Genomic DNA, 101,312 nt, shown 5'->3' on the forward strand with positions numbered 1-101,312 from the left:
CGACCACGCAGGCCGCGCCGGGATCCGTTCCCGACACCGGCTGCAACGTCCAGGTGAGGGAGGGGGTGGACTCGCGGTCGTGCGCGTACCCGTTGAGCGTGATGAAAGCGCCCTCGTCCCCCGTGACGTCCACGCCGGCGCTCACGGTCGGCGGTTCGTCGACCGGAACGGGGAGGGATCCTCCGCTCCCGCCGTCAGTGATCTCGACCCAGAACTCGTCGCTGATCGGAGCGCCTGGGGTGGGATCGGTGTAGAGGATCCTGTCGCCGGTGTAGTAGGCGCGGAGCCTGCCTCCCGCGACCGAGTTCTGGCGCTGTGGCACCGCACGAACCGAGAAGTCCCAGTCGGGGTTGGACGCGCCCTCGATGGTGGAGGCGAAGGGGTACTCGTCGCACTGTTCGCCCGGAGGCTGCGGCGGTCTGGGCAGCCACAGGTCGAAGTAGACGTCCCGCTGGACGCCCGTGCGATAGCAGGCGGCCTCCTTGTGGTCCTCGTGGTTCTTGGCCAGTCCGGTGTTGGCCGGGTCGTAGCGGTGCAGCCCGGGGTCGGCGGCGCTGCCCAGACGGCCGGGGATGAGCTTGTCCCTCGGCGGTGGAAAGCCCGCCGGAACCAGGAGCGGATAGGAGTCGTTGGGCGTGTCCTGAGCGATCTTGATGTGGTTGGCCACCAGGGCCACGTCTCTGTCGCCTGTCGAATAGGTGATGTGGGGTAGTACCTCGTTGAAGACGCAGGCCTGCGGCGCGAACTGGAAGTACGTCGCCGAGTCGCACCGGATCATCCGATCGGGGGTGTCGACGGGGGTGAGGAGTTTGAACTTTCCCTCACTACCTGAACCGATCTTGATGAACCACCGGTGGTAGAGCACCTTGTCCTGGAACGTCGAGCGGTCTTCATGGGAGTAGATGTCCCACTTGGCCCACACTCCCGTGTCCCAGGAGGCCAGGGTGTGGTCCACGCCGGAGAACGCGCCGTGACAGTAGTCGGGCGCCTCACGGCAATCGCCGACCGCGCTGAAGGACTGGTTGGGAGCGGTGAACCAGTTGTCCCACAGGCCCCAGTCGTAGTCCACCGAGCCCTTCTCGATCCGGAAGAAGACGCGGACTTTTCTGGTCTGATTGCTGGCCAGGCCGATGATGGTGAATTCAGCCTCGGTGGTGCCCACCTTCTTGGGAGGTTTGTCGGTGTAGATCTCGTAGTAGTCGATCTTGAGGTCGCCACGTTGGCAGTATTGGAATCGGTTGTGAATCCGGCCGACCACGCTTCGCGCGCCGGGGAGTGACGTGCAGTTCTTGACGAAGTTCTCGTCGGGCTCGTCGGGCGGTTCGGCCATGGCGGCGGCGACGCGGTTCTGCTCTTCCCCGTCCCCGAACTCCGCCGAGTCCCGGTAGGACTTCTGCCCCGTCGCGATCGCGGTCTCCCGGGCTTCCGCCTGCGCCTCCTCAGGAGAGAGCGCCGCGGTCTCCCGCTGAACCTTGGCTTTCATGTCGTCGGCGCTGACCGTGCTGCCGTCGCCGAATCTGAAGGTGGCCTCCGCCGAGTATTTGACGGAAGGCTCTCCTGCGGGTTCGGGACCGGCGGCCGTGGCGGGCTGTGTCATTCCCGCCACCAGTACGGCCGTCATCGCCAGAATCATTGCTTTTCGCTTCGAAGGACGTAACCCCAACGCCTCTTCCCCCTCGTAATTTGATCAGGAAGCGAATCGGCGCGAGCGTAACACTGACGATCTTGGTGATCAATGGTGGTTTTCAGTTGTCAATGACTCTCATTGACCGAGCAGGCGGAGAACGTCTTGTCTTCTCGTGGCAATTCGCTCGGTCACCAGCGAAGACAACGCACAGTAGGCGGCGGTCCGAGCGTCCGGGAACATCGCCGCTCTCACGGCGTTTCCCGCATGTGCCCGGAGGAACGCGAGCCGCCGCAGGCCGGCAGTCATGCGATCTCGGCCGACGGGGTCGGCAAGCGATGCGCCGGCGACGTGGCCTTCCTCGTTCCAGCTCCTGATCAACAGTCCCAGAGACTCGGTGTCCTCGACCAGCCGGGACATCCCCGCGTCCAGCGCCGCCGAGATCAGCGGCTCGTCCGCCACGTCGGCACGGCGGGCGCACCACCGCGCCTGATCGACGGCGACGTGCCGCAGCGTCGCGTCGTCGCTTCGGTCGAGGAGCCGGGCGAGCTCGGGATCGAGTTGCCGCACCTCGTGGCCGGACAACGAAGGCGGATCCTCGAGCAACGGCCGCAAGGGGGCGGCGGTGACCGGCTCGGCGAAGAGCGTCTCGGTGAGGGGCGTCCCCGCGAAAGACTCCAGAAGCCGCAGCGCACCGCAGGCTCCCTGCCCGCTATCGAGGGAAAGCCGTCCCGGATCACTACCCCACCGCACGGACGGATTCCTCGCGTCGAGGCCCGCGACCAGCTCACCGTCCACGGCCAGCGCCACGTGACATGCTTCCGGAGCGACGAGCACGGACATGGCCTGCGTCTCCGCCGAGAGCGCGCGCAGGACCTCCGGCCGCGCCCCCTCGGCGGCCGACATCTCCAGGAGCAGAACCGCCTTGTCACACGGCTTGGCGAGACACAGCCGCGGATATCCCGCGTCGAACGAGCGCGAGAGCCGTACGGCGTCCTCGAGGGTCATCGCAGCGGGAGCATCGAGCGCGCCGCACCTGGCCAGCGCGGATCCCGCGTCGATGCCCGTCGCCGCCGTCAGGCAGAACGCCTCCCCGAGCCACGAGTAGGCTCCAGTTGACGTCATGGCGGTCAGCGCTTTCTCACGACGGCTCAGGGACTTGGTTGAGGTCTGTCCGGCTTCTCGTCGCCACAGTAGTCTCCGATCGCCACGTCAAAGAGGAGCGAGCGCCAAAATCCCGAGTCGTCGAGCAGAGCGGACGGGTCGATTCTTTCAATGGCCATGCTCAGCGAATCCGCGAGCTCCTCGAACGCGTCGGGATCCGCTCCGGCCGCAATACCTGAGATCTCTGTCTGGAAGAAGGCCAAGAAGAATCCTGCACCGATGAGTTCACGTGGAATTCCGTGAACACATGATCTTCGACGTACGCCACCGCACCGGTACGGCAGTCTGCGTAGTAGGACCCTTCACCTTCCGTGCAAAGTCGTGAATATCCGGCGCGGGCGCTGCCGCCCGAACCACTGTCGAAACGCTGCTCTGCGTCTCCGGCGTTGGCAACGTCGGTCATGAGGCTGCGGCCCGTTCGCGGATCTCCACCGCCGTCTCAAGCATCTGCCGAGTGCTGGTGAACCAGTCCTGCAGATTCAGATCCACGATGAGCTCGTCTGCGCCGGACTCTGCGGCCGTGTGGATGTCGTCCATGATCTGGTCGAGAGTGCCGACGAACGGCGATCGGTCAGGTCCTGCCGGACGGTCGGTGAAGGTGACGTTTCCCACCACGACCATCTCCATCCGGCTCGTGTCCCGGCCATACTCAGAAGCCATTTCCCGGATGCGGTCCCAGCGTGCGCGCAGTTCTGCGGCTCCTTCCGGGCCCGGCGTGGTCAGGAACGGCAGCCAGCCGTCCGCGCGTTTGGCGATGCGCTGCACGGCCTTGGCGCCGGCACCGCCGCCCAGCATCACGGGGATTTTCGAAACGGGCTTGGGCAGGACCGAGGCGTTGTCGATGACTACGCGAGGACTCCGGAAGTTCACCGGGTCCGGCCCCCACACGGCATCGAAGACGTCCAGCGTCTCGTCGAGGAAGCGGCCGCGATCCGCTCGGGTCGCGCCAGTGGCCCGAAACTCGTCGCTGGACCAGCCGGTGCCCATACCCGCGATCATGCGGCCGCCGCTGATCTGATCGATCGTGGCCAGCGCCTTCGCCAGCTGGACGGGTGTGTGGAGTGCGGCGATCAGAACAGAAGTACCGAGGCGCACCTGTTCGGTCGCCACCGCCGCTGCGGTGAGGACTGCGAGGGGGTCGGCGGCCTGCCGCTGGGTTTCCGGCCACGGCACGTTCGGCGGGGCATATGGTTCGGCGGGTGTCTCCGGGAAGAGCAGCCGTTCGTACGTCCACAAACTGGCGTACCCAGCCGCTTCGGCCGTTTTGGCCGCTTCGACCAGGTCGTGCTGCAGGTCGACGCCCAACCTCTGGGGCAGACGAAGTCCGAGTCTCATGTGAAACCCCCGATGTAGTCGTGATTGTTCGTGGCCGCCGCAGGAACTGAGCCGAGCCTCACACCTACCCCTGCCTTCCGGGCAGAGTGCGGATTTCGGCTGTGCTCGGTCCACCCAGCGAGTCTTGAACACTCACATTGATGTGAAGGTCAAGTCATAGGCTTGAGCACATGAGAATCGGAGAGCTCGCGGAGCGTACCGGCGTATCCCGCCGGCTACTGCGCTACTACGAGGAGCAGGGGCTGATCACAGCCAGCCGCGCCCCCAACGGTTACCGTGAGTACCAAGAGTCACACGTGGACGTCGTGCTGCAGATCAAGGGACTGCTCGACGCCGGACTGCCGACCCGAATCATTGAGCAGCTCCTGCCGTGCCTGGACAAGCCGCAGACCATCTACGTCCCCGACGTGACACCCGAAATGATCACCACACTGCAATGCGAACAAACTCGGCTGTCCGAACGCATCGAGTGCCTGACCCGTAACAGAGACAGAATCGCCGAGTACCTCGACGCGGTTCTCAGAGTCAAGTCAGCGAAAACCGAGAGCAGGGCCTCGTCATGATCTGACGAGCCTCTCGCAGACGGTGGGTCACGCGGCGTCGATCTCGACGGGGAAGGCGGCCAGGCGCCATTAGAGCCGCGTCTGCCGATGCCGTCTACGGCGCGGCGGTGACGTCCCTCTTCGACCAGCTGTGCATGTTCGTGATCACCCGGATGAAGGTGCTGCCGATCCCGATCAGCGATGCACTTTATGCCGTTTTATATCGATTTCCTTCGGTACGAGTTTTCCACGATATCCGCGCTTTCGGCCCGCGCCCATCATCGGGAGGTCTCAGAGAGGGAGATCAGCCATGCTCGACATGTTCGTGAGGACCTACCGCGATCGGACGTACCGGTTTCCCACCATGTTGCGCCACAACGGGATGGTCGTAGCCTTCGCGATGGACGAACGGCGCCGTATCCATTACACGGTGCTCGACCTGACGACGGGGTCCTCCGACGTGGCGGCGTGGTCGGCGAATCCGCGTGAGCTGGCGTTCCCCTCCGAGTTGGCGCGGGTAGGGTACGGCGTCGCCGAGCAGGTCCAGATGCCGGGCCGGATGCCGGGCAGCGGCGCGGACACGTTCATGTCGTCGACCGCGCGGCTGACCGCGGCGGTCCCATTCCAGGTGCTGTCCGACGGCCGGTACCTGTACGTGCTTCGGCAGGCGGTCGTCGAGCCGTCGCCCGAGGCGCTCCTCGCATCCCACACCATGCTTGCCGACCCGGCAGCGGACCCCGCCGCCGTGGCCGCGGCGCGGGAGGTGGTCGTGGACCACGAGAACATGGTCTACGCCGCCAATGCCGCCGATGGCCCGGTGCCGGTGGTCGACGGGAGACTGCTCATCGACCGGTTCCTGCTCGTGGGGGCCGAGTTAAGGCCCAAGCGGGAGGTCCGTTTCAAACGCAGCCGCAGCAGGACCCGGCCGCAGAGCGGCAAGGACAGCCTCGGCGCCGAGGACCTGGAGCGGCGGCCGTTCATCGAGCCCACTCAGGAACTGCGTTTCGTGTCCCCGCTGAACGGCGGTCGGTTCGCCGCGGTGCTGACCCCGACCAGTGTCGCCGAGGCCCTGCGATGGCAGATCTTCACCCACGACCGGACGGCGGGCCTGCTCTGGTCGTACAGCGTGGAACGCTCCTCCGACGGCCTGTTCGACACCCGGGGCTCGCATGCCTACACCTGTCTCGAACACGACGACGTCTACACGCTGACGCCCGGCACCTGCCCGCACCCGCTCTCTAAGGAAGAGCCCGGGAAAGTCTGCGGCGAGGATCTGGTGCCGAAGGTCGGCACATCCGGCTCGGCCGGCTCGGCCCTGTCGTTCACCGGAGACAGTGACCAGGTCCGCCTCTCCGGCGTGCCGGCGCTCGGGCACGAGTTCACGATCGAGGCGTGGATCCGGCCACAGGGGATCGGCAAGGAACAGGCCCTCGTAGGCGGCATCACGAAGACGCCGGCGAAGGCGGCTCCGTCGGTTTGGCTCATCGACGGGTCGCGGCTGCGGATCGGCTTCGGCGACGGGACGGCCTGGCACGAGGTGGTCACCGGCGACATCGTCACGCAGGGTGAGTGGAACCACGTCGCCGTGACCTTCGATCCGGCCACCTCGCTCCAGGTGTACGTCGGCGGTGGGCTGAGGCACATCACCTCTGATCTGCGCGGTCTGGCCCCGGCGCTCGCGCCGGTCAGGTCCGTCGGCGCCGGGTTCGCCGGGCTGATCGACGAGGTGCGGTTCTGGTCGTACGCCCGATCGGGCACCGATGTACGGGCGGACCTTCGGCACCGCCTGTCGGGCGCAGAGCCGGGGCTTGCGGGTTACTGGCGCTTCGACGAGGGGACGGGCGGCACCGTCTGGGACCAGACGGGCAGTGGCGCGAGCGGGAGCATAGTGGGCGCAACAGCCTGGGTGACGTCGGACGCGCCGATCGGGATCGGGAGCGAGCTGACCCGCTCGGCGCTGCGCGTGGACGGCCGTACGGTGGACGGGGGCCTCGCGGCCGCTCTCTACTACCAGCAGGAGCCGGTCTCCGGTGGCTACGACCCCGCGACCGCCAAGCCGTCCAAGCAGGCCGCGCGGGTGATGCTCGCGGCTGTCACCTCGGCCGATTCCGGCGGCTCCGGACAGGAGGTGGCCGTGCTGGACTTCGGGGTGGGAGGGGACGGCCGGCTGGCGGAGGTACCGACCGTGGTCCGTCTCGTCGAGTTGGCCGCCGAGGGCGCCCAGGGCGAGCCGACGACGGAGCTGCTCGACCAGATCGCGGAGGACGAGAGGGTCCTGGCCGGGCTGGACGCTCAGATCGCCGAGCAGACCGTCCTCATCGAGGCCGACCAGGCCCGTGCCGATGGCCTGCGGACATTTCTCGACGAGGGAGGCGCGCCGTCGACGAATGCGCTGGATGTGTACTGGGGCCTGCTGGGCCTCATCGACGCCCGGGACGCGGTCGCCCGCCTCGAAAGGGCCCCAGGGATCGATCCGACGTTCCTCGCCCAGGCCAGGGCCAACGTGGACCGGCTGACCACCGAACTGCGCGCATGGCAGCGGCAACTGGCCCAGACGCTCCCCGGCCACCGCGCCCTGCTCGCGTCGTACCGGGAAGCCTGGACGGCGAAGACGGCTGAGGTCGCCGACAAGCGGGCGCGCCTGACGGGGGACAGGCCGCTGGTGATGCCGCTCGTCCAGCTCGACCGGCGGGGACTCGGGGTGACGGGCGCCGTACTCGGCTTCGCGCGGACCGGCGAGGCGCCGGTGCTGTTCGACAGCGCCCTCGGCCGGCTCTCCCTGTATTTCCGGGGGCCTGCCGGTGAGTTCTCCGCCGCCTCCTACTACGCGCTCACCGCACGGGCCAGGCTGACGCTGCCGACCGGGGGAGACATCCCCGGCGAGCTCGTCTTCGTCGCCAGGGGCGCCGAACCCGATTATGACGGGCTGACCATCGTGACCACGAAGGATGCCGACCCGGACCTCTGCACTCTCACCATTACCCTGCCGCGTGACGGCGGCGCGATCACCGAGACATGGGGACGGATGCCGCGCGATCCGGCGGTGCTCGCGGCGATCCTCAACGGGACGGCGGCCACGTCGTTCGCCGGGCAGGCGGACCCGGTCGACGGCAAGACGGGGACGTTGTCGTTCCTCGACGGGCTGCGGGTGCCGCTGGCGGCAGGGGACCTGCTGCGGGTCGGCACCGGGCTCGTCGTGGTCGCCGACGCTGTGCGGGCAGGGGCCGTGAGCGTGCCGATCGAGCCGTCGGAGCTCGACCTACGCGCAGGCGGGCCGGTGACCCGCCTCCCCTACGATCCCGCCGCGGCGTCCACCACCCAGCCGGGCGCGGATCTGTCGGCCGGATCCCTGCTGGTCGTGGTGGACGCGAGCCGGGCGGCGGGGGCGGTGACGGTGGAGGCATCCGACACCGCGGCGGCGACGCGATCGTGCGGGTGGTCGGCGGTCACGCCCGGAACGACCCTGAACTTCGACGGCCAGAACACCCTGGCGGGCGTCATCCACGAGACCGCGCTGCAGTTCTACATCAACGTACAGAACCCGGCTGACCACCAGGCGGTGGTGATCCCCGCCGTCGGCGACCTCAACGTGGTGGGCGACATCACCATCGAAGCGTGGGTCCGTCCCGACGTGATCACGGGCTCGCACACGATCGTGGGACGCGGCTACACCCTTGACCCGCCGGCCGAGGTGGTGCTGCGGATCTTCGACGGCATGTACCAGGTCGGATCCTGGGACGGGACCGACCATATGGTCAGCGTCCCGGTCGATCCGCAGGACCTCGGCACCTGGGTGCATCTCGCCGGGGTCTACGACGGCGCCACCCAGACCTGGCACCTCTATCGCAACGGCGTGCGGGTGGGTTCGCTGGCCGCCGCCGTGGGTGCCATCGAGGTCCCCGCGGGCTGGTCGATCGGAGCCTCGGCCGATGGCGAGGACCGCTTCTTCGTCGGAGGCATCGACGAGATCCGCCTGTGGAAGCACGCCCGTACGGCGCTGGAGATCGCCGAGGGCGTGCGGACGCGGCTGACCGGCGCCGAGCCCGGCCTGGCGGGTTACTGGTACGGCGACAACGGCGTGCTGCGCGACCACACGCCGGCCGGAAACCACGGCAGCACCAAGGGCAGGCCCTGGGCCCTGGAATCCCCGCCCGCCCTCACCGGCACGGAGACTTTCTCGGCGCCCGGCGATCTGAGCATCGAGACCTGGGTCAAGGCAGACCAGCCGGGGGACCTCGGCTGGCTGGTCCAGCACCGCTCGGTCACCGAAGAAGGGGAGGACTACGCCCTCGCGTTGCGGCAGGAACGTCCGGTGGCGTTCGACGGGACCACCGGATACGTCGAGATCCCCCTGCCCGACACGCTCAGGAACCTCACGACCATCACCATGGAGGCGTGGGTCCGCGCCGATCACACGGACGGCGTCCGCACGGTCGTCTCGCACGGGCCTCAGCGCGGCCCCGGCCAGAACGCCCAGGTGGCGCTGCGCATCGCCGGCGGCACCTACCAGGCGGGGTGCTGGAACGGCACGGACAACTGGGCGATCGCCGCGATTCCCTCCGGAGAGGGTGGCCACTGGGTTCACCTCGCCGGGGTCTACGACGGCACGGCGTGGCACCTTTACCGCAACGGGGAGCTGCTGGCGTCGAAGCAGACGACCGTCGGCCCGCTGGAGGTCAACGGCCCCTGGGCCATCGGCGCCGCCGTCACGCCCCAAGGGGGGATCGAGGCGCCCTTCGACGGCGACGTCGACGAGGTGCGCATCTGGAAGCGTGCCCGCGGACCGGTCGAGATCGCCGCGGACATGCGACGGCGGCTCGGCGGCCGCGTGGCCGATCTGGCCGGCTGCTGGCGCGGTCCCCTCCAGTTCGGCCAGATGCCGAATGTGAGCGGGCCCGACCACGGTTACATCCACGGCGGGGTCACCCCCGCGCCGCTCAGCACCGAGGCCGCACCCCTGGCCGGCTATCGCGTGTACGCCTACGCGGGCGGCACGCAGGCCGAGACCTCCGAGCCGTTCCCCGCCAGCACCTGGACCCATCTGGCGCTGGCCGTCAACCGATCCCGGGCGTTGAAACTCGGCGGCGGCGCGTACCTGGACGCGGGCAGCGCCGCGAGTCTCAACCTGACCCGTGACCTCACCATCGAGGTGACGGCGAAACTGGACGACGCCAAGGCACATGGCCTGGTCAGCCGGGGAGCGGTGGGCTCCGGCACGGGCGGCACCGGCGACGCCGTGCCGTACTCGCTCGTCATCGACGCCAAGGGCCGGCTGGTTTTCACCTTCGAGGACAACACGCGTGCCGTCCATACCTACACCTCCTCGCCGAAGGAGCTGTTGCCCGGCGGCGTCCACCGGTTCGCGGTGACCCGCAAGCGCACCCTCGGTGCCGACACCTCCCAGGGCTCCTGGGACGAGATCGTCTTCTCGATCGACGGCGAGCGCGTCGGCACGGCGACCTACCGCGGGCCCGAGGTGGGCTCGAACACCGATCCCCTGACGATCGGCCTCGTACGGCGCGCCGGGGCGGCCGACGTGACGCTGCGGGGCACCCTCACCGAGATACGGCTGTGGAACACGGCTCGGGACGTCGCGCTCATCGGAGGTCCGATCACCGGCGAGGAACTGGGCCTGGTCGGCTGGTGGCGGCTGGAGGAGCAGGAGGGCAACGTCGCCTTCGACGTCAAGGGCGGCAACGACGCACTCCTGCACGGTCCGGCCACGTGGGTACGGAGCCCGGATCCGTCCGCGTCCCGGCTCGTCATCTACCGAGACGGCCTCCCCGCCGCGCTGATCCCCTCGCCCGGCTTCCTGGCCGGCCTCGGGTTCGTCGACGGGTTCTCGCTGGGCGGGTCCTCGACCGGGCCGGGCGGGCTGCGTGGGCAGCTGGACGAACTGCGCGTCTGGCGAACGGAGCGCACCGCCGAGCAGATACGGGACAACATGTTCCGCCGCCTGGCCGGCGAGCGGGAGGACCTCATCGCCTACTACACCTTCGACGCGCAGGCGAACCGGCGGCTGGCGGACGAGGGCCCACGAGGCAACGACCTCACCGTGCGCGCCGGGTCGTACACGCTGTCCACGGCGCCTATCGGTGATGACGTGCCCCAGGCCCGCGACGCCATCGCGAGCACGGCGACGCCGTTCAACACGACGATCGACAGTCCGCCCGCGGTCGCGGAATACGCCATGCTTGAGACCGGCACCGACGGCACGTCGGCCGGTGTCTTCAAGCGGTGCCACGCCTATATCGAGGACGGCGCGTGGCGGCTCGTCACCGGCTTCAAGATCGGCGACGTGGTCACCGAGTGGGTGGGCCAGGCGCAGTTCGACCCGCAGCTCATCGGCTTCATCGAGGGTGCGCCGCCGGTCCCGAGCGAGAACCTCACCGGGGACGACGACTACGCCGGGGCGAGCTCGGTCGCGCTGACCGAGGCGACCACGACGACCTACACTTACGCGAGCTCACGCGACGCCGGTGTCGACGCCTCGCTGGAGGTGTCCGCGTCCACCGGAGACAACTCGGAGATCCTGGCCGGGCTGATGGAGATCGAGGCGCCGCTGGGAGTCGGCATCGGCCAGGTCGAAATGATGCCCGTGGAGCAGGCCAAGGTCAGCGTCGGCGTGTCGGCGAGTGTCGAGACGTCGGCGAGCTGGCTGCACGACACGCAGACCGGGCAGGGAATCAAGGCCACCCGCGTGAGCGGCCTCGAACTGGCTGGCGGCAAGGAGAGCGTCCCGCTGTTCGCCGACCTCGGCAGCAGGTACGTGCCCGACAACGCCGGCATGGCGCTCGTGCAGTCTCAAACCGCGGACGTCTTCGCACTGCGCCTCGCCCACACCGGCGCCCTCATCGCCTACCAGATGCGTCCCAACCCGGACATCCCCGAGGACTGGAACATCATCACGTTCCCGATCAATCCGCAGTACACCAAGCAGGGCACCCTCGACGGCAAGGTGGGGCGCGACGCCGACCCCGATTATCCCAATGCGCTGACATACCGGCCCGACTCCAGCTATTTCAAACCGATCGAGGCGTACCAGCTCAAGACCCGGATCGAGCGCGAGCAGCAGGAGATGGCGACGCTGTTCGACCAGTACGACGCCGGACCGGCCGCGGCGGGGACCATGCCACCGCTGGTACGGCGCAACCTGGTCAACACCTATGTCTGGACGGCCGACGGAGGCCGCTACGCCGAGACGCAGGAGACACTCGACACCTACTCCGAGACCGTCGGCGGGTCGTACAGCCTCACCGCCTCCGCCGGCGGAGAGGTCAGTACCGACGTCTCGGTCTTCACGGTCGCCGTCACCGTCGATGTCAAGGCCAGCCTGGGAGGGCACCTGGAACTCAACGTCTCCAAGACCCGCGACTCCGAGACTTCCTTCGGGCTGGAGGTGAACCTGCCGCCCGGCCAGGACATCACGGCGGTCGACGGGCTGGGACAGCGGACGCGGGTGCCGGGCAAGGTCGACGCCTACCGGTTCATGACCTTCTACCTCGCCCCGGCGACCGATCACCACGACCTGTTCTTCAACCAGGTGGTCGACCCGATCTGGCTCGACCAGTCCGGCGAACCGTCCGCCGTCGCGCTACGCCAGGCCAGGCAGGACGGCAAGCGGCCGCCGTGCTGGCGGATCCTGCACCGCGTCACCTACGTCAGCCGGGTGCTCCCGCGGCTCCAGGACAACCCCGCACCGATCGACCGAGCCCTGCAGGAACTCGACATCGACAGCAACTACGAGCTCATCAAGCTGATCGGCCCGTTCGTCCGCGACAAGACCTCGCGATACGGCGACTTCCGGGCGGCCGTCGACACCGCGATCAACCGCTACCTGCCCGCCCTGTCGCCCCACCGAAAGGAGATCCTGGAGTTCCTGGCTTTGTACTACGGCGTCGTCGGCGCCTCATAGGCCCGGCCAGGTCCTGGCCCGCGGCGAGGGCGGCGCCGCAGGATGGGGCGATCCTCCGGTCAGGTGACTTCGAGGCGCGGTTCGATCTGTCGTGTGGGGAGGGCGAAGAGTGGATTCCTCCGGCAGCGAGCCCAGCAAGGTGAGGGCGTCGGCGCTCGGCGAGCCCGGTTCGGCGCGGTAGACGACGAGCAGTTGCCCGTCGGCGCCGGTGACGGCGAACTTCTCGTAGTGCAGTTCGAGGTCGCCGACGATCGGGTGGCGCAGGTGGTGCACGCCGCCTCCTGGATGCGGCTTGGCATCGTGGCGTGACCAGAGTCGGCGGAACAGGTCGCTCTTCACCGACAGTTCGCCGACCAGGTCGGTCAAGCGCGGGTCGTTGACGTCCGGGCCGACCATCGCCCGCAGGGCTGCGACCAGACTGCTGACCCGGTTCTGCCAGCCGGGCAGCAACTCCTGCGCGGCGGGGTCGAGCAGCACCGAGCGAAGAATGTTGTTGCCCGGGCTGAAGATCGGTGACAACGCCGCGGCGAGACGGTTGGCCGCCAGGACGTCCTGGAACGGCCCTTGGATGTACGCGGGGGTGTTGTGCCAGGCGTCGAGAAGTGGTTGCACGCCTTGTCGGACCCGCTCGGGGCGCCGCCGCCGAGGCTCTTCCGGGGTGCCGAGCGCGTGCAGGTGCGCGGTGGCGTCCTCGTCGAGGCCGAGCGCGCGGGCGATCGCGTCGAGCACCTGGGGTGAGGGGCGCCGGTCACGGCCCTGCTCGAGCCGCGTGTAGTACTCGGTGCTGATCCCGGCGAGCATGGCCAGTTCGTCTCGCCGCAGTCCCGGCACCCGCCGATGGCCGTTGCCGGGCAGCCCGACATCCTCGGGCCGGATCAGCTCGCGCCGGGCCCGCAGGTATTCGCCGATCAGGTTCACGTTCCCGACCATATGCCGGTTCGGGTCCCCTCTGGGTAGCCCTGGCGGCACCCCTCTCACCAGGGGAATAGCTGATTTGCCAGGATTCGACGCAGGCTACGGGCATGACTTCACGAACCTGGCTCATCACCGGCGCCAACAGCGGTTTCGGCCGGCACCTCAGCGAGCAACTCCTGTCCCGCGGCGACCGCGTCGTCGGCACCTTCCGCGCTCTCGGCAGCGTCGACGATCTGTCGGCCCGCTGGCCGGACGCCTTCCGCGCGGCCCACCTCGACGTCACCGACCCGGCCGAGATCACCGCGGTGGTCAATGAGGCATGGGCCGCGCTGGGCCGGATCGACGTCGTGGTCAGCAATGCCGGGTACGGCCTGATGGGCGCGGCCGAGGAGTTGACCGACGAGCAGGTAGTGCACCAGATCGCGACCAACCTGACCGGCTCGATCCGGTTGATCCGGGCCGCGCTGCCGCACCTGCGCCGGCAGGGCGGCGGCCGGATCCTGCAACTCTCCTCGGTCGGCGGCCAGGCGGCATGGCCGGGCGGGTCCCTCTACCACGCCACGAAGTGGGGCGTGGAAGGTTTCGCGGATGCGCTGGCGGGCGAGGTGGCCCCGTTCGGCATCGGCGTCACCATCGTCGAACCGGGCGGCGCCCGCACCAACTTCCGCTACGGCAGTTCGGTGCTGGCCGACCGCATCGAGGCCTACGACGGCACGCCCGCGGCGGGAGTCCGCCGCATTCTCACCGAACGCACGACCGAAGGCATAGGCGACCCGGCCCTGATGGCCACCGCGATGATCGCCAGTGTCGACCAGGACCCGGCACCCCGCCGCTTGGTCCTGGGGAGCGATGCCTACCAGGCCATCGAAAACGCCCTGAACGCCCGGCTGGCCGACGTCCGGACCCAGCGCGAGTCGGCGGAGGCGACGGACGCCCCGCTGGAGGTCGTGACCACAGGCGGCCCGGCTGACCTGGACACTTAGAAGTACAGCCGGTCATGTGCCTCCTTGATCACGTGATCCGGCCCCAGGGCGGCGTTGAACTGCGCGACCAGTCAAGGACGGCCCAGGCGCCCCTGAGCCTGCGATTTCGGTCAAGGGTTCGGGGGACGCGGCGCATTGGGGCCGATCGGGACGACGGCCGCCGTCCCTGCTCATCGCCACGTGAGCGATCGGCCCCTCTACCGCGCCACTGCCGCCAGACCCAACTCGTGGGCGATGCGGGCGCCGAGGTCGGAGTCGACCTTGGCCCAGTAGTCCTTGACCGCGCGCTCCTGGATGAAGTGCTCCACCCCCTGGCTCAGGTGCCAGACGATGTTGCCGATCAGATGGTCCCGATCGGTCGGCGTCATCACCTGGCGGTAGAGCGTGCCGGGCTGGATGAAGTCGTCGTCATCCCTGTGCGCCGCGTAGGCCGTACGCATGATCTCGGCGGGCTCGACGAACCAGCTCGGATCGCGGTAGCGCTGCGGATCGGCCTTCGGCCCGCCGTAGCTGTTCGGCGCGTAGACCGGCTGGCTGCCACTGTGGAAGTAGCGCATCGGGGCGTCCTTGTTGTAGTTGTGCACCTCGCTGATCGGCTGGTTGACCGGTAACTGCGCGTAGTTCGGGCCGATGCGATAGCGCGCCGAGTCGGCGTAGGCGAACATCCGCCCCAGCACCATCCGGTCCGGGCTGGGTCCGATGCCCGGGACGAAGTTCGCCACGTCGAACGTGGCCTGCACGATCTGGGCGAAGAAGTTCTCCGGGTTACGGTCGAGCACCATCCGGCCGATCGGGATCGTCGGGTAGTCCTTGTGCGGCCAGACCTTGGTGATGTCGAAGGGGTTGAAGCGGTAGCCGGCCGCGTCCTCGTACGGCATGATCTGCATCTCCAGGCGCCAGGACGGGTAGTCCTCGCGGTCGATCGCCTCCCGCAGGTCACGCCGGTGATAGTCGAGGTCCTGGCCGAACATGGCCTTGGCCTCGGCATCGGTCATGTTCTGGATGCCCTGCTCGGTCTTGAAGTGGTACTTCACCCAGAACTTCTCGCCCGCGGCGTTCTCCCACATGTACGTGTCGCTGCTGTAGCCGTTCATGTTGCGCCACGTACGCGGCGTCCCCCGGTCGCTCATCAGGATCGTGACCTGGTGCGCTGACTCCGGCGAGAGCGTCCAGAAGTCCCACTGCATGTTGTTGCTGCGCAGGCCGCTGTCGGGCATGCGCTTCTGGGAATGGATGAAGTCGGGGAACTTCATGGGATCGCGCACGAAGAAGACCGGCGTGTTGTTGCCGACGAGGTCGTAGTTTCCCTCTTCGGTGTAGAACTTGAGAGCGAAGCCGCGCACGTCGCGGTCGGTGTCCGCGTAGCCCTCCTCCCCGGCCACCGACGAGAAGCGCACGAGCAGCGGCGTGCGCTTGCCCACTGGATTGAGGAAGGCGGCCTTGGTCCACTGGCTGACATCGGCGGTCACCTCGAAGTAGCCGAAGGCACCGCCGCCCTTGACGTGGTAGACCCGATCAGGCACGGGCTCGCGGACGAAGTGGGCCAGCTTCTCGATCAGGTAGGCGTCCTGCAACAGATTGGGACCGCTGGGGCCGGCCGTAAGCGAATGCTCATCACTGGACACAGGAATACCGGCGTCCGTGGTCGTATTCGCCGCATGGTTTCTCATTCTTCTCACCTGCCGGCTATTGAAGATTGGGTCTATCCGCTTCGGCGAGAAATGAACCGTTTATGCGATTCATCCGAGCGGCACTCCGGGGTGGACGGTGCACCACCGGGTCCCCTCGCACTGAAGCGCGGGTTCCGGACCCATGGTGAAGACCTCATCGACGTCCTCGAATGACCAAGGACACTCGCCGGCGCCACTGCCCGGCTCATGGCGGCTTTGTCCCGCCGATCCTCACCACAACCCTACGAAGGACCAGGTCACGCCTGGGTCATAGCCCGGCAACTTCCGTCAGGCCATCGACGTCAGCCTGCTCGGTGAAGTGGGGGAGAGGGGGCCGGCGGTCAGTTCTGCGTGCGGCCGTGCCGGGCGCGTAGGAAGACGGCGGCGATGAGGACGCCGAGGAGGACGAGGGCGGCGTTGGCGGCTATGGCGACGGTGACGCCGTGCAGGATCGCACCGGCGGACACGGCGCCCATGGTGGCCGCGGTGACGATCGCGGACATGACGGGAGTCCCCATAGCGATGCCGATCTGCTGGGACATGGACGCCAGCCCGGTGGCCAGGCCCTGCTCGTGGTCCGGCAGGCCGGTGGTGGCGGTGACCATGAAGCCGACGATGACCAGCATGTTGCCGACCCCGCCCAGGAAGGTCGCCGGCAGCATCAGCGCCATCGAGGCCGAGGTGCCGCCCAGGAAGAGCAGGACGCCGGTGAAGGCCGCCTGCAACAGCCCGCCCCCGACCAGGACGGTCAGGGTGGAGGTCCGGGAGATCAGCTTCGGCGCGAGCATGCCCCCGGCCACGGTTCCGAGCCCCAGGATGCCGAAGGAGAGCCCGGCGGTCAGGGCCGAGAAGCCGAGCGTCTTCTGCATGTACAGCGTGAGCAGATACACCAGGGAGGTCTCGGTGACGAAGGCGAGCAGTCCCAGCACGTTGCCCCAGGCCACGGTGCGCTTCTTCAGGACGTGCAGCGGAACCAGGGGCTGGGCGGCCCTGCGCTCGACGAAGTAGAAGGCGGCCAGCAGGGCCGCGCCGGCCAGTAGTCCCACCAGGGCGACGGGGTGGGTCCAGCCGTGCTCGCCGGCCTGGGTCAGGCCGTAGACGATGCCGAGCAGTCCGAGGGTGACGGTCAGGGCGCCGGGCAGGTCGACCTTGGGCCGGGTGGCGGGCCGGGACTCGGTGATGACGCCGGGGGCGACGAGGAGCACGATGAGGGCGACGGGGACGTTGATGAAGAAGGCCCAGCGCCACGAGAGCAGGTCGGTCAGGACGCCGCCGAGAATGGCGCCGGCGGTGAACCCGGCGGACATGAGCGCGCCGTTGAGGCCGAGTGCCTTCTGCCGCAGGTGGCCGTCGGGGAAGGAAGTGGTGAGCAGGGCGAGCCCCGCCGGGGTGGCGGCGGCGGTGGCGAGCCCCTGGGCGATGCGGGCGATGATGAGGATCTCGGGGTTCGGGGCGAGCCCGCCGGCGAGTGAGGCCAGGCCGAGGAGGGCCAGGCTGCCGAGGAAGATGCGCTTGCGGCCGATCAGATCGCCGATGCGGCCGAAGAAGAGGGTGAACCCGGCCGCGCCCAGGGCGAAGGAGGTGGCGATCCACTGCAGGTCGGCCAGGGAGAAGCCGAGGGTGTCGCCGATCTCGGGCAGGGCCACGTTCAGGATCGAGAAGTCGACGGCCAGCATGAATTGGGCGACCAGCAGCACCGCGAGGACGGCTTTCATGCGGCCGGTCAGCCGCTGCGGGACCGGAGGTCTGGACACGGGCTTTGTCATGGTCATGACAGGGAACTTCCTTATGAGCGCTTAAACGGTTCTATGGTTCCGTTAAGATGCGAGGAACGATAACACTGTTGCCGCTCTAAGGGAACTGGGGTCCCGATAAGGGCGTCTCTTGGGAGAGGGTCCATATGGCCGCCGTACCGCAGCAGAGCGCCGCACCGGGCGCCGTCCGGCCCGGTGGGCGCACCGCCCGCGTCCGCGAAGCCGTTCTTCAGGCCGCAGGAGACGTCCTGGCCGAGAAGGGGTTCGACGCCCTCGACCTGGCCGAGATCGCCCGGGTCGCCGGGGTCGGGAAGACCACCGTCTACCGTCGCTGGGGCACGCCCGGCGCTCTCGCCGCCGACCTGCTCGACGACATGGCTCAGGGATCGTTGCCCCGCTCTCATACCGGCAGCGTCGAGGAGGATCTGCGGGACAACGCCCGGCTGGTCGTCAAGACCCTCACCGACCCCCGGCAGGGACGCCTGTTCAAGGCACTGATCGCCGCCTCGCTCTGCGACGACGAGGCGGCCCGGGCGCTGCACCGCTTCTACGCCGTACGCATCGACGAATGGGCCGGCTGCGTCGGCGACGCCGTCGAGCGAGGAGAGCTACCCGCCGGGACCGATCCGCGCCGGGTGATCGCAGCCGTCTCCGCGCCCCTGTACTACGCGCTGCTCAACACGGGGGAACCGCTCGACGACGACGCCGCCGAACGCGCCGCGGCAGGAGCGCTGGCGGCGGCGCGCGCCGGCGTCGCGTGACGGGAGCCGTGTGATCGCCCGCCATTCGTTTGCGCTACGGCGCGACCGTTACCAGCTTGCGGTTGAGGAATTCGCCGATGCCCAGTTCCGACAGTTCACGTCCGAATCCGGAGTTCTTGACCCCTCCGAAGGGCAGGCTCGGCGAGTCGGCGAAGCAGGAATTGATGTACACCATGCCGGCCTCGATACGGGTCGCCACCTGTTGGGCATGCTCGACGTCAGCATCGAAGACGTAGCCGCCCAGGCCGAACCTGGTGGCATTGGCCAACTCAATCGCTTCTTCCTCGGTGTTCACGACGTAGAAGGACAGCACTGGTCCGAAGGCTTCTTCCTGGTAGAGCGGGTTGCTCTCGCTGATGTCCGTGATGATCGTCGGTTCGAGATAGAACCCGGGGCGGTCGACGCGGTCGCCGCCGTGAACGATTCGCGCTCCCGCAGCCTTGGCGTCCTCGATCAGCCGAAGCAGTCCCTCCACGGCGCGTTCGCTGGAGAGGGGGCCGACCAGAGTAGCCTCGTCCTTCGGGTCACCCACCTTGATCGCGGCAAAGCGCTCCTTCAGGGCGGCAAGCATCTGCTCGCCCCGTGCCCTGCCGACCACGATCACGCGCTTGATGTTGACGCAGCCCTGCCCCGAGTTGTAGGTGCGTCCCATCACCACTTGCTCGACCGCATGTTCCAACGGCGCGCCTTCCAGGATCAGAGCAGGGTCGCTGCCGCCCAGTTCCAGGATCGCCTTCTTGAGGTTGCGGCCGGCGCGTTCCCCAACCGAAGTCCCCGCCTTCTCGCTACCGGTCAAAGTGACGCCGCGCACGCGGAAGTCGTCGACCAGCATGGCGATCTGCTCGATGCTGCAGAAGAGATTCGTGTAAGCCCCTTCCGGAGCTCCCGCCTCCTCGAACAGTCGAGCGAAGGCCAGAGCGCACTGCGGCACGCTCTCGGCGTGCTTCATCATGACCACGTTGCCCGCTACCAACTGGGACGCGGCCACACGGGCCGGCTGATAGTAGGGGAAGTTCCACGGCTCGATCGCCAGGATGACGCCAATGGGTTCGGCGATCAGCTTTGCGCCGGGCCGGCCCGGCAGCGACTGCTCCGCGAGGAATTCCTCCCCGCGTTCGGCGTAGTAGTCGAGAATATCGGCGACGAGATCGACTTCAAAGTAGCCGAAGCGGGTGACCTTCCCCATCTCCAGGGTCAGGTATTCCACGTACTCATCTCGCTTCTCGCGCAGGATCTGGGCGGCACGACCGACGATTCGAGCCCGTTCCGCAACCGGCCTGAACTTCCAGTCTTCGCGGTAGAGCTTGTCCGCGGTTTCCAGTGCCGCAAATACTTCGGCATCCGACTGCAACGGGAACTCTTTCACGAATTCGCCGGTGGCCGGGTTGATCGTACGAAAGCTCATGGTCCACTCCTCATTCTGGCGTTTCGAATCGATGCTGGGTGAGATCGGTTCCTCAGCGCCGCGATGTCCTCGACGGGCGCGTTACTTCGCATCGCCGTCGAACCTCGCTCGGTTCGGGTTCGGTTCGATCCAGTCCTGGGCTCGACGCCACCACACCTCGGCGGACGGCTTCAGTCCCGTGGGGTCATCGAGGGTTCCGGCCTTGACGATCACGAGATCGGGCCGTTCGTGAAGGATCGTGAAGATCGGAGTACCGCAATCGCCGCAGAAAAGCCTGTCCCGCAGGTTGCCGTTTTCGGCTCCGACTGTTTGGTAGGACTTGGGCGTTCCCTTGGTCTCCAGGGAATCGCGCGCCACCAGAACGTTCACTGAGAACGCCCCACCGCTGTTTCGCTGGCAATGAGCGCAGTGGCAAAGGACGACGGTCTCGGGCTCTGCGTCGAATCGGTAGCTGATCGAGCCGCACAGGCAGTGTCCGGTTCGGACGATGGAGCCGGGCGCTGGATCGATGTCGCTCATTTGAGGGTCTCCCTTATTTCGGTCCGCTGGGCTATCCCCCAGGGATGGGTCTTTCGCGCGCGGCACTGTGGCTGTGATTTGTCACCGCATCAGGCCTTCTTGGGGAAGGCGTGCTTTGTGCCGCCGATGACTGTTGCGGCTGCGGCGATCAGGAGGATCAGCGATGCCCAGGTGATCGAGGCGGTGCTCAGGCCGGCGAGCAGGAGGCCGCCGATGAAACCGCCGACCGCGATGGAGGCGGAGAAGACCGTGATGGTGATCGACTGGGCCACGTCGGCGGCTTCACCTGTGGTGTTGATCACGGCACCGATGAACAGGCTGGGGGAGCTGCCGAACGCGAAGCCCCACGCTGCGACGGCGACGTAGACCAGCACCGGCGCATTCGCGAAAAAGGCCAGCACGAGCACGCAGGCCGCGAACACCACGGTGCTGCTCACCACGAGCTTGCGCAGGTGACGGTCGATGTGCGTACCGACGACGAGAACGCTGAGCACGGAGGTGGCTCCGAAGGCGAACAGCACCCAGCCTGTCTGGCCTGCCATCCCCGCGTAGGACAGGAGGTCGGTGATGTACGTGTAGAGGATGTTGTGCGCGATCATGTATGTGGCCAGCGCGAACAGGATGGGACGCAGCCCGGGGATGGCCAGCACCTGCGAGATCTTGAAGCGTGTCTCGACCGGCTGTCCCGGCAGGTTCGGAAGTGCCACCAGAACCCATGCCATGGTCACGACGCTCACGGCGGCCGAGGCGTGGAAGGCGAACTGCCAGCCGCCGAGGCTGCTGAGCCAGGTCCCCAGCGGGATACCCAGGGCCAGCCCGATAGGGGTTCCGGCCAGGGCGATGGCGATGGCGCGGCCCTGCCGTCCCTCTGGCGCCAGGCGGGCGGCGTACCCGCCGAGGAGAGGCCAGATGAGTCCGGTTCCCAGACCGGCGACGAAGCGGAGCACCAGCGTCAGTGTGTAGTCGCTGGACAGTGCGGTGAGTGCGTTGGCGGCGGCGACCACGGCCAGGGCGAGCTGCAGGACGTGCTTACGCGGCCATGTGGCCGTCGCCCGTGCAAGGGGGATGGCGCCCAGCGCGGTGGCGAGCGCGTAGAGCGTAACGGTCTGACCGGTCAGCGAGACGCTCGTGTCGAGCGTGTGGCTCATTTCCGGCAGCAGACCGGCCGGGAGGCATTCGGTGAGGATGCTGATGAAGCCGGCCAGGAAGAGGCCGAGCAAAGCCTTGCCCGGGAGGCGGTCCTGCCGGGCGGTCACCGGGGTCGGGCCTGTGGATTTGGTGACGGTGTCGGTCATGGTGATGTTCCAGGAGCTGCGTGTGGCCCGTCAGGGGGGCCCTGACGGGAGGGACGGTGAAGGTAAGCCGGGCCGTTGCACCGGTGTTACCGGTGATGTGGAGGGCCGGGGCCGGGCCAGGGGCCCGCAAGCCGTTGCCCGGGACACATCGAGCGTGCTTCGGGCGCGCGGTCTTAACCAGACACCCGCTTCGTCTACGTCTCGTGTGGCTATCACTGGCAGGGACAGGCTGGGCTGCGGACTCCGAGCGATACTCGAACCATGGCAACCCACCGCGCCGCCCGCACCGGACCCTCAGCGGCTCCGGAATCGGCTCCGGAACCGGCTTTGCGGGAGGGACTCGACCCGCGCGCAGAGCTGAGCGAGTTCCTGCGCACCCGCAGGGCCCGCCTCAAACCGGCCGATGTAGGGCTCGCCGACCACAGCGGACGGCGCCGCGTGCCGGGCCTGCGCCGCGAGGAGCTGGCGCAGCTCGCCGGGGTCTCTGTGGCGTATTACACGCGCTTCGAGCAGAGCAACGCCCGCAACGTCTCACGCGAAGTGCTGGACGCGATCTCCCGCGTACTCAAGCTCTCCGACGCCGAGCACGCCCACCTGCTACGCCTGGCCCAGCCCAAGCGGCATCAGCGGCATCCCGAGCCGCCGCGCCAACAGGTCAGGCCCGCGGTACTGGAGCTGCTGACGGCGATGGAAGGCGTGCCGGCATACGTATGGGGCCGCCGCGCTGATGTGCTTGCGTGGAACCAGACTGCCTCCGCCCTCTTCGGAGACTGGGCCGCCCGTGCCCCACAGGAGCGGAACTGGGCCAGGATCACCTTCCTCGACCCTGCGTCCCGGAAGCTGTTCACGGACTGGGAGTCCAAGGCGTACGACGTGGTGGGACAACTACGGTTCGGGGCCGGCCTGCACGCGGACGACTCTCTGCTCGCGTCGCTGATCGGTGAACTCTCCCTGAAGAGCGAGGACTTCCGCAGGCTGTGGGCCGCCCACGACGTCAAGAAGAAGACGCACGGCACCATGCGCCTGTCACATCCGCTGGTGGGGAAACTGACGCTGCGCTACGAGACCCTCGCGCTCCCCGGCGATCAGGAGCAGTCGCTGACGACCTACCACGCCGAGCCCGGCTCACCCTCGGAAGAGGCGCTGCGCCTGCTGGCCAGTTGGGGAGCGGACGCCACGAAGGAGCGGCCCGCCGGCACACCACAGTGAACGGGCCTCGGCCTGCGCGGTGCCGGTTTGGATGGGGCGGGGGAGTACCGTGCGTCGGCGATTGCACTGCGTCGGGTGTTCCCGATTGGGCCCATCAGCCTGCCCCTGCTGATGGTGGTCACATGGGACGTAGGCAGAGCGGGGGCCTGGGTAACTCCGCACAGCCGGCGTAAACCTGAACATGTCCCCGAAGAAACGCCCCGGGGTCACCCGCCCAGCGCAGCACCGGCCGCGACCCATGGACCGCGCACGCCCGCGCGCTGGCATGCCGAACACGCGGCATTTCGACGTCCAAGGGAAGATCACATGGCACAGCTACGTCCGTTCCGCAGCGAAACCCGTCCCGAGCAGCTCACCGACCTGAGGGAGCGGCTGGCCAGAACGCGGCTCGCGCCGGCACTGTCCGGACAGGACTGGACGCACGGCACCCCACCCGGCTACCTCGCCGAGCTGCTGGAGTACTGGCGCACCGAGTTCGACTGGGGCGCGGCTGAGGAGCGACTCAACGCGCTCCCTCAGTTCCTCGCCGAGGTCGGCGGCAACACCATGCACTTCGTGCACGCCAAGGGAGTGGGACCGCGCCCGTTCCCCCTGCTGTTCTCGCACGGCTGGCCGGGTTCGTTCTGGGAGGTGCACAAGATCATCGGGCCGTTGGCCGACCCGGCAGCACACGGCGGGGACCCGGCCGACGCGTTCGACGTGGTCGCGCCGAGCCTGCCCGGCTACGGTTTCTCCCCGCATCCCGTCACGCCCGGGATGACCCCGACCGCCATGGCGACCCTGTTCAACCAGCTCATGACCGAGGTGCTCGGCTATTCGCGCTACGGCGCGCAGGGCGGCGACTGGGGCGCGCAGATCACCAGCCGCCTCGGCCGTGACCACGGCGACACCGTGGCTGGCATCCACCTGAACCTGATCGGGGCAACGCCGGTGCTGGACGAGAACTCGGCCCCGCTCTCGCCCGCCGAAGAGGCATTCGTGGCCAAGACCGAGGAGTTCTTCTCCGAGGAGGGCGGTTACGCCCAAATCCAGGGCACCCGGCCGTCCACGCTCGCCGCGGGACTGTCCGACTCCCCTGCAGGCCTGGCCGCGTGGATCGTGGAGAAGTTCCGGGCGTGGAGCGACTGCGGCGGCGACGTCGAGTCGGTGTTCAGCAAGGACGAGCTGCTCACCGACATCACTCTCTACTGGCTGACCAACTCCATCGCCACCTCCACCGGCCTGTACTACGAGACCATGCACACCGAGGGCATGCTCGGCAGGTTTGTGCCCGGTTATGTCGACGTGCCGACCGGGTTCGCCTCCTTCGCCAAGGACAACTTCACGCCGCCAGAGGAATGGGTACGGCGCTGCTACCGCCTGACCCGGTTCACCGAGTTCGACCGAGGCGGCCACTTCGCGGCATTGGAGCGGCCGGAAGAGCTGGTCACCGAGATCCGTGAGTTATTCCGCCCGCTACGCGCCTGACCAGGCTAAACAGGGCGGCCGGATGGTCGGCCCAGTGCCGGACGACGGGCAACAGCGGTTCGACGCGTGCCGACGACTCGTCGAAAGCTGATGGCCGCGATTGGACTTGCAGGTCCAATTTTTTCTTCGCACTCTGGCAGTGCCGCGCGGGTGACCGGAACAGGTTCCAGAGCGGGCATAGGCAAACGAGCGTGAGGGGACGCGTGATGAGCGGACGGTTGCAGGGCAAGCGGGTGTTGGTGACCGGATCGACGAGCAACATCGGCCGGGCGATCGCAGAGGCGTTCTCCGCCGAGGGTGCGCACGTGATCGTATCCGGCCGCAGCGCCGAGCGGGGCGGAGAGGTCGTCGACGGTATCCGCGCGCGTGGTGGCCGCGCCGACTTCGTGAAGGCGGATCTGGACGGAAGCGCCGAGGCCTCGCACGCCCTGGCGCGGGAGGCGGTGTCCGTTCTTGGCGGGGGCATCGACATCCTGGTCAACAACGCCGGGATCTACCCCGGTGACAGCACGGTCGACACCGATGAGAAGACCTTCGACCAGGTCTACGCCGTCAACGTGAAGGCGCCGTTCTTCCTGACCGCCGCGATTGCTCCGGCCATGGTCGAGGTCGGCGGCGGGGCGATCATCAACCTGGGCTCGTGGATCGCACGCTTGGGCATTCCCGTGGGCGCGCTCTACAGTTCCACCAAGGGCGCGGTGGAGACCCTCACGCGAGCTTGGGCCGCCGAATTCGGTCCTCATGGCGTGCGCGTGAACGCGATCTCTCCCGGCGTGATTCAGGAGCCCATGCCGGGGGAGGCGCACCCGGGCGAGGTCATGATGAACGGCACTCCGGCTGGGGGAATGGGCAAGCCGCAGGCCGTCGCTCAGGCCGCGGTCTACCTCGCCAGCGAGGAGGCCGCGTTCGTCCACGGCATCGTGCTGGACGTGGACGGCGGCCGTACCACGACGGCCGTCATCGCCGGATGACACGGCGCACGCACTGCCGCCGGCTGGGCACTAAACCTGGGCGTTCCGTGAGGACTTCTGGGCCTCTGCGCGGCCTTCGTCGCGGGCGCGGGCGAGCAGGTCCGCCAGATGCCGGCGGCGGCGCCGGGTGATGGCCCGGTAGGAGAAGAAGAGGATCACGAGAAGCGCGGCCAGGGCCAATTGGGGCCAGGGCACGGTCCAGACCGTCATGTCGGTGGCGGCGTCCTTGACCACGGCACCGGCGGGGATGCCACCCTGGACGGACGGGGACACGGTGACGCTCGTGGAGAGCGGGCCGAGGGCCCAGACTCCCGCGATGCGGGTCTCCACCGTACGGCTGTCGCCCGGGAAGATCTCCTCGACATCGATCTTGGCGTCCCGTTCGGCCAGACCGGACAGGTCGCTGACCGTCACCTCGCCGGCTCCGCTCACCGCGACGTTCCCCTTGTTCGTCGCCGTGTACTTGACCCGGATGACACCAGAGGAGAAGGGGTTCCACGACTGCTCGTACGTGGCGGAGAGGCCGCTGACCGCCACCGCCGCCGTGATCGTGCCGGTGGCGCGCATCATGACCCGGAACCCCACCCGGCTCTCCACGGAGACCGTGTCGCCGGCGCTGGTGACCGTCGCGGCGATGCCGGCCGGATGGTCCCCCGGCGCGGCGTCACGCGGCACGGTGATCGTGAACGGCACCACCTTCGTCTCGTTGGCCCCGACGGTGACCTTGTTCTGGACCTTGATCCAGGTGCCGCCGTCCTTGGACGCCTGGTCGGACTGGAGCATGTTGAAGCGGCCCTTGTCGGTGAGGTAGCCGTCGGCGGCCTTCAGGGCGAAGTCGGCGGCGGCGTCGCTGAAGTTCCGCACGGCCAGGTGCTCGGTCACGGTCTGACCCGGGTCGAGGGTGAGCTCTACCCGTCGGCGGCCGTCCGGGCCCTGCTGGTTGGCCGGCTGGACCGACCAGGTGAGGGTCGGAGCCGGTTCGGCCAGTGCGTCGACGGGCGCGAGAGGCACGGTGAGGAGCGCCGCCGTGAGCACGGCGAGGAGCCGCGGCAGCGTCTGCGACAGGGTTCGGATCACGGCGGGGTCCTCCGGCGAAAGGGGGTGGTGGGGGCCGCGACGCTGCGGCCCCCATCCGTCGGCTATTCGGTTATTCGAAGAGGGACAGGGTCAGCGTCGAGGCGTACGAACCCGCGGCGACGTCCGCGGGGGTGCGCAGGAACAGGTCGGCGTTGACGGTGTACGAGCCTTCAGAGACCTCGCCGGAGTCGAAGGTCGAGACAAGGAGCTCCTGGTCGACCAGACCGACGTTGTTGCCGGGCTGGGTCGGCTCGTCGAGGACGGTCGCGACCTCCTCGCCTTCGGCGACCAGGCCGGTGTCGCCGCCGTCGATCAGGTGCGGCTTCCAGCCGAGGTGGCCGGCGCTGATGGGCGCCTGACCGGCGTCGCCGAGGAAGTCGGACGCGTTGCCGAGCACGGCCCACGCGGCGCCCTCGGGGATCTCATCCCCGGTGCGGGTGTCGGTGACCGTCACCTTCGGCAGGGTGCCGGTGAACTGGCGGGTCTCCAGGGTCGAGCCGTCCTCGCTCAGCGCGACGGAGTCGGCGGCGATCGACATGGCGAGCACGCCAGGCTCCTTGATCGGTGCGATGTCGACCGTCACCTCGACGTCGGTGCTGTCGCCGGGGTCGGCCACCGCAGGCCCCTGCAGCGCAACGGAAGCGGTCAGCGCGACGGCCGCCGCGAGCAGCCATTTGGGTTGAATTTTCATGCAATGCTCCACATGGGGGGTTTCTGGATTATGCGGGGACTTCTGGTGCTGGAGATAGCGCTGGGATTCAGGTGCAGGTGAGGGCGGGGTAATCCGCGGTGTATTGGGAGGTCGCCTCCTCGCCGTCCACGGTCCCGGTGGCGCTGACGGTGACCGAACCCGCCGCGATCGAGGCCGTACGGGTGGCGAACGACTGGTAGGCGCTCGCGCCCGGCGCGACATTCGGGAACGATCGCTCGCCGTACGCGCTCTGCAGGGTGATGCTCGCCGCCGCGTCATGGTCGTTGCGCGCCTGCACGGCCACGTACGCCTTGCCGGCCAGGCAGCGCGGCGTGACCTTGATCGTGACGGGGATCTCGGCGGGCTCCTCGGGAGCCGGTTCCTGGGCGAAGACCCGCCATTCCGTGATCGCCACCGCGGAGTAGGTGGTGCCGTTGCCGTTGGCCCGGACCGTGGCCCGCACCCGGGACGTGGTGATCGGGTCGAAGGCGACGTTGTTGAACGCGGTCGTGCTCGTGCCGTACGTGGACGCGCCGGGCACGTCACGCCAGGCCGAGGTGGCCTCGTCCCAGTACTGGAGCACCCAGCCGTCGGGCTGGGCGACGCCGTCGCCGGTGCCCTGGCCCGAGTCCCGCCAGAACTTCAGCTCGGTGCTGATGATCCGTACGGGGCGTGACCAGTCGTACTGGACCCACTGGGTCGCCGGGCGGGTGCCGGACCAGGTGCCCCAGATCTGCGCCTGGCTCGGGTTGGCCGGGTCGGCGTTGTCGTTGAGGGCGGTGACGCTGTTCCAGCCCGCCGTGTAGGAGGCGGTCGGGGTCGCGATGGGGGCGATGTTGCCGTTGAGCGGCGCGGACAGGTCCGCCGGGATGACGACCGTCTTGGCGGTCTCCAGGTTTCCCGCCTTGTCGATCGCCCGGTACGACACGGTGTGCCGGTTGGCGTCGGGCGCCGTGATGACGCCGTCGGCGGTGGGGGTCCACGGGCCGGTGCCGATGGCGTACTCGATGCCGGCGACGCCGGAGGTGGCGTCGGTCGCGAGGACACTGACCGACCGGGTGGTGGTGTCCAGCGTGCCGACGCTGACCGGTGCCGTGGCGTCGATGCGTACCGTGAGGTTCTCGGGTGTGGAGACGTTGCCCGCGCGATCGGTCGCCTTCGCGGTGACGGTGTGCTCGCCGTCCCCGGAGACGTTGGCGTCGGCCTGCCGGGTGTCGGTGGTGACGACCGGCTGGCCGTCGTCCACCTTCGTCTCAATGGTCATCCGGCCGCCGCGGTCGTCGACGCCGTTGACGCGCACCCGTACCGCCGAGCGGTACCAGCCGGCGTTGCCCGCGCTGCCGCTGGGGGTGAGGGTCAGCGTCGGCGCGGTCTCGTCGCCTTCGGTGTCGTCCGGCGAGAGGACCGTGACCTGCGCGGAGATGCGGCCGGCGGCGTAACCGAGCACGGTTCCCCGGATGGTGACCGTGCCGGGCTGGGCGACCTGCTCGGGGGTCAGCGGGTCCCAGAAGACCGGGATCCGCAGCGTCTCGCCGCCGAAGGCGACGCCGACGGTGCCGGGCAGCTCCGTTTCGCCGACTTCGACGGTGATGGCCGGCGGATTGACGGTCTCCGGCTGCGTGGCCAGGATCTTCCACTCCTCGACCGCGACCGCCGAGTAGGTGCTGCCGTTGGTGGAGGCGTCGAAGGTCGCGCGTACCTGCGTGGTGGTGACCGGGTCGAAGTCGGTGTTCTGGAGGCCCTGCGTGCCGGTCGGGTAGCCGGTCGCGTTGGGCACGTCGGCCCACTGGCCGGTGGCGAGGTTCCAGTACTGGATCTTCCAGCGGGCGGGGGCCGCGACGCCCACGCCGCTGCCCTGCGGGTTGTCGTTCCAGAAGTCGATCTGCGAACCGGAGATCCGCATCGGCTGGTCCCACGTGTACTGCACCCACTGCTGCGGCGGGTTGTTGCCGGTCCAGGTGCCCCACATGTCCGGCGGCAGCGGGTTGGACCGGACGAGTTCGTCGTTGAGCGCCTTCACCCAGTACTGGGTGGGCACGGGCTCGTTGGAGACGGTGACCTTCGCCTCCTGCGCGACGTTCGGGCGAGGCGTGAGGTCACGTCCCTTGACCGGCGTCGGCGTGACGAGCTTCATCCGCGGCGGGGTCTGCGTGTCGTCCCACTCCACCCGGTCGATCGCGACCGAACGGCGGAAGTGCCCGCCGCCGACCGCGTCGGCCGTGTGGTAGGCGATGTACCACTTGCCGTTGAACTCCAGGATGCCCGGGTGGCTGGTGGTCGAGGAGACCGGCCGGAGCACGGTGCCCCGGTAGGTCCACGGCCCGGTCGGCGAGGAGGCCGTCGCGTACGCGATGCAGGCGTGGTAGTTGGCCGGGGTGCACTGCGAGGTCGGACCGGCGTTGTTCCCGGCGTACGCCATGTAGTACGTGCCGTTCCGCTTGAAGACCCAGGGCGCCTCGAAGAAGCCGGTCAGGCCGGTGACGGAGCGCTGGGTGCCGATCGGCGTCTTCATGTCCTGCTGGTACTCGAGCATCCGCAGGTTCCCGAAGGTGCCCCACCAGACGTAGACCCGCTGGTTGGGGGCCTCGCCGTCGATCAGGATCGTCGGGTCGATGTTCTGGATGTTGTTGGCCGAGGGCACCCGCTGGGAGATCAGCGGCCCGCCCACATAGTCGCTCCACGGGCCGGTCGGCGACGTCGCGACGGCCAGGCCGATGGCGAACCTGTCGGACGCCGTGCTCTCCCGCTCGCTGACCGGGACGTACCAGTAGTAGCGCCCGTCCACGCCCTGGATCATCTGGCCCGCGTACGCGCGCCCCGGCGTCGCCCAGGAGAAGACCGTTTCCGGGCGCATCAGTGACGGGTAGTGGGTCCACTGGCCGCCTTCGACGTCACCGGTCTTGAACGCGCCCCACTCGTTCATGATGAAGTCGTTCTGGGTCGGCCCGGCCTGGTCGTGGCCGGTGTAGATGTAGAGCTCGTCGTGGCCGCTGGTGTTGCCCGGCGCTCCGGCCGGGACGACGACCGGCGCCGGGTCGGCGGAGTAGTAGCTGCCGTCGCCGAGGATCGGGTTGCGTGTGTTGGTGAAGGTGGTGGAGTCGGCGGCGTGGGCCGGAACGGGAACCCCGATCAGGCACAGGGCCGCGAGCTGGGCGACCACCGCCGCGGCGGTCCTGCGGAACCGGCGCCTCGGCCGGGAGCGGGAGGGTGATGAGGCTGCGGGCCGCCTCATGGCGATCTTCAAGGTGGTGCTTCCTTACTGTCAGCGAGACTCACAGCGGGGGGGTGGCGGCGCCCCGCCGGGACGCCGCCACCGGGAGCGCTAGCCGCAGTTGAGCGCGCCGTACGGCACCTGCGCCGGCATGGTGACCGGCACGCCGTCGACGGTTCCGGTGACCTTCACGGTCGCCGTTCCGGCCGGGATCGACTTGGCGCGGGAGTTGAACGCCTGGTAGGCGAACTTCCCGGGCGCCACGTTGGCCACGGTCCGCGACCCGTACGGCGTGATCAGCTCGATCGTGAGAGGCACGTCGTCGTCGTTGCGGACGTTGAGGGTGACGTAGGCGTTCGTGCCGGTGCACTGGCTGCGCGCCTGCGCGTCCGTCGCCCAGACCGGGCCGCCTTCACCCACCGTGAGCGTCAGTGTGGTCCGGATGGTGCCGGCCTCGCTGACGTACGGCGGCAGGACCAGATCGCCGATGACGGTGTAGGTGCCGTCGGTGTTGACGATGTCGGGGTTGAACCGCCAGTTCACGCCGATGGCCTGGTTGTCCCTGGATCCGTCGTTGTAGGAGACCTCCACCTTGGTGGGCAGGTAGGGCAGCTCGCCGACCTCGACGTGCTGCTGGAAGGATTCGGCGCCCTGGATCGAGATGCCGTCCTCCGACATCTCGGGACGCACGTAGACCCGGGCTTCGGCGATCAGACCGTAGGCGTCGTTGGTGCCGTAGATCACGAACGGGTCGACGTTGGCTTCCGCGACCATGTCCGGGGTGATCGGCTGCCACTTGAACGCCACGGTGCCCCGGGCGCCGCTGGTGTAGACCGCCTCCAGCGTCGCCGGCGGGGTGGGCACCATGCCCACGCCGGTCCGGATGAGCACCGGCGAGCGCACCGAGTCGACGGTCTCGCCGTTGGCGCGCCAGCGCAGCACGCCGGTGCCGGCGCCGCCGGACATGAGGCCCCAGATCCGGATACGGATCCGGCTCGTGGTCACCGGTTCGAAGTTGAAGCGGTTGTAGGCGTTGGTGGCCAGACCGTTGGCGTACGAGGAACCCCCGGTGAGTGTCACCGGCGTCCAGGTGGTGCCGTCCGTCGAGGTCTCGACGGCGTAGGTCGTGGCCGTGGGGCGGCGGGTGCCGCCGTTGTCGTCGTACCAGTAGATGTCGGTCGAGGAGAGCCGCACCGGTGAGGTCCACTGGTACTGGATCCACGCCTCGTTGGCGGGGCTGGTGCCGTTGCGCGGCTGGCCCCAGTTGCCCCAGCCGGCGCCGGCGCCGGGGTTGGAACTGCTCGGCGTGGTGGCCTCGTTGACCCGCGAGTGGTTCTCCCAGGACGCGGTGCCACTGGTGGTGATCGACGCCGTGGAGCCGAACTCCGCGACGACGTCCTTCTTGGCGAGGGTCACCGACACGGTCGCCGTCGACCGCCTTTCGCCGTCGTCGGCGAAGAACCGGAAGACGTAGTCACCGGCGACGGTGCCGGTCACTCGGGTGGCCGGCGCCTTGGGGTCGGTGAAGATGACGCCCGCGCCCTGCGGCGCCGAGACGGTCTCCCAGCCGAAGGTCAGCTCGTCGTCGTACGGCACGCCGTCGTCGGAGGCCGTGCCGACCAGCCGGGTGGACAGGTTGCCGTCCGCCGAGCCGTCGCGCGTGGCGGTGACGGTCGGCGCCTGGTTGGTGACGTCCGGCACGTCGCGGCCCGAGTTGAACACCTGGATCTCGGAGATCGCGGTGAAGTAGGTCGGGTTATCGGTGAAGACGATGCGCACCTTGTCCGCGGACACGGTGTCGAACAGCGCCTCGTTGAACTTCGCCGACGGGACGGCCGGGTTCTTGAACTGGCCCGGCACCTCCTTCCAGCCGCCGCTGCCGTCGGGCACCTGGATCCACCAGCGGGCGGGCTCGTGGTAACCACCGGCCTGGCGGTCGCTGACGAAGTACACCTTGATGTTGTCGAAGGACTTGGCCGAGCCCAGGTCCAGCTCGACATAGCCGTTCTTGTCGGTCGTGCCGTAGTTGCCCCAGTAGGGCTCGTTGGCGGTGACACCGTCGGTCACGGCCGCCAGCGACACGGGCTGCTCGGTCTCCTTGATGGCGCCGGGCGTGTAGTTCATCGAGGTGGTGCTGTAGCCGGGCGTGTGGAACTGCCGCCACGGAGTCGGCCGGGTGCCCTGCTGGGTGTACGACGAGGCGAGGGTGGCGCCCTTCGCCAGGTTCGCCGAGTCCTCGGTCAGGTCGATGCCGGCCGTCTTGAGGTACGAGACGACGCGGTCGTCCTCGATGGGGGTGTTCACCGCGGCCGGGAAGTCGTCTCCGTCGTCGGCGCGGAAGGTGACGGTGAGGCCGTTCTCGGCCTGGACCTGGTTGGTCTTGGGGTCGTAGGTGACCTTGCCGAGCTGGTCGGTGCTGACCTTGCGCTCGCCGTTCAGGAACAGGCTGTAGCCCGCGCCCAGGCCGTAGTTGGTGCCGTCCGGGTCCCAGACGATGGTGACGTCCTGGCCGTGGTACTTCAGGTTGTTGACCATGAAGTGCTCGTAGCCGAACTTGATCGGCCAGAGTTCGATCTTGTCGTCGGACCGCGGCTGGATGCCGCCCATGTCCTCGACATAGATGTAGTTCATGTTCCCGAGCATCACGTGGTTCGGGTTGTTGCGGTTGTAGGTCTTGGTGGTCGGGTTCCAGTTGGAGTAGTACTCCGACTGGTTCGGGACGCGCAGGTCGGCGTTCGGGTAGATGCTCCAGGCCATCCAGTCGAGCAGCCGCTTGGCGTAGGCCGGGGTGACGTACTTCCCTTCCGGGTCGTAGTGCCGCAACGCCGACCGTACGGCGCGGTACTGCACGGTGAAGTTGATGTTGGAGAAGTTGTTGGACCCGCCGATCCCGTAGGCCGTCCGGTCGTACTGGTTGGCCGTGTAGAAGGGGAAGATCGGGAAGTTGTCGCCGTACGTCAGGAAGCGGTAGCCGTCGACGTACTTCTGCCACTCGTCGAACGGGATGAGGTTCTCGGAGTAGACGTCGTAGAGGTTCGACTCCTTGGCCGGGATCGACCCGCGGGCCGCCACGGGCAGCGGGTTGGCGCGGCCGTTGGAGCTGGCCCCGCTGGTGGCGCCATGCGACGTGGCGGCCAGGAACATCCGCGTGTCCGGGCTCCACAGCTTGTTGAGGATCGCGTCCCGGATGCCGTTGGCGCCGGCCGCCATCTCGTCGACCTTGGCCTGGTCCGCGCCGGCGATCTGGTAAAGCTGCCGGGCGGCGTCGAAGGCGCCCCACACGTACGCCGACTCCGGACGCTCGATCGTTCGCGCGCCGGGCGCGCCGGCGTTGGCCTTCGGGAATCCGAAGGAGATGGCGTCCGCGTCGTTGCCAGGCATGTAGTTGGTGTCGTACGCGATGAGCTTGTCGTCGTTGCCGTCGTAGTGTTCGAGCTGGCCCTTGCCGTCGCCCTCGAAGAAGTGAGCGAACTTCTCGGCGATCTCCTTGCCGCCACCGTGCACTTCGTAGGCCTCAAGGCCGGCCGTGCCGATGTACTGCGAGTAGTGGTTGTTCCAGCTGGTGTGACCCGGGCTGTCCAGGAAGGCCGAGGAGCCGGACAGCTCGCCGATGTTGAGGATCTGGCCGTACGGCAGGTACGGCGTGCGCAGCCACTTGGTGTCCTGCAGGTGCATCGGCTGGGTCAGCGCCACGGCGTTCTGGTAGAGGTTCACTCCCTCGATCGTCGTGGGGTACTGGTAGACGTAGCCGGTCGCGTTGGCGTCGAGGGAGTTGTAACGCTCCCCCCACCAGCGGTAGACGATGGCCTTCTCCAGCGCGGGATCGGGGACGTCGATGTAGGGCACGTCCTGCGCCCAGCGGCGGTTGAACGCCGTGATGCCGGTGCGGACCGCCTCGGCGGGGGTCAGCTCGGCGTAGTCGTGGTAGGCCTCCACCGTCTGCGGCAGCGAGGTCGAGGAGACCGCGCCGACCACGGAGAGCGAGACCGTGCCACCGGCGGGAACGGTGATCTCGCGGTCCAGGTTGGCGCCGGTGCGGGTGAAGCCGGCTCCGGTGAGGTCGATCTTGACGGTGTTCCACGGGGTGTCGATGAGCCCGTTGTTGGAACCGCTGGTGATGACCCGGGTGCCGGTCAGCTCGGCCGCGGCGGCTCCCGCCTGGGTGGCAAGCGGTGAGGCCGCCCGGACCGTGAAGGTCGCCGCCGACCCGCCGGGGTTGGTGAAGGTGATGGCGCTGACCGCGACGTTGTCGTAGGTGATGAACTTTGTAAGATCGGCGGTGACGCCGGTGGTGCCGATCGTGTACTGGCTCTTGGCGTGGCTGGGCGCGTTGAACCGGTTCGTGTTCACCTCGGTCACCGTCTGCCCGGGCACGGTGACCGTGTACAGGTTGCCGAGGTTGTTGGGGCCTCCGACGAAGGTGCTGCCGGCGAAGCCCATGACGGTGAAGTTATTGTTGCTCGCACCGCGCATGTAGAGCGAGCGGCCCCGGGTCATCAGCACGGCCGACCCGATCGCGCCGCGAACACCGAGCACGCGGTCGAGGTAGTAGTCCGTGCCGCCGGCGGCCAGGTCCTTCTCGAAGATCGACTGGTGCATGCTCGACGCGGTGAACGGAACGCCGGGCCTCAGCTGGTTGGCGACGTCGCCGACGGTGCTGTAGACCGGGTCCCCGATGTCCATGACATGGCTCTCACCGTTGGTGTAGACACCCACGTCGCCTTCGTTGCCGGGGAGAACCGGGCCGGCGGCGTGCGCTGTGGTGGGCGGCAGGCTGACCAGGCTCGCCAGGGTGAGCGCGGCGAGAGCGGCCCAGGTGGGCGCTCTGCCTATGCGTCTGACAATCATTAGACTTCCTCCTGGTACCGGGATTGCTTGCCGGCGTCGCGGCTTGTCAGAGCACGGACGCCGTCGTGAGGGGTGAATCTCGGCCGAGTCGCCGGGACGGCGTGGACGCGCCGCCCGGCGACATGAATGGGGTCAGGGAGAGTCGCGCACTCGATCCGGCACCGTTCCATCTCATGCGCGACCGTCTCAGACGCGTACTAACCGGACCGCGTTCCCCCGGAGAACGCGGGATCGGTCACGAGGGGCAGCCAGACCCGCATGGTGGCGGGACCGCGGTTGCCCCGGCGGTGGTACGGCCGGCGGGAGCATGCCGTAGTCGATGGCGCCAAACATGTTCTGCGTCATGCTGACCACGGCGACTGGCAGCGTGGTGCTCGCGCCGTCATCGAGCAGGATCAGCGGCGCGAAGAAGTCGTTCCAGGAGGCCAGGAAGGCGAACGGGCCGACGATGATCAGCGCGGGCCGGCTGTAAGCCTCGACCAGCCGCTCACTCTGGGCCTGGGTGGCCGCGCGAGTCCACATGGTGACCGTGACGGCTCCGGCCTCGGCGGCGGGCTGCTGCTGTCGCTCCTCGCCACCCGAACCTCCGCACGCCGGTGTTAACGATAACAACATGCCCAATGCGGCACTGACCCGCAGACATGGCTTTATGGCCTGCTCCTTCCGGTACCCCCAACTCAGGAAATCACCTAAAAGGTTTTCGTAACGTAGAAGAAATCTACGAAGGTGTCAACGGATTAGGCGGGTATGACGCTGCCTGAACGGCCAGTGACCTGCGAAAAGGCTTTCGGTCATCACGGCAGGCGTGCGACCATAACTGGCATGGCCGCGGTGGCGCGCGTCTCCGTCGCCACCGCCTCAAAGGCGCTCAACGGCCGCTTCGATGTCCGGGAAACGACCAGGCGACTGGTTCTGGACGCCTCCGCCCAGCTCACTCTCCAGCCGACGCGCCGGCGCAGGGCCTGCTGTCCGGGCAGACCCGCACCGTCGGCCCACACCGGCGACTTGGTCGGCAGGTTCGGCATAACCGTGCTACTCGGCGAAGAAAGCGCTTTCGGGTCAGGCGAGATGGCGGTGCTGCTCGCCGTTCGCCACCTGATCGCCACCGGACGAGAGTGACAATCAAGGCCGCGACCTGGCGGGATGGTTTATATGCACCCCTCACTGCCGGCCGCCGCCGTCCTGCCCGGACTGGTCGTGAACGCCGGCCGCAGGGCGGGAGCCGTACGGGATCGAGACCTCGGTACGGCCTCCGCCGCCGTGTGGCCACTTTCGCCACGCACCTCTTGACGAGCGAGTAAAGATCGTTAACACTCCGGAAACATGAGTCCCAAGCAGGATGACACCGCGGGCGGACAGATGGACGCGGGTCGTGCGGTGTCATCGGTCGCAGGGACAAGGGAGCAGAAGCTTTCATCGTTCTTCGCCTTTTCGTCGCCGACTTGCTGGCGGACGGTCAGGCACAACACCTAGTCGGCAGCGAGCGCGCACTCGCCCAGGGGGCATGAGGAGGTCATATGTTAGCGCTAACACGCCATGTGAGCGCTAACGCGACCCGCACTGACCACGAGGGACCTCAGACCGAACGCAGAGTCACAACCGAGGAGAGGGAAATGACAAAGAGGATCCCCAGACGCGATGTGCTGCGCCTGGCCGCCCTGACAGCCGCCACTCCGCCCGCACTCGCGTTGCTTTCGCTCGCCGGAACCGGCCCGGCCCAGGCCGCGTCGGCTACGCCGACGGCCTGGGCCCCACGCACCGACATCCCGACGCCCGCCGGCTGGGTCGTGAAGCCCTTCGCCAACGATCAGGTCAGTCTGCTGGACGGCAGTCTGTTCACCGCCAACCGCGACCGGATCCTCAACTTCCTGCGCGCCTACCCGGCCGACCGGATGCTGGCCAACTTCCGGGCCACCGCCGGTCTGGACACCCGCGGGGCCCAGCCACCCGGCGGCTGGGACGACGCGACCGGCAACCTGCGGGGGCACTACTCCGGACACTTCCTGAGCGCGCTGGCGCTGGCCTACGCGGGCACCGGCGACGGCGCTTTCAAGGACAAGGCCGACTACATGGTCACCGCGTTGGGGGAGTGCCAGGACGCTCTCGCCGCCACTGTGGGGCAGCCGGCCCCGCCTCCCACGCCCGTCGCCCGGGTGGCCGGGAAGTCCGGCACGGCGGTGAAGCTGAGCGGGCCCCAGTATGTGGCGCTGCCGTCCGGCATCGTGAGCGGGCTGCGCGACTTCACGATCGCCGTCTGGGTGAACCCGACGGTGATCAGCACCTGGTCGAGGATCTTCGACTTCGGCACCGGCACGACACGCAACATGTTCCTGGCCGTGAGCGCCGGTTCCGCGCCGAGATTCGCGATCACCACCAGCGGCGGCGGCGGCGAGCAGCGGATCAACGGCACGGGCCAGCTGCCCGCCAATCAGTGGACGCACGTCGCGGTCACCCTGTCGGGAGGCACCGGAACGCTCTACGTGAACGGCGCGCCGGTCGGCACCAACACCGCCATGACGTTCACGCCGTCCAGCCTCGGCTCGACCGGTAACAACTGGATCGGCAAGTCGCAGTACGGTGACGCGTACCTCAGCGCCGCCGTCGACGAGTTCCGGATCTACGACCACGCGCTGAGCGCGGTGGAGGTCCAGGCCATGAACTCCGGCGGGGACGGGGGCGGCGGCACCGTGGCCTGGTACCGCTTCGACGAGGACGGCGGCGACAAGGCCGTCGACTCTTCGGGCAATGGACGGGACGCCCGCCTGGTCTCCGAGGCGAGCGGCCATCCCGGCCCGAGCCATCCCGGATTCCTGGCCGCGTATCCGGAGACGCAGTTCATCCAACTAGAGCAGTTCGCGACGTACCCCACGATCTGGGCGCCCTATTACACCTGCCATATGATCATGAGGGGCCTGCTCGACGCCTACCAGCACGCAGGCAACGAGCAGGCGCTGGAGATCGTCATGAAGATGGGCGACTGGGTCTACAGCAGGCTCGGCCACCTTCCGCGGGCGCAGCTCGACCGTATGTGGAGCATCTACATCGCCGGCGAGTACAACGCCATGAACGCGGTGATGGCCGACCTCCATGCGTTGAGCGGCAAGGAGGAGTACCTCGTCGCCGCCAGGTGCTTCGACAACAGCGCGCTCTTCACCGCGACGGTGAACGACCAGGACACGCTGGACAGGAGGCATGCCAACCAGCACATCCCGCAGTTCATCGGGTACCTCTCGGTCTTCGAGCAGTCGGGGGAGCGTGATTACTTCACGGCCGCCGTCAACTTCTGGGACATGGTCGTCCCTCACCGCACCTTCACCGACGGTGGTCTGGCCGGCCCGCTCGACAACGGCGAGCTGTTCGGAGCGCGCGACGTCATCGCCGGGACAATCGGGACCAACAATGCCGAGACGTGCGCCAGCTACAACATGCTCAAGCTGAGCAGGGGCCTGTTCTTCCACACGGCGGACGCGAAGTACATGCAGTACTACGAGCGCGCCCTGTACGGTCAGATTCTCGCGTCGCGGAGAAACACCGACAGCACGACCGACCCGCTGCTGACCTACTTCATCCCGATGCGGCCGGGCGTCACGCGCAGTTATGGCAACCTCGGCACCTGCTGCGGCGGGACCGGGCTGGAGAGCCACGCCAAGTTCCAGGATTCGATCTACTTCCGGTCGGCCGACGACTCGACTCTCTATGTGAACCTCTACATGGCCTCGGTTCTGAACTGGCCAGAGAAGGGGTTCACGATCCGGCAGTCGACGAACTACCCGACCGATCCCGCTGGAACGACGACGCTCACGGTGGACGGCTCGGGTCCCCTCGATGTCAAGCTCCGCGTGCCGTACTGGGTCGAGAAGGGCTACGCGGTGCGGGTCAACGGGGTCGATCAGAAGATCGACGCCGTTCCCGGAACCTACGTCACCGTGAGCCGGGCCTGGGCCAAGGGCGACAAGATCCAGATATCGATGCCGTTCACCCTACGCGTCGAGAAGGCCTTGGACATCCCGACCACCCAAAGCATCGCCTATGGCCCCGTTCCTCTGGTCGCTCAGAGTGACGAGAACACCTACCGAGAATTCTCCTTCTACAAGAACTTCACCTTGGACGGAGACCTCATCCACGCGATCACGCCCACCACCCCGATGAACTTCACGACGCATGGTCTGTCGCTGGTCCCCTTCTACATCAACGACACCAAGCGCTACCACGCCTACTTCCATCGCGTCGAGCCGGAGATCTTCTTCGGTCAAGTGGACTCCGGCGTGCCCAACTACGACCGAGGCGACAATGTGACGTTCCTCGACGCCGTCTGGGCCAAGGCGCCCTTCGCCAACCGCGGACGGTTCCAGAGCACAGTGGCCAAGACCGCCGAGGAGTGGGTCGGCGCCGGACTGCTCACCTCCGAAGAGAAGGACAAAGTCGTTTCCGCTGCCGCCCGGGCGAGGCTGGACAGTTAGATCGGACGGGCGCTGTCGCGCAGCCTCATGGTGACGTTCATCGGTTGGCGGATGAGGTTGCGTGCGCAGCATGTCATCATGCCCGCCCACCTCACCGAACAACGAGCGTGCAACGTCCGACGCCGGGGACGTGAGCGGCCGGCGGGCCGCTCACGTCCCCGGCGGAGGGGTTGTCGAACCTAGATCATCAGGGTCAGTACCGCAGTGTCACGATCTGGTCCTCACCGTTGAGGTGCACAACGCAGATGTCGGTCGGCCCATTGCGCGGATTTCTCATTCGGGGCGGGCAGCAGGTGACCCTTGGCGTGATCGTTTGCTGGACCGGAGCAGGCGATCGCATTGACCATCCGGCTGTTGATGGGGTCGGGGTCAACAGTGGCGACCGTCAGTGTGTAGTCGCCGGGTTCGGCATAGGTGTGGGTACCGGTGATCGAGAAGGTCCCGTGACCCAGCGCCCGAACCACCGCGGCGCTGTGCGTGTTGTCTCCCCAGTTGATCTCGGCGGTCAACGAGGCCGCCGAACTTCTGGTCACTCGCGCGACCTCGCCGGTGAAGGTCGTACCCTTCACGGGCCTGATCAAGGCGCCCCGCACGGTCGGTGCCGGTGCCGCGACGACCTTCTCCGGCTCGAACGGCAGCGCGATGGCGCGCAGCTGACTGTTCTGCGCGTCGCCGGTCAGCTCCCACGTGAACATGCCGTTGAGACGGTGATCCTTCGCGTACTTCGCTCGGATGCCGAGCGACTGTGCGTCTTCGAAGCTGCACAGGCGCAGTGCGGCGGGGTCCCAGAGGTAGGGCGAGTAGACGTACGGGTCCCAGTTGATCAGGACCGTGGAGTTCGGCTTGAGTGCGTTGGCCATCGTCGACTGGCCACAGCCGGTCGCCGTCCAGGGCCGGTAGAGGCCGTTGTTCTGGCCGTCGGTCACCAGGAACCCGCGCTTAAGGGTGAACTCGGCACCGAGGGTGATTTTGTTCGCCGGTACGCCCTGCGACTTGTACAGCTTGACCGCCGCATCGATGCTGTTGTACTGGTCGCCGCTGGTGTCCAGCGGGTGGTTGTAGAGCGGCTGGTTGAACATGGAGATCGGCGAGTACCCCGTGCCCATGTCGTAGGTCATCAGGTTGATGGTGTCGAGCGTCCGGCCGAGCGTCGCCAGGTCGAAGCTCTTCAGTACGTCGTACGGCGCGCCGTGCACATTGTCGCCGGAATCCTGCCACCGGCCGGCCGGCAGAGCCGCGGTGACCAGGAAGTCACGGTGGCTCCTGCCGTGGGCGTCGGCGTAGGCGTTCAGTTGGGCGCGGAACTCGTTGACCAGGAGGTTGACATTCTCGCGGTCATCCGGGCTGTAGCCGATGTAGTTCAGGCCCCCACTGACCGGGAACTCCCAGTCGATGTCGAATCCGTCAACCGCGCCGTTGTCCACGAAGGCCGAGATACACGAAGCGACGAAAGCCTTCCGCTTGGCGTCGGTCGAGGCCGCGTCGGAGAAGCCCCCGGCTCCCCAACCGCCGATGGAGCGGATGACCTTGAGGTTCGGCGTTTTCTGGCGCTGCGCAAGGACGGCGTTGATTCCGGCCTGACTCGCGGTGGTGCATTTTCCGTTGCTGATCGTGGAAAACGCCCAGTAGAAATGGGTGACCAGGTCCATCTGGATGGTGCTGAAGTTGGGCGTCCCCTGCAACAGGTAGCCGCCCACCATGGGACTCGACGGTGCCGGTACCGTTTCACCGACCTCCGCAGGACCTGAGGCGAGGGCCGACGGCGCCCCTGCGAAAACCGTGCCGGCGGTCAGCACAGCGACGAGTGCGGCCGTTGCGAACCTGGGGATCCTCAGTTTTCGGAGAATCGATTCCTTCATAGCGTTCCCTTCTGGGATCGAGTGATCGATACCACCGGCAGTCCCCGGCCAAGGGACTGGACGGGCGCGACTTGCCGCTGGGGCTGTGAGGGACTTGCGTCAGCCTTGACGGGGCATGGAGCGTGGACCATGCCGCGTTTGGAGAGTCGCGGACGTAGGAATTCGCCGTGCCCAGGCAAGGTGTGCAGGTACGGCAGACGGCCCGGCAGTTGTTCGGTCGCGGCTCGCGGCAAGGAACGAGATCTTCACGTCACTCCTTAAATCGGGTACCGCATACCTCCAGCACGGGCCGCGTTCGGGCATTGATTGGACATGTCCGGCGACTCGTTGGGCGCTGCAAGCGTCCGTGCAGCTTCCTGATGTGGTGGTGGGGGAGTTCACGCGGCCAGGAGACCGACCGTCCCGGCGATCTTCTTGCTCATCTCGATTACCGCCTTGCTATTGGGGGGTGGCTGGTCTATACCGGTTGGCGGCCTTGGGTGGCGGATAGATCCCTTATGTAGGGATCTCAGGCTGTTAGGGTAAACAGAAGTTAAAGTTTTGGTCTATACCGCCATGTATCGGATTCGCAACAACGGTGACTGTTGCCACAGCCGGTCTATACCGGGGGCGACGTCGACGGCATCTCAGGAGTGAGTCGGAACTCGATGGGCGGGGGCCGTCGACCGGGAGATCAGACGCGGCAAACCCGCTGGACACCATCGGTTCAGGTCGGTCCGGACAAGGAGAACGGCCGCCTTGCCGACCTCCGCCGGTTTCCCTGAGTGGCCGCCTGCTGTGATGGCCGCGCGAGATCGCGCCACGAAGCGATCACTCGGTCGCTCGTTCACTTGCTGTAGTGGGCCCGCCTGAGGACACGCCTTGGAAGCGGACAGAGCGGTGCGGTCCGGTGCGGTCGGTGTTCGTTGTAGAAGATCTCGAACTCGCGCAGGGCATGCAATGGATGGGGCTGATTCCAGATCAGGGTGCGGTCCAACACCTCGCGTCGGCAGGCCTGAATCGAGCGCGCCATGATCGCTTCGGCGCGCCGGCTCATATGATCCACAGCGTGGCCGGCCCCCGTCACTGGCGCTGAGGAACCGTTGTGAAGAGCAGTCGAATCAAGACGGCCTTCCAGATCGAGGCCGTCGTAACGCTTGCGGTGTTGTGTGTCTGGATACTGCTAAGCCTTGCCTATGACGATCAGATCGGGGCCTTTTTCCTGGACGGCCCCGCGCTGCCCCTTGCTGCCGGCACGCTGATCGTCGGATCCATCGTCGTCACCTGGTCGCTTCGGAAGCGTGACTCCTTGGAACTGCGCATCCTCAGTTACACAGCCACGTCCGCTCGATTCGTGATCGTCGTAGCGATATGCCTGCTGGTGACATGGGAACTGTCCGAGCTGTCCGGCCTAGTCTCGACAGCCCCAGTTCCGTCCTAGTGCCGCCCGAGCTTCACTGGATTTTTCGGCCGCGTGGGCCGTTGTGTTGGTCGCCTGCCAGGGCGGTTTTCTCCCGCCCTGGCAGGCGTTGTGCGAGTCAGAGGGCCAACACGGCGACCGGCGGCTGCATGTTTCGGAGCCGCCGGTACCGGTTGCGGGAATGCGTGACTTCACCGGTCGAGCACCGGCGCCAACCCCTCTTCGACTCGCGGTCGAACGGGCGGCCCTCGGGGCAGGCCGTCTTGTGTGCGTTACCCGCGCAGAACCCGGTCCCGCGGACCATGTTCTCCCTGTGCGTCACCGGATGGACGGTAGAAGCCGTCGGGCTCCGGGATGCGCCGACGCGGATGCCGGGTGAGGCGGTAGCCGGCGACGCCGGTGACCGCCGCGATGGCACCGCCGATGGCGGTCCAGGCCCAGCGGGTCGACAGGTCGGGGAGCCAGTCCCAGCTCCAACCGGTGTCCTTCTCCTCCTCGGCCGCGACCGGCGGCGCCGAGGTCATTACCGTGCCGGCGGCGACCGGCTGGGTCAGCGAGGCCTTGAGCTCGCCGCCCTCCGGCTGGATGTCGTCGCTGTCATGAGCGGTGATCTGCATCGCCACCTGCATCGGCAGGCCCAGATCCTGCTCAGGCAGTGTGGTGACGGCTAGGCGGACGTAGTAGGTACCGGGCAGCGGGTCGCCGGACCACGGCTCGGCCCAGGCGCGGACCTGCCGCAGGGTGCAGCCCAGGGTGACCGATGCGGCGCCGGCCGCGGCGGTCGGAGTCTGGGCGCCCGCCGTACAGGCCTGGCGGCGGCGGAGCCCGTCGAAGACGTCCACCGCCCAGCTGGATGCGCCGTGCCGGGAGGCAGCGGGCGGCAGGGTGACGGTGATCGCGATCTTGTCGGTCTGCCCGGCCTCGGCGGTGAACGACCAGTAGAGGTAGTCGCCGGTGGACCCGGCCAGCTGCACCGGCTGTCCGGGCTGGACGGCGGTCGCGGTGAGGAAGGAGGAGCCGGCCGTGGTCACCGGCGCCAGGCTTTCCGACGGGGACGGCGACGGCGTGGCGGTGTCGGCGGCGGCCGGACCGGCGGAGAGCAGCAGTGCGGCCGCGGCGGCGGACAGCGCCCCGGCGCAGCGGCGGACGGAAGTTGTCAGCATCATCAGTTCGCCCTCCAGATCGCGACCCGCCAGCGCGCCAGCCAGCCGAAGAGCAGACCACCCACCAGACCGGCGAGGGCCAGCAGGCCGAGCAGCCCCCAGCCGCGGCCCAGGTCCGGGCCGTTCGGGGCGGGGGAGGAGTCGACGACGCCGACGGTCAGCTCCAGCGGCATACCGGGTGTTGCGGCCGTGGTGGCGGTGGGCGAGGAGAAGGAGTTGCTGACCACCAGGCAGACGGTCTGGTCGGGAGCGTTCTGCTCGGCGGACCAGCGCAGGCCGGTGGAGAGCACATCGGTCCGGCCGCTGCCCGCGTCGGTGCCGCGAACCAACTCCCGGCCGTCCTGGGAGACGGCCCGCAGCAGCACGCCGTAGTCGCGGTTGAGCGCGCGGTCCAAGGAGACGCTGACGGAGGCCCGCAGCTCCTGCCCGTCGCGGACCGGGACCTGGTACCAGCGGTGTTCCTGGAACTGCTCCCGGTCGGTGTAGGCGCCTGGGCTGAGCATCGGGGCGCCCTTGCAGTTGTCGGTGCCGTCCACCTGAGCCGGGGTCTGGGTGTAGGTGGTCGCGGCGCGGTCCACCAGCTGGTTGATCCGGTTCGTCAGCTGGGTCTTGCTGGTGACGGCGGTGTAGGTGCCGCCGGTGGCGGAGGCGATGCAGGTCAGCTGCCTGCGCACCTTGTCGTTGAGGGTCAGGCCGAGGGTGTCCACCACCAGGTGGGTGCCCTGCGCGGCGAGTTCCCGGGCGACCTCGCACGGGTCGGGCGGGGCGCAGGTGTCCTCGCCGTCGGTGATCAGGACGATCCTGCGGGTGGTCTCGCCGGTTCCCAGGTCCTGGGCGGCGGCGCGCAGGGCCAGGCCCACCGGGGTGAAGCCGGTGGGGCGCAGGGTGGCGACGGCGGTCTTGGCCTCCAGCTTGTCGATCGGGCCGATCGGCACCAGCTGCTGGGTGTCCTTGCAGCCCACGGCCTTGACGTTGCCGGGGTAGGTGGCGCCGAGGACGCGGATGCCGACCTGGGCCTCGGCGGGCATCGCGTCCAGCACATCGTTGAAGGACTGCTGGAGCACCGAGATCCGGCTGTGGCCCTCGATGTCGCGCGCCCGCATCGAGCCGCTGATGTCGAGGACCAGCTCGACCTTGGGCGGTTCCTTCGGGGTGGTCTCGTCGGCGTGCGCGGGGGGCGCGCCGAACAGGGAGAGGGCGGCCAGCATCCCAAGCAGGGCTGCGGCCGGGCGTCGTCTGATGATCACTCGGAGATCCTAGTGATCATCAAGATTACCCGGATCACCGTCCTGCCCGGCCTTGTAGCCGTTCCGTCCGCTCAGCGCGCCGGGGTGGGCCGGCGCCCGCCGGGCCCGCTCGCGGAACCCGTCGCCATCAGGTCTGCGGCACGGCGACCTGCGGCCCGTGCCCCGGCGCCACCGACCCCTGCAACACCAGCGCGGCCCCGCCGATCGCCGCCGAATCCCGGGGATTGCTCGACAGGTCGACCTGCACCGCATGGATCCGCCGCGAGAACGCACGCTCGGCGAGCCGCCGCCGGATCTCGCTCACGTACAACGATCCCGCGACCGCGAATCCTGGCCCGGCGAGCACCAGCGTGTCCAGATCCCACAGGTTCGCCAGGGTGAGCGCCCCGTCGGCCAGTAGCGCCGCCGACTCCTCCACAAGGCCCCGCGCCTGATCGTCGCCGTAGATCGCCGCGCGGGCGAGCACGTCGAAGGCCCGAGCGTCCGGGTCGTCGGGGCGGATCCCCAGACGGTGGGCGAGACCGGCGATCGTGCGGGCGCGCGACACCAGCGCGGCCGGAGCCGCGTACAGCTCCAGGCAGCCGCGGCTTCCGCACCGGCACGGGTCGCCCTCGCGGACCACGGACACGTGCCCGATCTCGCCTGCGTTCGAGCTGGCCCCCCGCTGGAGCGCTCCGTCGAGGACGACCCCCGAGCCGATCCCGGAGTTCATGTAGAGGCACCCGAAGGTGCGGCCCCGGGAGACCTGCCGTCCCCAGAACTCGCCCACGGCAGCGGCGGCGGCGTCGCCGTCGACGAGCACCGGGACCCCGAGCCGCGCGGACAGCGCCCGCCGCAGGTCCAGATGCCCGAAACCGGGCAGCGCGAGGAAACGACCGTGCGCCACGTCGACCGGTCCCGGCGCGACGACGGCCAGGCCCGCCACGCTCTGCGGCGCCAGCCCGAGGCCGCAGGTCACGCGCAGGTAGAGGTCGCTGAGCTGGGTCACCACATCCTCGGCGGGCGAGACGGCGACGAGTTCGCGGCCGATGGTGCCGCCACGGGTGTCGGTCACCACGCACGTCAGCGTGTCGGCTCCGACGCGGATGCCGACGCCGTACGCCGAGCGGGAGTTGATCACGAGCAAGGTGCGCGGCTTGCCGCCGGTCGCCACCGTGTCGCCGGTCTCGCGGACGACGCCGTCGTCGAGCAGACGGCGGACGATGTTGGAGATCGTCGGCTGGGTCAGGCCGGTCGCCTTGACGAGCTCGACCCGGCTGATCGGGCCGGAGGACCGGATGAGGTCGACGACGAGCGCACGGCTCCCGGGCCCCGCAGCCGCGGATTCTCGCCTCGCCAACGCTGGACCGCCTTTCGCCCCTGCCGCGGCATTACCGTTACGGGGCACGAGGTTAGTTCACGAGGAGGACATCGATGGCCGCGGAATCGACGGGCCCGCGCGCGGGCACGCCCGTTGGGCTCGCTCTCGTACGTGACGCCGAGGTCCTCGGGGCCGAGCCGTTCTTCCACGAGTTCATCGCGGGCATGGAACGCGTCCTGGTGCCGCTCGGCGTTCCGGTGCTCCTCCAGGTCGTCGCGACCATCGCACAGGCCGCCGACCGCATGCGGGCCTGGGCCGAGGAGGACCAGGTGCAGGGAGTGATTCTCATCGACCTGCTGCCGGGCGACGAGCGGGTCGCGCTCGTACGCGAACTGGGCATGCCCGCAGTGGTCATCGGCGACCCGGTGACAGCCGGGGGGCTGCCGGCCGTGTGGACGCAGGACGAGGTCGCCATGCGCGGGGTCGTCGACAAGCTCGTCGCGGGCGGCCACGACCACCTCGGGCACGTGGCCGGGCCCGCCGACATGGCGCACACGATCATCCGCCGCCGCACCTTCGCCGACGTGGCGGCCGAGCACGGCGTGCGGACGACGACGTTCGACGGCGACTACTCCGAGGCGGCCGGGGTGTGCGCAGTCACGGCCCTTGCGAGCATCCGCGACCGGCCGACCGCGCTCGTCTTCGACAACGACGTCATGGCGCTGGGGGCGCTGCACGAGGCCGCGCGGCTCGGGTTCGCCGTGCCGGCCGACCTGTCGCTCGTCGCGTGGGACGACTCGGCGCTGTGCCAGCTGGCGGAGCCGCCGCTGTCGGCCGTCAGCCACGATGTGCAGGCGCTGGGCGTGCTGGTGGGGGAGACGCTGGCCGAGGTCCTGTCGGGAGCCACCGCCCGGGTCATCACGGCCGCTCCGGCGACGCTCGTCGTTCGCGGTTCGAGTATTTAATAGATTACTAATCTTTGTTATTGACTCCGGGCTTCGTGTCCTGTTTGCTGTGGTTCAGCACACCCCAGCAATGCCCGTGCAACCCGTGAGTAACGTCCGGGACACACGACACCCCCTGAACATGAAGCAAAGGATGCCCCATGCACCGCACCACGCCTCGAGCCGTACGCGGGGTGGCCGCGTTCGCCGTCGGAGCCCTCGTCCTCTCCCTCGCCGCGTGCGGCTCCGACGAACCGGCGGCGTCCGCGCAGGGGGGCGGCTCCCTCGACGTCGTCACCCGCTGGACGGCCGGCAACTCGGCGGCGGCGGCCCAGAAGCGCGTATTCGACGCCTACACCAAGGAGACCGGCACCACGATCAACCTCACCGAGGGCCTGGAGGAGATCGACGACCAGGTGGAGACCTCGATCGCGGCGGGCAAGTCGCCCGACCTGGTGATCGTCAACCTCTTCGACAAGACCGTCGGCTGGCTCGACGCGGGCGTCACCGTCCCCGTCGACCAGTACGTCAAGGACTGGGGGCTGGAAACCACGATGAAGCCGGAGGCCCTCGACGAGTGGCGGGTCGGCGGCGTCGCCGGCGGCGAGCTCCAGGGCCTGCCGTTCTCCGGGTTCAGCTGGCCGCTCTGGTACAACACCGATCTGCTCACCAAGGCCGGGGTGACGTCCGTGCCGAAGACCACCGACGAGCTCATCGACGCGGCCCAGAAGCTGCGCGCGGCCGGGATCGGCCCGGTCGCCGTCGGAGGCAAGGACTGGACCGGTCAGAAGCTCTTCTACCAGATCGCCCAGTCGTTCACCGACGCCAAGACGATGCAGAAGGTCATGCAGGAGGGCGGCTACTGCGCGACGCCGACCGTGATGAACGGCATCACGCTGTTCACCCGATTGCGTGACGCCAAGGTGTTCGTCGACAACGCCGCCGGTCTGTCGTCCGACGACATGTACGCCACGTACTACTCCGGCAAGGCCGCGATCATGTCGGCCGGCTCGTGGGCGTACACCGAGTCGAAGGCCTCCGGCACGGGCATCGAGACGCGGACCACCCTCGGCGGGTTCCCCGTGCCGAGTGGCGCCGCCTATGCCAAGCCGTCGGCCTACCAGGGCTTCACCGGCGTCGGCTTCATGATCACCAAGCAGGGCGCCTCGCCCGAGAAGATCGGCAAGATCAAGGCGCTCATCACCAAGTTCTACGACCAGGCCACCGTCGGCGACTTCGTCAAGGACGCCGGCATTCTGCCCCCTGTCACCGGCGACTTCGCCTCGTACGCGACCGACCCGCTGACGGCCAAGTCGCTGGGCCTGGACACCGAGGTCGACCATGAGGTGCTGCCCGACGTCTGGATCGGCGCCGCGTCCGACCCGATCACCCAGGTCCTGACCGGGGCCTACGGCAAGGCGACTCCGCAGGAGATCTGCGAGGGCCTCGACACGGCCACCAAAGGCTGAGAGACCACCTCCCAATAAGGGGTCGCCGGGCGCCGCGGCGGCCCCTCTCCTGCACGAAGGAAACACCCTCACATGACCAGATCCCCCCGGGTCCTCTGGCTGACCGTTCCATCCCTCGTCTGGTTCGCCGTCTTCTCCGTCGGCCCGCTCGTGGCGATGTTCGTCATCGCCACGCTGCGCTGGAAAGGGCTGCTGTACGAGCCCACGTACATCGGCCTGGACAACGTCACCAAGGTGTTCGCCGATCCGACCTTCCACGCGGCGGTGCGCAACAGCCTGATCCAGGTGGCCGTCGCGATCCCGGTGATGATCCCGCTGGCCTTCATGCTCGGATACCACCTCAACACCAAGCCGCGGGCCTACCGGATCCTGTCGGTCCTCTACTTCTCGCCGGGGCTCATCTCGATCTCCATGACCGGGATGATCTTCTACGGCGTGCTGTCGCCCAACGGCGGCGTCAACGGCCTGCTGCGCGGGCTCGGGCTCGACTCGCTGGCCAACGCGTGGCTGGCCGACCCGGCCACCGCGCTGCCGAGCCTCATCGCCATCGACCTGTGGCGCGGCATCGGCTGGACGGCGGTGCTGTTCGCGGCCCGCCTCGCCAGCGTGCCGGGTGAGGTGATCGAGGCGGCCCAGATCGACGGCGCCGGCAGGTTCCGCACGATGTGGCAGGTCGCCTTCCCGATGGTGAAGGACTACGTCCGCACGCTGACGATGCTCCAGTTCCTCTGGACGCTCTTCACCTCGGCCGCGCTGATCCTGCTGCTCACCAAGGGCGGCCCCGGCACGTCCTCGACCACCCTGTCCTACCTCGTCTACGCCAAGGCCTTCTCGATGCGCGACCTCGGCTACAGCCAGGTCGTGGGCGTCGTGCTGCTCCTGTTCGGTATCGCCGGAATGGCGCTGATCCGGGCCCTGCTGCGGGGGGACACCCGATGAGGAAGCGTCCGCTCGCGACGGTCCTGAGCTGGTTGTACGCCCTGATCCTCGCGGCCCCGCTCTACTACCTCGCGGTCAGCGCCCTGAAGACCAACATCGAGATCTTCACCCGGCCGTTCGCGCTGCCCGCGGCGTGGCTGTGGGAGAACTTCCACACCGCCTGGGAGACCGCCCGGCTCGGGCAGGCGCTGCTCAACTCGGTGCTCATCTCGCTGGTCGCGATCGTGCTGACGCTGGCGCTGGCCGTACCGGCGGCGTACGCGCTGGCCCGCACCGACAGCCGGGCGGCCCGGGTGATCACCGGCGCCTTCTCGGCCGGGTTCCTCATTCCGCCGTTCGCGGCGCTGATTCCCACGGTCGTGCTGGCGATCAACATGGGACTCTTCGGCACCCGCGAGTTCCAGATGCTCTTCCTGCCCGCGAGCGCGCTGCCGCTGTCGGTGCTGCTGCTGACGCAGTTCATGCGCACCGTGCCGGCGGCGCTGGTGGAGTCGGCCGCACTCGACGGGGCCGGTCACTGGAGGCTGCTGACCCGCGTCTTCGTGCCCATCGCGAGGCCGGGCGTGGTGAGCGTGACGATCCTCCAGCTGCTCACCTTCTGGAACGAGTACCTGTTCGCCCTGACCATCACGGGCACCTCGCCGGACGTGCGCACCGTCCAGGTCGCCCTGCCGACGCTCATCTCCGACGCGACCAACCTCGGCGTGCTCGCCGCCGGCACCGTGCTCACCGTGCTGCCGGTGTACGTCGCGTACTCACTCATGAATCGCCGGATGCAGGAAGCACTCACCGCGGGGGCGGTCAAGGAATGACACAGACCACACAGGCCACTACCTCCATGAGCGCCACCCGCTTCGACCTCGGCGGCGAATGGGAGCTGACCTGGGCAGGAGGGCCGGACGACGCGCCGGAGGCCGTCCGCACGGCGGCGATCCCGGCGCGGGTGCCCGGCGAGGTGCACACCGCCCTCATGGCGGCCGGGCTCATCGCCGACCCCGACGTGGGGTGGGGCGAGCTGGCGCAGCGGTGGGTCGGCCACTCCCAGTGGGTCTACAAGCGCACGGTGCACTGGTCGCCGGTTTCCGGGGCGCGGACCGACCTGGTGGCCGACGGCCTCGACACGATCGCCGAGGTGTACGTGAACGGCAGCCTCGTCGGCGCCGCGCGCGACCAGCACCTCGCCTACCGCTGGCCGGTCGACGACGTGCTGGTGCCGGGCGAAAACCACGTCGAGGTGCGGTTCGCCTCGGCGTGGGAGGCCGCCCATCAGCACGAACACGCCCACGGCCCGCTGCCCAGCCCGTACGACGAGCCCTACGCGCACGTACGCAAGGCCGCCGCCAACTTCGGCTGGGACTGGGGCCCTCACTACGTCACCGCCGGGATCTGGCGGGGCATCCGGCTGGAGACCTACACGGGCAGGATCGACAACGTCCGCCCGCTTGTCCGCCTCGACCTCGGCCACACCACCGCCCACGTCACGGTGCACGTACGCGTGGACGCGCCGGACGGGTCCGAGGTGTGCGTGGAACTGGCCGACCCGACCGGTCGGCCGGTCGGATCGGCCACGGGCACGGTCGTCGGAAGTGACGAGGTCGTCGTCGCCCTGCGGGTGGACGACCCCGACCTCTGGTGGCCCGTCGGCCTCGGCGGGCAGCCGCTGTACCGCCTGCGCGTGGAGCTCGGCCACGCCGGGGTCGTGCTGGACTCCGCGTCCGTACGGGTGGGACTGCGCAGCGTCGCGGTCGACGAGACCCCCGACGCGCTCGGCACCCGCTGGGCGCTCGTCGTCAACGGCAGGCCGGTACGGGTCCGGGGGTACAACTGGATCCCCGACGACACGTTCGCGAGCCGGGCCACGCCGGAGCGGGTGGCGTACCGGATCGACCAGGCGGTCGCCGGGAACGCCAACCTGCTGCGCGTCTGGGGCGGCGGGCACTTCGCCACCGAGGAGTTCCTCGATGCGTGCGACGAACGCGGCGTCCTGGTGTGGCACGACTTCCTCTTCGCGTGCGCCGCGTACTGCGAGGACGAGGAGATGACCGCGCTGGTGACCGCCGAGGCGGAGCAGGCGGTCGCCCGGATGGCGGCGCACCCGAGCCTGGTGATCTGGTGCGGCGGCAACGAGACCGTGCTCGGCTGGCACCACTGGGGCTGGGCCGACCAGATCGGCACGCGCGGCTGGGGCGCGCGGTACTACCTCGACGTGCTGCCCGCGGTGCTGGAACGGCTCGACCCGACGCGGCCCTACGTGCCCAACTCGCCCTGGTCGGGCGCGCTCGACCGGGACCCGGCGGCCGACACCCACGGCCTCAGCCACCTGTGGGACGCCTGGAACGAGCGCGACTACGCCCATTACCGCTACCACGACCCGTCGTTCGTGGCCGAGATGGGCTGGTGCGGCCCGCCCGCGTGGACGACGCTCGACCGCGTCGTCCCGGGTGAGTCTCCCGGGCCGGACTCGCCGCAGACGCGTCACCACCTGCGCGCCATCGACGGCATGCACAAGCTCACCCGGGGGTTGCAGCCCCATGTGCCGACGCCCCGGACCGACGCCGACTGGCACTTCGCGACGCAGGTCGTGCAGGCCCGCGCGGTCGCGGCGGGCGTCGAGTGGCTGCGGTCGCGCGAACGGTGCGCGGGCGCGGTGGTCTGGCAGCTCAACGACTGCTGGCCGGTGATCAGCTGGTCCGCCGTCGACGGCGCGGGCATCGAGAAACCGCTCTGGCACGCGCTGCGTCGCTCCTTCGCCCCCCGCCTGGCGAGCGTCCAGCCGGTCACCCCGGGACCGACCCACGACCCGACCGGCCCCGACGGCCTGGTGGTCGCGCTGGTCAACGACTCGGCCACGGCCTGGACCGCCGACGTGCTGGTCCGAAGGGTGGCGCTCGACGGCCGGGAGCTCGCCCGGACCACCCTCAGCGCCGGCTGCCCGGCAGGCGGCCTGGTACGGCTGCCCGTCGACCCGGCCGTCGCGAACCCCGGCGACCCGAACGCCGAGATGCTCGTCGTCGAGGCCGGCGGGACACGTACCACCTGGATCTACCGCCCCGAGCGCGAGCTGACCGCACCGCGCCCGGAACGGCGGGTCGCCGTCGAGATCGCCGACGGAGTCCTGCGCGTCACGGTCACCGCCGTGACCACCCTGCGCGAGGTGTGTGTGGCCGCCGACCGGCTGGCCGCGCCACTCGGCCTCGAACCGTCCGCGCTCGTTGTGGACGACGCCCTCGTCACGCTCCTGCCGGGCGAGAGCCGTACCTTCCGCATCACCCGACGGGACGGCCGTGCGATCGGCCCGGCCGAGCTCCCCACCACCCTCCTCAGCGCAACGGTCCGGTCCTTCGGCGAGGTCACCGGCCCCAGTGGGAATTCGCTCTGACCAAAGGAACCCCCCATGAAACTCCGAAGGACACTCAGCGCGTTAGCCGGCGCCGCCATGGTCGTCGTGACCCTGGCGGTGCCGTCGCAGGCGGCGGCCGCACGCCAGATCCACGTGGCCAAGACCGGGAACGACGCGAACGCGGGCACGTCGGCCGCGCCGTACCTGACCATCGACAAGGCCGCCCAGGAGGCGCAGCCGGGCGACACGGTCGTCGTCCACGCCGGGCTCTACCGCGAGTGGGTCAGGCCCGCCCGCGGCGGAACCGGCGAGGACGCCCGCATCACCTACACCAGCGCCGGCGACGGCGAGGTCGTCATCAAGGGCTCGGAGGAGATCGACACCTGGACGCGGTACAGCGGCGACGTCTGGAAGGTCACCCTCCCCGACTCCTACTTCGGCGACTTCAACCCGTACAGCACGGGCCAGCCGCAGGGGGGCGAGGGCGGCACCTTCCCCGGCTACACCGCCGGTGACGTCTACCTCAACGAGCAGGCCTACTACGAGAAGCCGTCGCTGAGCGCCGTCCAGTCGGCCGCGGACACCTGGTTCGCCGAGGTCGGCGGCGTCGACACGACCATCTACGCCAACTTCGACGGCAACGACCCGAACGCCAAGCTGGCCGAGATCAACGTACGCCGCCAGGTGTTCGCGCCGGAGGCGTGGGGCCTCGGCTACATCACCGTCCACGGCTTCACGGTCAAGGACGCCGCGGGCACGTACTCGGACTTCCCGAGCAGCCCCTCGCGGCGGCAGGCGGGCGCGATCAGCGTCAACGGCGGCCTGAAGTGGATCATCGAGCAGAACACCGTCGTCAACGCCCGCACCATCGCCATCGACATCGGTCTCGGGTGCGACGAGTGGGCCGGGAACCGCCCCGGCCAGACCCGGACGGACTTCCACGACACCGCCAAGTACGGCTCGCACATCGTCCGCAACAACTACATCGCCAAGGCCGGCCAGTCCGGCATCGCCGGCGTGTTCTCCTGGAACTCCGACATTCTGTACAACCGCATCGAGGACACGAACTACCGCGGCGAGTTCAGCGGCGCGGAGACGGCCCCGATCAAGGTCCACTACATGAACGAGGGCCTCATCAAGGGCAACTTCCTCAAGAACTCCAAGGGCGGCAACTCCGCGGGGATCTGGACCGACTGGGGCAACCAGAACCTCCGCGTGACCGGCAACATCGTGATGAACGCCCCGTGGGGTTACTACGCGGAGGCCGTCCACGGGCCGATCCTCGTCGACAACAACGTGTTCATCGGCAACTCCGACATCCGCATGCTCGACGCGACCGGCGTCGTCTACGCCGACAACCTGTTCGTCGACAACGGCCGCATCGCGGTCGACGGCGGCGGCCGGGACGCGTACTACTTCCAGCCGGGCACGATGAACGAGAGCACCGCGCTCACCAGCCCGCAGAAGTTCTTCTGGTACAACAACCTCGTCAACGGCTCGACCCTCCCGGCGGACGCCACGGACAAGACACACGTCAAGGAGGGCAACGCCACCGGCGTCCTATCGAACGTCAAGGTCAACGCATCGGCCACCGAGGTGAAACTCGACTTCGACCTCGACGCCTCCGGCATCGGCGGCCTCACGCCGGTGACGAAGGCACGGGTCGGGGTCATCCCGCGGGCCGGCGAGTCGATCGCCGCCGACGTCACGACCGACTTCTTCGGCAAGCCCTTCAGCGGAATGCCCGGCCCGTTCGCCGAGGCGAAGACCGGCGCCAACTCCTTCACCCTGTGGCCCCCGGCGGGCCAGACGGTGCCGACGCCGCCCGCGCCGCCCGCGGACGTCCCGGTCAACCTGTCGCTCAACCCGGACGCGAAGGTCGTCGCCTCGTACGAGGACGGCAACCTCGTCGCGACGAACGCCATCGACGGCAACGGCTCCTCGCGCTGGTCGAGCGACCACAGCAACGACCCCAACGCGTGGATCTACGTCGACCTCGGTCGCGAGTACGACGTCTCCAAGGCTGTCCTGCAGTGGGAGGCGGCCTACGGGAAGTCGTACAAGATACAGATCTCCGGCGACGCCCAGCACTGGGAGGACGTCTACTCGACCACGACCGGCGCGGGCGGTGTGGAGACGATCACGATCCGCAGGGACACCCGCTACGTCCGCATGCAGGGCGTGCAGCCGCAGACGCAGTACGGCTACTCGCTCTACGAGTTCGAGATCTACGGCACTCCGGTGCAGCCGGACGTCCCGGTCAACATCGCGCTGAACCTGGCGCCATCGGCCTACACCGCGTCGTCGCAGTCGAACGACGGCAGCGGCCCGGTCAACAGCCAGCCGCAGAACGACAGGTCGGCGTTCCGCGCGTTTGACGGCAACACCGCCACCCGCTGGGGCTCCGACGGCGGCGACACCCAGTGGATCCAGGTCGACACCGGCAAGACGCACGTCATCGACAAGGTCGTGCTGAAGTGGGAGGCGGCGTACGCGTCCCAGTACAAGATCCAGACCTCGGCCGACGGCACGCAGTGGACCGACGTGCACACGCACGACGATGCCGCCCCCACGGGCGACCACGTCGACGAGATCACCCTGAATCCTCCGGTCTCGGGCCGTTACGTGCGGGTGCAGGGCGTCAAGGCCGCCACCCAGTGGGGCCTGTCGCTCTGGGAGTTCGAGGTGTACGGCACGGCCGAGCCCGCCGACACCGTCCCGCAGTGGCCGACGACCGCCCAGCTCCAGCTGAGCGCGGTGACCGGCACCTCGGCGAACGTCGCCTGGCCGGCCGCGACCGACAACCAGGGCGTGACCGGCTACAAGGTGTATCTCGGCCAGACGCTGAAGGGCACCCTGGGCGCCGACGCCCGTGACTTCGCCCTGACGGGCCTGGCCGCGGGCCGGACGTACACCGTGAAGATCACCGCACTCGACGCGGGCGGCGAGAGCCAGGGCCTCACGAAGACCTTCACGACCTCCGGCAACTCCGCGACGCGCGCGCTGTCCACCACCTACCCGCGCACGTACGCCGACTGGGAGGAGGGCCTTCTCGCCGGCGACGGCAAGCAGGGCATCATCGTCTTCGGCAACCCCCGCGACGAGACGGTCGTGTTCGACGACCGCGACTTCTTCATGGCGCGTACGGAGGCCCGGCCGCACCGGACCTTCAACACGGTCAGCCAGGACGACATCAAGAGGATCCGCGATCTGCTGATCGCCGGAAAGTACCAGGAGGCCAACCAGCTCGCGGCCGACGTGCAGGGCTACCAGGGCGGCGGCGAGGGCAGCAAGCACCCCGGCTTCAAGATGACCCTCCAGATGCCCGCCACCGGCGAGGTCACCAACTACGTCCGCTCGACCGACTACTCGGCAGGCGTCGTCTCGGTGAACTGGACCGACGACAAGGGCGACTGGCGGCGCGACGCGTTCGTGTCGCAGACCGACGGCGTGGCCGTGCAGTACCTCCCGGCCCCCGCCGGGCAGAAGCTCGACGTCAAGCTCGGCCTGTCGATCGACCCCGGGATGAACCTGCTCAACAAGGGCCTCACGGCGGTCAACGCCTCGACCACCGACTTCCTCAACCTGCGGGTGAAGTACCCCAGCGGCAGCTACGACGCCGGTTACGAGGGTGTCACCCGGATCGTGACCGACGGCACGAAGACGATGGCCGGCACCGACGTGCAGGTGACGAACGCGTCGTACATCATGCTGCTGTCGCTGACCCAGCGCTACGACGGCACGTACGAGGGCGGCGTGCCCGCCGAGCAGGAATGGAACAAGAAGCCGCTGCAGGCCAAGCTCACTGCGCTGCCGAGTGACTACACGACGCTGCGCGACCGCCACGTGGCCAAGCACAGCCAGATGTTCGACCGCGTCAAGGTCGACTTCGGTGCGTCCGAGTCGGACCGCTCGAAGTCCAACGAGGAACTGCTCGCCGAGCAGAAGACCGCGACGACGCCCAACCTGGCGCTGTTCGAGCGGATGTTCAACTCGGGCCGCTACCACCTGATCGGGTCGAGCAGTCCGACCGCCCCGCCCGACCTGCTCGGCAACTGGACCGGCGACAGCAACGTCGGCTGGGACGGCTACTACCACCTCGACGCCAACCTCAACCTGCAGATCTCCGGCGGCAACATCGGCAACCTGCCGGAGGTGATGGCGGGCTACTGGTGGATCAACAAGAGCTGGCAGAAGGACTTCCGCGTCAACGCCCAGAAGCTGCTGGGCACCCGCGGCATGCTGACGGGCGGCAACACGCCCAACGGCGAGGGCCTGATCTCCAACATCAACTTCGACTATCCGTACCAGTACGTCACGGGCGGCGAGTCGTGGCTGCTCTACCCGTTCTGGGAGTACTACCAGATCACCGGCGACCGGAAGTTCCTGGAGGAGCAGTACTACCCGCTGATCCGTGACATGGGCGACTTCTACGAGGACTTCCTCGTCCAGAAGGACGCGAACGGCAAGTACATCTTCGCTGGGTCCATCTCCCCGGAGAACCGCCCGGCGGGCGGCGTGCCGCTCGCGGTGAACTCGGTGTACGACATCTCCGGCGCCCGCTTCGCCCTGTCCACCTTGATCCAGACCAGCAAGACGCTGGGGAAGGACGCCGACAAGATCGCCGTCTGGCAGGAGAAACTCGACAACCTGCCGCCGTACATCGTCAACGACGACGGCGCCCTGGCCGAGTGGGCCTGGCCCGACCTGGCGAACAAGAACGCCTACCAGCACCGCCACTCCAGCGGCCTGATGCCCGTCTGGCCCTACCGTGAGGTGACGCCGGAGAAGAACAAGGCGCTGTACGACGCCGCGAAGGTCTTCCTCAAGAAGAAGGACGCCGGCAACTACGAGAACGCCGGCCACGGTCTCCTGCACGGGGCGCTGATCGCCGCCGACCTCAACGACGCCGACAGCGTCAACGCCAAGCTGATGCGCTTCGCGAAGGACGACTACTACTACAGCAGCCTCGCGACGTCGCACTACAACAACAAGGGCGTGTTCGCGACCGACGTCGTGAACTCCGTCCCGACGATCATGATGGAGATGCTGGCCACGACCGACACCGGCACGCTGGAACTGCTGCCCGCGCTGCCCAAGGGCCTGAAGCACGGCTCGATCTCCGGCATGAAGGGCAAGAGCCGGTTCACCATCGACGACCTCGACTGGGACATGGACACCCACAAGGTGAAGGTGACGCTCACCTCCGACATCGACCAGAACCTCACCCTGATCCAGCGGTCCGGCATCGAGCAGGTCACCGGCGCGCCGGTGCAGAACTCCCCGCTGGGCGGCATCGCCCGGGTCGTCCCCCTGAAGGCCGGCCAGCCGGTGACGCTGGAGCTGACCCTGCGAGACACGTCGCGGGTGAACCTGGCCCTGAACAAGCCGGCCACGGCGTCGTCGCAGTCGAACACCGACCAGGGTCCGGCCAAGGCGTTCGACGGCGATCCGGCCTCCCGCTGGGCCGCGAGCCAGGACCCCGCCAGTTGGATCCAGGTCGACCTGGGCGGCATCTACTCCCTGTCGGAGGTGGACCTGGCCTGGGAGGCGTCCTACGCCAAGAGGTACAGGCTCCAGGTGTCGATGGACGGCCAGAGCTGGAAGGACGTGTTCGCGAAGAACGACTCCACCGGAGGAACGGAGAGGATCCCGGTCAGCGCGCTGGGCAGGTTCGTTCGGATGCAGGGCGTGGAGAGATCCGGCCAGTGGGGCTACTCGCTCTACGAGATGGAGGTGTACGGCGCCGAGGCGCCCAACATCGCCCTCGGCAAGACGGCCACCGCGTCGTCGGCGTCCAACGCCTCCCAAGGGGCGGCGGCCGCCTTCGACGGTGACCGCACGACGCGCTGGAGCGCGAGCCAGGCGCCGGACAACTGGCTGCAGGTCGACCTCGGGGACACGTACACGGTCAACCGCGTGGCCATCGACTGGGAGGATTCGTACGCCAAGGGCTACAAGCTCCAGACCTCGCCCGACGGCCGTACGTGGACGGACCGTTTCACCGAGACGAACGGCAACGGCGGAACCGACCTGATCGACCTGAACGCCGACGCCCGCTTCGTCAGGATGCAGGGCACGCAGTTGTCGGGCCAGTGGGGCTACTCGATCTACGAGATGAAGGTGTACGGCTCCCTGCCCGACACCGCGACGACCATCGCCGTCTCCGGCGTCACGCAGGGGGAGTCCTACGACGACAGCGAGAACCTGACGATCGGCTGGGAGGTCGCGGGTTCGGGCGTCACGTCCGTGACCGGAACCCTGGACGGCGAGCCGTTCACCTCCGGCTCGGTCGCCGAGTTGTACCGGCTGCCGCTCGGGGAGCACACGCTGACGGTCACCGTCGAGAACCGGTCCGGTGGGCGGGTCGACCAGTCGGTGACATTCTCGACCGTGACCTCGACCGACGCGATCTCCGTTCTGATCGAGCGGTTCAGGACCGCTGGTGAATTGAGCGCCTCGGGGGCGGCCAAGCTCGACGACAGGATCTCGAAGGTCATGGTGTCGGAGGACAAGGGGCGCGAACGCGACAAGAAGAAGATCGTGAAGAAGCTCGAACGCTTCGTCGACACGGTCAACGATCCCAAGATCGTGCTGAACCCACTGGTGAAGACGACGTTCCTTCGTGACGCCAACCACCTGATCACGGCCAACGACGGCGAACCCGTCTGACCCCCGTCCGGTACGGCGCCGCACGCCTCGGCGCCGTACCGGACGCTTCGGCCGCCCATACCACGCCACCCCCAGCAGCAGTCGGCCAAGGTGGCCATGAAGTAGAGGCATATCGAGTACTTGGTCTTCGGGGTGAGCCCGGCGCCATCCACGCACCGCGGCGCCGGGCTCTTATCGTGGCGGGAGGGCAGCGCCCCGCGTCTCGGCTGCGGGGAGCCGGCCGGCACGTGCCGCCGCGGTGCGGGGGCTGGTCTATTCCGGGGTGGCGGATGAGTCGACCTCAGAGTCCACGGGTCGGCGGGTCTGCATCGGCGCATCCTCGTCGACATCCCTTACCGGCACGGGAAGAGCCGCGGTGATCAGCCACGACCTCAGGGGGTCGGACCTCTCCGGGTCGAACAGGGCAGGCACAGGGCGTCCCAGGGCAGCCAACTCTTCGACGAGGTCACTCCGGCGCGCGACCCAGCCGTGTCGCGACAGCCACGCCTCAGGCTCGACCCCCGGACCGCCCCGGTCGGAACTGGTCAACAGTTCGGCGACCGCGCGGTCGCCCGAGTCGGAGATCGGCACGTCGTCCATTCGGGACCGCCGGTTCAGATACTCAGCGGCGAAGACGCTGCCCGGTGCCGATATCGAGGTGATCGCCGCCATCAGGGCGTCGGCCTGCGGTGCGGTCAGGTACATCAGCAGACCTTCCACCAGCCAGACGGTGGGACGGCCGGAGTCGAAGCCTGCCTGCCGGAGCGCCCCGACCCAGTCCTCCCGCAGGTCGATCGCGACGAGCACCCTTTCGGCCGCGCTCGCCGGCTCATGCCCGGCCAGGACACCGGCCTTGAAATCCAGTACCGCCGGAGTATCGACCTCGTACACGGTGGTGCCCGTCGCCAGTGGCAGGCGGAACGCACGGGTGTCCAGGCCCGCGCCGAGCATGACGACCTGTCGCCGGCCGTTCCCGAGGGCCCGCTCAAGGTATCGGTCATAGAACGGAGTCCGGCCCGCAAGATAGGCGCAGAGGCTCGTCCACAGCGCCGACGACCCGTCGTCGCGGGCAGGGCCGAGCCGGGGGAGAGCATTGCCGGTCCCTGCGGCCGTACCCACGGCGGAGACGACGAACGACTCCGCCAACGGATCGACGAACAGCGCGTCGCGGCGGCGCGACTCCTGCGCGCGGGCGTACGCCGTGATGAGGGCGGTGATACCCACCCCCGTCGGCAACGCGGTCGCGCGAACGCCTTCTCGTGCCTGCCGGCTTCCGGCCGGAGATGCCGCCGCGGTGAGGTCGTTCATGGTTCTCGCATCCATTCGGGTCGGAGAGTCGAAGGCAGCCGCAGGGCGAGCCGCCGGGTCACTGGTTCGGGGCTGGTCGCCGGGCCAACGCTGTCCCACGAGGGTCGACGAGGCGTAGACATCCCGTCGACGCTCGATTCCGTTGTGGCCGTCGGAGCCGATTCCGCGTGGCGGCCACAACAGACGTCGAGGTGCGGGAGTCGCCGGTGCCGATGGGCTGGCGTCCGTGTCCACGGAACGTCTACGGGACGTCGACCCGGCGTGGCTACCGTTCGACTCCGCCGGCCAACAGACCAGACATCACGCTTGGAGAAATGACATGTCGAGTGACACCGCTGTGCCGCCGACCGCCGTGCAGGTGGTCGACAGCATGGAACGCATGAGCGGTGGGACCTATCCCGGCCACCGCCGTTCCGGTGCACGGGGGGTGTGCTTCACGGGCACGTTCACGCCGACCGGAGACGCGGAGGGACTGACGACGGCTGCCCACCTGCAACGCCGAACGGTGCCCGTCACGGTGCGGTTCTCGAACTCGGAGGGCGATCCGCAGGCGCGTGACGGCGTGCCGGTGGCTCGTGGAATGGCGACCCGGTTCGCGCTGCCGGACGACGGCCACACCGACCTCATCGCGTTGAGCGTGCCGGTGTTCGTCGCCTCGACTCCGGAGGAGTTCTTCACGCTGACGAAGGCGCTGCGGCCGGACGCGGCCACCGGGCACCCCGACCCGGCCCGGGTGCAGGCTTTCGTCGCCGCTCACCCGCACCTCGCCGGGCCGATCATGCAGCAGCCCCCGGTGCCGGTCAGCTACGGCACCGCCGCCTACTGGGCGATCCACGCGTTCATCTGGGTCGACGCGGCCGGCAACCGGCAGCCGGTGCGGTACCGCTGGGAGCCCGAGGCCGGGCGGGTGGATCTCACTGCCGAAGAGGCGGCCACCCAGGCGGACCACTACCTGACTGCGGAGATCCACGAGCGCGTGAAGGGCGGCCCGGTGGCGTTCACGCTCCAGGTCCAGTTGGGCGAGGAGGACGATCCGACGCACGATCCCACCGTCGCCTGGCCGGATGGGCGCAAGGAGATCACCGCCGGGCGCCTGGAGCTGACCGGGCCGGTGCACGACCAGGAGCAGTGGGCCGAGCAGGGGTTCAACCCGACCGGGGTCACTGCCGGCATCGAGCTCTCCGACGACCCGGTGCTCGCCTTCCGCGCCGGCGCCTACCCCGAGTCCTTCCGGCGGCGTAACGAAAACCGTTGACGTCAGCGCGCCCTCGGAGTGCGGGGGCCGCGTGAGCTCAGACGACGTGTCCACGCACGAGGCCGGCGACGGTCCCCGCCGCGACGGCCTCATGCTCCGCCGGCTGGAGCGTGTCCAGGCCCGCCTCGGTGATCGTGTGGCCTAGCTGGAGCACCGCTTTGCGGCGGGCGAACCAGCGGATCAGGGAGTGATACCTGTAGCGCCGGTAGGCCACCGACTCCACGAGATGGACGTCCACGAGCTCTTCCATGAGGCGCTCGGCTTCCGGCAGCGGGAGCACGGCGAGCCCGGCCACCTCAGCTGCCGTGACGTCGGCGCCGTCGGCCAGGGAGGCGAGACAGAACGCCAGCGCCGTCTGCGGGTCGAGATCGTTGTAGCGGCGTTCGAGAGGGGCCTCGACCAGGTCGCAGTCGGCGTGCAGCGCCACCGGTTGGCGGATCTCCACTCGCAGCCGGTCTTCGATCTCGGCGACGCTCCACGTCGGGCGCGCCGACAGCCGCTCCGCCGCGACCCGCACCGCGAGCGGCACGTGTGAGCACGACGTGGCTAACCGGCGGGCGGCGTCCGGCTCGGCGGCGATGCGCTGAGCACCGGCGACGCAGCGCAGCAGTTCGAGCGACTCGTCGGCGTCGAAGACCGGCACGGTGCGCCATACGACGCCGGCGAGTCCGGGCAGCCGCCGGTCGGCGGTGACCACGGTCGCGCATCGAGACCCGGCCGGGAGGAGGTGCCGCACCTGGGCGGCGCCGTGCGCATGATCGAGCACGACGAGGACGTGCCGGCCGTCCGTGATGCTGCGCCACAGCGCGGTCCGCTCGTGCAGATCATCGGGGATGGCTGCGGGCTCGACCGCGAACGCCCGCAGAAACCTGCCCAGGACGGCGACCGGGTCGACCGGTGTGCCGTGGTCGCCGCGCAGGTCCACGTACAGCTGCCCGTCGGGGAAGCGGTCGCGCAACCGGTGCGCCACGTGGATGGCGAGTGCGCTGGTACCGACGCCTGGAAGCCCGGTCAGGCCGATGGCCCGAGCCGATCCGGCGTCACGCCCGGAGCCGAGCGCATCCGTCAGCTCCATGAGAAGGGCCGCCCGGCCGGTGAAGTCGGTGATGTCCGCAGGCATCTGGGCCGGCGCCACCCGCGGTGCGGCCACGGTCGTGGATGCGGTCGTGGATGCGGTCGTGACCGGTGGTGTCGCCGCCGGCGCCGACGGCGTCAGGGCGGGCGGCGTCAGTGCAGGGTCGGCGACGAGCACCTGCTGGTACAGCTCCTGCAACGCCCCGCCAGGGTCGAGGCCCAGCTCGTCGGCGAGCAGCGTGCGGATCTCGTGATACTGCGCGACCGCCGCCGCAGGCCGGCCGGCCTGGTAAAGCGCGACCATGAGCAGCCGCCGCAACCCCTCGTCGAACGGCTGCTCCTCGACGAGCGCGGTCAGCTCCGCCATGGCCGCCGTATGCCGCCCGATCTCGATGTCGAGTGTGAGCCGCTCCACGGCGGCGAGGTGCCGTACACGTTCCAGATGGGCGCGTTGTGCGTCGGCGTAGGGCCCCGGTACGCCGTTGAGCGGCTCACCGTGCCACAGGCCGGCGGCTGCGTGGAGCCGCTCGGCGGCGGTGGCCGCGTCGCCCTGCTGCCTCGCCGCACCGGCCTGCGCGACGAGGTCTGCGAAGGAAGCGATGTCGAGCGCGCCCGGTTCGACCCGTAGCCGGTAGAGGCCCGCCGCGGAGCCGAGCAGCGGCTCGCCGCCGGAGCCGAGCACCTGCCGCAGCCGTGACACGTACGTGCGGACCGTCGCCCGCGCCGACGGCGGCGGCTCCGCGCCCCACACCGCGTCGATGAGCTGGTCGGCCGTTGCCGCGCCGCCTTCACACAGCAACAGTGTCACCAGCACCGCACGCTGCTGCGGCGAGCCCAGCGGCAACTCGTCCTCACCGCGCCAGGCCCGGACCGGGCCGAGGACCGCGAAGCGGAGCCCCGGCATCATCGCCATCCCTCCCCATCGGTGAAGTACGCACGTGACCCGCACCCTGATCAGGGGACGAGGCGTTTCCGCGGGATTCAGGAGCCGTAGATGTGCACCAGTTCGGCGTCAGGGCTGTGCATGAGGGGGTTGTAGTGCTCGCCGAACAGCTTGGCCACCAGTTCGCCGCGACTGCTGACGTCCACCTTGGCGAAGATCGACTTGAGATGGTCGCGCACTGTGTGGGGAGACAGATGGAGCCGTTTGGCGATCTCCGTCGTGCTGTGCCCGCGAGCCACCCGCTCGGTCACCTCACGCTCGCGTGGCGTCAGCGAGTACGCCTCCACGATGATGGGGACGATCTGCCCCGAGGTCGCCGGCTCGATCACCACCGTGACCGGGCCCGGCTGCCGCCGCCGGTCGTACAACACCGAGGCGTGGATGCTGAACCAGCGTCCGCTGTCGCCGCGGAGCCGTACGACGGCGGGACCGGACTCCCGTTCGGCGGCGACGGCCCGTGCGCGGGCCACCACCGAGTAGATGGCCGCCGTCCACAGCGAGTTCGAGGGCGCGGTCCAAGGGGAGCCGCACAGCTCGCCGAACCAGCGCTCCGCGTGCGCGTCGGCGAAGGTGACCCGGTCGTCGTCGTCGAACAAGGCGGTTCCCGGCGGCTCGGCGGCCTCGCCCGACTTTTCGCGGTCGTTGGTGACGGCGAGGCCGGCCAGGCTCATCGCGACCTCGGGGGCCAAGCGGGCGATGTGCCGTAGGTCGCGCTCGTCGAAGGGCGGGCGGTCGGCGAAGCGGAACAGGTCCACCACGCCCCAGGCGCCGCCGCCGATGCGGAAGGCCGCACGCATGTTGTCGGCGTAGCCCTGCGGACGCATGAATTCCTGGTAGCGGACACTACGGCCGAGACTTCCGCCGGTGGCCTGGCGGAGCGTGCCCGCGGCGTGCGCGGAGCGCGCCACGTCGCGGAACGTGAGCACGTCCTCGGTGCGGTATTCACGATGCCAGTAGGACTCGCAGTGCACCGGCTCGATGTTCTCCGCCCGGATCGGCGTGGTCGGCAACACGGTCGCCGGATCGGTGCCGAACCACGCCGCCGCGTCGTAGGGCACCAGTCGGCGCAGTCTGCGCGCGGCCGCCTCGAAAACCTCGACCCCCGTGCCCGCGGCCATGTACCCAGGCGCGGACGTCCCCCCGATCCTGTCCACGCCTCCATGCTGCCAGGTGGTTCCCGTGCGGTGCATCCCTCATTTGCGGGGGATGGCGAAGCGGACAAACCCCTACGCGTGGGATGGGATCGGATCATGTCCTCCGGCACCGTCGATCGGGACGATTGACCCGATCTGGAAGGACTCTCACGGTGCCTGTCACCTCTCCCGACGACTTGGTGTACCTGACCTCGCTCTTGGACGGCGCGCTGATCCTGCCCGGCGATCCGGGCTGGGACGCGGCGCGGTCCGCCTGGCAGCTGGCCGTGGACCAACGCCCGGCCGCGGTGGTGCGGGCCAGGTCCAGCGCCGACGTGGCCGCCACGCTGGAGGCAGCCCAGGCGTACGGCCTGCGCGTCGCCCCACAGGGCACCGGGCACAACGCCGCCCCGCTCGGCCCGCTGAACGACACGATCCTGCTGCGCACGTCCGAGATGTCGACGGTGCACATCGACGCCGGCCGGCGGCGGGCGCGCGTGGGCGCCGGCGTGGTGTGGGCGGATGTCAACACGGCGGCCGCCAAGCACGGGTTGGCCGGCCTCAGCGGCACCGCGGCCGACGTCGGCGTGGTGGGCTACACCCTCGGCGGCGGCCTGTCGTGGTTCGCCCGCTCGCACGGGCTGGCCGCCAACCACGTCACCGCCGCCACAGTTGTGACCGCCGACGGCCGGATCCTGCACGTGGACGCCGAACACGAGCCCGAGCTGTTCTGGGCGATCCGCGGCGGCGGGGGCGGTTTCTGCGTGATCACCGAGCTCGAGTTCGACTTGTTCCCCATCACCGAGGTGCACGCCGGGGCGATGTACTGGCCCCTGGAACAGGCCTGGGCCGTGCTGACGCGCTGGCGCGACTGGACGGCGACCGTACCCGACACGGTCACCTCGCTTGGCCGGCTCCTCCGCTTCCCCCCGCTGGAGGAGATCCCGCAGCCGTTCCGCGGCCGCGACCTCGTGGCCGTCGAAGCCGTGGCGCAGCTCGACCGGCACGCCACCGACGAGCTGCTCGCACCGCTGCGCGAGCTCGCTCCGGAGATCGACACCTTCGCGCCGACCCCGGTCACCGACCTGCACATGCTCCATCTCGACCCGCCCGGCCCGACCCCGGCGACCGGGGACGGGTTCCAGGTCACCGGACTGCCCGACGACGCCTTGGCCGCGCTGCTGGCGGTGGCCGGCCCCGGCAACGACGTCCCTCTGCTGACGGTCGAGGCGCGGCACCTCGGCGGCGCCCTCGCCCCGGAGGCGCGTCAGGGTGGTGCGGTGTCCTCGTTGAACGCCGCCTTCGGCCTGTTCTCGGGCGGCATCACGGTCGACGCCGGCTCCGCCGCCGCCGTCCACGCCGCTCTCGACGCCCTTTCCGCGGCCATGACGCCTTGGCGGGCGTCCACCTCGTACCGCAACTTCACCGAACGGCGCGCCGACGGGCTCGCCTTCGAACCCGCGCACGTGCACCGCAGGCTGCAGGAGGTCAAGGAGACCTACGACCCGCTGGACGTCATCCGGGCCAATCACCCGGTCCTGCCCTCCCGCTCAGCGTGAAGCGGAGCGGGAATGACGCATCATCAGGTGACCCAGGAGGAATGGCTCGCCGGGCGCGAAGGCGACTGGACGGAGCAGAGGTCGAAGGTCACCTACCCGTCGAGGGCGCAGGTCCTCGAGCTCGCGGTCGCGCTGGCACGGCCGATCCCCGGCCACATCATCGAGTTCGGCACTTGGAAGGGCTACTCGACCAGGGTCATCAGGGATGAGCTCTACCGGTCGCGGTTATGGGATCCGTCTCAGTGGAAGAAGCGGATTTACGCCTGTGACTCATTCGAGGGACTGCCGGAGTCTTATGAGCACCTGTCGGCCGGTACATTCGCCACCCCGGTTCCCCGGCTCCGCGGTGTCCGGATCGTCAAGGGTTTCTTCGAGGACTCCCTCACGCCCGAGCTCGCCGCCGAAGTCGGCCGGGTCAGCTTCGCTCACCTCGACGCGGACCTGGAGTCGGCGACCACGTGCGCGCTCGACTGGCTGACGCCGCTGCTGGGCGGGGGCAGCCTGCTGTTGTTCGACGAGTTCTTCGGCGAGGACCCGGCCGAGTGCCGGGCCTTCGTCGACTGGACCAAGCGCACGGGCATCCGCACGACGCTTGTCGCGGTCTTCGGCAGGGAGCCGAGCGGCAAGGGGGAGACGACGGACCGGAGGGCCCTGTTCCAGGTGATCGGCGACGAGCGGCATTCCAAGGCGCTGCCGCTGCTCCCCGTCCGGCTCCGCCGCAAGCTCGCCTCGACCTGGTGACGTACGGCTTCGCATCCCAGAAATGATCAACGGTGCCTGACCAGCGGCTTCGCCGCGGTCAGGCACCGTTTCTCGAGGTCGAGCGGAGATCGTGGGTGTGCCACGCCCTGCCACTTCCCTGACCGTTCTCTGGACGGTCATCAGGTCTACACCGTCCAAGCACGCGAGTCGGCCATGATCACCCGCGTTCGAAATCGCGAGGAGTGCGGCAGGACATGTGGGAACAGACGCATCGGCGGGAGTCATCAGACGCCTGCCACCAGAGCAGTCACGTGGTCCTGACTGAAAAGCTGCGGTTCCAGAGTCCGACTGAAGGTGAACTGGGAATGGAGTCAGCCTCGGCGGGCGATGCCGAGGCGCAGCACTGGCTCGGCTGGTACCCGACAGAGATTGCCACTGAGCCATGGCGTACACACCTCTTGGCCACGCCACCGCGGCGGAAAGGAGGTGTCGCGCAGTTCAACGACGCCTGGAAACTGCATGGCGTCGACTCCCGGACCGGCAACCATGCTGGCGTGGCCGGCGTAAGGGGAACGCCCCATGGTTACGAGATCGGCGGCTGGCTCGCTCCCGCGTTTCGTCGTCGCCGCTTGGGGAGTGAACTGTTCGGCGCGGCACTGACGCTGGCTCACGAACACCTTGGCATCGCCGTGGTCGTAGCGGGCACGGAGATCACCAACGTGGCCTGCCGTCGTGCACTGGAGGCGGCCGGATTCATTCCCATCCAGGGCGCACCCTTTCATGTGCTTCCGAATGGTCGAGTGATCTACTCCTGCTGGTACCTGCACACAACGAGCACCCCGAGACGATGCGACCAGTAGCTTGCTCCATCTATTCGGGGGAGTTTCCAGGAAGACCTCGGGCTATCCGTATCCAGCCTGGTCGCGCCTTCGGTGTCCGCGCTCCATTGATTACTGCGGAGGCCAGATCTGACGTGCGCGGGGGAGGTCCTTCATTCCGCCGCCGAGAGGAATCACGCCCCACAGGAATGGGATGACGTAGTTGGGCGGCTCGCCGAGAAGGTCGGGGAGTTCGTCTTCGGTGATGTCGAGGGAGAAGGCCCTGCCCCTGAGGTCCGGTGTCCACCCCTCGTCGAGTGCACGCCGGATCGCCGCTGCCACAAGGATGGGTCGTACAGCGATGGCCCGCTCTCCTAGCCAGTTGTCGGGCCGGGCGCAGGGAAGGGTGATCTTGAGGACGCTGCCGGGTTGTGCGGCGAGTTCCACCGAGAACGACATGGGAGTCCAGCCGTTGCCTTCGGAGTACGTGGGCCTGTGACGGATGCGCCACCGAAACATCGTGCCGGCCACGGTGATGAGCCGAGAGCCCTTCTTGGGCATGGCCATGAAATCTCCTTCGCCCAAGTCCCGTGATGTGTCAGAACCAGAGATGCACTGAGGCGGATTCCCGGCAGCGTAGCGTCGGCCCGGGGCCGTAAGCGACTGAGTAATCCGGTGCATGGGGAAGGCGTTCAGCACGACCCGTGTTCAACGCGTACGCCGGCGACTGCGGCAGCCAGTCGAGTGAGGTTGCGCGAGTCAGCGAGAAGTCAGCAAGAGGCTGATACCGGATCGCGCTAAACGTCGCCCATAGGCGTGATGAGTCGCGGCAGAAGGCCCGCGCGCAGGGCGGAGATCGTCACGGGGACGGCCACCTCATTTGTGCAGTGCTCTTGGATCCGGGGAGACGACTGCCTTGGAACGCACGACAGCGATGTGGGGGTGCTGGCCGATCCGATGCCTCGTCGGACGCGTGCCCGCCGCCCAGTACACCGTGCCCGCCGTCAGCGCCGCCACCAGCGTGAGCCAGCCGAGTGCCCGTCCGACGCGCAGGCCGTATCCGGAGGCCAGCCAGTACAGCGACAGCAGCACCCTGGCCCGGACACGCCGGCTGCTCAGCCGCCGCATCTCCATCGCGCCGAACGCGAAGTCGGCAGAGGTCTTCGCGTCACTCACGCCCGGCCGCAGCCGCTCGTACAGGGCTCCGAGCCAGTCGGCGCCGAGCGACTGCGCGCTCCGCCGGCCGCCAGGACGTTCATCCGCCTCGCTCGTCGCGGAGGCGCGCCATGCGACTGCCCGCATCGAACCTGACCGCTTCGCTCTCACGCGCTCCACGGCGACATCGCGCACCTCCAGGTCGCTCGGAGGCCAGCCCCGCCAAAGGTGTTCGTCGGCGAGGACGACGCGGCGGGTCCACCACCGGACGGGCGGCCAGCCGAGGCGCCAGCTCACACCGGCCGGGGTCGTGGCGAACAGGCAGTCCGACAGGCGCAGCCCCTCGGGTCGGCGGAGCCCGCCGAGGCCGCATGTGCGGAGATCGGCACCGCTGAGCGTGAGCGCGTCGGCGTGGAGGTTGTCGAGTGACGTCACGCGCATCCGTCCCGACCTCCGGGTGATGTCCGACGACCCTGTGAGCGTCGCGTCCCGCAGGTCGATCTCCGCGGCTGACAGGCGCGCGGTGAACGGCCCGGTGACGACCGCGGCGCGCAGGGTCACCCGGCAACCGCCGGTGTCGAGATGAAGCGGCCCGCAGGCGCGGACGTCTGACAGCGACAGCCGCCGCCCGACCAGCATTGGACCGAGGTAGGCCGGGCCGTGGAAGCGCAGGCCGTCGAACCCGGCGCTTCTCCCGACGACCGAGGCGCGAAAGGAGACGGCCCGGCGGAAACGGGCACCACGGAAGGCGACATCCCCGGCGAACGCCGTACCTTCGAACGCGGCGAACCCATGAAACTCCGCCCCGCGGAACGAGGTGTCCTCGTCGAACCGAGCCTCGCCGAAAAGGGCGTCGCCGGCGACGCGAATGCGGTCGAAGCGTCCATGACCGCGTACCTGGGCGCCGTGCAGGGAGAGCTCGCGGTGAAACCGGGCTTCGCCGAAAGACACGTTTCCGGTGAAGCTCGTCCCGAAGAACGAGGCGAGGTGATCGAACCGGGCGTGGTCGAAGGTCGCGTCGCCGGCGAAGACGACCTCGCGGAAGCGCGCCGCGCCGGTGAAGACCGCACGGTCGAACCGTGCTCTGCCCAGGCGGCGCTCGACGCGCTCCAGGATGCGCGTGAGCAGGTCCTCCTCCAGGGTGGTGCCGCGTAGATCGATGGCTTGGCCGGGGACCAACCCACGCAGGACGCTCTCCACCTCCACCGGGCCCAGATGCGTGAGGCATCGGTCGTACGGCCCCCAGGCGGCACCCAGGCATTCGGGCGAGATGCCGCACGTCCTCCAGGCAACGTCGAGCAGAGCGAGCTTCAGCCGGGATGTCATGGCAACGTGGTACCCAATGTCGCGTATCAAGGCGCTAAATGACGATCGAACGGTAACACGATGTATCCAGACAATCACTATCTGGTGAGTAATGGAACTGTTCGTCGACCTCGCCCTTCTCTGCCTCGGCTCGCGCGGTCGTAGCCCCTGCTCGGCGATCTCGGCCGACACCGTGACGGCCTCCCTGCCGTGATGTCGACGAGGATGCAGGTGGCCTCGGCCCTTTCGCAGCGCTCTCCCGCCCATGTGTTCCACTAGCCAGAGGGGGCTCGTTTGGATGAGCGCGCGACACCAAATGTCCATTACGGCCCGCATCACGCTGTTCGCTGGCATAGTGGCGGGCCTGCTCTGCTCGCTGCTCGCCATCGTCCTCATGATCGCCATCAAGCGTTTCGCCGTCGTGAACGCCACTGAGGAGATCACCTCGGCCGGTGGCCGCGTGGCCGTGCAAATGGAGAGGGGCCGGTTGGACTACCCCCTTGCGGAACGCCCGAACCGCAACATCCAAGTCGTCGACCCACACGGTCGGGTGGTCGCTTCGACCTCGAAGCTGCGGGGCAAGCCGGCCATGGCGACGTTCACCCCTGATGGCAAGAACAGCGCGACCTCCGTCGTGTGCGGCGGGGTCTTCCCTTCTGGTGAATGCGACATCGTCGTTGTGCAATGGGCCCACCGCGCCGGCCAGAGATGGCTCGTCTACAGTTCTTCCCCTGCGATCCCGCCATGGGTCGATCCGCTGCTGGCCGGGGCGGTGGGAGGGAGCGCGGTGGCGCTCGTCGCGGCCATCACCTACCTCGGCCGCCGCAACGCCCGGGCATCCCTCAGGCCGGTGAGGGCCATCCGAGCCGAACTCGAGGAGATCAACGCGGCCTCTCCGCACCGCCGGGTACCGGTATCGGCCGCCCATGACGAGATTCACGAAATGGCCGAAAGCGTCAACCGCACCTTGAATCGGCTGGACACCGCGCTGCAACACCAGCGCCAGTTCCTCTCCAACGCCTCCCACGACCTGCGCAGCCCGATCGCCGCGATGCGCGCCGAGTTGGAGGACGCCCTCCTCGCGCCCCAGGAGACCAGCGTGGCCACGGTGGTGCGCGCCGTTCTCGGCAGTCTGGACCGGCTGCAGGCGATCGTGCAGGATCTGCTGACCCTCGAACGGCTGGATGCCGGCCTGCCGGGCGCATGCGACCGGATCGCCCTGACCGAGCTCGTCGCCGCAGAGTGCCGGATCCACCGCGATTCACCAAAGACGTTCGAATGCTCGCTCGGACCCGGAGTGGTGGTGATCGGCGACCGGCTACGGCTGTCTCGAGTGGTCGCCAACCTCATCGACAACGCCGAAAGGCACGCCGACACGACGGTCTGTGTCACCGTACGGCACGAGCCGAGCGGCCGGTGCGGCGATCAACGCCTGCCGTACGGCGCCGCGGTGCTGGAGGTCCTCGACGACGGGCCGGGCATCGATCCGGACAAGCGCGAACTGGTGTTCCAGCGGTTCGCCCGGCTGGACAGCGACCGCTCCCGCGGCGCCGGGGGAACGGGGCTGGGCCTGGCGATCGCCCGCCAGATCGCCGAGGCCGCCGGGGGGACCCTGCGGATCGAGGACAGCTCCCGCGGCGCACGCTTCGTCCTTCGCCTTCCCGCAGCGTCATCGGAGAGCGACCCTGCCGATCCTGCCTCCCACCTCGGTGGGCGATGAGCGGATCGCGCCGCCTGTCTCTCGGAGATCGACGGGGTCACCCAGAGGCACGCTCCCGCGTAAAGGTAAAGGTCCGTTCGAGGACACCCCTGCTCAGAGAGGGCATGGCCCACGTGCTGGACTGGTCGTGGGAAAGGGGGCCCGGTCAGTGAGCATCCGGCGGAACACGGAGAGAGCGCGCCTGATGCTGTTTCTCGGCGTCGCGGTGGCATTGCTGAGCACCCTCATGTCCGGGATGGTCATCTTCATCGTCCATCGCCTGGCCACTGAGTCGCGTACGGCCACGGTGACCGGGATGGCGACCGAGGTCGCCTCCCTCGTCTCTCGGGGAGAATTGCGCAATCCGATCTCTGATCAGGTGATCCCCTACGTCCAGGTGCTCGATTCACAGCGGAGGGTCGTCGCCTCCACCGAGAATCTGCGCGGACGGCCGCCCATCGCGAGCTTCCTGCCCGCCAACACCGAGAGCGAGCGGACCGAGGTCATCTGCGGCAAGGCGATCCCAAGCGGTGATTGCGCCATGGTCGTCGCCGTCCAAGCAACTGACAACGGCAAGCTGTGGACCATCTACGGCGCCGCGCCCCCGGTCCCCTTCTACGTCGATCCCCTCCTGGCGTTGCTGCTGGTCGCCGGTACGGTGATCATTGTCGGCCTCATCATCTTCGCCAGCTATCGGATCATCGTCGGATACATCGAGCCGGTGAGACTCATCCGGGCCGAGCTGGGCCACCTGAGACCCACGCGGCTGAGTGAACGGGTCCTGGTGCCGTCGCGTTCCCACCGGGAGGCCCATGATCTGGCGACGGCGGTGAACAGGACGCTGGATCAGCTGCAGGCCATGATGGAGCGGGAGCGTCAGTTCACCTTCGACATCTCCCATGACCTGCGCAACCCGATCACCGCGATGCGAACGGAGATCGAGGACGTGCTGCTGGCCCCGGACGAGGTCGACGTGGCCAGGCTGGGCACGACCCTGCTCGCCGGCCTGGACAGGTTGCAGGCGATCGTGTCCGACCTGCTGATGCTGGCCAAGCTGGACGCAGGGGCGCCGACCACATGCCGGGAGGTCGACCTGGCGGAGCTTGCCACCGCCGAATGCGCTCGCCGCTCCGGCAAACAGATCATTTGCGAGGTGACCCCGGGAACGGTGGTGAAAGGCGACCCCGTACGGCTCGCTCGGCTGGTCAACAACCTGGTCGCCAACGCCGAACGGCACGCCAGTTCCCAGGTCACCGTCCGTGTGTCCCGTCAGGGCGGCGATACCGGGTCAGGAGCGGGTACGGCGGTGCTCGAGGTCATCGACGACGGCGAAGGGATAGCGCCAGGCGATCGTGAGGCGGTGTTCGAGCGCTTCGTACGGCTGGAAGCCGGGCGCAGGAAGGAATCCGGCGGCACCGGGCTCGGTCTTCCGATCGCCAGGCAGATCGCGGAAAGTCACAGCGGCACGCTGACGATTCAGGACAGCGACCGGGGCGCTCACTTCGTCCTGAGGATGCCCCTGGGATCGGGGGACGGCGACACCGAATCGTGAAGCCGGCAACGACCTGAAGTCCGTACGGCCCTCCCGCCGACCGCTTCGCCGAGGCGCCGGCATGTCCGACCCATCCGCTAAGGCAGGTGACGGTCTCACCGTGGGGTCAGACGAGTACGGGGATGAGGCAGGCGCCGAAGAGCAGATAGAACACGGCGGCCGGCGACAGTGTTCTGGCGTTGAACCGGCCGGTCTTCAGGAGCACCAGCAGATAGCCGATCGCGGCCATGGTGACGATGCCGGACAGCAGGAGCGGCGGGGTGAATCGCCACGGGGTGAACAGCAGGCCGAGCCCGCTGGGCACGGTGGCCTGGATCATCATGGCCCCGGAGATGTTGGCCAGCGCGAGAGGTGTCTTGCCCTGGCGAACCCAGATGACGGCGTTCATGACCTCTGGCAGCTCGGTGGCGAGAGGGGACAGCAGCAGCGCGGTGACCGCCGCGGGCAGCCCGAGCATCGGCCCGATCACATCGAGTTGTCCCACGAACGTGTGTGACGCCATGAAGATGATCGCCAATGTCGCGAGTGTCTGGACGATCACCGCCCAGGTGGCTGGAGTCTTCCGGCGGCGCTGAAGCAGCAGCGGCTTCAGGTCGGTGCTGTCGCCGTGATCCCCTGCAGCTCGGATCTCCTGCCAGAAGTAGACCGCGTAGGCGGCGAAGAACAGCAGGCCCAGCCAGGGCTTGACGGCGAAGGCGACCAGCCCCAGGGCGACCTTCAGCGCGAAGACGGCCATGAACCAGGTTTGGTCGCGGGCCAGTTTCTCGGTGTTCCCGGCGTCCTGGCCTGCTTCGCCGGGGGAGGCGGGGTCAGTGGCGATCGCACGTGTCGCCGGAGTCGTGGCCGTCACGGGGGCGCGGTTCCGGCGCCGGGTCCACATCATCCAGCCGGTCACGCCGTAGGCGACCGTCGCCAAGGCCAGGGGGCCGCCCATGGCTGCTCCGACACCGATGTCCTTTTGCTGCTCGCCGGTGCCGAAGACCACGGCTACGAAGGTGACCACGCTTTCGGGCAGCGCGGTTCCGAGTGCGGCGAGGATCGTTCCGACGGCCATGGGCCCGACTTCGAGCCGGTGACCCAGCCACTCGACTGCGTTGACGAACCACTCGCAGGAGAAGTAGATCATCGCGGAGCATGCGATGAGTAAGGCGAAATGAATCATCGGGGGCGGCTTCCCTTCCCGCGTCACGCGGTGAAGCCGCACCCGGAGTAGCCTCCCGAGACCTCGACCCCAGCCGCAACGCACGCGTCGCCTATGGGTCGAAGGTCTCGTCCACCCCGCTGCGGGGCCCGGCCACCGGGAATCCTTCGGGATTCCAGCATGTCGACGACCGGCGAAGGACTACTCCCCTTCAGGGACGGAGCATACCCGATGAAATCCCGATATGGCCTGGTCAGGATGATCGGGGCGATCGCTCAGGTCGTCGGGACCTTACGGCTTCCGCCTGACATGTCCGCGGTCATTGAGATGGTCGAATGCCCGGCCGAGAGCGGCTCAATCGAGGCCCGGAACGCGCAGTTTTACCCTATTTGCACCCTTATGAGGCTTCGTGTACCTTGCTGTATACGGTATACGTTGCGACTGGCCTCTGAGCGTCGTATGTTGTGCCGTTCGTTGCCCGGACCGTGCGTCTCCGGCGGAACTTGTCCGTGAGGAGCGCGCGGTCGCCGAATCCGCGTCTCGCGGAACCGGGGACCCACCTCTTCCGGGGTGAATCGAGCGCTGGCGCCGGCCTGTGGGCCCGTAGGGCCTCTTCCTGTCCGAATCAGTCAGCCGGCCCGGTAGACGGCATGGAAGCAAAGGAGTCAACCTCTTCATGCCCACCCATCGGATCTTCTCGCCCGTGCCTTCGCTCAAGTGCCGGCTGAGCCTCGTCGGCAAGCGTCTCCGCTCCGGCGTCGCCGGTATGGCCGTGGCCGTGTCGTTGATCATGCCTGCCGTCGCACTGGCGGGCCATGCGCACGCCGCCTCGCTCACCTATGGCCAGGACGTGTCCGGCTACGAGCCGAATTACGACTGGAGTGTCAGCTCGGCCAAGTTCGGCATCATCAAGGCCACCGAAGGCCTGAGCTTCCGAGACCCTTCCTTCGTCCGGCAGTGGCAGGAGTTGGCAGGCAAGGGGATCGTGCGCGGCGCCTATCACTACGGCCACCCCGGCAACGACCCCATCGCGGAGGCCGACCACTTCCTCTCCGTGGTGAACGCGCAGCCCGCCAAGCCCGGCGACCTGCTGGTGCTGGACCTGGAGACCACGGACGGGGAGTCCATCGCCCACGTCAACGCGTGGGCCAAGACGTGGCTCGCCCACGTGAAGGCCAAGACCGGCGTCACGCCGATGTTCTACAGCGGTTGGGACTTCGCCGACACCTACGGCCACGGCCTGGCCCGCTATCCCTTGTGGGTGGCTTACTACGGCGGGGCCAAGGGTGGTGTCACGCCACCGGCCGACTGGAAGACCTGGACCATCCACCAGTACACCGACACTCCCATCGACCAGAACGTCTCCGCCCTGACCCCCCAGCAGTTGCGCGTCCTCGGCCGCCGCTGAGCCGACACGATCTCCAGCGTGCGGTGGGGATCGTCGCTGAGGTCCGGCCCCGGATAATCCCACCGGGTGGGCCGCGATCGATGCCGTCGCGGCGAACCTCGGTATCGGCCTCGACGTTGCGTAAGCGGGTTCGCCGGGCCCAGGTGGACGAGGGACCGCCATCGAAGATCCACGGGACACGCCTGGTACGGGCCGGTCACCTACGTCTCCCGTGCCCATGCTTGGAGCGCCATCCGCCGTGGCGCCGCCCACCCTGGGAGAAGCGGAGCCTCTGGGAGATCTTGCAGCGGCGGCCCCCGCAGCGGCCGGACTGGGTGATGGTGTTCTTGCTGACGCTGTTCACCTGTTGCACGCCGATGTGGGTCGACGGGCTGTTGATGGCCGGCGCATTCTGGTTGTGCCGCCCGTGGTTGTGGGTCCGGATGGGGCCGCGCTCGTTCGCGGAGGCGGGTGCCCATGTGGTCTGAGTGGTCGCCCCGGCGCTCGCGCTCGCCTGGGGTGTGGCGATGAACCCGCAAAGCGTGGCGGCGGCTGTGGTCAGCGCCAGCAGCCGTACGCTGACCGCCTTGCCGACAATCGAACTCCCCGCAAGATGACGACTCATTTCGTCGTTCACCTGCCTCTCATCCGCGGCCGATGATCGCCTACGAAGCGGACATAAAGGACATAAGGGACATAACTCATACCCTGTGGCCGGGCGCTGGTCTCCTGTCAAGTGGTCTAGGGCGGAGGGGATTGCTCCCTCTTTGTCGTCCTTACGTGAAGTCAGTCCATTCCTGCGGTGAGGAGCGCGCTCGCCAGTGCCTCGGGATGGGTGAACATGGCCTCGTGCGGGCCTTCGCATTCGACAATGCGCGGGTTCTCCAGCCTGGCCGCCATCTCGCGGTAGAGCTCGAATGGCACGCCCCGGTCGTCACACAGGAATACGTAGCTTGCGGGCAGTCGGGCAGTCCAGAAGCGGGGGAGTGAGACAGGTTCGGCCAGCCACCCCAGCGGAGCCGGAACCAGGCGGGCCGCGACGGCGGCACACTGTTCCTCGGTGGCGCCATTCATGAAGTGGGCCTTCCACACGTCGAGGCTCATCGGGATCGTCTGGTCCGGGCGCTGCGCGGCGGTCGCCCGCTGCGCCTCGGCGTGGGGCGGTGGAAACACGTCATGGATCGCCTCGCCGTCCCGAAGCACCCAGGCGTCGACGAAGACGACCCTGCGCGTCATCTCGGTGAGGCGGTCTGCCGCGTACTGGATCACGGGCCCCCCGCCGCTGTGACCCACCTGCACGAAGTCGTCCAGGCCCTGCTGCTTGATCGCATCGATCAGCCCCTGCCCGATGGCGGTGAGAGTCACCCCGGCCCGGTCCACGTCGCCTTCCTCCGAGCCGCGAAGGGTCGGTGCGAACACCTGATGGCCGCCGGCGCGGAGGCGTGCAGCAACGGCGTCCCAGCACCATCCGCCGTGCCATCCGCCATGAACCAGAACAAACCGCATGGGACGCTCGTCCGATCAACTGCTGATTGGGATGCGTGGGGTCCCTGAAGCGGCGGCGGAGAATCCCACGGTTATGGCGGCTTCGCCCCAGCCGCCGGCTCTTCAGCTCAACCGGCCCCGGCAGGTTGAAATCCCTCGCGGGCGGAGCCTCACCGACCATCGTACGAGCGAGGCCGCCTGTGGCCCGGGCGGGCGCGGCGTCCCACCGGCCCGCACAGGCATGCACGGCGGAAGGGCCCCCTTGCGGTGGGCCCTTCCGGTCAGTGCATCAGGCGCCCGATCACCTCTTCTTGACGAGCGTCACGCTGACGGACCGGCTCGCACTCTGACCGGTCGCGTTCTTGAACGTGATCGTGAGATCGACGGGGAGCCTGCCCGACTTGATCAAGGTTGGGCGATACTCGGGCGCGGCCGTCACGGTCATCGTGAAGGTGCTCCCGTCGTGCACCTGACGGGAGACCGTGGTCACCTTGTCGCCGGACAGGGTGACCGTGCCGGCCGTGTTCACGGTGGCGGTGATCGTCGCCGTGCCCGCCCCGGCGTCGGTCTCCACCTTGCCGATCTTCATCGCCGGCGGCGGGGTCACGGGGGCGACGGTGTAGGTCACCGGCTTGGAGCGGGTCGCGTTCCCGGACGAGTCGACGACCAGCGCCTGGAACGTGACGTGCCTGCCCGCGTCCTTCGGACCCGGTGTCCAGCTGAGCCGATACGGCGAGGTCGTGGTGCTGGCGACCTTGGTGCCGTCGACGATCAGGGACGCCGACTGGACGGCGAAGTCGTCGACGCCCCGGATCAGCGGATGCACCGCCGATCCGACCTGGAACACCGATCCCCGCCCCGGGTCGGCCACTTCGGCCGTCGGCGCGTGGTCGGCGACGCGACCCGCTCCGGCCGGAACCTTATGCGGCGGCGACGAGCGAAGACCGGTGACGACGACCGTGGCCGCGCCCGTGTTGTCGGGACCGGAGACGGCCTTGGGTCCTGTGCGAGGGCCGCCCGCGATCGGGCCGAAGTAGCTGCCCGACACGGTGAAGGGTGCGCCTAAGCGGACAGCGGTGTTGCCGGCGTCGGCGTTGTACACCGCGAACCCGTTCCCGGTGAGGATGTCGCCGGAGGCGGTGAGCGCCCCGGCCGTATCGGTACCGGCGTCGGTCAGCAGGATGCCGTACGACTGCGACGGGGCGGGCGTGAAGTAGTTCCCGGTGATCCGGCTGTCCTTCACGAAGCCGGTCACCCCGCTGGTGTACTTGACGCCGACCTGCGCGTACAGGCCGTTCGGCTTGCCCGTGACGACCGTGCCGGTTACGTAGCCGTGGTACCGGATGCCGGTCCGGACGGTGTTGTCCGGGCTGCCGTCCTTGCCGCGGGCGCCGTCGAACAGGATTCCGCCTGACTGGTAGCCGGTGACCACGCTGTCGGCGACGGTGAGCTCGCTCTCGACCGTGCCGGAGCTCGCACCCTGGATCACGCCGGTCTTGACGACGCCCCAGCCGTGCGGGTGCTCGGCCAGTTCCTGCGCGTCGGTCGCGACCTTCATCGGACCGATGACGCTGTCCGCGACCCGTCCGGCCGCGCCGAAGTAGGCGACGCCCGCCTCGGCCCAGACCTTGCCCGAGGTCACCGTCACCCCTGAGATGTCCACGAACATCTCGTTGGTGTCGGTTGAGCCGAGAGACTGCCTGGACACCGTGATCACGTTGCCGCCGCCGTCACGCAGGTACGGCTGATCGCCCGCCAGGGTCCCGAGGGACTGGTCCGGCTCGATGACCACCTTGTCCGCCCCCGCACCCTTGATCTTCAAGGGCTTGTTGATGGTCAGGCCGTTCCTCGCGCCCGCCTGGACGGGGTTGGAATTGCTGTTCGCCGGCGTCGACGACTCCTGGTAGACGCCCGCGCACACCACGATCGTGTCCCAGGGCGCCGCGTGGTCGACGGCCGTCTGGATCGAGGTGAACTGGGCGTTCGGGCACTGCTTCCTGTCGTCGTCGACGGTCCAGGTCGTGTTCCCCTGCGGGTTCGCGACCACGTCGTTGAGTTCGACGTCGCCCGGAGTGTTGTCGTAGGCGGCGAGGTAGGTCGCCGGGTCGGGACCGCCGAGGGCGGACCGGCCGTAGCCGGCGCCGTTCGCCTTGTCGCCGTCCGAGAGGATCTTCGACCCCGCCTCGCTCTCCTGGAAGCGCACGTCGGCCATCTCGATCGAGCCGGACTTCGGCATGTCGCCGACGCCGAAGCGGAACTCGAGCTTCGACAAGGAGCCGATGTCCACGCCCTGTGCCGCGAACTCGCTGAGCGGGACGCGGATCTGGTCGAGGACGATGTGCGTGTTCGGCGTGTTCGTACCGGTCGACATGTGCAGGGCGTTGCCCCAGCGGGGGTCCCCGGCGTCGACCGTGGCCTCGTGACCGGTCGCGTCGCTCAGCGCGATCACGAAATGCTGGGTCGTCGAGGTCGGGTCGTACGACGTCGGCAACTCGTTCGGCCACACCGGGCTCGCCGGGGTGCCGTTCACCGTCGTGTCCCTGGTGTTGTCGCCGCGGTCGTCGGCGCCCGGGTTGCGGGTGTCGAAGAAGTTGACGGCGGCGTCCAGAGCCAGAGCCTTGAGGCCCCGCATGTCCTGCGAGGCGGCCGGGATCTGGGCGGTGAGCGTGGCGGCCGAGCTCTGGTCCCACGCGAGAGTGAGCTGGCGGCCGTAGGAGTGGTTGATCGGACCGTTCTCGCGGGTGCCGTTCTGCCCGCCGAGTGCGCCCGCCGCAGGCAGCGGGCAGGGCTTGGCCGCGGCAGGCAGCCCGCTCTTGCCGAGTTGCGACGGTGCGAAGTCCTGGGGCTCCGGGTTGCACCAGTCGTAGCCGCCCTCGGTCGGGGCCGGCTTCGGCGCGACGCCGGCGGACTGCGCGTAGGGGTCCGTGAAGCCACTGCCGCTCAGGGAGCCGCCGAGGGCGTTGAGCGTGAGCGGATTCTCCACCTCGGGGCGAATCACATCGACCCGCTCCTGCGGCGCGGCGAAGTAGGTCGTGTTGACGCGCTCGTCGCAGGGGATGGCCGTGCCGGACGGACTCGTGGGGCAGGCCGTCGGCGGGATCTGGAGCCCGGTCGAGGTGTTCGAGAGCTCGCCGGTCATGTACGGCTGAAACGCACCCTCACCACCGACGTAGCGACGGAGGAAGGCGGCCATCGTCGCCAGTCCGAGCTTCTCCTGGTCGCCCATGCGCGCCGCGTCACCCGAGATCTTGGTGTTCACGGCGGGGTTGAGCGGATCGGAGTTGTCGATCGCGTAGTTCAGGTTCGGGTCGGTGTAGCTCGCGGCGCCACTGAGCCGCAGGTTGTGCGGGTGGACGTTGTTGGTCGCGAACGGTGCCGAGTTGCCGCACGCCGCGTCGTTGTTGCCCTGGCCGTCCGCACCGCCGTCGGCGTACCAGACGGTGTTGTACCAGTTGTGGATCGCCCCCAGGTGCTCCACCTGGATCCGCGGGAAGGGGTCGCCCGGGTTGACGTACTGGCTGCGCTCGAACAGCCGGGCGCCCTGCAGGTTGGAGACGTCGCCGTCACACATCGGCAGGATCGCCATGTACGGCATGCCGTACGGAGCCTTGCGCTCGTAGTCGACCGGCGCCAGCGAGATGACACCGCGGATCGGATAACGCGGGCCGTCGGTGCGGATGCGGTTGTAGTCGAGGAAGTTCGCGACCGCGTCCCCACCCCGCGAGTGCCCCATCAGGCCGATGCGGGTCAGGTCGAGGTGGCCGGAGAGCGTCGTGCCGACGGTCGTGTGCGCGTCGACGGGCAGACCCTTGGCCCGGTTCGCCGCGCTGATCGCGTCGAGGGCGGCGGCGATGAGCATGCGCCGGTTGTGCATGCCCTTCCCCTTGTTGTTGTCCTGCCGCATCATCAGCTGGTCCTGCGAGACGGAGAACGTCGTGTATCCCCAGGTGGCGAGGTTCTCCGCGAGGTACGCGTAGCCGTTCTCGTTGTGCTTGAACTGCGCACAGGTGACGTTCGCGCTGTCCTGCCCGGAGTCGCACGAGCCGTGGTTGCCGTGCACCAGGATGATCAGCGGCGAGGGCTTGGTCCGCCGGGTCCAGTCCGGCGTGTAGAGCTGACCGCGAATCTCGACCTGCTCCGGCGCCTGCGCCGTCCCTGCCGTCGGGGCGGCTCCGTCGGAGTTCGGCTCCTCGATGGTCGCCAGGCCGAACTTGGCCTCTTCGACGACCCGATGCCCGAACGGCCCGCGGGCCGTCGGGTCGGGCAGGTCCGCCGAAGTCGTCGTCCGCGTCGCCGTTGCGGGCGGCGCCGTCGTGGCAGCCGTGGCCGGAGCTGCCGTCGCCAGTGAGGTCAGCGCTACCGGGACCGCCAGTACGGCGATCACCCGGAGAAGCGCCCGAGCGCTCCTCCGTGTTGGTACTTTCACACGCTCTCCCGAAAAAGGAGTTGAGAAGTATTGCAATCGGGGACGCTAGTGATCACACGTTTCTTGGATGTTTCTTGCGGTGAACGTCTCATTTGTTGAGATCTTTTATGCGGGGCGCCGCAGATGATGACCGCCCGCGCCCGGAGCGCTCCGCCGGATTCGCGCTCGCTGACGACAACCGCGCCGCGATCCGGACCTGCTGATATGACGGGGGAGGTGCCTGAAACACCGACCGGCGACCTCGCGACGGCGTCTGGGTCGCTGAATTCACCGACCATGCTGGACTTGTCGCGCCGGCCCGGAGACACGTGTGTCGTCGTCCGCGGGGAGAGCGAGCAACCGCGTTTCACCGACAGTGACGGGCCCTGGAAGGAGGCCGTTCAGGGCCGTGGAGGGCCGCCATCCGACGTGACAGCCGTGCCGCCGGCATGACCGTCCGCTGAAGCGGGACCTGGTTCAGCCGCTATACGACAGAACCGGATTCACGAAAGGCCGAGGTTAAGGCGTACGTCTATGTCCGGCGGTCAGGAGAGAGCCTGACAATGCGCCAATGGCTCGTAACTCCGGGTTACCGCCCCCGGGGTTCGGCGATCCGATTCTTTTAACACCGAATAAATACGTGTGTAACAAACTCCGGTGTAACCTGGTTCAGGTTCGGACCCGATTCGGAAGCCCGTCGTATCCATTTCCCAAGTCGCCGGAGTTCCGCCCCGAGATACTCATTTCTCGGCGGAGTCGCGTCCGAATCAGACGTTCCCCCGCTTCCGCCTTTTCGTATCCCTCGTCCTGGCCGTTGAGCTCAGAACAGACCGTTCGTGGGCGGCTCGGTCCCGTTGAGCCGGAAGGCGCCGACGACAGCGGCCTTCCAGTACCGGGGGTTGTGGTTGGCGACGGTGCGGGCGTTTCGCCAGTGCCTGTCCAGGTTGTGCGTACGCCCGGTCGCAGAGCCGCCACCGACGTCGAACAGCAACTCGGCCGACTTGAGCGCGGCTTCGACCGCGAAGACCTGTGCCTGAGCCACTTCGACGGACGCCGTGGTCAGCAGATCGGGACGTAGGTCGGCGCGCCATGCCCGGTCGATCGAGGCGGCGGCGTGCAGGACGGCCGCTTCGGCGGCGTATGCGCTGGAGGCGATCGCGCCCACCGCGTGCTGCACATAAGGGTCGTCCACTGACCGATGCGCGGTGCTGTGCGCGATGGGCCGGGCTCGCTCGCGCGCGAAGGCGGTCGCGTCCGCGAGGGCGTTCTTCGCGATCCCCGCCTCCACGGCGGCGAGGTAGAGCTGCAGAAACGGTGTCACGGGTGAGCGCCGGCCACCGGTGTCCGCGGCCCTGATCTCGTCCGCGTACACGGTGACGTCGTTCAGATTGGTGGTCCCACTGGCGGTGAGCCGCTGGCCCATGCCGTCGAAGTCGTCGACGAGCTCCAGTCCTTCCCGGTCGCGGGGGAGGGTGAAGAACACCTTCTCGCCGTTGTCGTCGAGGGCGGCGGTGCTGACCCAGTCCGCGTACAGCGCTCCCGTGCTGTAGAACTTGCTGCCGCTGACCGAGAAATGGTCGCCGAGCCGGGTGATCCGGGTCTGAATCGCGCCATTGGCCCCACCGACCTCCCAGCCCGCGTTGCCGAAGACGTCTCCCGCGAGGAAGCGGGGGAACCACTTCCGCCGTTCGGTTTCGGGTCGGGTCAGCAGCCCCTCGACGAAACCGAAGCTCGAGCGGACCGCCTGGGCGATGTTCGAGTCGGCGGCGGCCAGATCGATGATGAAGCGGAACGCCTCCTGGACCGATGAGCCGGCGCCGCCGTGTTCGACCGGGATCCGGTAGGTGAACAGCCGCGCCTGGGCGATCTGACGGATCTCCGCGTGCGGCAGCCGCCGGACGCGCTCCCGTTCACCGGCGCCTTCGGCGAGGCCGGGCAGGAGCCGGGCGGCACGTTCGTACAGCTCAGCCGGATCGGCACGCTCGGTGAAGGGCGGCCCCTGAGTGTCTCTGGTCATCGTCGGCGGGCGTCAGCGGGACGACGTCGAGGCGAAGGGGATGGACGCCTCCTGGTCCGCGCCGTCCGCCGCCTGCGGGTGCTCCCAGAGCCCGCGGCTGCGCAGGATGGGCAGCACGCCCTCGCCGAACCAGTACGCCTCCTCGACGTGGGGGTGGCCGGAGAGGATGAACTCGGTGATGCCGAGGCGGTGGTACTCCTCGATCCGGTCGGCCACCTCGGTGTGGCTGCCCACCAGCGCGGTGCCGGCCCCGCCGCGGACCAGTCCCACTCCTGCCCACAGGTTCGGATAGATCTCCAACCCGTCTCGTTTGCCGCCGTGCAGGGCCAGCATGCGCTTCTGCCCCTCGGACTCACTGCGCGCGAGGCCCGCCTGGACGTTCTCGACGGTCGCCGGGTCGATGCCGTCGAGCAGCCGCTGGGCCTGCGCCCACGCCTGCTCACTGGTATCCCGGCTGATCACATGGAGCCGGATGCCCTGCCGGAGGCTGCGGCCCTCCGCCGCCGCGAGCCCGGACACCCAGCTGATCTTCTCCGCCACGGCCGCGGGGGGTTCGCCCCACGTGAGGTACGCGTCGACGTGACGGGCCGCGACCTTGCCCGCGGCGGCGGACGAGCCGCCGAAGTAGACGTCCGGAACGGGGTCGGGCAGCCGGTTGAGCTGTGCGCCCTCGACTTTCAGGTGCTCACCCGCGAAGTCGACGACCTCCCCGCGCCACAGGGCCCGCACGATGTGGAGGAACTCGTCCGCGCGGGCATAGCGGGCGTCCTTGTCGAGGAAGTCCCCGTACGCGCGCTGCTCGTGGCTCTCCCCACCGGTGACCACGTTGAGCAGCAGCCGGCCGCCCGAGTGGCGTTGGTAGGTGGCGGCCATCTGGGCGGCCAGGGTCGGTGAGGTGAGACCCGGCCGGAACGCGACCAGGAACTTCAGCCGCTCGGTCGTGTCGGCGAGCATGGCCGTGGTCAGCCAGGCGTCCTCGCACCAGGCGCCGGTGGGGGTCAGGGCGCCGACGAAGCCCAACTGCTCGGCCGCCTGCACGATCTGGCGCAGGTAGGCCAGGGTGGCCGGCCGGGCTCCGCCGGCCGATCCCGCGGGAAGTCCGTGGCCGCCGCCGACGACGTCGCGGCTGTCGCCGTACGTGGGCAGGAACCAGTGAAAGGTCAGAGTCATCGTTGTTTCCCTAGAGCAGACCGTGGCGGGGCGGAAGTTGTCCGTTGAGCACGTACCGGCCGATGTGCTGAACCTTCCAGCGGGCGGGGTCGTGCAAGGTGTGGGTGCGGGCGTTGCGCCAGTGCCGGTTCAGGTTGAGCCCTTCCAGGCTGGACCTGGTGCCGCCCAATTCGAAGACGGCGCTGCCGAGCTCGACTGCGACCGGGTCCGCGTAGGCCTTCGCGGTCGCGACCGCTATCGAGGCCGTGCCGGCGGACTCCGCGGTCAGGTGGTCTCGCGCCGCGTCCACCGCTTCGCCGGCGGCGGCCAGCAACGCCTCGGCGGCGCGGACCTTGATGGTCAGCTCGCCGACCCGCTGGATGACCAGCGGGTCCTCCGCCGCGGTTTCCCGGCCGCTCTCGAACCAGGGGCGTGCCTTGGTCCGGACGAACTCCACCGCCTCGGTCAGGGCGCCCGCCGCGATTCCGACGTCGATCGCCGTGTGGAGCAGTTGCGCGAGTGCGCCGTGCAGTTGGGGTCCGGTGAACGTCAGGTGGTGGGGCACCACATGACCCGCCGGCACGCGAACGTCCTCGAGCCGTACCGTGCCGCTGGCGGTGGTGCGCTGCCCCATCCCCGCCCAGTCGTCCACCACGGTGAGCCCGGGCGCGTCGCGCGGCACGTAGGCGACGTGCAAGGTCTCGTCCTCCTGACGCGCCAGCACCGGGATCCAGTCGGCGAACAACGCGCCCGTGCTGTAGTGCTTGACGCCGCGCAGCACGAAGCCGTCACCTTCGCGGATCAGCCGCGTCCGGTAGTCCTGCACGTGCTTCGTCCCCGCCTCTGACTGGGCGTTGCCGAAGCGCCTGCCGGCCAGCACCTCGCCGAAGAAGAACTCCTGCTGCGCGGGGCTGCCCTGCCGGCGCAGCACGTTGACGTAGACGATGTGGCTCTGCGGGATCTGGGCGATGTTCGGGTCGGCGGCGGCCAGCAGCCGGAACACCTCGGCGACGGTCCGCGCGCGCACGTCCGCGCCGCCGTGTTCCCGCGGGACGGTGACCCCGAGCAATCCGCTGGCCGACAACCGGTCCAGTTCCTGTCGGGGGAGCCGTCGCTGGGCGTCCCGCTTCGCCGCTCCCGCCGCGAATTCGCCGGCGAGCTCCGTCGCCACGGCCAGCGCCTCCGCGTCGTCCGCGATCACATGCGCGGTCGATCTGTCAGGAGCTCGCGATGGGGGGCTGTCGATGCTCATGGCGCCGTCCGTTCGTGCGTGGTCACGTGAGAAGGCTAATTCATGTAAAACAGGTAGGCAAACCTTGTTTTAATGTCGTGGGGTCCTTATGGTGTGGCGTCATGGCGGGCCGGCATTCCGCCGAGCCCCGCCAGTGGCCGCCGAGAGGCCACCTGACCCGGTCCCAGTCCCGAACAGACGAGCTCGGCCGGGCCGTATCCGCCAGATCGACCGGAACCCACAGTGAGTGAACGTGACTGACCTCGAACGCCGGATCATCCACTTCAACCTCTTCGAGATGAACTGCGTCGGCCACATCCAGCACGGGCTGTGGACGCATCCGGAGAACAACAGGCACCGGTACACCGACATCGAATACTGGACGGACCTGGCCAGGCTGCTGGAGCGGGGGCTGTTCGACGCGGTCTTCCTCGCCGACGTGGTGGGTCTCTACGATCGCTACCGGGGCGGGTGGGAGACCGCCGTTCGAGAGGCCGTACAGGTGCCGGCCAACGACCCGCTGCTCGTGGTGCCCGCGATGGCCGCGGTGACCGAGCATCTCGGGTTCGCGGTGACGTTCTCCACCACCTACGAGCCGCCGTTCGCGCACGCGCGCCGGATGTCCACCCTGGACCACCTCACCAAGGGGCGGGTGGCGTGGAACGTCGTCACCTCCTACCTGCGCAGCGCCGCCAGAAACTTCGGGCTCGACGACGAGATCGAGCACGACCTGCGCTACGAAATCGCGGAGGAGTACCTGGAAGTCCTCTACAAGCTGTGGGAGGGGAGCTGGGAGGACGGCGCGGTGATCAGGGACGCGGAGCGCAGGGTGTACACCGATCCCGCGAAGGTCCACGCGATCGACCATGTCGGCAAGCACTTCCGCGTCGCCGGGCCGCACCTGTCCGAGCCGTCGCCGCAACGCACTCCCGTGATCTATCAGGCCGGCAACTCCGAACGCGGCAAGGACTTCGCGGCCAGGCACGCGGAGGCCGTCTTCACGGGCGCCCCGTCCCTGGAGGCGCTGCGCGACGAGATCGCCGATCTCAAACGGCGTGCCGCCGCCTTCGGCCGCGACCCCGACCACGTCAAGGTCTTCCCCGGTGCCTCCGTGATCGTCGCCCCCACCCAGGGGGAGGCCGACGCCAAGGTGGCGGACCTGCAACGCCATGTCAGTCCGGAAGGGTTCCTGGCGCAGCGCGGCAGCGGGATCGATCTCGCGGCCTACGACCCCGACGAGACGATCGACGACATCGTCGCGCGGGGAGGGGACTTCACCGAGCGTGCGATCCGCCCCCTGGTGGGCAGAGGACTCAAGGTCCGGGACGTGCTCGCGTCCGTCGGCCGTATCGGACAGGGTGGGCCGTTGTTCGTGGCCGGCACGCCGGAACGGGTGGCCGACGAGATCGAGCGCTGGGCGGACGAGACCGGCGCCGCGGGGTTCAACCTCATGCAGTACCTCTCCCCGGGCACGGCCGAGGACTTCATCGAACTCGTCGTTCCGGAACTGCAGCGGCGCGGACGCTATCGCACGTCGTACGACGACGTCACGTTGCGCGAGCGCCTGCTGGGCCAAGGCATACACCGGCTGCCGGACGCCCATCCAGGCGCCGCGTTCCGCCGGGGACCGAAGATCCAGGCGTCGGACTGACCCGCACGGCGCGGGCGGAGTCCCCGCGCGGCCGCCCGGCTGCCGCTTCGGGCAGGCCTCTTTTGAATTTCTATGTATAACCAGTAGGAAATGTTGACTTCATGACCTGGAGCTCGTACGTTGAGTGGCGTGAGTCAGGATGTCCGACTGATCCGGCGCCAGCACGTGGACCTCTGCCACGTCGCCAGTGCGCAATGTCGCTGATTACGGGCCGTTCCTGGTCGGTGGCATCGCCGCCGCCCCTACCGAGCCCTGTCGTCGTCCCATGGCGAGTCCGAGGCTGCGATCGCCTCGTGAACACCCCATATGCCGCCGCCAACGGCTCCCGCAGGTGAACCGCAGCGGGTGTCCGTGGCATGGACACGAAAGAGAGATCAGATGAGCATCGTGACGTCGGCGGGCAGCCTGCAAGCGCGTCGCCCCAACCATGACGTGGCCCCAGGGATCGTCCGCGAACCGAGCAGCTTCACGCCGAGGATCGAGGCGGACGTCCTGTGGGTCGCGACCGCCTGGGCCGGCCGGGTCGCCCCGCGAGGGGTTCCGGTTCGCTGGGAAGGGGCGGGAAGGTGACCGAGACCCTCCCCGGACGGGCCGTGGACGGCGAGCAGTTCCGCAGGGCGCTCGCGGCGCACGCCGCGGGAGTCGTGGTGATCACGGCTCAGACCGGGGGAATCCCCGCCGGTCTGACCGCGACGTCGTTCTCCTCCGTCAGCCTGGAGCCCCCGCTGGTCTCCTTCTATGTGGACCAGGCGTCGACCACCTGGCCCCGGATGCGTTCGGCCGACCACTTCGCCGTCAACGTGCTCACCAGCGACCAGGGCGAGCTGGCGGCCAGGTTCGCCCGGAAGGGCGTCGACCGGTTCGCCGAGCCGACACGCTGGCGCCCCGGCCCGCATGCCACGCCGCTGCTGAGCGACGTGTCGGTGCATCTGGTCTGCCTGCCGTACGCGACGGTGGACGTGGGCGACCACGTGCTCGTCGTGGGCCTGGTCTCCGAGGCGGCGGTGCACGGTTCCGGCCGGCCACTGCTGTACCACCAGGGCCGTTTCGGCCGATTCATCCCTCACTCCTGATCGCCTGATCAACGTTTCGCACCGGCCGCCGCCCACGCAGCTCGGCCGGAGACTTCCGCGTACCCGCAACCCCCTCCGAGGAGCGTCAGTTGTCCCCCTCAAGAACCGTCCGTAGTCTCGTCGCCACGCTGGCCGGCCTGTCGCTGCTGACCGCGTGTGGCGGCGGTACCGCGGGCACCGTCGACGGCGGCTCCACCCGACCGGTGCGCGGTGGCACCCTGAACCTGTCGATGTCGCTCGATCCGTTGTGCCTGGACCCGCATGCGATCTCGTCCGACGTGGAGCAGATCTTCGGGCACATCCTGACCGACAACCTGGTCTACCTGGACGAGAAGGGCGACCCGTCGCCGTGGCTGGCCACCTCCTGGGAGATTTCGCCCGACGCCAAGACCTACACCTTTCACCTGCGTAAGGGCGTGACCTTCAGCGACGGGGCCGTGTTCGACGCCCAGGCGGTCGTCACCAACTTCGAGCACATGCTCAACCCGGCGACCCGCTCGCCACTGGCCGGCCCGTACATCGCGCCGTACAAGGACGGCAAGATCATCGACGACCACACGCTCGAGGTGCACCTGTCCCGGCCGTACGTCCCGTTTCTGACCGTGCTGGCCCAGGGCTGGCTCGGCATGGAGTCGCCCAAGGCGATCAAGGAGAGCACCCCGGCCCAACTGTGCGAGCACCCGGTCGGCTCCGGTCCGTTCGTGCTGACCGGCTACACGAAGAACCAGAGCGTCACCTTCGCCCGCCGGGCCGACTACAACTGGCCGCCCGACCTGTTGAAGCGCAGCGGTCCGGCCTACCTCGACGGCATCAAGGTCGACTGGGTGGGCCAGGACGCGGTGCGCTTCAACTCGCTGGTCAGCGGCCAATACCAGGCCACCGGCTATCTGCCGGCGCAGAACGCGCAGACCGTGAAGTCCAACCCGAACCTCGAGTACCACAACAACAACCGGATCGGCTGGCCGTTCACCCTCGACTTCAACGTCTCCCGGGCGCCGTTCGACGACATCGACGTCCGCCGGGCCTTCGCGGCATCCGTCAACGTGCCGGCGATCATCCAGACGATCGGGTTCGGGCAGCGGCAACCGGCGACCGGCTTCCTCGACCGGGTCACCCAGTATTACGACCCGAAGGTGAAGTTCCCGGGGTACGACCCCGCGAAGGCCAACCAGCTCCTCGACCAGGCCGGCTGGACCGGGCGCGACGCCGACGGTTACCGCACGAAGGACGGCAAGGTCCTGGAGGCGCAGTTGCCGGTGACCCAGACGGCCACGGTCAGCCCGATCTACAACCTGGTCCAGGCACAGGCCAAGGCGGTCGGCTTCAAGGTGAACGTGAACCTCCTGCCCCTCACGCAGGTCACCACGCTGCGGTACGCCGGCGACTACGACCTCCTCTCCGGGGTCTGGCACACCAACACGCCGGACGTGCTCTACATCAAGTACGCGACGGAGAGCATCCCGAACGACAAGCGCCTGGGGCAGAACCTGTCCCACCTCTCCGACCCCGAGATCGACACATGGTTGGAGCAGGCCCGCCAGACCACGGACAGCGCGAAACTCAAGGACCTGTACGGCAAGGTCCAGCAGCGGCTGGTCGACCTGGTGCCCGGCGTCCCGATCTATGACAACTCGGTGTTGTGGGCGACGAGCAAGAAGCTGCAGGGCGTCATCACCGACACGTCGCACGCCACGCCCGTGTTCACCTACGCGTGGCTGACGAAATGACCACCCGCGGCGCGACGGCGACCCTGCTCGCCGGGCACCCCACCCTGGTCGCCATAGCCAAGCGGATCGGAGTGCGGCTGCTCGCCGGGGTGGGGGTTCTGTGGGGCGCGGCCACGCTCAGCTTCATCGCGTTGCACGTCACCGCGGGCGACGCCGCGCTGTCCACCGTGGCCGGCCAGGGCGCCAACCCGACCAAGGAGGTGCTGGACCAGGTCCGCCGGGACCTCGGCCTGGACCAGCCTCTCTACCACCAGTACCTGGACTACCTCGGCCGCCTGCTCCACGGCGACCTGGGCCGGTCGTACCAGCAGCGGATCGCGGTGAGCCAGGCGATCTCCGAGCAGCTCGGCCAGACCGTTCAGCTCGCGGTGGCGGCGGCCGCCGTGGCGGTGCTGCTCGCGATCGCGGCGGCGGTGCTGACCGCGCGGAGGCGGCCGTGGCGGTCGATCGCCTCCGGAGTGGAGCTGACGCTGTCCGCGACGCCGACGTTCGTGATCGGCATCGTGCTGCTCATCGTCTTCTCCTTCACCCTCAAGGTCCTGCCCGTCTCCGGCAACGACGGGCCGCGCGCGCTGATCCTTCCGACGCTCACCCTGGCGTTGCCGATCGGCGCGGTGCTCGCCCAGGTGCTGCGCGGCGAGCTCGAGGAGGTGCTGGAGCAACCCTTCATCCTCACGGCCCGCAGCCGCGGCATGCGAGACACCGTGGTACGGGTGCGGCATGCCCTGCGCCACGCGCTGGTGCAGATCGTGACGATGTCCGGCTTCGTGGTCGGCGGTCTGCTCGGCGGCGCGGTCATCACCGAGACGCTGTTCGTCCGCCAGGGCGTGGGGCAGCTGATGCTCTCAGCGGTGACCACCAAGGACATCCCGATGGTGCTGGGCCTGGTGGTCTTCGCCGCCTTCGTCTACGTCGTGGTGAACCTGCTGGTGGACATCGCGTACACGGTCATCGACCCGAGGCTGGTGACCCGGTGAGCGCGTTGACCGCCACGGGGGCGGTGCTGCCGCGGGCGAGTCGGGTCCGGCTGCGCCCCGGGCTGATCCTGGCCGGGCTGTTCGTGGCGGCCGTCGTGGTCGCCGCCCTCGTGCCACAGCTGCTGGCGCCGCACGATCCCTTGCAGATCGGTGCCGAGGGGGCGTTCCTGCCCCCCGGTGGCAGTCACCTGCTCGGTACCGACGAGTCCGGCCGCGACGTGCTCAGCCGCATGGTCTACGGCGCCCGGCCCTCGCTGGTGATGGGGCTGGGCGCCACGGCGATCGCGGTCACCGGCGGCGCCGTGCTGGGTCTGGCGGCCGGGCTGGGCAGCCGGCTGACCGAGAGCCTCATCATGCGGCTGATCGACGTGGTGCTGTCCATCCCGGAGTTGCTGCTGGCGCTGGTGGTCATCACCCTGGCAGGCGCCGGCAGCACCAATGCGATGTTCGCCGTCGCGTTCGCCGGCATCCCGTCGTACGCGAGGATCGTGCGGGCACAGACGCACATCGTGCGCCGCTCCACCTTCGTCGAGGCGGCCACGGGGCTGGGCATACCGCGCTCCACGGTGGTCTGGCGGCACGTTCTGCCCAACGCGATCCGGCCGGTGCTGGTGCTGTCGACCATCGGGGTGGGCAGCGCGATCAGCGCCGGCGCCGCACTGAGCTTCCTGGGGTTGGGCGCCGAGCCGCCGGCCGCCGAGTGGGGCGACATGCTCTCCAACGGCCTGCAGTACATCTCCAACGACTGGTTCCTGGTGGCCGTGCCGAGTGTGGCGATCACGCTGACGGTGCTGTCCATCACCGTGCTCGGCCGCGAACTGCGCCGCCGCTCCGAAGGGAGAACCACATGACCAGCCTGCTCGAGGTCACCGGGCTGAAGGTCTCATTCCACGGCACCACGGTCGTCGACGGCGTCTCCTTCACCCTGCAGCGCGGGGAATGCCTCGCGTTGGTGGGGGAGTCGGGCTCCGGCAAGAGCGTGACGACCCGCACCCTCGTCGGCCTCCCCGGGTACGGCGCCCGCGTGCACGCCGAACGGCTGCGCTTCGACGGCACGGACGTCACCGGCTTCACCGACCGGACATGGCGGCGGGTCCGCGGAGCGCGGATCGGGTTCGTGCTCCAGGACGCGATGGCCTCCCTCGACCCCCTGCGGCCGGTGGGCCGGGAGATCGCCGAGCCGCTGGCCCTGCACACCTCGATGAACCGGGCCGCGCGGGCCGCGCGCGTACACGAACTGCTGCACTCCGTCGGGGTGCCGGAGCCCGAGGTGCGGGCCGCCCAGTACCCGCACCAGCTGTCCGGCGGACTGCGCCAGCGGGCGCTCATCGCCTCGGCCATCGCGTGCGGCCCCGAACTGCTGCTCGCGGATGAGCCGACCACCGCGCTCGACGCGACCGTCGCCCTGCAGGTGCTCGATCTGCTCGGCTCGCTCAAAGGCAACAGCGGCGGACTGCTGATCGTCAGCCACGACCTGGCGGTGGTCGCCCGGCTGGCCGACCGGGTCGCGGTCATGAAGAACGGCCGGATCGTCGAGCTGGGCGACACCGAGGCGGTGCTGCAGGACCCGCAGCACCCGTACACCAAGGCGCTGCTGGCGGCGGTGCCGTCCGAGCACGCGAAGGGCACTCGGCTGTCGGCAGTGGAGCGGCCCGCGGCCTCCGCGCCGGTCTCGGTCCCCGTTCCGGCGCCGGCAGGGACGCCCGTCCTCACCGCCGTAGAACTCCGCAAGTCGTTCCCCGGGCCGGACGGCGTCGCGCGGATCGCGGTCGAAGACGTCTCACTGACCCTGCGGGCCGGCGAGACGCTGGGCATCGTGGGGGAATCCGGTTCCGGCAAGAGCACCACCGCCCGGCTGCTGCTCGGCCTGGAGACGCCGGACGCCGGCGAGGTGCGGGTCGACGGGACCCCGTGGACCGCGCTGACCCCCGAGCAGCAGCGCGCCCATCGGCGTCGGCTGCAGATCGTGTACCAGGACCCGCTCAGCTCCTTCGACCCGCGCTACACGGTCGACAGAGTCATCGGTGAAGCGCTCGGCGTCGCCGGTTACCCGCGTGGCACCCGTCGCCGGGACCGCACCGTCGAACTCCTCGAGATGGTCGCGCTCGACGCGGGATATCTGCGCCGGAGGCCGCTGGAGTTGTCCGGCGGGCAGCGGCAGCGGGTGGCCGTCGCCCGGGCCCTGGCCGCCGAGCCGGAGGTCATCGTCTGCGACGAGCCGGTGTCCGCGCTGGACGTCTCGGTGCAGGCGCAGATCCTCGACCTGCTCGCCGACCTGCAGGCTCGGCTGCGGGTGGCGTATCTGTTCATCTCTCACGACCTCGGCGTCGTGTACCACGCCAGTGACAGGGTGCTGGTGATGCGGCAGGGGAGAGTGCTGGAGTCCGGCGACGTCCGCAGCGTCTTCACCGACCCGCAACACGATTACACCCGCGAACTGCTCGCCGCGATCCCGCGCCTGACCACTCGATCGGCGCAGCCGCCTACCCCCTTGGGAGTGAGCTGAGCTCCGCGGCACGACTCCACTTCACCCGCCGTTCTCCTTGGAGTAGGAAGGTGATGCCGCGCACATCGTCGGCACCAGCGAGGAGGGGCGTCGCGTGTCCCAGCCCGATACGGCATCCACCCTGGGAAGGACTCCCGCGTGGCGCTACGCCATCGGGATGTTCGGCACCTCGATCCCGATCAACATGATCAAGGGATCGATGATCCTGTTCTACGTCGACATCCTCGGGCTCGACGTTCGCGCTTACGGCGCGGTCATGGTGGTCTACGCGGTCATCGACGCGCTCGACAACCCGCTGCTCGGCCACCTCTCCGACCGCACCCGAAGCCGGTTCGGCAGGCGCCGCCCGTGGCTGCTCGTCGGCGCGCCGATGCTCGCGGCCTGCATGATCGCGTTCTTCTCCACGCCGAAGTCCGCACAGGGTGTCGGACTCCTGCTCTGGTTCGCGGTGTTCGCGATCCTGTGCGAGGCCTTCGACTCGATGCTCAACGCGAACTACGGCGCGCTGCTCCCCGAGCTGTACCCGCAGGAGCGCGACCGCGCGGTCGCCAACAGTCTGCGCCAGGGCTTCCAACTCGTGGCACTCGTGATCTCGCTCGCGGTCACACCGTTGCTCACGACGAAAGTGTTCGGCACCGAGGAATCCACCGAAGGCTTCCAGATCACAGCGATCATTTATGGCGTGGTCGCGCTCGTCGTGATCGTTTTCATGGCGCTCGGCGCGCGCGAGAGTCCCCGCTACTCCACGCGCGAGCGGCCGCTGCTGCTGCGCAGCGTGTGGTCGATCGTGCGCAACCCGATGTTCTGGACGGTCGGGCTCACTGGCGCCTGCTACGGCATAGCCATGGCACTGGTCCTCTCGGGCATCCAGCTGTACGTGCGCTACTCGCTTGGGCTCCCGGTGGAGAACGCGCTCTACCTTCAGGGCATCGTCATCCTCATCTCGGCGGGCGGCCTCGCGGTGTGGACGCGCGTCGTCGCACGCCGCGGCGCCCTGTGGACCTGGCGGCTCGCCTTCGCGGTCCTCGCGGTCAGCTTCGCGGCCTTGTTCTTCGCCACCGACCTCGTCACGGCGATCGCCGCGGGGGCGCTCGTCGGCGTCGGATGGTCGGGAATGCTCGCGACGAACGACCTCATCGTCGCGCGCGTGCTGGACGCCGACGCCGCGCGCAACGGGGAGCACCGCGAAGGACTCTTCCTATCCGCGTTCGGCTTCTTCAGCCGTCTCAACGGGATCGTGACGGGACTCGCCCTCACATCCCTGGGCGTGTTCTTCGGCTACAACTCAGGTGACGACCCCGGGACAGGCGCCGGGCTCGCGTTCCGGGTGTACCTGTGCGTGTATCCGTTCGTGCTGACGGCGATCGGGGCGGTCGCCGCGAGATTCGTGTCGATCCCGCTCGAGACGCCGCCTGATGCGGCTGAGCCGGTCGAGCCGCCGCACGACGGTCCCGTGAACGAGTCCCCCGCGGAGCGCACCTGATGACCCGTCGCGTCGTGATCACTGCCGACGATCTCGGCCGTGAGCCCGGGACGACGGAGGTCGTCGTCGCACTGCTCGCCGAGGGGCATGTCACCGCGACGACGCTCATCTCCGTCTCGCCGGTCGCGGTGCAGGCCGCGAACCTGGTCCGGGAGCTCGGCGTGGTGCCGCGGCTGCACGTGACGCTCACGAGTGAGCGCGGGCTTCCGCGCTGGCGGCCCCTCAACGGCGCGGCGAGCCTCGTCGATCCGGACGGGACACTCAGTGACGATCCACTGGCTCTCGGGGCCCGCGGCGAGGCCGGGGATGTCATAGGAGAGGCGGACGCACAGCTGCAATGGATGCGCGACCGGGGCCTCACGCCCGAAGCGGCCGACTCCCACGCAGGCACCCTCTACGGCCTGCACGGCCGATCGTGGCTCGCCGAGACACTTGAGTGGTGTGCGCGCCGCGGCCTCGCCTTCCGGCTGCCCCGTGATCCGGAGCCGTACTTCGGCGCGCCGCTCCCGCCGCGGCTCGCGGCGGCGCACGAGCGTGCCGTCGCTCTCGCCGACGCACTCGGTGTGCCCATCCCGCAGACGATCGCGACCAATCGGAGCCGGGCACACGAGCTCGGCTCCTACGAGCGACTGCGGGACGAGTACCTCCACCGGCTCGCGGCCCTGCCCGAGGGGACGAGCGAGTTGTTCCTGCACCCGTCCCGCGAGGACGCGGTCACGGGACCGGACGGCATCGTGCGGGCCTGGGAGGCGCGGTTGCTGCGTGACCCGGCGTGGCTCGACGCCCTCGGGAGTGAGGGCGTCGAGGTCGTCGGCGACTGGTGGAAACGCCCCTCGCCGGAATCTCTTTGATCAAGTCGTCGTCGAGGCAGGGAAGGACGTACCCGGACGCCTCGGAGAGGCATCGAATCGAATGCGCAAGAGATCTACGATGTAAAGGCGCGCGCCCGGCCTGGGGCTACGTGGCAAGACCGTCATCATCCTGCCCTGATCGGTGACCGTTCGCCGGTCGGGGTGCGGGGGAGCGGGGCCGCGGCCTCGGGGGCGGGACGCTCACGCTCGTCCGCGGCGGAGAACTCGATGTTGTTGATCGTGCTGATGGCCATACTTACGCAAGCGTTTACGTTTCAGTCAAAGCGGGCGGATGAGATCACCGGGTGCTTTCACTTCGTAAGTACCTTGCCACCGCGCTCGCCGGTGCTCTGTTCGGCGCGGGCCTCGGTGCCGTGCCGGCGGACGCCGGCACCGCGCCGGCCAAGGTTTCCGACCCCGTCCGCTATGTCGACCCGCTGATCGGCTCGGCCAACGGAGGCAACACGTACCCCGGTGCCGTCCGGCCGTACGGAATGATCTCCTGGAGCCCGACCAACACCGCAGGAGACCAGACGAACGCCGCAGGCGCCAACGGGTACGCCTACGGCACGCCGCGGGTTCGCGGGTTCGCGCTGACGCACGTCAACGGCGCGGGCTGCGCACCCGGGGCCGCGGGAGACATCCCGATCATGCCCTATGTCGGTGCCGTCACGTCCTCGCCGACGGCGGACACCCGCGACGCGGTCTACGCCAGCACCTTCAGCCACGCCAACGAAACGGCGCAGCCGGGTCGTTACACCGTCATGCTCGACTCAGGTGCCAAGGCCGACCTGTCGGCCACGACCCGCGCGGGCGTCGGCGAGTTCACCTTCCCCCAGGGCGCTCCCGCCAACCTGCTGTTCCGGGTGTCCAACTCGCTCAACGGCAGCGAGGACGCGGAGATCACGATCGATCCGGCCGGCCGTACGGTGACCGGTTCGGTGCTGACGGGCGCCTTCTGCGGGCGGCGCGCCAACGGCGGGGTGAACAACCGCAAGACCTACTACCGGCTGTATTTCGTCGCGTCGTTCGACCGTGACTTCGCCGGCAACGGCACCTGGGTCAACAGCGAGTTGCGGCCCGGAGCCACGACGGCGAGCGGCGGCGAGGGTTACGCGACGGGCGCGGACCGTGCGGGTCGCGGGTCGGGCGGATACGTCAGCTTCGACACGACCTCCGACGCCGACGTCCAGATGAAGGTCGGCATCTCCTACACGAGCCTGGACGCCGCCAAGGAGAACCTCAAGCGCGAGATCAAGCGGAAGGACGACGTCGCCTCGGTGGCGGCCGACGCTCGCCGGGCCTGGAACGACCAACTCCGGTCGATCGAAGTCGCCGGCGGGTCCGACGATCAGCTCACCACGTTCTACACGGCGATGTACCACTCCTTCCTCGAGCCCAACGTCTCCAGCGACGTCGCCGGGACCTACCTCGGCTCCGACCAGAAGGTGCATCGGCTGGCCCACGGCCAGCGCGTGCAGTACGGCAACTTCTCCGGCTGGGACCAGTACCGTGCCCACACCCAGCTGCTGGCGCTGCTCGAACCCAAGGTCGCCGGTGACTTCGCGCAGTCGCTGTACAACCTCGCGCAGGAGAACGGCGGCGTGTGGGACCGCTGGATCCACGTCAACGGCCCGACGCACGTGATGACGGGTGACCCGTCGGCCCCGACCCTGGCAGGGTTCTACGCGCTGGGCGTCCGGAACTTCGACGTGCGCGGCGCGTTCGGCTCCCTCGTCCGGCAGGCCACCGTGCCGAACCCGGGGAACCCCTCCGACGCCGGATGTCCGGGGCAGTGCGAGGGCCAGCGCCCCGGCCTGGCCGATTACCTGAAGCTCGGCTACGCACCGCAGAACTCCTGCCACTGCTGGGGCGGCGCGGCGGAGACGCTGGAGAACTCGACGGCCGACTTCGCACTCGCCGACTGGGCCGAGCGGCTCGGGAAGACCTCCGACTACCAGACCCTGATCCCGCGGGCGAGCTGGTGGCGCAACACCTTCAACCCCTCGGCCGCGAGCGACGGGGGATTCCAGCAGGCGCGCAACGCCGACGGCAGCTGGGTGTGGCCGTTCTCCACGACTTCCGAGACCGGGTTCGCCCAGGGCACCAGCGCGACCTACACATGGATGGTCCAGCACGACGTGTCGGGGCTGGCAGCCGCCATGGGAGGCGCGCAGCGGGCCTCCGAGCGTCTCGACGCGTTCTTCCACCGCCCTGACGGTTCGTGGGCGACCGGCGGAGACGGCTTCCGCTACGACCCGACCAACGAACCGGGCATCCACACGCCGTGGCTCTACAACGCGCTCGGGCAGCCCTGGAAGACCCAGGAGACCGTACGGGCGATGGCGTCGCGGGTGTACAAGACCGGCCGGGGCGGCCTGCCCGGCAACGACGACCTCGGCACGATGTCCGCGTGGTACGTGTTCGCCGCGCTCGGCATGTACCCGCAGACGCCCAGCCGCGCCGAGATGCTGCTGTCGAGCCCTATGTTCCCCAAGGCCTGGGTCAAGCGCGACGGCGGGCCGACCATCACGGTGACCGCGCCGCAGGCGTCGCCCGACAACATCTACGTGCAGGGGGTGCGGGTCGACGGCAAGACCTCCAACCGGTCCTGGCTGTCGGAGTCAGTGGTCAACAAGGGCGGTGACGTCGTCGTCGACGTCGGTGCGACGCCCGACACGTCGTGGGGGACGAGCACGGCCGACCTGCCGGTCGACCACGTGCCCACCGCGGACGTTCCCGTGCCGAACCTCCCGGGCTCCTGTGTTCCATCCGGCTCGTACTGCGCGCAGGTTCTGCAGTACGACGTGGACGGCGTGTCCACCGCGGACGCCAAGGCCCAGGGAAACCTGGACGGAAAGGGCTGGAGCTTCCCTGCGGAGCAGTTGCCCGCTCCCGGCCTTCGAACCGTGGCCGGTCGCGACTACGTGATCCCCCAGACGGCGGGTACGGCGGGGAACTTCCTGAGCCTGCGCGGCCAGCGGGCCTACCTCACCCCGGGCCGTTACGCCGCCGTCGACCTGCTCGTCACCGCCGTGAACGGCGACCAGCAGGCCGATGTGACCGTCACCTACGCTGACGGCACGACGTCGACGGCCCCGCTGAAGGTGACGGACTGGGCGAGCCCGTTACCTCATTTCGGTGAGGAGACCGTGATCACGGCGGACACGCGCTACAACGTCAACGGCACAGCCGACGGCCGAGCGGTGCGCATCTGGCATGTCACCCTCCCGGTCGACTCGAACCGCGAGGTCGTTTCGCTCACGAGCACCGCGACCGCGAACCTCAAGGTGTTCGCCCTCAGCACCACCCGCGCCTGAGGGTCGCCGACGAAGATCACGGTCTTCTCGCGCAGGAGGTCATGCGGGTGACGACCGGTGCGCCGGGGGCGGGACTGCCCCGGCGCACGTCGTGGTGAAATACCTAGTAATCCTATAGGGATAGTTGACAATATGGTTCTCCTCGGCACACGCTGAGACAAGGCAGACGTACACATCACCCCTCGAAAGGTGTGAGCGAATGACCCAGGTCCATGACCAGGCGGCGCCCGTCGGCATCGACGGGTCCTACCGGCACATTGACGTCACAGAGGTCGGGGG

At 68.7% G+C, this 101,312-nt stretch carries 65 protein-coding genes and 1 riboswitch (1 of these 66 only partly in view); of the genes, 33 read left to right on the forward strand and 32 right to left on the reverse strand.

Going from position 1 to position 101,312, the window contains the following annotated elements; genetic code table 11:
- From Pph01_RS32365 to Pph01_RS32380, 4 genes are all read right to left on the reverse strand, one after another.
- Window positions 1-1,621 carry the 5' portion of a NucA/NucB deoxyribonuclease domain-containing protein gene (locus Pph01_RS32365; protein WP_204076988.1) on the reverse strand. 872 nt of this gene lie to the left of the window's left edge, so the window shows 1,621 of its 2,493 coding nt (coding positions 1-1,621); it begins with the start codon at window positions 1,619-1,621; the stop codon falls past the left edge of the window.
- Window positions 1,622-1,762: 141 nt separating this feature from the next.
- Complete coding sequence (locus Pph01_RS32370) at window positions 1,763-2,749, reverse strand: DUF6461 domain-containing protein (protein ID WP_204076989.1); 987 nt, start codon at window positions 2,747-2,749, stop codon at window positions 1,763-1,765.
- Window positions 2,750-2,775: 26 nt separating this feature from the next.
- Window positions 2,776-2,991, reverse strand: coding sequence for a hypothetical protein (locus Pph01_RS32375; protein ID WP_204076990.1), 216 nt, complete (start codon window positions 2,989-2,991; stop codon window positions 2,776-2,778).
- 196 nt (window positions 2,992-3,187) lie between these two features.
- Window positions 3,188-4,093 (reverse strand): TIGR03619 family F420-dependent LLM class oxidoreductase, encoded by a 906-nt coding sequence (locus Pph01_RS32380; RefSeq protein ID WP_204076991.1) that lies wholly within the window; start codon window positions 4,091-4,093, stop codon window positions 3,188-3,190.
- 200 nt (window positions 4,094-4,293) lie between these two features.
- Between Pph01_RS32380 and Pph01_RS32385 the strand changes: the two genes are divergently transcribed.
- The gene (locus Pph01_RS32385; RefSeq protein WP_204076992.1) at window positions 4,294-4,686 is read left to right on the forward strand and encodes a MerR family transcriptional regulator; all 393 of its coding nucleotides are present in this window, start codon (window positions 4,294-4,296) and stop codon (window positions 4,684-4,686) included.
- Window positions 4,687-4,975: 289 nt separating this feature from the next.
- Window positions 4,976-12,580 (forward strand): laminin G domain-containing protein, encoded by a 7,605-nt coding sequence (locus tag Pph01_RS32390; protein ID WP_204076993.1) that lies wholly within the window; start codon window positions 4,976-4,978, stop codon window positions 12,578-12,580.
- Here Pph01_RS32390 and Pph01_RS32395 read toward each other — a convergent pair.
- A complete protein-coding gene (locus tag Pph01_RS32395) occupies window positions 12,575-13,498 on the reverse strand; it encodes a helix-turn-helix domain-containing protein (RefSeq protein WP_239117176.1) in 924 nt (307 codons plus the stop codon). The genes Pph01_RS32390 and Pph01_RS32395 overlap by 6 nt on opposite strands.
- A 104-nt stretch (window positions 13,499-13,602) precedes the next feature.
- Here Pph01_RS32395 and Pph01_RS32400 point away from each other — a divergent pair, with 104 nt between their 5' ends.
- A complete protein-coding gene (locus Pph01_RS32400; protein WP_204076995.1) occupies window positions 13,603-14,478 on the forward strand; it encodes an SDR family oxidoreductase in 876 nt (291 codons plus the stop codon).
- Between the two features lie 197 nt (window positions 14,479-14,675).
- Here Pph01_RS32400 and Pph01_RS32405 read toward each other — a convergent pair whose 3' ends face one another.
- Entirely contained in the window at window positions 14,676-16,148 is a 1,473-nt protein-coding gene (locus Pph01_RS32405; protein WP_204076996.1) for a catalase, read from the reverse strand.
- 341 nt (window positions 16,149-16,489) lie between these two features.
- Window positions 16,490-17,920 carry an MFS transporter gene (locus tag Pph01_RS32410; RefSeq protein WP_204076997.1) on the reverse strand — a complete coding sequence of 477 codons (1,431 nt, stop codon included), beginning with the start codon at window positions 17,918-17,920 and terminating at the stop codon, window positions 16,490-16,492.
- Between the two features lie 128 nt (window positions 17,921-18,048).
- Between Pph01_RS32410 and Pph01_RS32415 the strand changes: the two genes are divergently transcribed.
- Window positions 18,049-18,663 carry a TetR/AcrR family transcriptional regulator gene (locus tag Pph01_RS32415; RefSeq protein WP_204076998.1) on the forward strand — a complete coding sequence of 205 codons (615 nt, stop codon included), beginning with the start codon at window positions 18,049-18,051 and terminating at the stop codon, window positions 18,661-18,663.
- 34 nt (window positions 18,664-18,697) lie between these two features.
- Here Pph01_RS32415 and Pph01_RS32420 read toward each other — a convergent pair whose 3' ends face one another.
- From Pph01_RS32420 to Pph01_RS32430, 3 genes are all read right to left on the reverse strand, one after another.
- Window positions 18,698-20,068: an aldehyde dehydrogenase family protein gene (locus tag Pph01_RS32420; protein ID WP_204076999.1), complete on the reverse strand. Its 1,371-nt coding sequence runs from the start codon at window positions 20,066-20,068 to the stop codon at window positions 18,698-18,700.
- 81 nt (window positions 20,069-20,149) lie between these two features.
- The gene (locus tag Pph01_RS32425; RefSeq protein ID WP_204077000.1) at window positions 20,150-20,587 is read right to left on the reverse strand and encodes a GFA family protein; all 438 of its coding nucleotides are present in this window, start codon (window positions 20,585-20,587) and stop codon (window positions 20,150-20,152) included.
- A gap of 89 nt (window positions 20,588-20,676) precedes the next feature.
- Window positions 20,677-21,882, reverse strand: coding sequence for an MFS transporter (locus Pph01_RS32430; protein WP_204077001.1), 1,206 nt, complete (start codon window positions 21,880-21,882; stop codon window positions 20,677-20,679).
- Between the two features lie 261 nt (window positions 21,883-22,143).
- Here Pph01_RS32430 and Pph01_RS32435 point away from each other — a divergent pair, with 261 nt between their 5' ends.
- The 3 genes from Pph01_RS32435 to Pph01_RS32445 all read left to right on the forward strand — a co-directional run bounded on the left by Pph01_RS32435 (window position 22,144) and on the right by Pph01_RS32445 (window position 25,529).
- Window positions 22,144-23,091 carry a helix-turn-helix domain-containing protein gene (locus Pph01_RS32435; RefSeq protein ID WP_204077002.1) on the forward strand — a complete coding sequence of 316 codons (948 nt, stop codon included), beginning with the start codon at window positions 22,144-22,146 and terminating at the stop codon, window positions 23,089-23,091.
- A 306-nt stretch (window positions 23,092-23,397) separates the two neighbouring features.
- A complete protein-coding gene (locus Pph01_RS32440) occupies window positions 23,398-24,558 on the forward strand; it encodes an epoxide hydrolase family protein (RefSeq protein WP_204077003.1) in 1,161 nt (386 codons plus the stop codon).
- A gap of 206 nt (window positions 24,559-24,764) precedes the next feature.
- Window positions 24,765-25,529: an SDR family NAD(P)-dependent oxidoreductase gene (locus Pph01_RS32445; RefSeq protein ID WP_204077004.1), complete on the forward strand. Its 765-nt coding sequence runs from the start codon at window positions 24,765-24,767 to the stop codon at window positions 25,527-25,529.
- 30 nt (window positions 25,530-25,559) lie between these two features.
- Here Pph01_RS32445 and Pph01_RS32450 read toward each other — a convergent pair whose 3' ends face one another.
- The 5 genes from Pph01_RS32450 to Pph01_RS42985 all read right to left on the reverse strand — a co-directional run bounded on the left by Pph01_RS32450 (window position 25,560) and on the right by Pph01_RS42985 (window position 35,971).
- Window positions 25,560-26,606 (reverse strand): WxL protein peptidoglycan domain-containing protein, encoded by a 1,047-nt coding sequence (locus Pph01_RS32450; RefSeq protein WP_204077005.1) that lies wholly within the window; start codon window positions 26,604-26,606, stop codon window positions 25,560-25,562.
- A gap of 70 nt (window positions 26,607-26,676) precedes the next feature.
- Complete coding sequence (locus tag Pph01_RS32455; protein WP_204077006.1) at window positions 26,677-27,297, reverse strand: hypothetical protein; 621 nt, start codon at window positions 27,295-27,297, stop codon at window positions 26,677-26,679.
- A 67-nt stretch (window positions 27,298-27,364) separates the two neighbouring features.
- A complete protein-coding gene (locus Pph01_RS32460; RefSeq protein WP_204077007.1) occupies window positions 27,365-30,541 on the reverse strand; it encodes a family 43 glycosylhydrolase in 3,177 nt (1,058 codons plus the stop codon).
- A 78-nt stretch (window positions 30,542-30,619) separates the two neighbouring features.
- Window positions 30,620-35,356 carry a discoidin domain-containing protein gene (locus tag Pph01_RS32465; RefSeq protein ID WP_204077008.1) on the reverse strand — a complete coding sequence of 1,579 codons (4,737 nt, stop codon included), beginning with the start codon at window positions 35,354-35,356 and terminating at the stop codon, window positions 30,620-30,622.
- A gap of 186 nt (window positions 35,357-35,542) precedes the next feature.
- The gene (locus tag Pph01_RS42985; RefSeq protein WP_239117177.1) at window positions 35,543-35,971 is read right to left on the reverse strand and encodes a hypothetical protein; all 429 of its coding nucleotides are present in this window, start codon (window positions 35,969-35,971) and stop codon (window positions 35,543-35,545) included.
- A gap of 207 nt (window positions 35,972-36,178) precedes the next feature.
- On the opposite strand from Pph01_RS42985, the gene Pph01_RS32475 reads away from it, so the two are divergent.
- Window positions 36,179-36,475: a helix-turn-helix domain-containing protein gene (locus Pph01_RS32475; protein WP_239117178.1), complete on the forward strand. Its 297-nt coding sequence runs from the start codon at window positions 36,179-36,181 to the stop codon at window positions 36,473-36,475.
- Between the two features lie 494 nt (window positions 36,476-36,969).
- Entirely contained in the window at window positions 36,970-39,816 is a 2,847-nt protein-coding gene (locus tag Pph01_RS32480) for a beta-L-arabinofuranosidase domain-containing protein (RefSeq protein WP_204077009.1), read from the forward strand.
- Between the two features lie 221 nt (window positions 39,817-40,037).
- On the opposite strand, the gene Pph01_RS32485 is transcribed toward Pph01_RS32480, so the two are convergent.
- Window positions 40,038-41,675 carry a glycoside hydrolase family 18 protein gene (locus Pph01_RS32485; protein ID WP_204077010.1) on the reverse strand — a complete coding sequence of 546 codons (1,638 nt, stop codon included), beginning with the start codon at window positions 41,673-41,675 and terminating at the stop codon, window positions 40,038-40,040.
- A gap of 1,084 nt (window positions 41,676-42,759) precedes the next feature.
- On the opposite strand from Pph01_RS32485, the gene Pph01_RS32490 reads away from it, so the two are divergent.
- On the forward strand, window positions 42,760-43,095 hold the full coding sequence (locus Pph01_RS32490) for a hypothetical protein (RefSeq protein WP_204077011.1): 336 nt from the start codon (window positions 42,760-42,762) through the stop codon (window positions 43,093-43,095).
- Between the two features lie 251 nt (window positions 43,096-43,346).
- Here the strand turns inward: Pph01_RS32490 and Pph01_RS32495 are convergent, their stop codons facing one another.
- The 3 genes from Pph01_RS32495 to Pph01_RS32505 form a co-directional block, all read right to left on the reverse strand.
- The gene (locus tag Pph01_RS32495) at window positions 43,347-44,240 is read right to left on the reverse strand and encodes a hypothetical protein (RefSeq protein WP_204077012.1); all 894 of its coding nucleotides are present in this window, start codon (window positions 44,238-44,240) and stop codon (window positions 43,347-43,349) included.
- The gene (locus tag Pph01_RS32500) at window positions 44,240-45,484 is read right to left on the reverse strand and encodes a VWA domain-containing protein (protein WP_204077013.1); all 1,245 of its coding nucleotides are present in this window, start codon (window positions 45,482-45,484) and stop codon (window positions 44,240-44,242) included. The genes Pph01_RS32495 and Pph01_RS32500 overlap by 1 nt, the downstream gene beginning before the upstream one ends.
- A 127-nt stretch (window positions 45,485-45,611) precedes the next feature.
- The gene (locus Pph01_RS32505; protein ID WP_204077014.1) at window positions 45,612-46,823 is read right to left on the reverse strand and encodes an ROK family transcriptional regulator; all 1,212 of its coding nucleotides are present in this window, start codon (window positions 46,821-46,823) and stop codon (window positions 45,612-45,614) included.
- A 74-nt stretch (window positions 46,824-46,897) separates the two neighbouring features.
- On the opposite strand from Pph01_RS32505, the gene Pph01_RS32510 reads away from it, so the two are divergent.
- The 6 genes from Pph01_RS32510 (at window position 46,898) to Pph01_RS32535 (ending at window position 60,148) form a co-directional block, all read left to right on the forward strand.
- Window positions 46,898-47,749, forward strand: a complete 852-nt coding sequence (locus Pph01_RS32510) for a LacI family DNA-binding transcriptional regulator (RefSeq protein ID WP_204077015.1) — start codon at window positions 46,898-46,900, stop codon at window positions 47,747-47,749.
- A gap of 140 nt (window positions 47,750-47,889) precedes the next feature.
- On the forward strand, window positions 47,890-49,197 hold the full coding sequence (locus Pph01_RS32515) for an ABC transporter substrate-binding protein (RefSeq protein ID WP_204077016.1): 1,308 nt from the start codon (window positions 47,890-47,892) through the stop codon (window positions 49,195-49,197).
- A 72-nt stretch (window positions 49,198-49,269) separates the two neighbouring features.
- Window positions 49,270-50,136, forward strand: coding sequence for a carbohydrate ABC transporter permease (locus tag Pph01_RS32520; protein WP_204077017.1), 867 nt, complete (start codon window positions 49,270-49,272; stop codon window positions 50,134-50,136).
- Window positions 50,133-50,948 carry a carbohydrate ABC transporter permease gene (locus Pph01_RS32525; RefSeq protein WP_204077018.1) on the forward strand — a complete coding sequence of 272 codons (816 nt, stop codon included), beginning with the start codon at window positions 50,133-50,135 and terminating at the stop codon, window positions 50,946-50,948. The genes Pph01_RS32520 and Pph01_RS32525 overlap by 4 nt, the downstream gene beginning before the upstream one ends.
- A 26-nt stretch (window positions 50,949-50,974) precedes the next feature.
- Complete coding sequence (locus tag Pph01_RS32530; RefSeq protein ID WP_204077019.1) at window positions 50,975-53,515, forward strand: glycosyl hydrolase 2 galactose-binding domain-containing protein; 2,541 nt, start codon at window positions 50,975-50,977, stop codon at window positions 53,513-53,515.
- A 15-nt stretch (window positions 53,516-53,530) separates the two neighbouring features.
- A complete protein-coding gene (locus tag Pph01_RS32535; protein WP_204077020.1) occupies window positions 53,531-60,148 on the forward strand; it encodes a discoidin domain-containing protein in 6,618 nt (2,205 codons plus the stop codon).
- A 252-nt stretch (window positions 60,149-60,400) separates the two neighbouring features.
- On the opposite strand, the gene Pph01_RS32540 is transcribed toward Pph01_RS32535, so the two are convergent.
- On the reverse strand, window positions 60,401-61,435 hold the full coding sequence (locus Pph01_RS32540; RefSeq protein ID WP_204077021.1) for an SAM-dependent methyltransferase: 1,035 nt from the start codon (window positions 61,433-61,435) through the stop codon (window positions 60,401-60,403).
- A gap of 319 nt (window positions 61,436-61,754) precedes the next feature.
- Here Pph01_RS32540 and Pph01_RS32545 point away from each other — a divergent pair, with 319 nt between their 5' ends.
- Window positions 61,755-62,690: a catalase family peroxidase gene (locus tag Pph01_RS32545; RefSeq protein ID WP_204077022.1), complete on the forward strand. Its 936-nt coding sequence runs from the start codon at window positions 61,755-61,757 to the stop codon at window positions 62,688-62,690.
- Window positions 62,691-62,727: 37 nt separating this feature from the next.
- On the opposite strand, the gene Pph01_RS32550 is transcribed toward Pph01_RS32545, so the two are convergent.
- Window positions 62,728-64,677 (reverse strand): AfsR/SARP family transcriptional regulator, encoded by a 1,950-nt coding sequence (locus tag Pph01_RS32550; RefSeq protein WP_204077023.1) that lies wholly within the window; start codon window positions 64,675-64,677, stop codon window positions 62,728-62,730.
- 68 nt (window positions 64,678-64,745) lie between these two features.
- Window positions 64,746-65,861 (reverse strand): helix-turn-helix transcriptional regulator, encoded by a 1,116-nt coding sequence (locus Pph01_RS32555; protein WP_204077024.1) that lies wholly within the window; start codon window positions 65,859-65,861, stop codon window positions 64,746-64,748.
- A gap of 152 nt (window positions 65,862-66,013) precedes the next feature.
- Between Pph01_RS32555 and Pph01_RS32560 the strand changes: the two genes are divergently transcribed.
- The 3 genes from Pph01_RS32560 to Pph01_RS32570 all read left to right on the forward strand — a co-directional run bounded on the left by Pph01_RS32560 (window position 66,014) and on the right by Pph01_RS32570 (window position 68,961).
- Window positions 66,014-67,399 (forward strand): FAD-binding oxidoreductase, encoded by a 1,386-nt coding sequence (locus Pph01_RS32560; RefSeq protein ID WP_204077025.1) that lies wholly within the window; start codon window positions 66,014-66,016, stop codon window positions 67,397-67,399.
- 12 nt (window positions 67,400-67,411) lie between these two features.
- Window positions 67,412-68,140 (forward strand): TylF/MycF/NovP-related O-methyltransferase, encoded by a 729-nt coding sequence (locus Pph01_RS32565; RefSeq protein ID WP_204077026.1) that lies wholly within the window; start codon window positions 67,412-67,414, stop codon window positions 68,138-68,140.
- A gap of 215 nt (window positions 68,141-68,355) precedes the next feature.
- The gene (locus Pph01_RS32570) at window positions 68,356-68,961 is read left to right on the forward strand and encodes a GNAT family N-acetyltransferase (RefSeq protein ID WP_204077027.1); all 606 of its coding nucleotides are present in this window, start codon (window positions 68,356-68,358) and stop codon (window positions 68,959-68,961) included.
- 90 nt (window positions 68,962-69,051) lie between these two features.
- Here Pph01_RS32570 and Pph01_RS32575 read toward each other — a convergent pair whose 3' ends face one another.
- Both Pph01_RS32575 and Pph01_RS32580 read right to left on the reverse strand, forming a co-directional pair.
- Window positions 69,052-69,486, reverse strand: a complete 435-nt coding sequence (locus Pph01_RS32575; protein WP_204077028.1) for a hypothetical protein — start codon at window positions 69,484-69,486, stop codon at window positions 69,052-69,054.
- A 309-nt stretch (window positions 69,487-69,795) separates the two neighbouring features.
- Window positions 69,796-71,400 (reverse strand): pentapeptide repeat-containing protein, encoded by a 1,605-nt coding sequence (locus Pph01_RS32580; protein ID WP_204077029.1) that lies wholly within the window; start codon window positions 71,398-71,400, stop codon window positions 69,796-69,798.
- Between the two features lie 295 nt (window positions 71,401-71,695).
- Here Pph01_RS32580 and Pph01_RS32585 point away from each other — a divergent pair, with 295 nt between their 5' ends.
- On the forward strand, window positions 71,696-73,099 hold the full coding sequence (locus Pph01_RS32585; RefSeq protein ID WP_204077030.1) for a HAMP domain-containing sensor histidine kinase: 1,404 nt from the start codon (window positions 71,696-71,698) through the stop codon (window positions 73,097-73,099).
- Between the two features lie 184 nt (window positions 73,100-73,283).
- Complete coding sequence (locus Pph01_RS32590; protein WP_204077031.1) at window positions 73,284-74,630, forward strand: sensor histidine kinase; 1,347 nt, start codon at window positions 73,284-73,286, stop codon at window positions 74,628-74,630.
- A 106-nt stretch (window positions 74,631-74,736) separates the two neighbouring features.
- On the opposite strand, the gene Pph01_RS32595 is transcribed toward Pph01_RS32590, so the two are convergent.
- Complete coding sequence (locus Pph01_RS32595; protein ID WP_275412898.1) at window positions 74,737-75,792, reverse strand: sodium:calcium antiporter; 1,056 nt, start codon at window positions 75,790-75,792, stop codon at window positions 74,737-74,739.
- Between the two features lie 494 nt (window positions 75,793-76,286).
- Window positions 76,287-76,433, forward strand: a riboswitch (cyclic di-AMP (ydaO/yuaA leader).
- A gap of 14 nt (window positions 76,434-76,447) precedes the next feature.
- Between Pph01_RS32595 and Pph01_RS32600 the strand changes: the two genes are divergently transcribed.
- Window positions 76,448-77,179 carry a glycoside hydrolase family 25 protein gene (locus Pph01_RS32600; RefSeq protein WP_204077033.1) on the forward strand — a complete coding sequence of 244 codons (732 nt, stop codon included), beginning with the start codon at window positions 76,448-76,450 and terminating at the stop codon, window positions 77,177-77,179.
- A 196-nt stretch (window positions 77,180-77,375) separates the two neighbouring features.
- On the opposite strand, the gene Pph01_RS32605 is transcribed toward Pph01_RS32600, so the two are convergent.
- From Pph01_RS32605 to Pph01_RS32630, 6 genes are all read right to left on the reverse strand, one after another.
- A complete protein-coding gene (locus tag Pph01_RS32605; RefSeq protein WP_204077034.1) occupies window positions 77,376-77,783 on the reverse strand; it encodes a hypothetical protein in 408 nt (135 codons plus the stop codon).
- Between the two features lie 161 nt (window positions 77,784-77,944).
- Window positions 77,945-78,664: an alpha/beta fold hydrolase gene (locus Pph01_RS32610; protein ID WP_204077035.1), complete on the reverse strand. Its 720-nt coding sequence runs from the start codon at window positions 78,662-78,664 to the stop codon at window positions 77,945-77,947.
- A gap of 280 nt (window positions 78,665-78,944) precedes the next feature.
- Complete coding sequence (locus Pph01_RS32615; RefSeq protein ID WP_204077036.1) at window positions 78,945-83,069, reverse strand: Ig-like domain-containing protein; 4,125 nt, start codon at window positions 83,067-83,069, stop codon at window positions 78,945-78,947.
- 799 nt (window positions 83,070-83,868) lie between these two features.
- Window positions 83,869-85,065, reverse strand: coding sequence for an acyl-CoA dehydrogenase family protein (locus tag Pph01_RS32620; RefSeq protein ID WP_204077037.1), 1,197 nt, complete (start codon window positions 85,063-85,065; stop codon window positions 83,869-83,871).
- A gap of 12 nt (window positions 85,066-85,077) precedes the next feature.
- A complete protein-coding gene (locus tag Pph01_RS32625; protein WP_204077038.1) occupies window positions 85,078-86,235 on the reverse strand; it encodes an LLM class flavin-dependent oxidoreductase in 1,158 nt (385 codons plus the stop codon).
- A gap of 10 nt (window positions 86,236-86,245) precedes the next feature.
- Complete coding sequence (locus Pph01_RS32630) at window positions 86,246-87,466, reverse strand: SfnB family sulfur acquisition oxidoreductase (protein ID WP_204077039.1); 1,221 nt, start codon at window positions 87,464-87,466, stop codon at window positions 86,246-86,248.
- 232 nt (window positions 87,467-87,698) lie between these two features.
- Here Pph01_RS32630 and Pph01_RS32635 point away from each other — a divergent pair, with 232 nt between their 5' ends.
- The 9 genes from Pph01_RS32635 (at window position 87,699) to Pph01_RS32675 (ending at window position 97,713) form a co-directional block, all read left to right on the forward strand.
- Window positions 87,699-89,096 carry an LLM class flavin-dependent oxidoreductase gene (locus tag Pph01_RS32635; protein ID WP_239117179.1) on the forward strand — a complete coding sequence of 466 codons (1,398 nt, stop codon included), beginning with the start codon at window positions 87,699-87,701 and terminating at the stop codon, window positions 89,094-89,096.
- A 378-nt stretch (window positions 89,097-89,474) separates the two neighbouring features.
- Window positions 89,475-89,666 carry a hypothetical protein gene (locus Pph01_RS32640; protein ID WP_204077040.1) on the forward strand — a complete coding sequence of 64 codons (192 nt, stop codon included), beginning with the start codon at window positions 89,475-89,477 and terminating at the stop codon, window positions 89,664-89,666.
- A complete protein-coding gene (locus Pph01_RS32645; RefSeq protein ID WP_204077041.1) occupies window positions 89,663-90,169 on the forward strand; it encodes a flavin reductase family protein in 507 nt (168 codons plus the stop codon). The genes Pph01_RS32640 and Pph01_RS32645 overlap by 4 nt, the downstream gene beginning before the upstream one ends.
- A gap of 89 nt (window positions 90,170-90,258) precedes the next feature.
- Window positions 90,259-91,896, forward strand: coding sequence for an ABC transporter substrate-binding protein (locus Pph01_RS32650; RefSeq protein ID WP_204077042.1), 1,638 nt, complete (start codon window positions 90,259-90,261; stop codon window positions 91,894-91,896).
- Complete coding sequence (locus Pph01_RS32655; protein ID WP_239117180.1) at window positions 91,881-92,873, forward strand: ABC transporter permease; 993 nt, start codon at window positions 91,881-91,883, stop codon at window positions 92,871-92,873. Before Pph01_RS32650 ends, Pph01_RS32655 begins: the two co-directional genes overlap by 16 nt.
- Entirely contained in the window at window positions 92,870-93,724 is an 855-nt protein-coding gene (locus Pph01_RS32660; RefSeq protein ID WP_239117181.1) for an ABC transporter permease, read from the forward strand. Before Pph01_RS32655 ends, Pph01_RS32660 begins: the two co-directional genes overlap by 4 nt.
- Window positions 93,721-95,379 carry a dipeptide ABC transporter ATP-binding protein gene (locus Pph01_RS32665; RefSeq protein ID WP_204077043.1) on the forward strand — a complete coding sequence of 553 codons (1,659 nt, stop codon included), beginning with the start codon at window positions 93,721-93,723 and terminating at the stop codon, window positions 95,377-95,379. The genes Pph01_RS32660 and Pph01_RS32665 overlap by 4 nt, the downstream gene beginning before the upstream one ends.
- A 94-nt stretch (window positions 95,380-95,473) precedes the next feature.
- A complete protein-coding gene (locus Pph01_RS32670; RefSeq protein WP_239117182.1) occupies window positions 95,474-96,862 on the forward strand; it encodes an MFS transporter in 1,389 nt (462 codons plus the stop codon).
- Complete coding sequence (locus Pph01_RS32675) at window positions 96,862-97,713, forward strand: carbohydrate deacetylase (RefSeq protein WP_204077044.1); 852 nt, start codon at window positions 96,862-96,864, stop codon at window positions 97,711-97,713. The genes Pph01_RS32670 and Pph01_RS32675 overlap by 1 nt, the downstream gene beginning before the upstream one ends.
- Before the next feature lie 125 nt (window positions 97,714-97,838).
- Here Pph01_RS32675 and Pph01_RS43460 read toward each other — a convergent pair whose 3' ends face one another.
- The gene (locus Pph01_RS43460; RefSeq protein WP_275412899.1) at window positions 97,839-97,967 is read right to left on the reverse strand and encodes a hypothetical protein; all 129 of its coding nucleotides are present in this window, start codon (window positions 97,965-97,967) and stop codon (window positions 97,839-97,841) included.
- Window positions 97,968-98,018: 51 nt separating this feature from the next.
- On the opposite strand from Pph01_RS43460, the gene Pph01_RS32680 reads away from it, so the two are divergent.
- Window positions 98,019-101,033 (forward strand): GH92 family glycosyl hydrolase, encoded by a 3,015-nt coding sequence (locus tag Pph01_RS32680; RefSeq protein WP_204077045.1) that lies wholly within the window; start codon window positions 98,019-98,021, stop codon window positions 101,031-101,033.
- The last annotated feature ends 279 nt before the right edge of the window (window positions 101,034-101,312 follow it).

Origin of the sequence: Planotetraspora phitsanulokensis (genome assembly GCF_016863295.1) — a bacterium.
In the GTDB taxonomy this organism is placed as follows: Bacteria; Actinomycetota; Actinomycetes; order Streptosporangiales; family Streptosporangiaceae; genus Planotetraspora; species Planotetraspora phitsanulokensis.

Excerpts from the sequence above, each read along its gene's own strand:
- Pph01_RS32370 (WP_204076989.1), bottom strand. The coding sequence starts at position 2,749 with ATGACGTCAACTGGAGCCTACTCGTGGCTCGGGGAGGCGTTCTGCCTG.
- Pph01_RS32385 (WP_204076992.1), top strand. The coding sequence starts at position 4,294 with ATGAGAATCGGAGAGCTCGCGGAGCGTACCGGCGTATCCCGCCGGCTA.
- Pph01_RS32390 (WP_204076993.1), top strand. The coding sequence starts at position 4,976 with ATGCTCGACATGTTCGTGAGGACCTACCGCGATCGGACGTACCGGTTT.
- Pph01_RS32400 (WP_204076995.1), top strand. The coding sequence starts at position 13,603 with ATGACTTCACGAACCTGGCTCATCACCGGCGCCAACAGCGGTTTCGGC.
- Pph01_RS32405 (WP_204076996.1), bottom strand. The coding sequence starts at position 16,148 with ATGAGAAACCATGCGGCGAATACGACCACGGACGCCGGTATTCCTGTG.
- Pph01_RS32410 (WP_204076997.1), bottom strand. The coding sequence starts at position 17,920 with ATGACCATGACAAAGCCCGTGTCCAGACCTCCGGTCCCGCAGCGGCTG.
- Pph01_RS32415 (WP_204076998.1), top strand. The coding sequence starts at position 18,049 with ATGGCCGCCGTACCGCAGCAGAGCGCCGCACCGGGCGCCGTCCGGCCC.
- Pph01_RS32420 (WP_204076999.1), bottom strand. The coding sequence starts at position 20,068 with ATGAGCTTTCGTACGATCAACCCGGCCACCGGCGAATTCGTGAAAGAG.
- Pph01_RS32425 (WP_204077000.1), bottom strand. The coding sequence starts at position 20,587 with ATGAGCGACATCGATCCAGCGCCCGGCTCCATCGTCCGAACCGGACAC.
- Pph01_RS32430 (WP_204077001.1), bottom strand. The coding sequence starts at position 21,882 with ATGACCGACACCGTCACCAAATCCACAGGCCCGACCCCGGTGACCGCC.
- Pph01_RS32435 (WP_204077002.1), top strand. The coding sequence starts at position 22,144 with ATGGCAACCCACCGCGCCGCCCGCACCGGACCCTCAGCGGCTCCGGAA.
- Pph01_RS32440 (WP_204077003.1), top strand. The coding sequence starts at position 23,398 with ATGGCACAGCTACGTCCGTTCCGCAGCGAAACCCGTCCCGAGCAGCTC.
- Pph01_RS32445 (WP_204077004.1), top strand. The coding sequence starts at position 24,765 with ATGAGCGGACGGTTGCAGGGCAAGCGGGTGTTGGTGACCGGATCGACG.
- Pph01_RS32455 (WP_204077006.1), bottom strand. The coding sequence starts at position 27,297 with ATGAAAATTCAACCCAAATGGCTGCTCGCGGCGGCCGTCGCGCTGACC.
- Pph01_RS32465 (WP_204077008.1), bottom strand. The coding sequence starts at position 35,356 with ATGATTGTCAGACGCATAGGCAGAGCGCCCACCTGGGCCGCTCTCGCC.
- Pph01_RS42985 (WP_239117177.1), bottom strand. The coding sequence starts at position 35,971 with ATGTTGTTATCGTTAACACCGGCGTGCGGAGGTTCGGGTGGCGAGGAG.
- Pph01_RS32475 (WP_239117178.1), top strand. The coding sequence starts at position 36,179 with ATGGCCGCGGTGGCGCGCGTCTCCGTCGCCACCGCCTCAAAGGCGCTC.
- Pph01_RS32480 (WP_204077009.1), top strand. The coding sequence starts at position 36,970 with ATGACAAAGAGGATCCCCAGACGCGATGTGCTGCGCCTGGCCGCCCTG.
- Pph01_RS32485 (WP_204077010.1), bottom strand. The coding sequence starts at position 41,675 with ATGAAGGAATCGATTCTCCGAAAACTGAGGATCCCCAGGTTCGCAACG.
- Pph01_RS32495 (WP_204077012.1), bottom strand. The coding sequence starts at position 44,240 with ATGATGCTGACAACTTCCGTCCGCCGCTGCGCCGGGGCGCTGTCCGCC.
- Pph01_RS32510 (WP_204077015.1), top strand. The coding sequence starts at position 46,898 with ATGGCCGCGGAATCGACGGGCCCGCGCGCGGGCACGCCCGTTGGGCTC.
- Pph01_RS32515 (WP_204077016.1), top strand. The coding sequence starts at position 47,890 with ATGCACCGCACCACGCCTCGAGCCGTACGCGGGGTGGCCGCGTTCGCC.
- Pph01_RS32520 (WP_204077017.1), top strand. The coding sequence starts at position 49,270 with ATGACCAGATCCCCCCGGGTCCTCTGGCTGACCGTTCCATCCCTCGTC.
- Pph01_RS32525 (WP_204077018.1), top strand. The coding sequence starts at position 50,133 with ATGAGGAAGCGTCCGCTCGCGACGGTCCTGAGCTGGTTGTACGCCCTG.
- Pph01_RS32530 (WP_204077019.1), top strand. The coding sequence starts at position 50,975 with ATGAGCGCCACCCGCTTCGACCTCGGCGGCGAATGGGAGCTGACCTGG.
- Pph01_RS32535 (WP_204077020.1), top strand. The coding sequence starts at position 53,531 with ATGAAACTCCGAAGGACACTCAGCGCGTTAGCCGGCGCCGCCATGGTC.
- Pph01_RS32540 (WP_204077021.1), bottom strand. The coding sequence starts at position 61,435 with ATGAACGACCTCACCGCGGCGGCATCTCCGGCCGGAAGCCGGCAGGCA.
- Pph01_RS32545 (WP_204077022.1), top strand. The coding sequence starts at position 61,755 with ATGTCGAGTGACACCGCTGTGCCGCCGACCGCCGTGCAGGTGGTCGAC.
- Pph01_RS32550 (WP_204077023.1), bottom strand. The coding sequence starts at position 64,677 with ATGGCGATGATGCCGGGGCTCCGCTTCGCGGTCCTCGGCCCGGTCCGG.
- Pph01_RS32565 (WP_204077026.1), top strand. The coding sequence starts at position 67,412 with ATGACGCATCATCAGGTGACCCAGGAGGAATGGCTCGCCGGGCGCGAA.
- Pph01_RS32570 (WP_204077027.1), top strand. The coding sequence starts at position 68,356 with ATGTGGGAACAGACGCATCGGCGGGAGTCATCAGACGCCTGCCACCAG.
- Pph01_RS32575 (WP_204077028.1), bottom strand. The coding sequence starts at position 69,486 with ATGGCCATGCCCAAGAAGGGCTCTCGGCTCATCACCGTGGCCGGCACG.
- Pph01_RS32580 (WP_204077029.1), bottom strand. The coding sequence starts at position 71,400 with ATGACATCCCGGCTGAAGCTCGCTCTGCTCGACGTTGCCTGGAGGACG.
- Pph01_RS32585 (WP_204077030.1), top strand. The coding sequence starts at position 71,696 with ATGTCCATTACGGCCCGCATCACGCTGTTCGCTGGCATAGTGGCGGGC.
- Pph01_RS32590 (WP_204077031.1), top strand. The coding sequence starts at position 73,284 with ATGCTGTTTCTCGGCGTCGCGGTGGCATTGCTGAGCACCCTCATGTCC.
- Pph01_RS32595 (WP_275412898.1), bottom strand. The coding sequence starts at position 75,792 with ATGATTCATTTCGCCTTACTCATCGCATGCTCCGCGATGATCTACTTC.
- Pph01_RS32600 (WP_204077033.1), top strand. The coding sequence starts at position 76,448 with ATGCCCACCCATCGGATCTTCTCGCCCGTGCCTTCGCTCAAGTGCCGG.
- Pph01_RS32605 (WP_204077034.1), bottom strand. The coding sequence starts at position 77,783 with ATGAGTCGTCATCTTGCGGGGAGTTCGATTGTCGGCAAGGCGGTCAGC.
- Pph01_RS32610 (WP_204077035.1), bottom strand. The coding sequence starts at position 78,664 with ATGCGGTTTGTTCTGGTTCATGGCGGATGGCACGGCGGATGGTGCTGG.
- Pph01_RS32620 (WP_204077037.1), bottom strand. The coding sequence starts at position 85,065 with ATGACCAGAGACACTCAGGGGCCGCCCTTCACCGAGCGTGCCGATCCG.
- Pph01_RS32625 (WP_204077038.1), bottom strand. The coding sequence starts at position 86,235 with ATGACTCTGACCTTTCACTGGTTCCTGCCCACGTACGGCGACAGCCGC.
- Pph01_RS32630 (WP_204077039.1), bottom strand. The coding sequence starts at position 87,466 with ATGAGCATCGACAGCCCCCCATCGCGAGCTCCTGACAGATCGACCGCG.
- Pph01_RS32640 (WP_204077040.1), top strand. The coding sequence starts at position 89,475 with ATGAGCATCGTGACGTCGGCGGGCAGCCTGCAAGCGCGTCGCCCCAAC.
- Pph01_RS32665 (WP_204077043.1), top strand. The coding sequence starts at position 93,721 with ATGACCAGCCTGCTCGAGGTCACCGGGCTGAAGGTCTCATTCCACGGC.
- Pph01_RS32675 (WP_204077044.1), top strand. The coding sequence starts at position 96,862 with ATGACCCGTCGCGTCGTGATCACTGCCGACGATCTCGGCCGTGAGCCC.
- Pph01_RS43460 (WP_275412899.1), bottom strand. The coding sequence starts at position 97,967 with ATGGCCATCAGCACGATCAACAACATCGAGTTCTCCGCCGCGGACGAG.